This is a genomic window from Actinokineospora spheciospongiae (assembly GCF_003182415.1).
In the GTDB taxonomy this organism is placed as follows: Bacteria; Actinomycetota; Actinomycetes; order Mycobacteriales; family Pseudonocardiaceae; genus Actinokineospora; species Actinokineospora spheciospongiae.
The window spans coordinates 507250-622592 of record NZ_QHCP01000003.1 but is presented as its reverse complement, the minus strand read 5'-3'; the positions used below and the strand labels follow the sequence as shown (position 1 = coordinate 622592).

The window sequence follows — 115343 nt, the reverse complement described above, 5'->3', positions numbered from 1 at the left end:
TGGCCGTCGGCTCGGCGGACCTGGTCTTCACCGACCCCCCGTACACCCCGGAGGGGATGCGCCTGTTCCTCGCGCGCGGCGTCGAGGGCCTGCGGGACCCGGACGGCCGGGTGGTCGTGGCCTACGGCTACAGCTCCCGCAACCCGACCCTGGGGCTCAAGACGCAGCAGGAGGTCCTGCGGTTGGGGTTGGTGTTCGAGGCGGTGCTGCCGGGCTTCAACCGCTACCGGGGCGCTCAGGCCGTGGGCAGCGCGAGTGACCTCTACGTGCTGCAACCGACCGCCCGTTCCCCGCGCCTGGCCGAGTCGGGCATCGGCATCTACACGCACGGGCCCCAGTCCCTGGAGTCCGGCGGCACCGACCCGGACGCCGTCGCCGCCCTGCTCCGCCTGACCCGGGCCGACGCGGCCGGTCAGCCCGCGCTGCTCGGCCCCGGGTGGGCCGAACCGGTCCGCTCCGGGGGTCTGCTCGCCTACGACCTCGCCGCCGACCCCGGCCCGTGGCTGGCCCGCACGCTGGTCGCCGCCCCGTCGGTGCGGGTGGGCGCCCTGGTGCCGAACAACCACCCGGACATCGTCGACGCCCGGGGGCAGAACGCGTTGAAGGACCTGTTGGCGGCCAAGTTCCGGCTGACCTTCCACCGCAGCACCCCCGACGGCAAGCACGCCGTGGTCACCGCCGACCCGGTCGACACCCCGGGCGTGGTGAAGGCCCTGCTGGAGCGGGCGCACGGCAAGCTGGGCAACGTCTGGCGCGAGGCGCTGATCCGGGCGACGCCGGGGCTGACCAAGCGGGAGGCCAGGGAGCGGGTCGCCGCCCTCGTCCCGGATGAGGCGGACCTGGACGCCCGGCTGATCGACCTGCCGCTGGAGCGGCTGCGGGGAGTGCTGGCGGCGGCGGGTTAGGCGCCGCTGGGGATGTGGACGGGGCCGAGCTTGAGGAGTTCCCGGAATTCCCTGGCCGGGATGGGTCTCGACATCAGCCAGCCCTGGTAGGCGTCGACGCCGACTCCGCGCAGGACGTGGAACTGGGTGGCGTTCTCCACGCCCTCGGCGACGCAACTGCGGCCCATGGCCCTGGCCATGTCGACCAGGGCGCGGGCGACGGCGAAGTCGGAGGCGTCGGTGGCGACCCCGGAGACGAACCGGCGGTCGATCTTGATGATCTGCGCCGGGAGTTCCTTGAGCCGGGCCAGCGACGAGTAGCCGGTGCCGAAGTCGTCGACGGCGAAGCGGACGCCGCGCTCCACCAGTTCGGCCATGGCCTCGCGGCTGCGGGAGGGCAGGTCGATGAGGCTGGTCTCCACCAGTTCCAGGATGACCCGGTCCCAGCTGATGCCGGTGGCCGCGACGCAGGAGGTGACGATGTCGACGAAGTCCGGGTCGCCGGGGACCAGGCCCGCGAGGTTGACCGCGATGGCCACGCCGCCGGTGAGGACGCCGCCGCAGAGCTGGGGCCACTCGGCGGCCTCGGTGAACGCGGTGCGCAGCACCCAGCGGTCGAGTTCGCCCTGCAGGTCGCCCTGCTCGGCGACCGGGAGGAACTCACCGGGCATGAGCAGGCCGCGCTCCGGGTGCGGCCAGCGGACCAGGGCCTCGGCGGACAGGACCGTGCCGTCCGGGCCGACGACCGGCTGGTAGTGCAGGACCAGTTGGTCGTTGGCGATGGCCTCGCGCAGTTGGCCCTCCAGCAGCATCTGGCTGTTGGCCGAGGCGATCAGCGCGTCCGAGGGCCATCGAGACCCGGCCGGTGCCGCGGGCCTTGGCGGCGAACATGGCCGCGTCGGCGTAGCGCAGGAGGTCGGCGCCGCTGGTCTCCGGGCCGGTGGGCACCGCCGCGCCGATCGACGCCGACACCCGCAGCAGTTGCCCGCGCACCGGCACCGCCGTGCGCAGCAGGCTCGCCACCTGGTTGGCCAGCACCTCCACCCCGCCCGCCTCGTCCACGTCGGAGCAGATGACGACGTACTCGTCGCCGGACATCCTGGCCACCGTGCAGCTCGGCGGCAGCCCGCGCTCCAGGCGGCGGGCCAGGGCGGTGATCAGCTCGTCGCCGACGTCGTGGCCGAGGGAGTCGTTGACCCGCTTGAAGTTGTCGACGTCGCAGAACAGCAGGGCGATGCGCTGGTAGTCGCGGCCGCCGAGCAGGGTGGCGAGCAGTTCCTTGACCGCGGCGCGGCCGGGCAGGCCGGTCAGCTCGTCGTGGGTGGCCTGGTGGCGCAGGCGCTCGGCGGTGCGGCGGCGGTCGGTGACGTCGGCGAAGACCACCAGCCAGAAGCGCCTGCCGTCGTCGGTGACCGACACGGTGGCGTTCAGCTCGCAGTAGACCGGTTTGCCCGCGGCGGTGCTGAGGACCCGCTGCCCGCTGTGGAAGGCCGGGGTGTCGCGGCCGCGCCGGGACTCCCGGTCGTCGGGGTGGGTGAGCTGCTCGGCGGTGGTGCCGCGCAGCCGCTCCAGGTCCATGCCCAGCAGCGAGCACAGCGCGTCGTTGGCGTCGACCAGCCGCTCGGCGTCGTCGAACAGCGCGATGCCGACCGGGGTGATGGCCACCAGGTCGGTGAACCGCTTGCTGGAGCGCTGCATCCTGGTCTCGGTGGAGCGCTGCTCGGTGACGTCCTGGCAGGTGCCGATCATGACGCCGCGGTCGGGGTCGGCGGCCTCGCCGCGCACCCGGAACACCCGCCGCTTGCCGTCGGGGCGCACCACCCGGTGCTCGCACTCCACCGGCCTGCGCGCGCTCGCCAGCTCCTGCCAGCGCTGGTCGACCCAGCCCCGGTCGTCCGGGTGCACGATCCTGAGGTAGTCCGAGTAGGTGATCGCGGTGCCGGGGGCGATGCCCGCCAGGTCGTAGAGCATGGAGGACCACACGCAGTCGCCGGTCGCGGTGTCCCACTCCCAGGTGCCCATCCTGGCCACCCGCTGGGTTTCGCGGAACAGCCGCCCGTCCTGGCTGAGCTGGCGCTCCAGGGCGCGGATCTTGGTGACGTCCTGCACGGTGCCGTGCACGGTCACCAGGGCGCCGGAGGCGTCGAACTCGGCGCGGGCGCGCACCAGGTAGGACCGCTCCCCGGTCACGTCGCGGACGTCGAGGTCGAGCGTCTCCGGGCTGCGCTGCGCCCACAGCCGGTCGCGGAACTCGCCCAGCACCGCCAGGTCCTCCTGGTGCACCAGGGCGACCAGGTCCTCGACCGTGCCGTCGGCGGGGAGCCCGCAGAGGCCGCGCAGCCCGGCGGAGAGGTAGGCGCGGCCCGTGGCGGCCTCGACGGTCCAGCTGCCCATGCGCGCGATCCGCTGGGCCTCCAGCAGCACGGCGCGCTCGGCGGCCGGGTCGTCGTCGAAGTTGGCCACGCCCGGTTCTACCAGGCCGGGGGCCGCGGATCGACCGCGCGCCGGACCCGGTACGGGTCCGGCGCCGGGGGTGTCGGGGGTGGCAGGGGTGCCGGGTGCGCGGGCGTGGGGGTCGGCCCGCACGACATGCTCGGCCACGGCGCAACCTCCACCCCTCGTGTGCGCGGGTGGGGCACCGCTGCCGAGCATCCCGCTGTGGGTCAGGCTACCCCGTCCTCCTTCGCCGCCCGAGCGACCGCCGCGGCCACCTCGGGGGCCACCCGCGGGTCCAGGGCGCTGGGGACGATCCGGTCCGGGCCCAGGTCGTCCTCGGCGACGGCGGCGATCGCGTCGGCCGCGGCCAGCTTCATCCGCTCGGTGATCCGGCGGGCGCCCGCGTCCAGCGCGCCGCGGAAGATGCCGGGGAAGGCCAGCACGTTGTTGATCTGGTTCGGGAAGTCGCTGCGGCCGGTGGCGACGATCGCCGCGTGCCGCCGCGCCACCTCGGGGTGGATCTCCGGGTCCGGGTTCGACAGGGCGAAGACGATGGAGTCCGGCGCCATGGAGGCCACGACCTCCTCGGGCACGGTGCCCGCGGACAGGCCGACGAACACGTCCGCGCCGCGCATGGCCTCGGCGGCGCCGCCGCGCAGGTTGGCGTTGTTGGTGACCTCGGCCATCCGCTCCTTGATCGGGTTGAGCCCGTCGCGGCCGGGGAAGACGATGCCCCGGGAGTCCAGCAGGGTCACGTCGCCGACCCCGGCGGCGATGAGGATCTTCGCGCAGGCCACGCCCGCGGCACCGGCGCCCGCGATGACCACGCGCTGGTCGGCGATGTCCTTCGACAGCACCTTGTTGGCCCCGCGCAGGGCGGCCAGCAGCACGATCGCGGTGCCGTGCTGGTCGTCGTGCATGACCGGGCAGTCCAGCGCCTGGATCAGCCGCTCCTCCAGCTCGAAGCAGCGCGGGGCGGAGATGTCCTCCAGGTTGACCGCGCCGAAGGAGGGCCGCAGCCGCACCAGGGTCTCGATGATCTCGTCGACGTTCGTGGTGTCGAGCACCAGCGGGATCGAGTCCAGGCCGCCGAAGGTCTTGAACAGCGCCGCCTTGCCCTCCATGACCGGCAGCGAGGCCGCCGCGCCGATGTCGCCGAGGCCGAGCACCGCGGTGCCGTCGGAGACGACCGCCACCAGCCGCGAGGTCCAGGTGTAGCGCTTGGCCAGCGCCTTGTCCTGGGCGATCGCCAGGCTGACCTTGGCCACCCCCGGGGTGTAGGCGATGGCGAGGGCGCGCGGGTCGGCCAGCGGCTTGGTCACCTCGATGCCGAGCTTGCCGCCCTCGTGCGCGGTGAAGATCTCCTCGTCGGTGATCGGCCCCGCCGTCACGTCGTCGCTCACACTTGCCTCAATCTCGTTCAAAGCGGTCATGGCGTCCCTCCTGGATCGCACTGCGCTCGACGCGCGCGGAAGCACGGAGCGGTCGTCGGGACGGCGACGGCGTGGCCGCGACGGTTCGTACGGTCCGTCGCGGTGGGCCGCGGCCGTTGCCCGGCGGGGGTTCGGTCACCGCCCCGGGGGTGCGGGGGCGACGGCCGCGGACGCTGCGGTCCGGCCAGTCTGGCAGCTCCCTTCCGGCGGTGTCTGCGGCGGGGGTCACATCGGGGCGACCTTTGTCCGCAGGTCAGACCCGCTTTCGCAAGACGTCCGTCCGGTTTTGTTGATCGAGCACAGGTGTACCTGGTGTTTTCCCCGTGTGACAGCCGAATGGCGCAACGGGTGCGTGAGGCACGTCTCTGCCCGCCGTCAAGCCCCTCTTGCGCGCCGCGGGCCGGACCGGCTCTCTAGGATCACCCCATGCAGGTACGCGAGCTGAACGTTCCCGACGCCTTCGAGTTCACCCCCCGGACGTTCCCGGACACCCGCGGCGTGTTCGTGTCACCGTTCCAGGGCGAGGCGTTCACCAAGGCGGTCGGGCACTCGCTGGTGGTGGCGCAGAGCAACCACAGCCAGTCCCGCAAGGGCGCCATCCGCGGCCTGCACTTCGCCGACGTGCCGCCCGGCCAGGCCAAGTACGTGTACTGCCCGCAGGGCGCGCTGCTCGACTTCGTGGTGGACCTGCGGGTCGGCTCGCCCACCTTCGGCCAGTGGGACGCGGTCCGGCTCGACCCGGTCGACTTCCGCGCGGTCTACGTCCCCGAGGGCGTCGGCCACGGCTTCGTCGCCCTCGAGGACGACACGGTGATCTCCTACCTGTGCTCCACCGGCTACAACCCCGGCGCCGAACACGGCATCAACCCCCTCGACCCGGACCTGGCGCTGCCGTGGGAACCGGACCTGCCCGCGGTCCTGTCCGAAAAGGACGAGGCGGCACCGTCGCTGGCGGAGGCCCTGGCCACCGGCCTGCTCCCCCGGTACGCCGACTGCGTGGCCCACTACGAGAAGCTCAAGACCGCCACCGCCTGATCCGTCGCGCGGTCCGCGGGGTTCCGCGCCCTCGGCCGAGCCCCGGCGTGGCCCGCGGGTCCGGTGTGGCCCGTGCCGTCGAGCCCCGTCCAAGCCGCCGCCCGGACCCCGGCATGGCCTCGGGTCCGGTGTGGCCCGTGCCTGCCGAGCCCCGTCCGAGCCGACCGCCCCGGCTTCGGCGTGACCCGCGGGTCCGGTGTGACCCGCGGGTCCAGTGTGGCCCGGTGCGGCCGAGACCCGCCCAGGCTGCCGCCCGGGTCCCGGCGCGGCGCACAGGCCCGGTGTGGCCCACGCCCGCCGAGCCTCACCCAAGCCGCTTGCCCGGGCCCGGCGCGGTCCGTCGTCAGGGCCGCGACCGCCCGAGCCGCCGGGGCGCGGGCGCCAGCCGCCAGAGGACCACGGCGTGCACCCGGGCGGGCCCCAACCCCCGGGAGTCGGTGGACCCGCGCGGGTTGTCCCCCTCGACGTGCCACCCGCCGCCGTCGGGCCGCACCGCCCGCTTCACCGACAATTGCCCGGGCCGGTCGTCCCAGGTCACCAGCACCACGTCACCCGGCCGGGGGTTCTTGCGCACCGCCACCACGGTGTCCCCGTCCCCCAGCGTCGGGGCCATGGAGGGCCCGCGGACCCGCACCCGGCGCAGCGGGTACCACCCCATCACCGCGTCCACGCCGCACCTCCCCCCGGCCGCTCCCGTCCCCCCGTGGCGATCATCTCCGACCACCTCCACCTGCCACCCCGCGCCCCCCGGAGTAGGGTCGATTTCGTCGGAGCATCCCCGTTTTTCCATGGAGGAACCATGCGACTGGTGTCGCGCTTTCTCACCCCTCGCCTGGAGGCAACCGCGCACTGCGACCTCCCGTGCGGTGTGTACGACCCGGCGCAGGCCCGCATCGAGGCCGAGTCCGTCAAGGCCATCCAGCAGAAGTACCAGGACAACGAGGACCCCGAGTTCCGCACCCGCGCCATCCTGATCGCGGAGCAGCGCAGCGAACTCGTCAAGCACCACCTGTGGGTCCTGTGGACCGACTACTTCAAGCCCCCGCACTTCGAGAAGTACCCGGATCTTCACGACCTGTTCAACCGCGCCACCAAGGCCGCGGGCGCCACCGGCACCAAGGGTTCGATGGACCCGGCCACCGGCCAGGCCCTCCTCGACCTGATCGGCGAGATCGACAAGGTCTTCTGGGAGACCAAGAAGGCGTGAGCCAGAGCGTCTGAAACGGCGCTGACCAGCGGATATCCTTTCGCTGGTCAGCGCCGTTTGTCGTTCCCGCCTCGGCTGCGATGAGCACACCCGCGGCCGTGTCCCACGACTTGTTGACGAGCATGATCACCGCATCGGTGATCCCCGCGCTCACCCACGCGAGGTCCACCGCGGCCGAACCGAACACGCGGACGCGTTCGACTTTCCTGCTGAGCCTTTCGGTCAGGCGCAGGCCGCCGGGGAATGGGCTGGCGCTTGAGGACAGGTGTCGAGGCTTCAAGGCGCGGAAGTCGGGGAGGTGGGGCTGCACGACGCGCATGTGGTCGTCGATCACGATGATGTTGAAGCGGACCGGCTCGTCGTAGGTGCGGATGCGGAGGTTGAGGCGGGCCTCGGGGGTGAGGCGGTCCCAGGGCGTGTGACAGCTTGCAGGTTGATCCGGGTCAGGGCGACCAGGTGGCCGGGCGGGTCTTCTTCCTCCTGCTCGCGGCGGGTGATGTTCTTGCCATCCGGATCAAGGAAGAGGGGTGCGGCGGAGTCACCTGGTCGGGGAGACGCGGATGGTGATGGTGGCTGTGGCGACCTCCTGGTCCGCGCGGTCGCGGATGGAGATCGGGACGGGGAGGTCGAACGGGGTCGGGCCGAACTCCGGGACCTCGGCGGTGGCCACGGCGGTGAGGCTGGTGGTGGCCTTGGCCGTGTAGGCGACCACCATGCCCTTGGGAATCCAGCGGTGGGTGGTGGGGACGGTGGCCTCGGCGAGCATCCCCATGGCCAGCTCGGCCATGTTGCACACGGCGATGGCGTGGAAGGTGCCGATGTGGTTGTGCACGCCCCACCACTTGGGCGCGCGGACCTCGGCGCGGCCGGGGCGCATGTCGACCACCGTGGGGAGGATGGTGCGGAAGTAGGGGACGCGGAGCACGGCCGCGGCGGAGAAGAGGCGGGGACCGAGGGGTTTGCCCGCGAGGGCCTGCCAGGCGCGGTAGGTCGTGGTGGCGGTCACGGGAAACCAAGTTACTCACCGGTAGCACAACCGACAAGGGGCTTAGGATCAGCGCATGAGCAACACCGTCTATCTGCTCCGGCACGGGCAGACCGAGTGGTCCGAGACCGGCAAGCACACCGGGCGCACCGACATCCCGCTGACCGGGGAGGGGGAGGCGCGGGCGCGGCGGGCCGGGACGGTGTTGGCGGGACTGCGCGGTGAGCGGCCTGCTGTGGTCATCACCAGCCCTCGACAGCGGGCGGTTCGGACGGCCGCGCTGGCCGGGTTGGTCGTGGACGAGACCACCGAAGAGCTGGCCGAGTGGGACTACGGCGACTACGAGGGGCTGACCACGCCCGAGATCCGGGAGACGGTGCCGGGGTGGACGGTGTGGACGCACCCCTGCCCGAACGGGGAGACCGCCGAGCAGGTGACCGACCGGGCGGTGCGGCTGGTGGACCGGGTCCGCAGGCTGGACAGCGATGTGGTGTTGGTGGGGCACGGGCACTTCAGCCGGGTTCTGGTGGCCACCTGGATCGGGCAGCCGTCGACCTATGGCGTCCACTTCGGACTTGACGCGGCGGGGATCGTGGTGCTCGGCGATGAGCGCGGGGTTCCGCAGATCAAGCGCATGAACATCCCTTCGGAGTGAGGAAGCGATGACCGACAGCAGGGTTCGCCGGGTGGTCGAGTCCGATGTGGACGCGGTGGTGGGGTTGGTGCACGAGCTGGCCGAGTACGAGCGGGCGTCCCACGAGTGCCACCTGACCGCCGAGCAGCTTCGGGCCACGCTGTTCGGCGAGTCGCCCGCGTTGTTCGGGCACGTCGCCGAGGTGGGTGGGGAGGTGGTCGGGTGCGCGCTGTGGTTCCTGAACTTCTCCACGTGGCGCGGGACGCACGGGATCTACCTCGAAGACCTCTACGTGCGGCCGACCGAGCGCGGTGGCGGGCTGGGCAAGGCGCTGCTGACCGCGTTGGCCGAGGAGTGCGTGGCCCGCGGGTACCAGCGGCTGGAGTGGGCGGTGCTGAACTGGAACGAGCCCGCCATCGGGTTCTACCGGTCGATCGGGGCGGTGCCGATGGACGGGTGGACCGTGAACCGGCTGACCGACGATGCCTTGACCGCCCTGGGCGGGGGCACCCGGGGCTGACCGCCCGGTCGGGTGCACCCGGGGGCGCTGGTCGGAAATTTTCCCGACGCGGTCACGGCGCGGCCATTGTGGACGCGCCCCCACCCGTTCGGAGCACTACTCGTCCTCGAGGCCCTCGGCCCAGGCCGTGGTGGCGGGGTGGAACAGCAGGACCAGGGTGACCAGGCAGCCGAGACCGACCGGGATGCCGATGTCGGGGCGCCCGGACGGGCCCAGGGCGTACCAGGCGGCCCCGGCCAGGAGCACCTGGAGCACGATCGACGGGCTGCGCGACCAGGTCTTCCCCAGCAGCAGGCCCGCCGAGCACGCGGCGACGCCCGCGGTGAGGACGGCGAAGTAGGCCGCTTCGCCGAGCACCGTCCCGGTGTTGAACGAGGTGTCCCCGCCGAAGGCCTGGAACACCAGGAAGACGGTGAAGCCCAGGGCCACGAGGGCTTGCAGGCCGATCAGGGCGCCCGCGCCGAGGACGGTGCGGGGGGCCGTGGAGGTCAGTCGCACAGGGGCCTCGGGGGGGTCGGGGGGCGGGTCGGTCGGGGGCGCACGTGACGGTGCGTGTGCACCGCCGATCGTATGCCACTCGGACGGCCGGTCGTGCCGGGCGAGCGCGCCAGGCAAGATCAGGGGTGTCACACCTCGCGGAGCGATGAGCAGACGGTCGTCTGGGTGCACTCGTCGGACCGGGAGGCGCCGCAGTGGAAGGAGCGTCGGACTCGGTCACGGATGAGTGAAGTGGTGCCTGCTGAGCGTCACGGTCGACCCGGGCGGCTGACACCGGTTCGGGAGTGGATTCACCCTGTGGTGGCGGGTGAGGTCCGGGGCGGTGCGGATGCCGGCTTACCCTGCGGCAATGCGAGCAGTTCTCGTGGTGAACCCGAAGGCCACCGCCACCACCCCGGCGGGCCGGGACGTGCTGGCGAGCGCGCTGGCCAGCGCGGTGAAGCTCGACGTGGTGGAGACCGACTACCGGGGCCACGCGCAGGCCGCCGCCGCGCAGGCCGCCGTCGACGGCGCGCACCTGGTGGTCGCGCACGGCGGTGACGGGACGGTCAACGAGGTCGTCAACGGCCTGCTGGCCGCCGGTCCCCGGTCGGGCACCCCGATGCTGGGCGTGGTCCCCGGCGGTTCCGCCAACGTGTTCGCGCGCGCCCTGGGGCTGCCGCGCAACCCGGTGGAGGCGACGCACGTGCTGCTCCGCGCTCTGGCGCGGGAGCGGACGCGGCGGGTCGGGCTGGGCCGGGTCGAGGCGGACGGCGACGGCGGCGCGCACCGGTGGTTCACCTTCAACGCGGGCATGGGCTGGGACGCCGACGTGGTCGAGCGGGTCGCCCGCAAGCGCGGGAAGAAGGCCACCACCTCGCTCTACGCGCGTTCGGCGCTGGCCAGGTACGTGCGCCCCGGCCGGGATCGGCCCGCCCTCACCCTGGAGATCCCCGGTGAGGCGCCGATCGAGGGGCTGCGGCTGGCGTTCGTGTCGAACACCGACCCGTGGACCTACTTCAACAGCCGCCCGATCCGGCTCAACCCCGGCTGCACCTTCGAGGGCGGGTTGGGGTTGTTCGCGCTGCGGTCGCTGAGCGTGCCGACGGTGCTGGGCGCGTTCCGGCGGGCGTTGAGCACTGCCGACAAGCAGCACGGCAAGCGCCTGGTGCGCCGCGACGACATCCCCGGGGTCGTGGTCACCTCGGCGGAGCCGGTGCGGTTGCAGTGCGACGGGGACCTGCTCGGGGAGCGGAAGCGAGTGGTTTTCACCGCTGTTCCGGACGCGTTGACAGTCGTTGTTTGAGGCTCCGGGGGCCGGGGTAGGTCCTTAGGCGTACGCAGATCCACAACTGCAGATGCTCACCGTTGCCAGACGCCCCGACCGGGGGTCCACGGCCGTGTTACGGCCGTGATCAAATCGTTGCCCTCGGTCGTCACAGGGCGCTGACGTGGATCTTTCGGGTGAGTTCACTCACCGGGGTCAGAACAACCCTTGACATCCGCTGAGTTCGTGAAACCATTCACAAGCACCCCGACGACCGGATGACGACTAGAGGCACGCCATTGCGCGCCTTGAGCGAGGAGCAAGTAGAAATGGACTGGCGCCACCGCGCGGCCTGCCGTGACGAGGACCCCGAACTGTTCTTCCCCGTGGGGACGAGTGGTCCCGCGGTCCTGCAGGTCTCCGAGGCGAAGGCCGTTTGCCACCGCTGCCCCGTCGCCTCCAACTGCCTGTCCTGGGCACTCGAGAGCGGCCAGGACGCTGGCGTTTGGGGCGGAATGAGTGAGGACGAGCGTCGTGCGCTGAAGCGCCGCAACGCTCGTACCCGGGCACGCAGCAACGCCTGAGCTTCCGCACAACACAAACGCGTAGAAGGTCGATCACCGAGAAATCGGTGATCGACCTTCTTGCCTTTTACCGGTTCTTTCCCCGAATCGGGGAAAGCCCCTAACCGCCCCGATCCCCTAATGCGATCCCTAGCGGCGGTGGGAAAGGGGAACGCGCAGCACCGCCTCGGTGCCCGCGCGGTCCCGGCGGCTCAGCGACAGCGTGCCCCGCAGCTCCGATTCCATCAGCGTGCGCACGATCTGCAGGCCGAGCCCGTTCGCCCGCTCCAGGGAGAAGCCGCGCGGCAGGCCCTTGCCGTCGTCGGCGACCACCACGTCCAGCCAGCGGGCCGAGCGGGTGGCGGTCACGACCACCTCGCCGGAGTGCCCGGCCGGGTAGGCGTGCTCCACCGCGTTCTGGATCAGCTCGGTCAGGATCATGACCAGCGGGGTGGCGGTCTCGGCGGCGACCACGCCGAACTGGCCGCTCTTGCGGACCTTCACGTGGCTCTCGGCCGCGGCCACGTCCCCGATGACCGGGATGACCTTGTCGATCAGCTCGTCGAGGTCCACCCGCTCGTCCACCGAGGTGGACAGGGTCTCGTGCACCATGGCGATCGCGGCGACCCGGCGGACCGACTCGGCCAGCGCCTCCTTGGCCTCCGGCGAGTTCGTCCGCCGCGACTGCAGGCGCAGCAGGGCGGCGACGGTTTGGAGGTTGTTCTTCACCCGGTGGTGGATCTCGCGGATCGTGGCGTCCTTGGACATCAGCGCCCGGTCGCGCCTGCGCACCTCGGTGACGTCGCGGCAGAGGACCAGCGCGCCCGCGGGCTTGCCGCCGGGGCGCAGCGGCAGCGCCCGGAACAGCACCGCCGCCCCGCGCCGCGACTCCGCCTCGGTGCGCATGCTGGGCTGCCCGTCGAGGGCCATCAGGATGCGCTGGGCGACCTCGGTGGCGTCGAACGGGTCGGCGATCAGCGACCGGGTCAGCGGGGCCAGCCGCACCCCGACCAGGTCGGCGGCGTGGCCCATCCGGTGGTAGGCCGACAGCGCGTTGGGGCTGGCGAACACGACCGCGCCGCTGGTGTCGAGCCGGATCAGGCCGTCGCCGACGCGGGGGCTGGTGTGCACGTCCGGGGAGGGTTCGGCGGTGGGGAAGGTGCCGTCGCCGACCATGTGGCACAGGTCGCCCGCGATTCCCAGGTAGGCGATCTCCAGGCCGCTGGGCACCCGGGGCACGGCGAGGTTGGTCTCCCGGGACAGGATGCCCACGACCTCGCCGCCGAAGCTGACCGGCACCGCCTCGCGGCGCACCGGCACCCCCAGGTACCAGCGCGGGTCCTCCTCGCGGCAGATGCGGCGCTCGGCGGCGGCGCGGCGCAGCTGCGGGTTCTCCCTGGCGTCGGTGTGGCTGCCCACCACGTCCTCCGGGTGGGCGGTCGGGGCGGTGGTGGGCCGCGCCTGGGCAACGCAGATGTAGCGGTCCCCGGCCTCGGGGTCCGCCGCGGCGGCGCCGTCGGGCTCCTCGGTCACCTTGACCCAGAGCAGGAAGTCGGCGAAGGACAGGTCGGACAGCAGTTGCCACTCGGCGACGACCAGTTGCAGGTGGTCGACGGCGCCACCGGAGAGGCCGGTGTGCTCGGCGAGCAGGTCAGAGAGCGTGGACACGCGACTCCGCGGGGGTTTCGGTGGGACTGGCTCCAGGACGACCACGGTGCCACCCGCCACCGCGCGCTGTCCCCCGGGTGCGACGACCGTCATCACCCCGGCGACGGGCCCCGCCGACCGGTCGGGTGGTCGCGCACGTCGTCGCACGACCGGCCCAGCCGGGGCGGGGATGAGCGGCATGGCAAAATCGTGGCCAGCGGCGTGGGAACCGGCGGCTGCCGGCGTCCCGCGTCAATCCCGAGTCAAGGAGGCACCCATGTCGAAGCGCGCCCGCAAGCGTCGCGACCGCAAGAAGGGTGGCGCGAACCACGGTAAGCGCCCCAACGCCTGAGCGGTCGCCTCAGACGGACGAAGGCCCCCGGCGCAACCGCGTCGGGGGCCTTCGCACGTCCGGGGGTTCAGTCCTCGGTGGTGGTCTCGACCGTGGTCGTCGTCTCGACCGTGGTGGTCCTGGTGACCGTGACCGACCCGCCGTGGTCGATCACCGACTGCCGGATCGAGGCGCGCAGCCGGGCGCGGAACTCGTCCGGCGCCTGGTCGCCGCCGCACTTGCGGGCCAGCAGGACCTTGAGGTGCTCCTCCACGCCGTACTGCTCCAGGCAGGGCCTGCACTCCTCGAGGTGCTTGGCCAGCAGGTCGCGCTTGTCGCTGCCGCACTCGCGGTCGAGGAAGACCCAGACGTCGGCCAGCACCTCGGAGCAGTTCGTCTCGTGCTCTCCGCCGCAGTTCACGACCCGGCCACCTCCCCGGAGCGCACGAACCCGCGTTCCCTGGCCACCCCGGCGAGCAGGTCGCGCAACTGGCGGCGGCCGCGGTGCAGGCGGGACATGACGGTGCCGATGGGCGTGCCCATGATGTCGGCGATCTCCTTGTAGGCGAAGCCCTCGACGTCGGCGAGGTAGACCGCCAGCCGGAACTCCTCGGGCAACTGCTGCAACGCCTGCTTCACGTCGTCGTCCGGCAGCAGGTCCATCGCCTCGACCTCGGCGGAGCGCAGCCCGCTGGAGGTGTGGTTCTCGGCCTTGGCGAGCTGCCAGTCGGTGATCTCGTCGGTCGGCGACTGCAACGGTTGGCGCTGCCGCTTGCGGTAGCCGTTGATGTAGGTGTTGGTGAGGATGCGGTACAGCCACGCCTTGAGGTTGGTGCCCGCGGAGAACGACTCGAAGGCCGCGTAGGCCTTGAGGTAGGTCTCCTGCACCAGGTCCTCGGCGTCGGCCGGGTTGCGCGTCATCCGCAGGGCGGCGGAGTAGAGCTGGTCGAGCAGCGGCATGGCGTCGCGCTCGAACCGCTCCGCCCGCTGGGCGGGTGTCTCGGTGTGGGGCTGGGTCTCGGTGCGGGGCACCGCACTCCCTTCGGCGGCTCGCGCTCCCGTGCTCAGGTGCGCATACGGCTGCACCGAGCTTACTCGGCTGTCGTCGCGCCTGCCCGGCCCGGAGCGTGAACTCGGCCTCCTACTCTGCCTGATCAGCTCGGTCTGCACGCCTTGCACAACGCTGCCGGGGCCGCGCGCATTCCGCGCTAGGGTGCCGCCCGTGGCAGGACGAGGAACCCCGGCGACCGCGCTGCTGGCCAAGCGCGGGATCACCCACCAGGTGCACAGCTACGAGCACGACCCGAGGGCGGAGTCCTACGGGTCCGAGGCGGCCGAGGCGATGGGCGTCGAGCCGTCGCGGGTGTTCAAGACGCTGCTGGCCGACGTCGACGGGGCGCTGGTGGTCGGGATCGTGCCGGTGGACACCCAGCTCGACCTCAAGGCGCTGGCGGCGGCGGTCGGCGGGAAGAAGGCGCGGATGGCCGAGGTGGCCGCCGCCGAGCGCTCGACCGGGTACGTGGCGGGCGGGATCTCGCCGCTGGGGCAGAAGAAGCAACTACGGACGGTGCTCGACACCTCGGCGCTGGCCTTCCCGACCGTGTTCTGCTCGGGCGGGCGGCGCGGGCTGGAGATCGAGCTGGCCTCGGCCGACCTGGTGGCGCTGACCAGGGCGGTGACGGCGGCCATCGCCGCGCACTGAACCGTGCGGGCTTCACTCGATCAGGCGATGTTTTCGCTGTGTTGCCCGGGCCGTGTGCTGTCGGCTCGGGCACCGGTCGTTTGGTGGTGGTGCCCGGGTGGGTGGATCTGCTCGGCCGTGTCTGTGTATCAAAGCCCGGGATTTTGTCGCTGGTGCCCGGGTGGGTGGATCTGCTTGGGCGGGGCCCCTACAGCGATCATGCGCCCAGTGTGACCGAGTGGGGCTGAAGAGATGCCCCACAGCCCAAGCAGGCTTGCACATGATCGCTTCCCCCACCCAAGCACATCCACCCACCCGGGCATTCGGTCACCGGGCCGGCGGTTGCGGGGGTGGCCGGCTTTCGCTGCGCCTCGGTGGGGTTTCGGGTGGCGGGCCGCCAGGGGCGGCGGTTGGTGAGGTGGTCGGCGGCTGCGCCCGGTGGGGTTCGGCATGGCTGGTGGCCGCGCAGGCGGGATTCGGGTGGTGGGTGGGCAGGCCCTAGTCCGCGGCCGGGGCGGTGTCGTCCACGCCCGCCTTGGAGCCGAGCAGGCGGCGCAGCGAGGCGAGGCGGCCGGGGGTGGCGGTGCCGTCGGCGACGACCGTGTCGAGCGCGCAGTCCGGGTCGGCGGGCGGGCCGAGGTGCCCGCAGCCCGAGGGGCATTCCTCGGCGGCCTCGACGAACTCCTCGAACGCGGAGACGATGTCGTTCGGCTCGATGTGGGCCAAGCCGAACGAGCGGATGCCGGGCGTGTCCACGATCCAGCCGCCCCCGGGCAGCGGCAGGGCCACCGCCGAGGTGGAGGTGTGGCGGCCCTTGCCGACGCCGCTGACGACGCCGACGGCCCGGAAGGCGCTCGGCACCAGCCGGTTGACCAGGGTGGACTTGCCGACGCCGGAGTGGCCGACCATGGCCGAGACCTCGTCGCCGATCAGGGCGCGCAGTTCGGCGGGTTCCTCGTCGCGGCGGGTGATGACGACCGGGAGGTCCAGTTCGGCGTACTTGCCCAGCAGCTCCGCCGGGTCGGCGAGGTCGGCCTTGGTCAGGCACAGGGTCGGTTGCAGGCCGCCCGCGAACGCCGCCACCAGGCAGCGGTCGATGAAGCCGGTGCGCGGCGGCGGGTCGGCCAGGGCGCAGACGATCAGCAGCCGGGCGGCGTTGGCGACGACGACGCGCTCGAAGGGGTCGGTGTCGTCGGCGGTGCGGCGCAGGACGCTGGTGCGCTCGGCCACCCGCACGATCCGGGCCAGGGCGTCCGGGCCGCCGGAGGTGTCGCCGACGACGTCGACCCGGTCACCGATGACCACCGGGGTGCGGCCCAGCTCGCGGGCCCGCATGGCGACCAGCAGCCGATCCTTGTCGCCATCGACCGCGCAGGTCCAGCGGCCCCGGTCCTTGCCGACGACCATGGCCGACAGGGCGTCGGCGTGCTCGGGGCGGCGCTTGCTGCGCGGTCGGGTGCCCCGGCCGGGGCGGACCCGGACGTCGGTCTCGTCGAGCCTGCTCCAGTCGCCGCGCCGGGACACCTCAGCCCCTCCCGCCGTCGAGCATGGCCGACCACATCGCGGGGAAGTCGGGCATGGTCTTGGCGGTGGTGGTGATGTCGTCGACGGTGACGCCGTCGACGACCAGGCCGACGATGGCGCCCGCGGTGGCCATCCGGTGGTCGGCGTAGGCGTGCCACCGCCCCTCCCGCAGCGGGCGCGGGCGGATGAGCAGGCCGTCCTCGGTCTCCTCCGCGTCGCCGCCGAGGCCGTTGACCTCGGCGACCAGGGCGGCCAGCCGGTCGGTCTCGTGGCCGCGCAGGTGCGCGATGCCGCGCAGCCGCGACGGGCCGTCGGCCAGCGCGGCGAGCGCGGCCACGGTGGGGGTCAGCTCGCCGACGTCGTGCAGGTCGATGTCGACGCCGCCGAGCCGGTCCGGGCCGCGCACGGTGAGGCGGCCGTCGGTCAGGTCGACCTCGGCGCCCATCAGCTTCAGGATCTGCCGGATCTCGTCGCCGGGCTGTGTGGTGCGCGCGGGCCAGCCGGGGACGGTGACCTCCCCGCCGGTGACCGCGGCGGCGGCCAGGAACGGGGTGGCGTTGGACAGGTCGGGCTCGACGACCCAGTCGACCGGGGCGATCGGGCCGGGCTCGACCCGCCAGGTGTCCGGCTCGGAGTCGTCGACGGACACGCCCGCGGTGCGCAGCATCTCCACGGTCATGTCGATGTGCGGCAGCGACGGCACCGGCTCGCCGTCGTGGTGCACGGTCAGCCCGTCGTCGTAGGCGGCGCCGGAGAGCAGCAGGCCGGAGACGAACTGGGAGGACGCCGAGGCGTCGATGGTGACCGCGCCGCCGGGCAGGTGACCGCGGCCGCGGATGGCGAACGGCAGCCCGGCACCGTCGACGTCGGCGCCCAGGGCGCGCAGCGCGTCGAGCACGGTGCCCATCGGCCGCTCCCTGGCCCGCGGGTCGCCGTCGAAGTCGACCCGGCCCTCGGCCAGCACGGCGACCGGGGGCACGAACCGCATGACCGTGCCCGCGAGCCCGCAGTCGACCAGGGCCGGGCCGGTCAGCGCGGCGTGGGCGCCGGTGCGCACGGTGGTGCCGTCGGAGTCCACCGGGACGCCGAGGGCGACCAGCGCGGCGATCATCAGGTCGGCGTCGCGGCTGCGCAGCGCCCCGGTGACGGTGCTCGGGCGACGGCTCAGCGCGGCCAGCACCAGGGCCCGGTTGGTGATCGACTTGGAGCCGGGGACGGCGACGGTGGCGTGCACGGGGGCCGGGGCGAGCGGCGCTGACCAGGACTGCGACATGCGCTGATCCTCCCGCACCCCGGCCACCACCGGGTGACCGGCTCGACCCGCCCCGGCGGGCGTGCCACGATTCGACGGGCCCCGATCGGATGGAGGACGACTGTGTGCGGCAGGTACGCGGCCTCGAAGGACCCGGCGGCGCTGGCGGCGGAGTTCGACGCCGTCGACGCCACCGGGGAGCCGGACCGGCGGCCGGACTACAACGTGGCGCCGACCAAGGACGTGGTCGCGGTGGTGCAGCGGCACCCGCGCGACGCCGAGGGCGCCGTGGACGACAGCACCACCGAGCGCACCCTGCGGGTCATGAAGTGGGGCCTGGTGCCCTCCTGGGCCAAGGACGCCTCCGGCGGCGCGAAGCTGATCAACGCCCGGTCCGAGACCGCGGCCGAGAAGCCCTCGTTCAAGAAGTCGCTGGCCCAGCGCCGCTGCATCGTCCCCGCCGACGGCTGGTACGAGTGGCGCCGCGACGGCAAGGCCAAGCAGCCGTACTACACGACCGGCCCGGACGACGACAGCCTGGCCATGGCGGGCCTGTGGACGACCTGGCGGGACCGGGCCGACCCGGATTCGAAGGTCCTCATCACCTTCGCGGTGCTGACCACGGCCGCCGTCGGCCCGCTCACCGACCTGCACGACCGGATGCCGCTGCTGCTGCCCCGCGACCACTGGGACGGCTGGCTCGACCCGGACCGGGCGGAGGTGTCCGAACTGCTCGTGCCACCGACCCCCGAGCTGGTCGCGTCCCTGGAGATCCGGCCGGTGGCACCGGCGGTCAACAGCGTCCGCAACAACGGCGCCGACCTGCTGCGCCGCGTCGACCCCGGCGCCGGGGCGGGCGAACCGGCGCTGTTCGGCCCGTGACCACCCTGCAGGTCGACACCCCGCACGGCCCGGCCAGGGCCGAGCTGCACTGCGCCGCCGAGGGCCGCGCGGCGCTGCTGCTCGGGCACGGCGCGGGCGGCGGCATCAGCGCCCCCGACCTGGTCGCCGCCACCCACGGCGCCACCGGCGCCGGGGTGCACGTCGCCCTGGTCGAGCAGCCGTACCGGGTGGCCGGGCGGCGCGCCCCCGCCCCGGCCCGCCAGCTCGACGCGGCCTGGCTGGCGGTCGCGGCGGCCCTGGGCGAGCAGTGGTTCGCCGGGTTGCCGCTGCTGTTCGGCGGTCGGTCGTCCGGGGCCAGGGTCGCCTGCCGGACCTCGGTCGACGGCGAGGCGGTGGGGGTGCTGTGCCTGGCGTTCCCGGTGCACCCGCCGGGCAAGCCGGAGAAGACCCGGCAGCCGGAGCTGGACGCGGTGCCGGTCCCGACCCTGGTGGTGCAGGGCCTGGCGGACCCGTTCGGGCAGCCCGCCCCCGCACCGCACCGGGAGGTCGTGTCGCTGCCCGGCGACCACTCGCTCAAGCGCGAGTCCCCCGAGCTGTCGCGGGCGGTGGCCGGGTGGCTGGACCGCGTCCTGCGCCCGTTGGACTGAGGTCACACGGGTCGGCGGTCACGGACGGGACCGCTCCGGCGATTCCCCCGGAAACGGGCGCGACCGGACAGAACCGATCGGCGGTTCCGTGCGTCTACCCCGTGTACAAAGCGGACGAACACATGCTGAAGGGTTTCTCCATGGGCAAGACCAGGCTGATGGTCGCAGGGGCACTGCTGGCCACGCTGACCCTGACGGCGTGCAACGCGAAGGAGTCCGGCACCGCCACTCCCGCGGGCGCGTCGTCCTCCGACACCAAGCAGGGCAGCACCGGCTTCGACAGCCTCAAGTCCCTCGCCGCCGCGGTGAAGGACAAGAGCACCAACGCCAAGAGCGCCCACGTCACCATGACCGGCAGCGCGGGCGGCCAGACGATCAACGGTGAGGGCGACTTCAGCTTCGCGGGCGCGGACACGGCCATGCAGATGACCATGTCGACCCCCGGGGGCGACATGACCATGGTCTTCGTCGACAAGGCCATCTACATGAAGATGCCCACCGAACTGACCCCCGGAAAGCCCTGGGTCAAGTTCTCCTCGGGTGGCGACGACCCCTTGTCGCAGATGCTGGGCGACTCCCTGGACTCGATGACCGGCGCGGACCCGCGCGAAGCCCTCGCCAAGATGGTCGACGCGGGTGAGGTCACCAAGACCGAGAAGGCCGAGCTCAACGGCGAGCAGACCACCCACTACTCGATCACCGTCGACGTCGCCAAGCTCACCGCGGAGTCCGGCTACGACGAGGAAACCCGCAAGCAGATGCAGGCCGCGGGCATCAAGGAACTCCCGATGGAGGTCTGGGTCAACGGTGACGACCTCCCGGTCCGCATGATCACCAGCGTGCCGGTCGAGGGCGCGGGCGAGGTCAAGATGCAGGCGGACTACACCGACTGGGGCAAGGGCGTCACCATCGAGGCGCCGGACCCGTCGCAGGTCGGCACCCTGGGCGGCTGACCCCGGGTCGATCAGGGCCCCGCGGGACTCCGGTCCCGCGGGGCCCTTCCACGTGGTGGGGCCGCGCCGGGTGGTGCACCCGGCGACCGCCGCCGGGTCAGCCCATGTGCGGGTAGCGGTGGTCGGTCGGGGGCACGAAGGTCTCCTTGATGGAGCGGGGGCTCACCCAGCGCTGGAGGTTGTGGATGGAGCCCGCCTTGTCGTTGGTGCCCGAGGCGCGGCCACCGCCGAAGGGCTGCTGGCCCACGACCGCCCCGGTGGGCTTGTCGTTGACGTAGAAGTTGCCCGCCGAGAAGCGCAGCGCCCGGTGGGCCTGCTCGATGGCGGCGCGGTCGGTGGCGAAGACCGCCCCGGTCAGCGCGTACGGCGACGAGGTGTCGACCAGTTCGAGGACCTTGGCGAAATCGGCGTCCTCGTAGACGTGCACGGCCAGGATGGGGCCGAAGTACTCGGTGGTGAAGACGTCCTGGAGGGGGTCGCTGCCGACCAGGACCGTGGGCTGGACGAAGTAGCCGGTGCTGTCGTCGGCGGTGCCGCCCGCGAGGACCTCCAGGGAGGTGTTGGCGGCAGCGGCTTGCAGGGCCTCCCGGTGCTTGGCGAACGCCCGGGCGTCGATGACCGCCCCGCCGAAGTGGGAGAAGTCGGTGACGTCGCCGTAGGAGAGGGAGGCGGTGACGTCGGCGAGGTGGTCGCGGACCCCGCCGTCCCAGAGGGAGCGGGGCAGGTAGGCGCGGGAGGCCGCCGAGCACTTCTGGCCCTGGTACTCGAAGGCGCCGCGGACCAGGCCGTTGACCAGGGCCGCCGGGTCGGCGGAGGGGTGGGCGACGACGAAGTCCTTGCCGCCCGTCTCACCGACGATGCGCGGGTAGGAGCGGTAGGTGTCGAGGTTGTCGCCGATGCGGCGCCAGAGGTGCTTGAAGGTGCGGGTGGAGCCGGTGAAGTGCAGGCCGGCGAAGTCGGGGTCGGCCAGGGCGACCTCGCCGAGGGCGGCGCCGTCGCCGGTGACCATGTTGATCACGCCGGGGGGCAGGCCCGCGGCCTCCAGCAGGCGCATCGTGAAGTGGGCCGCCAACTGCTGGGTGGGCGAGGGCTTCCAGACCACCGTGTTGCCCATCAGGGCGGGGGCGGTGGGGAGGTTGCCCGCGATGGCGGTGAAGTTGAACGGGGTGATCGCGGTGACGAACCCGTCGAGCGGGCGGTGGTCGGTGCGGTTCCAGGTGCCGGGGGCCGACACCGGCTGCTCCTCGACGATCCGCCGGGCGAAGGCCACGTTGTACCGCCAGAAGTCGATCAGCTCGCAGGCGGCGTCGATCTCGGCCTGCTGCGCGGACTTGGACTGGCCCAGGATCGTCGCGGCGTTCAGCGTGTCGCGCCACGGCCCGGCGAGCAGGTCGGCGGCGCGCAGCAGGACGGCGGCGCGCTCGTCGAAGGGCAGCGCGCGCCAGCCGGGGGCGGCCTGCTTGGCCGCGGTGACCGCGTCGGCCACGTCGGCGTGGGTGGCCTGGGCGGTGACGCCGAGGACGTGCCGGTGGTCGTGCGGTTGGACCACGTCCAGGCGGTCCCCGGCGGCCATCCGCCGCCGCCCGCCGATGGTCATGGTCAGCTCGGCCCGCTCCCCCTCCAGCTCCGCGATCCTGGCCGCCAGCGACTCGCGCGCGGGGCTGCCGGGGGCGTAGGTGCCGATCGGCTCGTTGATCGGGGTGGGCACGGACGTGACGGCGTCCATCGTGTGGCTCGCCTCCTGCTCTGGCTCGGCTGCCGGGTTTGTGACCCGCTTGCCGACATGGTGTCACGCCCCGGCGGGGTGGGCGCGCAACCATCCACAGGGCCTCAGAGCAGTTCGAGCAGGAAGGGCAGCTCCTGGGCGGCGTACCAGGCCAGGTCGTGGTCCTCGGCGTCGCCGAGGGTGAACTCGGCGTCGGGGTCGCCCAGGTCGGCGGCGTCGATGACGGCGGCGGCGGCGCGGACAGCGGACTCGGCGTCCTCGGTGTCGAAGTGGACGGCGGCGACGGCCTTGAGCGGGACCGGGCCCGCCAGCTTCACCACCGAGTGGTCCAGGTCCGGGCGCAGCACGGCGCCGTCGACGTCGGCGGAGACCACGGCGCGGCGCATCAGGGTGTCGGGGTCGGCGTCCAGCTCGGCCTGCAGGAGGCGCAGCGAGGCGCGGGCGGCGTCGAGCATGGCGGCGTACTCCAGCTCCTCGTCGCCGCCGGTGGCGTAGGACTCGCGCAGGGCCGGGGTGAGCGCGAACGCGGTGCCGCCGATGGCGGCCAGTTCGCCCCCGTCGTTGAGCGTGCGCAGCATGGACACCGTCGCGGGCAGGTAGACCCTCAAGATCATCACGCTTTCCGTCAAGCTCGTGCTGTCGTCAGCAGTTCCTCGACGGACTCTTCCAGCATCCGGGCGAGCACGTCCACGTCGGACATGGCGCTGCGGTCGCCGGTGAGCCCGAAGTACACCCCGCCGTCGTAGGAGGTCACCCCGATGGCCAGGGCCTGGTGCTTGCTCAGGGGCATGACCGGGAACATCTCGGTCATCCGCGCGGTGCCCGCGTACAGCGGGATCTGCGGCCCCGGCACGTTGGTCACCACCAGGTTGAAGATCCGCTGCGAGAACGACGCCGCCGCCCGCGCGCCCAGCGAGTGCAGGGTGGGCGGGGCGAAGCCGCCGACCCGCAGCAGCGCCGAGGCGGCCACCGAGCGGACCGAGTCGTTGTGCGCGCGCAGGGCGTGGCTGACGTGGTGCAACCGGACGAACGGGTTGGGCTCCCCGACCGGCAGGTCGACCAACTGGGCGGTCACCTGGTTGCCGAGCATCCCCGGCACGGTGCCGTCGCCCACCTCGTCGCGCACCGCCAGCGGCACCAGCGCCCGCACCACCGTGGAGGAGGTGATCTGCTCGCCGCGGGAGAGCAGCCACGAGCGCAACGCGCCCGTGACGACGGTGAGGATGACGTCGTTGACCGTGCCGCCGTGCAGGGCGCGGACACCGCGCAGGTCGGCCAGCCTGGTCCGGGCCACCGCGAACAGCCGGGCCTTGCCGACGGTGGCGTTGAGCGGGCCGGAGGGCGCGGGGCGGGCGGCGATGCCGATGGCCGACACCAGCGTCTCCACCGCCCCGGCCACCTTCTGCGTGGTGGCCACCGCGTCGGTCACCGCCGAGCGCACGTTCTCCACCAGCTCGCGCGGCCTGCGCACGGTCTCGAACACGGCGTCGAGCAGCAGCCGGGTGCCACCGGGCTCGCGGCGCGGCAGCCACGGCTCCTCGGCGTGCTCCTCCGGCGCCTGCGGCGCCGCGTCCAGGATGACCTGGCCGAAGTCGATCGTGCGGACCCCGTCGACCAGGGCCTGGTGGGTCTTGGTGACCAGCGCGACGTGCCCGCCCGCCAGCCCCTCCACCAGGTACATCTCCCACAGCGGCCGGTTCTGGTCCAGCGGCCGTGCCAGCAGCCGCCCGACCAGGTCGAACAACTGCTCGTCGCTGCCCGGGCGGGGCAGCGCGGAGCGGCGCACGTGGTAGGCGACGTCGAAGTCCGGGTCGTCCACCCACACCGGCCGGGCCAGGTGCCCCGGCACCCCGACGACCTTCTGCCGGTAGCGCGGCACCAGCGCCAGCCGCTGCTCGACCAGCGTCACGAGCTGCGCGTAGCTGAACCCGGACCGCGGGCGCCGGAACACCGCGACGCCGCCCACGTGCATCGGCGTCACCGGGTCCTCCAGGTAGAGGAACGACGCGTCGAGGGCGGACAGTCGGTCGGGCATGCCCTCGATCCTGGCACACCGGACCGCCGATCACGTGACACGTGACCGGTGCGTGGGCAGGGTCATGCCAGACTGCACGGCGTGTCGCAGGAGCCCTCCCCCAAAGACCGCTTCGTCACCGTCTACGGCCGCAAGCCGGTGCTGGAGGCGCTGGCCGACCCCCGGCTGTCGGTGGACAAGGTCGTGCTGGCCGACAACGCCCGCGGCGCCGCCGCCCGGGAGATCCTGGACGCGGCCCGCGACCGCGGGGTCCCGGTGCAGCGGGCGACCGCGCAGCGGGTGAAGGTGTTGGCGGGCAACGGCAAGCAGGACCAGGGCGTGCTGGCCGACGTGGTGGCCCCGCGGATGCGCAGGCTGGCCGACGCGCTGGCGGCGAAGTCGGCGCCCCGGTCGGTGCTGCTGCTCGACGGGGTGACCACCCCGGCGAACGTCGGGATGATCCTGCGCACGGCCACGGCGGCCGGGATCGGCGGCATCGTGGTGCCCCGGCGCGGGGTGGCCTCGATCGACCCGCTGGTGGTCAAGGCCTCGGCCGGGGTGGCGTTCACCGCGCCGGTGCTGCGCTGCCACACCGCGGAGGAGGCAGCCGCCGAGCTGCGCTCCGCCGGGTACCCGCTGTTCGCCATGGACGCCGGGGCGCGCAAGTCGGTGTTCGACGCGGAGATCCCGGAACGGGTGGCGTTCGTGCTGGGCAGCGAGACGGCCGGGGTGGGCGAGGGGGTGCGCCCGCACGTCAACCGGTGGGTGTCGATCCCGATGAGCGGCGGGGTGGAGTCGCTGAACGTGGCGAGCGCGGCGGCCGTGCTGTGCTTCGAACTCGTGCGCCGCTCGACCCGGTAGCCGCTCCGCCCGCCGACCCCGTCGACGGCTCAGCTCGCCGACAGCCCAGCCCGTTGGCAGCTCAGCTCGCCGACAGCCCAGCCCGTCGGCGGCTCAGCTCATTGTCGGCTCAGCCCAGCAACACCGCCAGTTCCTCCACTGTGGACTCCACCGACCGGTGGTGCACGCCGGTCATGCCGACCGCGGCGGCACCCCGGACGTACTCCGCGACGTCGTCGACGAACACGCACCGCCGCGGCGCCACCCCGAGCCGGGCCGCGGCGACCCGGTAGACCTCCGGGTGCGGCTTGCCGGTGCCCACCTCACCGGAGGTGACCACGGCGTCGAACAGGTCCGGCAACCCGGCGGGCGCGCGGTCCGCATTGGACACGAGCGCGGTCCTGAGCCCCCGGGCCCTGGCGTCCGCCACCACCCGCGCCATCCCCGCGTCGGTGAACGTCCCGGCGTAGTCCACGAGCAGCGCCCCGTACTCCACGGCAACCCCTTTCAGGTGACATCGGTCCCTCCGCGCGGGCCCGCCCCCTCTGTCCGGCGACATCACCGGATTCGGGGAAGGAAACACCATGGTGCGCCTGAGCATCCTGCCGGAGTACGGCGAACCGGAGGAGCCGTGGTCCACACCCACGCCTGCGCCCGAGCGGGCGGTGGCCGCCCTGGCCCGCCCACCCCACGGCCCACCCGCCCGCGACGAACCCGGACCCGACCGGGACACCCTGCGCAGGCTGCTGACCGTGCTGCTGGAGGTCTTCGACGGGAAGCGGCACCCCGAGCAGCTACGCGGGGCGGTCGTCGGCCCGGTCTACGAGGCCCTGCTGACCCGGTGGCGGGCGGCCGGGCGGCAGCGGCACCGGCTGGTGTCGCTGCACACCTGCCGGGTCGCGCCGGGGGCGATCGAACTGAGCGCGTCGGTGCGGGTGGTGGTGCCGGGGCGGGCGCAGTGGCGGGTGCGGGCGGTCGCCGGGCGGATGGAGGCGGTGGACGGGCAGTGGCGGTGCGTGGCGCTGCGGGTGCTGCTGCCCGCGCGATGAGCTGATCGGCCGCTGGGGTTCTTGGTCGGGGTGCGCGTGATCTGCTTGGCTGTGTTGCAGCCCGGGGTTTCGGTGGGGTGTGCCCGGGTGGGTGGCTGTGCTCGGCTCGGCCGTGCCGTTGTTCAAAGCCCGGTTGTTTGTTGGTGGTGCCCGGCTGGGTGGATGTGTTTGGCCGGGGCCCCTATGGCGATCATGTGCTCCAGTGGGACCGGGTGGGGCTGAAAAGATGCCCCACCGCCCAGGCAGGCTGTCACATGATCGCCACCCCCGGCCAAACACATCCACCCACCCGGGCAGTTCGCTCGCCAGGCCAGCGGTTCTCGGGGTGGTCAGCCGGGCAAACACATCCACCCACCCGGGCAGTTGGCTCGCCGGGCTGGCGGGTTTCGGGGTGGTCGGCCGGGCAAGCACCTCCACCCACCTAGGCGTTTGCTTGGACGGGCTGGCGGTTGTTGGGGTGGTCGGCTGACAAGCACACCCACCCACTCGGCTTTGCGTTGTCGGACCGCCGGTCCGAGCGCATTCACCACCCGGGGTCTGCGTAGCCGGGCCGGTGAGCCGAGCGCAGCCGCCCACCTGGGCTTCGCGTGGTCGGGCTGGCGGGTGGCTGGGCGGCCTGACTGATCAGTGCCACCGGCTGCCTCGGCCGTTCGGCGCGCGGCCGGGGTGCCGGTTGATCAGCCCTTCGGGTCAGTGTCAGCTCTTCGGGTCAGTGTTCGGGTTGGCCGTGCTGATCGGCGGTGATCTCGTGGAGGGCGGGCCGGTCGAGGTCCACCCGCCAGTCGTGGCAGCGGATCTTGGTGCCCGGGGGGTACTCGAAATCGCACTCGCCGCGTGAGGTGAAACCGGCCGATCGGCAGACGGCGTTGGAGGCGGCGTTGCCCACCACCGGGTAGGCGTGCAGGTACCGGGGGCCACCGGTCCCGCGCAACAGGTCGACGACCGCCCGCGCGGCGGCGGTGGCCACCCCGCGCCCCTGGAACCCGGGCAGCACCATCCACCCGGTCTCCCAGACGATCTCACCCCGCCACTCGGTCAACCAGTGCCCGACACTCCCCACCGCCCGCCCGTCGTCCAGGTCGACCCGGTACATCGCGCCCTTGCCCGACCAGGGCAGTTCCAGGTAGCTCTGGTGCCGCCGCTCAAGCGCCACGGGCTCGACCGGCCCACCCAGGAAGGCCATCATCTCCGCCGAGTTGCACCGGTGCAGCAGCACCAGGTCATCCTCGGCCCACGGCACCAGCCGCACACCGCTCACCCGGCGCATCCTCCCAGCGGACCCACCCCCACCACCAGCCCGTCAGCCCCTCGACCAACCCGGCAAACGCTTGCTCCGGTCATCGCGGACACCAGTCCCCACCCACCCCGGCACCACCGCCACCCCGAACCCCGTCAGCGCAGCCACCAGCCACCTCGAATCCATTGGCGCAGCGGCCAACCGCCCCGAACCGCCAGTTGCTGATCAGTCACGCCGAGCCCCACCGGCGCAGCGGGCCAACCAGCCACCCCGAGAACCGCCGGCCCGGCGAGCGAATGCCTGGGTGGGTGGATGCGCTCGGCCAGCCGACCACCCCCGAAACCGCCGGCCCGGCGAGCCAACTGCCCGGGTGGGTGGATGTGTTTGGCCGGGGGTGGCGATCATGTGACAGCCTGCCTGGGCGGTGGGACATCTTTTCAGCCCCACCTGACACGCTGGAGCACATGATCGCCATAGGGGCCCCGGCCAAACACATCCACCCACCCGGGCACCCACCGGCAAAAACCCGGACTCGCGAAGGCACGGCCGAGCACATCCCCCCACCCGGCGCTCCAACAAAACCGGGCTGTAATACGCGGCCCACCAAGAGCCCCATCGGGCCACCCGGGCGCTCAGACCGCATCGCCGGGAAGACCTGCGCAAAACAGGAGTGGCGCGTCCGGCTGAGCCGGACGCGCCACTCCTCGGTCGGGGGTGCTCAGCGGCGGGGGCCGCGGCGGCCCTTCTTGGCCTGGTCGCGGGCGGCCTGGCGGCGCTCGCGGCGGGAGCCGCTGCCGCCCGCTTCGTCGTCGGTGTTCTCCTTGCGGGATTCGACGCCGCCGGATTCGGTGGGGCCGGAGTAGTTGAGCTGTTGGGTGGCCGGGCCGTCGAGGCCCTTGCCGCGCAGTGCGGGGGGCAGTTTCTCGGTGGCCGTGCCCGCGGCGGCCTGTTCGGCCTGGGCGCGCTGCTGGGCCTCGGCGGCGCGGGCCTGGCGGGCCTGGAGTTCGGCCTGGCGGGCCTTGGCGGCCGGGTCGACGGTGGGCACGGCAGCCGGGGTGGCGGCCAACTGGACCTGCTGGGGTTCGGGTTCGGCCTGCTCGACCTGGAGGTTGAACAGGAAGCCGACCGACTCCTCCTTGAGGGCGTCGAGCATGACGTGGAACATCTCGAAGCCCTCGCGCTGGTACTCGATCAGCGGGTCGCGCTGGGCCATCGCGCGCAGGCCGATGCCCTCCTTGAGGTAGTCCATCTCGTAGAGGTGCTCGCGCCACTTGCGGTCGAGGACCGAGAGCATGACCCGGCGCTCCAGTTCGCGCATGGCGCCCTCGCCGACGCGGCCGTCGATCTCGGCCTCGCGGGCGGCGTAGGCGTCGGTGGCGTCCTTGACCAGGGCGGCCAGGAGGTACTCGTGGTCGAGTTCGGCGCCGTCCTCCTCGGCCCGCTCAACCAGGGTCTCCCACTTGACCGACACCGGGTAGAGGGCCTTGAGCGCCGACCACAGCTTCTGGTGGTCCCAGTCCTCGGCGTAGCCCTCGGCGGTGGCGCCGTTGACGTAGGCGGTGACCACGTCGACGATCATGTGCTCGATCTGCTCGCGCAGGTCCTCGCCGCGCAGCACCCGCTCGCGCTCGGCGTAGATCACCTTGCGCTGCTTGTTCATGACCTCGTCGTACTTGAGGACGTTCTTGCGGATCTCGAAGTTCTGCTGCTCGACCTGGGTCTGCGCGCTCTTGATCGCCCGGGTGACCATCTTGGCCTCGATCGGCTGGTCCTCGGGGACCTTGAGGGTGTCCATGACCCGCTCGACCATGCCCGCGTTGAACCGGCGCATCAGCTCGTCGCCCAGCGACAGGTAGAACCGGGACTCGCCCGGGTCGCCTTGGCGGCCGGAGCGGCCGCGGAGCTGGTTGTCGATGCGGCGCGACTCGTGCCGCTCGGTGCCCAGCACGTAGAGCCCGCCCGCCGCGCGGACCTCGTCCTTCTCCGCGGCGACCTCGTCGTTGGCCTGCTCCAAGGCGTCCGGCAGGGCCGCGCGCCACTCCTCCGGGGTCTCCAGCGGGTCCAGGCCCTTGGCCCGCAGCCGCTCCTCGGCGATGTGCTCGGGATTGCCGCCCAGGGCGATGTCGGTACCGCGACCGGCCATGTTCGTCGACACCGTGACCGCGCCCTTGTGGCCGGCCTGGGCGATGATCATGGATTCCTTCTCGTGGAACTTCGCGTTCAGCACGTTGTGCGGGATGCCCATCTTGACCAGCAGCTTCGACAGGTACTCCGACCGCTCGACGCTGGTGGTGCCGACCAGCACCGGCTGGCCCTTCTCGTGCCGCTCGGCGATGTCCTCGGCGACGGCGAGGAACTTGGCCTGCTCGGTCTTGTAGATCAGGTCGGGCTGGTCGATGCGGACCATGTCCCGGTTGGTCGGGATGGGGGTCACGCCGAGCTTGTAGGTGGTGTGGAACTCCGCCGCCTCGGTCTCGGCGGTGCCGGTCATGCCGCAGAGCCGGTCGTAGAGGCGGAAGTAGTTCTGCAGGGTGATCGTGGCCAGCGTCTGGTTCTCGGCCTTGATCTCGACCTTCTCCTTGGCCTCGATCGCCTGGTGCATGCCCTCGTTGTAGCGGCGCCCGGCCAGGATGCGGCCGGTGAACTCGTCGACGATGAGGACCTCGCCGTCGCGGACGATGTAGTCCTTGTCCTTGGTGTAGAGCTCCTTGGCCTTGAGCGCGTTGTTCAGGTAGCCGACCAGCGGGGTGTTCGCGGCCTCGTAGAGGTTGTCGATGCCGAGCTGGTCCTCGACGAACCGGACGCCCTGGTCGGTGACCGCCACGGTGCGCTTGCGCACGTCGATCTCGTAGTGGTACTTCGACTCGATCTCGGCGGCCTTGGTGGTGCGGTCCTGCGTGCTCATGGTCGTGGTGTCGATGCCCTTCATCATGGGCATCAGCCGGGCGAACTCCTGGTACCAGCGCGAGGACTGGTCGGCCGGGCCGGAGATGATCAGCGGGGTGCGGGCCTCGTCGATCAGGATGGAGTCGACCTCGTCGACGATGGCGAAGAAGTGCCCGCGCTGGACCATGTCGTCCAGGCTCCAGGCCATGTTGTCGCGCAGGTAGTCGAAGCCGAACTCGTTGTTCGTGCCGTAGGTGATGTCGCAGAGGTAGGCCTCGCGGCGCTCGGCCGGGGTCATCTCCGACAGGATCGCGCCGACCTTGAGGCCGAGGAAGCGGTGCACCCGGCCCATCCACTCGGCGTCGCGGCGGGCGAGGTAGTCGTTGGTGGTGACGACGTGCACGCCCTCGCCTGCGAGGGCGTTGAGGTAGGCGGGCAGCACGCAGGTCAGGGTCTTGCCCTCACCGGTCTTCATCTCGGCGACCTGGCCGAGGTGCAGGGCCGCGCCACCCATGAGCTGGACCCGGAACGGGCGCTGGTTGAGCACCCGCTTGGCCGCCTCGCGGACCACCGCGAAGGCCTCCGGCAGCAGGTCGTCGAGGGTCTCGGCGTCGTGCTCGCGCCCGTCGGCGTCGACGTACTCGCCCCGGTAGCGCAGCTTGAACTCGTCGGTCTTGGCGCGCAGCTCATCGTCGGAGAGATCGAGGAGGTCGTCCTCCAGGGTTTCGATGTGCTCTGCGATATTGCGCAGTCGCTTGAGCATCTTGCCCTCGCCCGCGCGCAGAATTCGGGACAGCACCATCGGAGTCGACCTCGCTAGCTGATAGTCGTGCACCCGTGCGGGGCGCTCTTGTTGGCCATCGTAGGCAACCCGCCGCCCCGCGCGCACCGACGCACGTCGGCGGTGCGGGGCAGGGTACCCGGGCCGCCACCATCAGGGGGTCAACGCGTGGGTGTCCCGATCGGTTCCTGGGCGCGCCGGTGCCCCGGGCGGTCGGCCCGGGGCACCGGTCTGGCGCGCTGGTCGGAGGGGGTCGCTCAGACGAGCCTGATCACGCCGTAGTCGAAGGCCCGCCGCCGGTAGACGACGCTGGGCAGGCCGGAGTCGACGTCGGAGAACAGGTAGAAGTCGTGGCCGACCAGTTCCATCTCGTAGAGGGCCTGGTCGACGCTCATCGGCTTGGCCGGGTGCTCCTTCTCCCGCACGACGTTGCCGGGCAGGTTGTCGGGCACGTCGTCCCAGCTCGGCTGCTCGGGCAGGTCGACGGCGCCCGGGTGCTCCGGCGCGTCGAGCAGGGCGGTGCGCCTGCCGTTGACCTGGCCGCTGCCGTTGATCTCCTCGGTGAGGGCCTCGACCGTGCCGGAGGTGGCCTCGGCGACGGAGGCGGGGCTGCGGCGCCCGTGGTGCACGCGCCTGCGGTCGTGCAGGCGGCGGAGTCGGTTCTCCAGCTTGGCGACGGCCAGGTCCAGCGCGGCGTAGAAGTCGCCCGCGCAGGCCTCGGCGCGCACGGCCGGGCCCTTGCCCTTGCCGGTGATCTCGACGCGCTGGCAGTTCTTGGACTGCCTGCGGTTCGGTTCATGGAACAGCTCGACGTCGAAGCGGATGACCTTGCGGTCGTAGCGCTCCAGACGGGACAGCTTGTCCTCCACGTGTACCCGGTAGTGCTCGGGCACCTCGACGTTACGGCCCTTGACCACGATGTCCATACACGACCTCCCTCGCGGCTTGCGAGTGTTGGCTCCGCTGATACTTCTCAGCGCCGGGATGGTCTGGATTCCAAGTCCAGCACAGGGCGTGACCTGCGAAGACGATCTCCACGTGGTCAGCGCGCCACCGACGCCAGGGTCATGGGCCACTCACCTCCTCGCACCGTCCGGAAACGGTGATAGCGCAGCACGTTAGCCCCGCGCGGCGCTTCGCAACAGCCCCCGGGACAGGGGTCCTCTGTCGGGGAGGGGATTTCACTGGGCGCGACGGATAAACCACGAAAAACAGGTTTGAACCCCGCGGGACCCTCGTTCGGGCGGGCAGCGTTTCACCCTGATGGCTCAGCACATGTGACCGTGCGACGGTGTACCAGCGTCCGAACCGGACGCTCGGGCTGCCGTCACCCCGACCGACGTGCTCCGTGCTGAGCCGCATACCTGGCCAACGGCCCGGAACGCCCGGGGGTTCCCACGCTGTTCACCTGATCGGTGTAGGCGCCATCCCGCCATGCGGGAACCCGATCACCCGGCCGCGGTGCAGGCGAGCACCGCGTGCACCCGGGTGCCCGCCCCCCGCAGCGCCCGGGTGCACGCCGCCGCGGTGGCCCCGGTGGTGATCACGTCGTCGAGGAGGACGACCGGGGCGCGCGGGGGCGGCAGCGCTCCCGGGAGGACGGTCAGGTGCCCGCGCAGGTTCTCGGCGCGGTCCGCGGCGCTGAGCCCCACCGAGTCGCGGGCGCCGCGGGTGAGGCGGAGCGGGTGGGCCACCCGGGCCGGGTGCAGCCGGGCCACCCGCTCGGCGATCGCGGTCATGTGTGGACCGCCGCGGCGCCTGCTCGCGGCGGCGCGGGAGGGGGCCGGGACCAACCACAGTGGACCGGGGAACAGCCGGTGCAGCGCCGCGGCCAGCGCGGCGGCCAGGACCGCGAGCAGGTCCCTCCTCCCCCGCTCCTTGGCCGCCAGCACGGCCTTGCGGGCCGCGCCCCGGTAGGCGCCCATGGCGAAGACCGGGAGGCCGGGCGGCAGCCCCGGGCGGTGGACGGGGAACGGCGCGGCGAAGCAGGGCGCGCAGTCGGGGCACCACGGGGTGCCGGGGCGGGAGCAGCCCGCGCAGCGGCGCGGGAGGAGCAGGTCCAGGACGGCGTCGAGGCCCGGGGCGGCGTTGAAGGTCATGGGAAGAGGATGGCGCGGATCACCGATTCGCGGGGGAAACCATCCACAGGCCTTTGACCTGCGAAAATACCGTCAGCCCGGGTAGAAGGGGATCGAGCCGGGGGGCTGGCCGTGCTGGTGGGTCAGCCAGACCTTGTTCGCCTCCTGCGTCGACCACAGGCCCAGGCTGTCCATCACCAGGGTGGAGCGGCTGGGCGCGGCGGTGACGGCGGTGACCGGCAGGGTGAGGTTGGCGCTGTTGAACTGCGTCAGCGAGAAGCCGTCGATCGGGAGGCTGGCCACCGGGAGCGACGGCTGCTCGGTGACGGCGATGAGGGTCTGCCGGTCGAGCCAGTCGAGGCCGACGACCTGCTTGACCACGCCCGCCTGCAGGGTCAGCGGCGAGCGGATGGCCACCGCGTCGTTGGCGCGGACCACCGAGGCCACCCGGACCTGCCCGTTGACCACGGCGGCGACCCGGACACCGTCGCGGGACAGGCGCAGCTGGGTGATGGGGCCGTCGCGGGTCAGCTCGGTGGCGTCGACCGGGAAGCCCACCCACGTGCCCTCGACGGTGCGCACGACCCGGGTGACGACGGTGCCGTCCTGGACCGTCCAGACCTCGTTGGGGGCGATGCCCTCGCCGGGGCTGAGCAGCCAGGTGGGCCTGGTCAGGGTGGCGGTCTGGGACAGGCCGACCTCGGGGAGGTCGCCGTCGACCTTGCCGACGCGCAGCCGCACCCCCGAGCCGGTGCGCTGCACGACCGCCAGCGCGCTGCCGTCGAGGGACTGGGCGGCGGTGACGACGTCGTAGGCGCCCGAGCCCGCGGGACCGTCGATCGGCTTGCCGTCGCGCAGGGAGACCAGCCTGCCGCCGGTCACGGCGAGGCCGAGCAGGTCCGGCTTGGAGGTGGTCAGGTTCTCGTACGGGGTGATGTCGCTGGCGCGCCAGTCCTGCTTGGTGGCGACCAGCGCCCGGTCGTCGCTGAGCAGGCGGATCGGGCTCGTGGTCACCTCGCTGAGCGTGGTGACCACCTGGACCGCCATCTTGCCGCGCTCCTCCGTCGTCTTCTCCACCGAGGCAAAGTTGATCTTTATCGCGCCGTCGGAGTCGGTCACCACGTTCGTGCGCAGGACGACGCCGTCGAGCGGGCTCACCACGGCGCCCTTGAGGCCGTCGGACGGGCCCTTGAGCAGCAGCTCCACCACCCGCCGCTCCAGGTTGTCGCGCGGTTCGGCGGCCATGAAGCGCAGGTCCGGGACGAGCACCTTCTCCCCCGGGTCGAAGAACACCAGGTTCACCCGGCGGTAGGAGGCGACGAACGCGGACTCGGTGATCAGCGCGAAGTCCGGCGCCTCGGAGATGCGCCACTGCCCGTCGGCCTGGCGGGCCACCTTGAACTGGAACTCGACCGGCTGCACCGAGGCGAAGAACGCCTGGCGCGGGTCCAGCCTGCCGATCTGCCTGCCGGTGAGGATGACGACCTGCTCGTTGACCCGGTCGCCCTCCGGCACCGACTGCGGCAGCGTCTTGGGCTTGTCCTCGATGATGACCCGGTCGCTGGTGCCCGACCACACCGCGTCCGCCTCGGGGGTGAGGTAGGCGCGCGCGGCGTCGGACGAACCGGTCTTGGTCACGAACTCACCGACGAGCCCGTACGGGTTCAGCCCCGGCGACGGGTTGTCCACCACCCGCGACGCCACCTGCGGCAGCTCCGTGACGAAGCGGGGCGGTGTGCTCTCCGGGATGTTCGCGCACCCCGCCGCGCAGGCGAGCACGAGCAGCACCACCAGCACCCGGGTCGACGTGTTCACGGGTGGACCTCCTCCGGGACCTGCTCCGGCTGCGCTTCCTCTACCGGGTGGGCGTCCTCCGGCGGGAGCGGCAGCGGGCTCTCCCCATACTCGACGTCCTGCAGTCGGGGCAGCGTGAGCCGGAAGCACGCGCCCTGGCCCGGCTCGCCCCAGGCGTCCAGGCCGCCGCCGTGCAGCCGGGCGTCCTCCAGGCTGATCGCCAGGCCGAGGCCGGTGCCGCCGGTGTGCCGGTTGCGCGACGGGTCGGCCCGCCAGAACCGGTTGAACACCAGCTCCGCCTCCCCCGTGCGCAGGCCCACGCCGTGGTCGCGGACGGTGACCGCCACCGCGTCGGGGCCCAGCGCCATCCGCAGCTCGACCGGCCTGCCCTCGCCGTGGTCGATCGCGTTGGCCAGCAGGTTGCGGACGATCCGCTCCACCCGGCGCGACTCGACCTCCGCGGTGGCCTCCTCCTCGGGCAGGTCGAGCACGATCTCGCTGCCCGCGTTGCGCGCGATGACCCGCACCGACTCCACCGCGCGGCGGGCGATGGCGCGCAGGTCGGCGTACTCGGAGACCAGTTCCTCCACGCCCGCGTCCAGCCGGGAGATCTCCAGCAGGTCGCCGAGCAGCGACTCGAACCGGTCCAGCTCGTCGACCAGCAGCTCGGTGGAGCGCGACAGCCCGGCCGGGAACTGCGCGCGGGAGGCGTGCAGCACGTCGGCGGCCATCCGGACGGTGGTCAGCGGGGTGCGCAGCTCGTGCGAGACGTCGGAGGTGAACCGGCGCTGGAGCTGGCCGAACTCCTCGAGCTGCCGGATCTGGCGCTGGATGCTCTCGGCCATCTCGTTGTAGGACTGGGCCAGCCGGGCCACGTCGTCCTCGCCCGCGACCACCATCCGCTCGTCCAGCTCGCCGTCGGCGAACCGCTCTGCGGCCCGGGCGGCGCGGCGCACCGGCAGCACCACCTGCCGGGTGACCAGGTTGGTGATGCCCGCCAGCAGCAGCAACAACACCAGGCCGCCGACGAGCAGGGTGTTCTGCTCGGCGCTGATCGTCGTCTGCTCGGCGGTCAGCGGGTAGAGCATGTAGAGCTGCATCTGCAACCGGCTGCTGCCCGCGTTGTTGATCGGGGTGCCGACGATCAGGTAGGTGATCGGCCCGCTGGGCCGCTCCACGGTGTGGATCTGGGTGGCGGTGGGCCCGGTCGGCCGGAGCACGAACTCGCGCAGCGACTGCGGCACCGCGTCGTAGTCGCCCGCGTAGCTGACCTGGTCGCGGGACATGTTGGGGGCGTCGTTGACCAGCACCGGTTCGAAGGCGCCCGCGGAGCTGTCCGGCGACGAGCTGGTCAGCCGGTTGCGGGCGCTGGTCAGCCGGTTGCGCAGGACCTCGGAGTCCTCGCTGGTGCCGAGCAGCTCGCGCTCGGCGATCCCGACCGCGGCCCTGGTCTGCTGGATCGCGGCTTCTTCCTTGGTGCCCAGGAGCTGGTCGGTGATCTGGTTCTGCAGCACGATGCCCAGCACGAACACCACGGCGGAACCGAGCGCGAGGGTGCTGACGACGACGCGCAACTGCAGCGAGCGGCGCCAGAGTTCGCTGAACACGACCGACCGCCGCCGCCCCGCGGCGACGAGGCGGCCGAGGGCGGCGGCGAGCCGGGTGAGGAGTGCGGCCACCCGGCCCGCCCCGGTCACGGCGGGCCCGCCTTGTACCCGACGCCGCGGACGGTCAGCACGACCTCCGGGTGCTCCGGGTCGCGCTCGACCTTGGACCGCAGGCGCTGCACGTGCACGTTGACCAGGCGGGTGTCGGCGGCGTGCCGGTAGCCCCAGACCTGTTCGAGCAGCACCTCGCGGGTGAACACCTGGCGCGGCTTGCGGGCCAGGGCGACCAGGAGGTCGAACTCCAGCGGGGTGAGCTGGATGGCCCGGCCGTCGCGGGTCACCTCGTGCCCGGGGACGTCGATGGTGAGGTCGCCGATGCCGAGGGTCTCGGCGGGCTCGTTCTCGGTGCGGCGCAGCCTGGCCCGCACCCTGGCGACCAGCTCCTTGGGCTTGAACGGCTTGACCACGTAGTCGTCGGCGCCGGACTCCAGGCCCAGCACGATGTCGACGGTGTCGCTCTTGGCCGTGAGCATGACGATCGGCACGCCGGACTCGCCGCGGATGGCCTTGCAGACGTCGATCCCGTTCATCCCGGGCAGCATCAGGTCCAGCAGCACCAGGTCGGGTTTCAGCTCCCGCAGCGCGGGTAGAGCGCGCGACCCGTCGGCCACCACGGCGGTGTCGAACCCCTCGCCGCGGAGCACGATGGTCAGCATCTCGGCCAGAGCCGGGTCGTCGTCCACTACCAGCACACGTGCCTTCATGGTCACATCGTCGCACTGTGCACGCTCTGTGCGTGCGCGTCCCCCCGATCAGGTACTGTTGAATTTTGAACCACTTTGAGGGGAGCACCCGATGGGCATCCGCAGGCTCAACCACGCCGTGCTGTACGTCCGCGACGTCGACCGGTCGGTGGCCTTCTACCGCGACCTGCTCGGCTTCCGCGTCGTGACCGAGTTCCCCGGGCAGGCGGCGTTCCTGCGCGCGGCGGACTCCGACAACGACCACGACCTGGGGCTGTTCCGGGTCGGGGCGGACGCGGTCGGACCGGTGGCCGGGCAGGTCGGGCTGTACCACCTGGCCTGGTCGGTGCGGACGCTGCCGGAACTGGCCGAGTTCGCCAGGGTGCTGACCGCCGCCGGGTCGCTGGTCGGGGCTTCGGACCACGGGGTGTCGAAGTCGCTGTACGCGAAGGACCCGGACGGGGTCGAGTTCGAGGTGTCGTGGTTCGTGCCGCGGGAGCGGGTCACCGCGGACATGGCGGCGGCGGGGGCGCCTCGGGCGCTGGACATCGACGCGGAGATCTCGCGGTGGGGGGCGGACGTGGTGGGGGCGCTGTAGGGGTTCGGTTGGGTTGTCCACATCCCCCGTTGGTGATCCACAGGCTGGCGGTGGGTGTTGTTTTGGCTGCTCAGGGGCCGATACGCTGAAAAGGGCGGTCAGCCCCCGGGTGGGCGGGGTCTGCGTGGGCGGGGTCTGCGTGGGCGGGGTCTGCGTGGGCGGGGTCTGCGTGGGCGGTCCGCTTCGCCGGGGCTGCGCCGTGCGCTTCGGCTCAAGGGCCGGGATTTTGTCGCTGGTGCCCGGGTGGGTGGATCTGCTTGGGCGGGGCCCCTACAGCGATCATGTGATCCAGCGTGTCAGGTGGGGCTGAAGAGATGCCCCACTGCCCAGACAGGCTTTCACATGATCGCTTCCCCCACCCAAGCAAATCCACCCACCCGGGCACATCCGTAGCCGGGCCGGCGGCTGCGGGGGTGGTCGCCGGCTGCGCACTGTGAGGTTCGGGTGGCGGGCCGCCAGGCCGGGGGTTGACGGGGTGATTGGCGGCTGCGCCGGTGGGGTTCCGGGTGGCTGGTCGCCGGGTAGGCGGTTTTTGGATCAGGGGGCGAGGAGGGTGGTGGCCAGGGTGTCGAGGTCGGTGGGGGTGGTGCCGTCGATGATGTGCCAGGGGGAGAGCCAGTGGGTTTCGGCGAGTTCGTCGTAGACCTTGCCGACCCTGGTTTGCAGGTTGTCGTCGGTTTCCCAGGTGTCGCGGGGGCGGGTCGACTCGGTGCGTTCGCGGTCTGCTGAGCGCTGGGCGGCGAGTTGCGGGGGGACGCGGAGCAGGAGTTGGGCGTGGGGCACGGGGAGGCCGAAGCGCTTGATCTCGGTGGCGCGCACCCACTCCACGAAGGGGCCGTGGGCACCCTCGTGCTTGCGGGCGGCGCCGTAGGCGGCGTTCGACGCGACGTAGCGGTCGAGGAGCAGGACGTCGTGGGTGGTGAGGGCGGTGATCAGGTCTTCGCGGGCGTGGTGGCGGTCCAGGGCGTAGAGGATGCCCATGCCGTAGACCTCTTCGCCCAGGCCGCCCAGTTCGCCGTAGAGGGCGTCGCGGATGAGCTTGGCCTCGGTGGAGGTTTCGTACCTGGGGAAGGCCATGCCCGTGACCGTCGCGCCCGCGCGGGTGAACGCGGTGGTCAGCCCGTCGGCCAGGGTGCGCTTGCCCGCGCCGTCCAAGCCCTCGATCACGATGAGTCGGCCCACGCGGCGACCATACCCACGGCGTGGGTGGGGGCGGCTCCGCGGTGGGCCGTGCCGCACCTCGGCGGAGCCGGGGGGAACAGTGCCGGGGGGAACAGTGGAACCGGGGGCGGTGCCGCCGTCAAAAGAGTCTCCCCTCTCTTCTGACGGTGGCACCGCCCCCGGCGCCCCCCAGTTCCCCACCCCCGGGGCGGCTCACCGGCACTGACGCGCCCCCTGCGCGCGCCAGAACTATTCAAGATCGTTCCGACGGCCCCGGGTGTTACACCCCGCAGGTGGGGGCACCCCTACAGACGTCTGCCCCGGCACGCGGGTTGCGTGCCGGGGCAGATCGAACCGCTTCGGGTCAGTAGCGGTAGTGCTCCGACTTGAACGGGCCCTCGACGTCGACGTCGATGTACTCGGCCTGCTCCTTGGTCAGCTTGGTGAGGGTGCCGCCGAGCGCTTCCACGTGGATGCGGGCGACCTTCTCGTCCAGCTTCTTCGGGAGGCGGTAGACCTCGTTGTCGTACTCCTCGCGCTTGGTGAACAGCTCGACCTGCGCGATCACCTGGTTGGAGAAGGAGTTCGACATCACGAACGACGGGTGGCCGGTGGCGTTGCCCAGGTTCATCAGGCGGCCCTCGGACAGCACGATGATCGAGTGCCCGTCCTTGAACACCCACTCGTCGACCTGCGGCTTGATGTTGATCCGGGTGACGCCGGGGTGCCGGGCCAGGCCCGCCATGTCCAGCTCGTTGTCGAAGTGGCCGACGTTGCCGAGGATGGCCTGGTGCTTCATCCTGGCCATGTGGTCGGCGGTCACCACGTCCTTGTTGCCGGTCGTGGTGATGACGATGTCGGCCTTCTCGATGACCTCGTCGAGGGCGCGGACCTCGTAGCCGTCCATCAGCGCCTGCAGCGCGCAGATCGGGTCGATCTCGGTGACGACGACGCGACCGCCCTGGGCGCGCAGCGACTCCGCCGAGCCCTTGCCGACGTCGCCGTAGCCGCAGACCACGGCGAGCTTGCCGCCGATGAGCACGTCGGTGCCGCGGTTGATGCCGTCGACCAGCGAGTGGCGGATGCCGTAGCGGTTGTCGAACTTGCTCTTGGTGACGGAGTCGTTGACGTTGATCGCCGGGAAGAGCAGCTCACCGGCGGCCGCGAGCTGGTAGAGCCGCAGCACGCCGGTGGTGGTCTCCTCGGTGACGCCGCGGATGTCGGCGGCGATCTTGGTCCACTTGTCCGGGGTGGCGGCCAGGGACGCGCGCAGCGTCTCCAGGATGATGCCCCACTCCTCCGGGTCGTTGTCCTCGGCGTTCGGGACGACGCCCGCGGCCTCGTACTGCTTGCCCTTGTGGACCAGCAGCGTGGCGTCACCGCCGTCGTCGAGGATCATGTTGGGGCCGCCGCCGGTGGGCCAGGTCATCATCTTCTCGGTGGCCCACCAGTACTCCGGCAGCGTCTCGCCCTTCCAGGCGTACACCGGGACGCCCTTGGGCTCCTCCGGGGTGCCGTGCGGGCCGACGACGACGGCCGCGGCCGCGTGGTCCTGGGTGGAGAAGATGTTGCACGAGCACCAGCGCACCTCGGCGCCGAGCGCGACCAGGGTCTCGATCAGGACCGCGGTCTGGACGGTCATGTGCAGCGAGCCCGAGATGCGCGCCCCCTTGAGCGGGTACACCTCGGAGTACTCGCGGCGCAGCGCCATCAGGCCGGGCATCTCGTGCTCGGCGAGGCGGATCTCCTTGCGGCCGAACTCGGCCAGGGAGAGGTCCGCCACAGCGAAGTCGACGCCGTTGAGGGTCTGCGCGAAGCGCTCCCCGGTCGTGGTCCGCGTGTCTTCTGCGGTCATCGGGTAAATCCTCCAGACTCAGTTTCCTGCCGAACACTACCGTCGCGGTCCGTGGGCAGGGATCGGCCGAAACGGGTGATCCGCGCCCGACCAGCGTGGACCATGGACGCAATGCGGGCGCAAGCGCCCGGCGGATCGGCGACCTGGGGAGAAACGTGCTGCTCACCGGATCGGACACGCGCGTGGTCGAGCTGCGCGTGCACGGCGTCCTGGGCACCGGTGCGGAGTCGCTGGTCGGCGCCGTCGCCGCGGTGGACGTCGCGGGTGACGGCGTCGGTCGGCTGGTCCGCCCGGCGGATCGGCTCCAGCGTCCCGCACCGGGTCCGGTGCTGCGCGCGGAGGGTAGGTCCGTGCCCAGGGTGGTCGAGGGGTATGTGTGGAGCGCCATGACCTCCGGCGGCTGGGCGAAGGCCGCCTGGGCGCTGCTGTTCCCGTTCTCCCTGGCCAACATGGCGCACTGGATGCTGCCCCCGGTCCCCTCCGGGCACCGGGCCGGGCGGGTGCTCGCCGCGGTCAACCGCTCGCTGGTGCGGCTCGCGGCCCTGCTGCTGACCGCGCTGCTGATCACCCAGTCGACCGTGGTGACCCTCGACCTGCTGGCGACGCAGTGCCTGGCGCCGGGCGCGGACTGCCTGGCCTGGGTGCCCGGCGGCGTCCGTTCGGCCTACCCCTTCCGCCAGGTTGTGGGATTGCTCCCAGCGCTGCTGTTCGTCCTGGTCCTGTACCGGATCTCCACGGTGTCCTGGCGGCCGGGCGCGCGGGTGCGGCCCACCGAGAGCGACCTGCCCGGCGGCAGGCTCGTCGCCGACCCGGACACCCCGGCGCTGCGGGCGCTGCACCTGGTGACGGCGCTGGCGTCGGTGGCGCTGCTGGCCGTGGGCGGCCCCTTCCACCAGCCCGACGGGCCGGTGGCGCGGGTGCTGCGGCTGCTGGCGCTGGCCCTGCTGGGCCTGTGCCTGCTGGCGGTGCTGCTGCTCGACGACCCGCGCGGGGCTGGGGACAGCCGGGTGGGCCGGGCGCTGCGCGGGGCGCTGGGGCGGTGGCCGCGGCGGGTGCTGCTGGTCGTCGCGGGCGCGCTGGTGGTGGCGGTCGGGGCGGTGATGTCGCCGATGCCCGCCGCGGTGACCGGGACCGGGCCGACGGTCGAACTGGTGGCGGTGGCGCTGTTCGGGGTGGTGGTGCTGGTGGGCGTGCTGCTGGTGCCCGCGGCGCTGATCGCCCGCCGGACCTGGGCCGGTGAGCCGCGCGAGCTGCGGCCGTGGGCGGGCGGCTGGATGGCCGCGCCGGTGCTGGCGTTCGGCGTGCTGCTCGGTGGTGGCTTCGGCGCGGGGCTGGCGATCGCCGTGGGTCGGCTGATCGGCGTCGGCGCCCGGCTGCCTGCGGGCTACGAGCCGGTGGCGCTGCTGTGGGGCGCGGCGGCGGCGCTGGGCGTGGTGGTGGCGGTCCCGATGCTGGTGGTGGCGGTGGTGCGGCTGCTGCGCGGCTCCGGTTACGCGGAGGCGGGCCTGCTGCACGCGGGCCGCCCGGAGGCCGCGGCGGCGCTGAAGGCGTGGCGGGTGGCGGGCTGGCAGCGGCGCAACCTGCACCGGGTGGTGCTCGCGGCGTCGGCGGTGCTGGTGGCGGGCGCGGTCGCGGTGATCGCGCTGCGCGTGTCGGGTTTCACACCGCCGCCGTGGACCGACCCGCTGTCGGCGTTCGGGGTGCTGGCGCTGGGCGCGCTGGCCGGGGCGCTGCTCAAGGCGGTGTACGACGCCGCGCGGCAGCCGGAGGCGGGGCGCAGGCTGGGGGTGATCGCGGACCTGGCGTCGTTCTGGCCGCGCGAGTCGCACCCGGCCGTGCCGCCCTGCTACGCGTTGAAGGTGGTCCCGGAACTGGCGGCGCGCGCCGCCGAGCACCTCAGGGACCCGTCGACCAGGGTGGTGCTGACCGGGCACAGCCAGGGGAGCCTGCTGGTGGCGGTGGCCGCGGCCCGGCTGCTGGGCACACTGGACCCGGCCGCCGCGGGCAGGCTGGGGATCGTGACGGCGGGGTCGCAGTTGCAGTGGGCGTACCCGAGGGCCTTCCCCGCCGTGGTGTCGCACCGGGGCCTGGCGCACCTGTCGGGCGGGCTGGGCGGACGGTGGCGGGCGCTGTGCCGGGGCACGGACCCGATCGGCGGCGCGGTGACCACGTGGAACCGCCAGGTGTGCGACGGCAGGCTGCTGGGCACCGGCTTCCGCACCGACGGCACCGAGGGTCCGCTCCCGGCGGCGTCGGTGTCCCCGCACGGGGCGCTGGTCCTCGGCGGCGACCACTGGCTGCCGGACCCCATGCGCGGCCCCGTGGCGGGCCGCCGCTGGGCGCCGGGCACCCTCGCGCACACCGACTACCCGGCCGACCCGGAGTGGGACCGCGCGGTGGCGATGGCGGCGGCGCTGGACCCGGAGGCCCCGGCGTCGGGCGGCCTGTCCTGGCCGCCGAAGCGGGAATCCACCCCGCCCACCTGACGCCGCGGCACCTGGCGTCGCGCCCGCCTGGTCGCTTCGTGGCCGCTTGGCCTCGTGGGCGGCGGGTTCAGTGCGGGTGGGTGGTGCGCAGGCGGGTGGTGAGCAGGTGCTCGGCGGCGGCCCGGTGGCCCGCCGCGGCGAGCAGGCCCGCCGGGGCGAGGACGTAGTCGGTGTCCACCGCGACCGCCGCCGTGCGCAGGTGGGGGCGCAGGGCGGGGTCCGAGCGGAGGGCGGTTTCCACCTCCGCCACGGATTCCGCGTGCCGGAAGGGTCCGCCGGAGAGGATGAGCAGCCCGATGCCCCGGGGGCCGAACCGGCCGTCGGTGGCGTCGATGTGCCTGCGCAGGGCGATCCGGGCGGCCAGGGCCGCGAGTCGTAAGTCCACAGTGGACTCTTCGGGCGTGGTCGGGACCCAGTCGACCGCGGCGGCGCGGTGGGCGGCGGCCCCGGCCAGCCCGTCGGCTTCCCCGACGAGGCGGTCGGCGGTGGCGGCGGCCACCACCCCGGGCGCCGACCAGCGCATGCCGATGTCGCCCTCGACCGTGCGGCGGTCGGTGGGCAGCCCGACCGCACCCGCCGTTTCATCCACTGTGGACACCGCGGAGTAGACGTCGGTGGTGGCCCCGCCGACGTCCACGACCAGCACGGCGCCGGTGTCGTCGGTGGCCGACGCCAGCAGGGAGACCCCGGAGAGGACCGCGTCGGGGGTCACCGCGCGGACCAGCCGCCGGAAGCGGGGGCCGCGGGAGAGGGACTTGCCGCCGATGACGTGGCGCAGGAAGACCTCGCGGATGGCCGCGCGCGCCGGGGCGGGGGCGAGTTCGCCGATGTCGGGCAGGACGTTGTCGGTCACCACGACCGTGCGACCGGCGAGGCGGGTCAGGGCCTCGGCGCGGGCGGCGGTGTTGCCCGCCAGGATGATCGGGACGCGGACGCGGTTGGCGGCGAGCCTGGACGCGTTGTGCAGCAGGGTGCGCTGATCACCGCCGTCGGTGCCGCCGACGAGGAGGACGACGTCCGGGGAGGCCGCGCGGAGGGCGCGCAGGCCCGCGCCGTCGAGTTCGCCGTCGGACACGTGCACGACCTTGGCGCCCGCCGACAGCGCCACCCGGTGCCCGGCCTCGGCGCTGACCAGCCGCTCCTGGCCGACGACCGCCAGCCGCAGACCGCCCCCGGCCGACGAGCAGAGCAGGACCGGCACCACCGCCCCACCCGCCTGCGCGGCGGTGCGCGACGAACCCGGCGCCCCCGACCCGAGGTCTGCGGCTCGCGCGGCGGTTCCCGGTTCGAGGGCGGCGGCCACGGCGTCGACACCGCGCAGCACCTCCGGTGCGGTGGTGGCGTGCTGCGCGGTGCCGAGCAGCTCCCCCGCCTCGGACACCAGGGCACCCTTGGTCCAGGTGGACCCGACGTCGAGGCAGAGCAGCGGCACGCGGGCGATGCTACTTCCCGGACTCCCCCGGCGGCCCGGCCGCGCCCGCCGCCCCTGCGCCCTCGGGGTCCTTGCCCAGCAGCGAGTGCCGCCTGCTGTAGACGAAGTAGATGACCACGCCGAGCACCATCCACACCACGAACCGCAGCCAGGTCAGCACGGTCAGGTTCAGCATCAGCCACACGCAGGCGAGGATCGCCAGGACCGGCACGACCGGGACCCAGGGCGCCTTGAACGCCCGGGGCAGGTCCGGGCGGGTGCGGCGCAGCACGACCACCCCCGCCGAAACCAGGATGAACGCGAACAGCGTGCCGACGTTGACCATCTCCTCCAGCTTGTCCGCCTGGAAGAAGGTCGCCGCGACGGCGACGAGGCCGCCGACGACCAGGGTCGCCCGGACCGGGATGCCCTTGCCGCCGGTGCTCGCCAGCCCGCGCGGCAGCAGCCCGTCGCGGGCCATGGCGAAGATGATCCGGATCTGCCCCAGCATCAGCACCATGACCACGGTGGTCAGGCCCGCGAGCGCGCCGATCGAGATGACCTGCGCCGCCCAGTCGACGCCGTTGGCGGAGAACGCGGTGGCCAGCGTCTTCTTGCTCTCGCTGCCGTCCGGGTTCACCGTGGCCAACTGGGTGTAGCTGACCATGCCCACCACGACCAGCGACACCGCGACGTAGAGGACGGTCACGATCGACAGCGAACCGAGGATGCCGCGCGGCACCGACCGCTGCGGGTTCTTCGTCTCCTCGGCGGTGGTGGCGACGATGTCGAAGCCGATGAACGCGAAGAACACCAGCGACGCGCCCGCCAGCAGCCCGAAGGCGCCGAAGGAGCTGCTGCCGCTGCCGAACAGGAACGACAGCAGCGACTGCTCGACCCCCGACTGCCCCGCGGCGGCCGGTTCCGCGGGCGGGACGAACGGGGTGTAGTTGGCGGCCTTGACGTAGAAGAGGCCGAGCACGATCACGAAGAGCACGATGGCGACCTTGATCCCGGTGATCACCATGCTCACCCGCGAGGACAGCTTGGTGCCCACCGCGAGCAGGGTCACGATCACGCCCACCAGCAGCAGCGCCCCCCAGTCGACGGTGATGGGGCCGACGTCGAGGACGGTGGCGCTGGTGCGGTCCGGGTCGAAGCCGAACAGGTACCCCATGACCGTGTTGAGGTAGGTGGACCAGCCCTTCGCCACCGCGGCCGAGCCGACGGCGAGTTCGAGGATGAGGTCCCAGCCGATGATCCAGGCGACGAACTCGCCGAACGTGGCGTAGGAGAAGGTGTAGGCGCTGCCCGCGACGGGGACCGTGGAGGCGAACTCCGCGTAGCAGAGGGCGGCCAGGGCGCAGGCCACCGCGGCGATGACGAAGGCGACGGAGACCGACGGGCCGGAGAAGTCACCGGCCGTCCTGGCGGTGAGGGTGAAGATGCCCGCGCCGATGACCACCGCGACCCCGAAGACCGTCAGGTCCCAGGTGGAGAGGTTGCGGCGGAGCTTGGTGTCCGGGTCGTCGGTATCGGCGATGGACCGTTCGATCGACTTCGTGCGCCACAGACCACTCCCCGGCACGGCCCACCTCCTGGTTCGACGTTGTCCAGTCCAGGGAGGCTAGCGCCGCGGTGGGCGGTCCGCTTGAAGACCGGCACCGCGAACCGGGGGCGGACGAGGCGCGAGCCCCGACCCCGCGGGGGTCGAGGCTCGCGCTTCACGTCTGGCCGGGTCAGGCGGTGGCGGACGTGCGGTAGAGGTCCGGTTCCAGGTAGATCAGCCGGGCGGTGGGGACCGCCGCGCGGATGCGGGCCTCGGCGTCGTCGATGGCCTGGGCGACGTCGTCCATGTGCAGGCCGGGGCGCAGGGCGATCTTGGCGGCGACGAGAAGTTCGTCGGGGCCGATGTACTGGGTGCGGATGTGGATGACGCGCTCGATCTTGCCGGTGGCCAGCTCGTCCTCGATCCTGGCCAGTTCCGCGTCGGTGGAGCCCTCGCCGATGAGCAAGGACTTCATCTCCACGATGAGGATGACGGCGATGATGCCGAGCAGGACCCCGATGCAGATGGTGCCGACACCGTCCCACACCGGGTCGCCGGTGAGGACCGCGAGGCCGACGCCCGCGAGGGCGAGCACCAGGCCGAGCAGGGCGCCCGCGTCCTCCAGCAGCACGACCGGGAGTTCGGGGGTGCGGGACTGGCGGATGAAGCCCCACCAGGTGGCGTCGCCCTTGACCTTCTTCGACTCGGTGATGGCCGTGGCGAAGGAGTAGCTCTCCAGGCCGATGGCGACCACCAGGATGAGCACCGCGACGATCGGGGAGGTCAGCGGTTCCGGGTGGGTGACCTTGTGGATGCCCTCGTACAGCGCGAACGCCGAGCCCAGGGTGAACAGCATCAGGGCCACGATGAACGAGTAGAAGTACCGGTCGCGGCCGAAGCCGAACGGGTGCTCCCTGGTCGCCTTGCGCTGGGAGGTCTTCTGCCCCAGCAGCAGCAGGCCCTGGTTGGACGTGTCGGCCACCGAGTGCACCGACTCGGCCAGCATCGACGACGACCCGGTGACCAGGAACCCGACGAACTTCGCCACCGCGATGCCCGCGTTCGCGGCGAGTGCGGCGAGGATGGCCTTGGTGCTACCCCCTGCTGACACGGTGGCTCCCTTGGTGTTCGTCGATGTCCGATTTCGGGGGAAGCCTAGGCCACCGGGGTCACCGCTCGCCGTGCGAGGGCGCGTCGGTGCCGGTGGTGGCGACGAACAGGTGCGCCTCGCCGTCACCGGACGGCCGGGCGAGGAGGTCGGGGTCGGTGGCCGGGACCCAGGCGGAGTGGCCGGGGCGCAGGGTCAGCTCCCGCTCGCCGTCGCCGACGACCACCGTGCCCGCGCAGCAGAGCAGGATGCGGGGGGTGCCGCCGGGCAGCGCGACCTCGTCGCGGTCAGCTTCGCCCCAGGTGACCCGGGACAGCTCGAACTCGGGGGCCTCGGTGCGGTAGACGCGCAGCCTGCCCCGGTCCTCCCCGGTGGTGACCGGCATGTCGTTGCTGCCGAAGTCGAGCACCCGCAGCAGTTCCGGCACGTCGACGTGCTTGGGGGTCAGGCCGCCGCGCAGGATGTTGTCGGAGTTGGCCAGGATCTCCACCGCCGTGCCGCGCAGGTAGGCGTGCAGGTTGCCCGCGGGCAGGTAGATCGCCTCACCGGGGCCCAGGACCAGCCGGTTGAGCAGCAGGGACGCCAGCACGCCCGCGTCACCGGGGTAGGACTCCCCCAGTTCCAGGACGGTGCGGCACTCCAGGGCGAACTCGCCGTGGTCCTTGACGTGCCGGACGCAGGCGTCGAACAGGTCCGGCAGCAGGTTGCCCAGGGCGGTCTGCGGCAGGGTGATCCACATGGTGAACAGCGCGCGCAGGCCACCGGAGTCGGGCTGCCCGGCGAGCAGGTCCGCGTACGGCGCCAGGCCCGGGGTGCGCACCGCCTCCAGCAGCGCCAGGGTGCGCACCGGGTCGCGGAACCCGGCCAGGGCGTGGAACTCGGTGAGCGCGCACACCAGTTCCGGCTTGGCGGTGGGGTCGGGGTAGTTGCGGTTGGGCGCGTCCCTGGCGATGCCCGCCGCCTCCTCGCGGGCGTGGCCCTCGGCGGCCTGGGCGGCCGACGGGTGCGCCTGCATGCTCAGCGGCTCCTCGGCGGCGAGGATCTTGAGCAGGAACGGCAGCCGGTTGCCCCAGCGGGCGGCGGTGTCGGCGCCCAGCTCGGTCTCCGGGTCGGCGTCGATCCGCTCCAGCAGCGACCGCTCGGCACCGGAGGGGTCCACCACCCGCGACGGGTCGCCGGGGTGCGCGCCCATCCACAGCTCCGCCTCCGGGTGCGGGGCGGGCGAGGGGTTGCCCAGCAGCTCGGCGAGGGTGGTGCGCGATCCCCACGCGTACGGGCGCACGGCGTTGCGCAGCAGCTCCACAGACCTTCAACTCCCTCACTGCACCCGACCGACCTGCCGCGGCTGCGCCGCCGCTAGGCCGTCGCGGGTGCGTACCGTCCGGAACCGCCCGCCGTCCCCGCGGCCAGGCCGAGGTAGAGGGCGGCGAGGTCGAAGCGCAGGGCCAGCACCGCGGCCCGGGTGGGCTCGTCGGCGGCGGTGATCTCCTCGGCCGGGTCGATCAGGTCGGCCCCCGGCAGGGTCTCCGCGGCCAACCTGCGGGCCGGGTCGCCCGGGTCGGCGCGCACGGCCAGCAGCAGCACCCGCGGTGGCGCGGTGGCCGGGCCGTCGAAGTCGTCCGGGTCGGCGAAGATGTCGCCGCCGGAGGTGGCCCGCACCGCGGCCCGGTGCAGGGCGGTGCGGCTCATCGCCTGCTGGTAGTCGGCGACGTCGCAGACCAGGTCGGTGTGGGTGGCCAGGGCCTGCGCGGCGTTGCCCGCCACGGCGGTGGCGACCGGGTCGAGCCCCCACAGCAGCGGGGTGTGCTCGGCCAGCCGCAGCGCCAGCGCCTTGGCCGGGTTGACGAACGACTCGTGGTTCGGGTGCGCCCGCTCGGCCTCGCGGTCCAGCTCGTCGGCCATGGCGTCCAGGTCGACCCGCAGCAGGCCGAGGGCGGACAGCGCGAGCAGGCCCGCGGTGTAGGCGGTGGCGAAACCGAACCCGGGGCGCACCGGCATCCGGGGCGCCACCAGGACCGCGTTGCCCGCGGCAGCCGCGGCCACCGGGCCCTCGGCGGGGGCGGTGAGCACCACGGCGGCGCCACGGCGGCCCGCGCGGTCGACACCGCGGGCCAGCAGGCGGTCGCCGGGGTCGTCGGTATGCGCAACGACAACGTCGAGCGGGCCGATCCAGCCGGGCACCTCGTCGGCCAGCAGCACCGGCACCGGGCAGGCGGGCAGCAGCGCCGCCAGCAGCCCGGCCACCGCAGGCCCCAGGCCGGGGCTGGTCACCAGCACCAGGGCGCGCGGGCGCAACCCGGTCAACCGGTCGAGACCGGCCTCGCGGGCGGCGTCGGCGGTCGCGCGGACCTGGGCGCCCGCTCCGGCGGCGGCGCGCAGCAGCCCCTCGGGGTCGGCGGCGGAGATGCGCGCCGCGTCGTCGAGGAGGGTGTCGTCGGGTAGGGAGGTCAACTCAGTGGTCCGCGTCGGGCCGGGGCTCGGTGACATTGTCGAGCGGGGGCTCGGTGGCCTCGTCGAGCAGCAGCACCGGCACGCCGTCGTCGACCCGGAACACCCGCCCGCACTCGGTGCAGGTGAGCGCGTCGGCGGCCGGGTCGTCCGGGGTGCCCGCGGTCAGCGGGGCGTGGTCGTCGGACGGGCAGGCGAGGATGTCCAAGAGCTGCGGGTCCAGGGTGACTGCCATGGTGGTCCTCCTCCGGTTCGGGGGTCGCGGGCGGGGCGGGCGCGGTCAGGCCCGCACGATCGCCAGCACCTCGTCGCGCACCGCGGCCACGGCGTCGTCGTCGGCGGCCTCGACGTTGAGCCGCAGCAGGGGTTCGGTGTTCGAGGCGCGCAGGTTGAACCAGGCGCCGTCGGGCAGCCGCACGGTCAGCCCGTCCAGCTCGTCGAGGGTCACCCCGTCCCGGGCGCCGTACTCGGCCTTGATCGCGGCCAGCCGCCCGGCCTGGTCGTCCACGGTGGAGTTGATCTCACCGGAGGCGGCGTAGCGGTTGTACTCGCGGGTCAGGTCGGACAGGGTGCCCGGCTGCTCGCCGAGGGCGGCCAGCACGTGCATGGAGGCCAGCATCCCGGTGTCGGCCTTCCAGAAGTCGCGGAAGTAGTAGTGCGCGGAGTGCTCGCCGCCGAAGATGGCGCCGGTCTCGGCCATCTCCTGCTTGATGAACGAGTGCCCGACCCGGGTGCGCACCGGGACGCCGCCGTGCTCGGCGACGATCTCGGGCACCGCGTGCGAGGTGATCAGGTTGTGGATGACCGTGCCGCCGGGGTCCTTCGCCAGCTCGCGCACCGCCACCAGCGCGGTGATCGCGCTGGGCGAGACCGGGTCGCCGTTCTCGTCGACGACGAAGCAGCGGTCGGCGTCGCCGTCGAAGGCCAGGCCGATGTCGGCGCCCACCTCGCGGACCTTCGCCTGCAGGTCGACGATGTTCTTCGGGTCCAGCGGGTTGGCCTCGTGGTTGGGGAAGTTGCCGTCCAGCTCGTAGTACATCGGGGTGACGTCCAGCGGCAGGCCGTCGAAGACGGTGGGCACGGTGTGACCGCCCATGCCGTTGCCCGCGTCCACCACGACCTTGAGCGGGCGGATGCCGGAGAGGTCGACCAGCCCGCGCAGGTACTCGGCGTACCCGGTGAGCAGGTCGCGGGTCTCCACGGAACCGGTCTTGCCCGAACCGGGGGTGTCGGCCTCCACCTCGGCCTGGATGGTCCGCAGCCCGGAGTCCTGCCCGACCGGGGCGGCGCCCGCGCGGCAGAGCTTGATCCCGTTGTACTTGGCCGGGTTGTGGCTGGCGGTGAACATCGCCCCGGGCAGGTCCAGGCTGCCGGAGGCGAAGTACAGCATGTCCGTGCTGGCCAGGCCGATGTTGATCACGTCGACGCCCTCGCCGTTGGCGCCCTCGGCGAACGCGGCGGCCAAGCCGGGGGAGGACTCGCGCATGTCGTGGCCGACGACGACGGTCGGCCCGCCGACCAGCCGGGCGAAGGCGGCGCCCACCGCCCGCACCAGGTCGGCGTCGATCTGCTCGCCGACGACGCCGCGGATGTCGTAGGCCTTGAAGACGCCGGACAGGTCGCGCACGGGTTCTCCCAGGGTTCGGTGGTCCTCGCCCGGCAGCCTACCGGCGCGGGTCAGTCGTTGACCGGGTCGGGGAGGACCCGGAGGTGACCGCGCCTGCTCCCGGTGCCCGGGTCCGGCTGCTCCACCGGGCGGTCGACCCGCCCCGCCTCGCGCACGGCCTCGGCCAGCGCGGTCAGGTCGTCGACGGAGGGCTCCGGCAGCGCGAACGACCCGTCGTGGCGCACCACGTCCCACCCGCGCGGCACGGTCAGCCGCAGGGCGTGCTCCTCGCACAGGTCGTAGCTGTGCGGCTCGGAGTAGGTGGCCAACGGCCCGACGACGGCGGTCGACTCGGCATAGGCGTAGGTCAGCGTGGCGACGGCCGGGTTCAGACACCCGGTTCGTGAACACCGACGCACGCTCCGCACAACTGGTGACGATAGCGCCTCCCCCCGGCCCGGTACCGCATGTGCACCCGCGACACGCCCCCGGAGCGCCCAACCGGGGCAACTGCCGACCCGCGTACGCTGGTTCCCCGTGGTGACAGCCCGCGGTTCCCGGCGCCGCGAACGACGCAGCCGCGACCGCCACGGACGTGGCCTGCGCGGCCCCCTCTTCCCCTCGACCCTGCCCGCCGCCAGCACCCGCGCGGAGAAGTTCGACGCGCTGGTCCTCGACGCCCTGGAGCCCATCGAGGCCCGCTGGCGCACGGAGCTGACCAAGCTCGACGTCGCGGTGGACGACGTGCCGGAGGTCCCCGAGACCGGCACCCCCACCCCCGACGGCGTCCTCGCCGACAGCGGCGTACCGCTCGCCCGCCTGGTGGCGGCCGGGGTGGACCGCCGAGGCCAACCGACCCGGGCCCGGATCGTGCTCTACCGCCGCCCCCTGGAGGCCAGGGCCAAGGACGGCGGCGACCTGGCCGACCTGGTGCACGACGTGCTGGTGGAGCAGGTCGCCGCCTACCTCGGCCTCGACCCCGGCGTCATCGACGGCGAGGGCTGACCCCACCCCGACCGGCCCGCCCTGGGGACAACCCCGGGAGGGCCGCTTCCTCCGTCGGTGGCTGCCGGTTGGCTTGACCTCGGGGGCTCCCCCGGCCCTGTGGACAACTCGGCTCGGCGGAGCCTCTTTTGTCGGTGGCCCCTGGTTGAATTGATTTCGGGGGTCCCCTGGGGCTGTGGACAACTCCGGGCGGAGCGGCGGTTTCGTCGGTGGGTGGTGCTTGGGTTGATTCGGGGGCTGCCCTGGCGCCGATGGGCAGCAGGTGGGCTGGCTCCCAGGGCCTGTCCTCAACGCAGGCCGACACCCCGAAACGCCGGCCCGGCGAGTAAATGCCCGGGTGGCTGAAAAGTGCCTGCCCAGCCAGCCACCCCCGAAACCGCCGGCCCGGCGAGCCAACTGCCCGGGTGGGTGGACGCGCTTGCCCAGCCAGCCACCCCCGAAACCGCCGGCCCGGCCAGCCAACTGCCCGGGTGGGTGGACGCGCTTGCCAGCCGACCACCCCGAAAACCGCCGGCCCGGCTACGCCCCTGCCCGGGTGGGTGGATGTGTTTGGCCGGGGGTGGCGATCATGTGACAGCCTGCCTGGGCGGTGGGGCATCTTTTCAGCCCCACCTGACGCACTGGAGCACATGATCGCCATAGGGGCCCCGGCCAAACACATCCACCCAGCCGGGCACCCCCACCAAACGACCGGGCTTTGCGGGAGACGGCCAAGCTGAGCACATCCACCCACCCGGGCACCACCACGACAAGACCGGCTTCGAGGCACGGCCCACGCCGGGTCAGTCCTCGGGGCGACGGCCGGGGATCGAGGTGAGGAGCGTGAACAGCAGCACCGCGCCCTGCACCAGCAGCAGCACCCCGCGCAGCGCCGTCGGCTGTTCCACCCGCACCTCGGTCGCCCGGGTGGGGACCGTGATGGCGACCTGGCCGTCCCAGGCGCGGCTGATGCCGGTCTGCCTGCCGTCCAGGGTGGCCGTCCAGCCGGGTTCCTCCGCCGCCGCGATGACCAGCAGGCGGCCCTCGGGGCCGTCGGAGACGCGGACGGCCACCGACGGCGGGGCGGCTTCCACGGGAACGACGCCGGGGTTGTCCAGCAGCGCGGGCGGTGGGGCGCCGGTGAGGGCCTGCCTGGCCAGGTCGGGGGACAGCAGGTAGGCCGAGCCCGAGGGCAGCAGCAGGCGGAAGACCGGGCGGCCGTCGGAGGTGGGTGGGGCGTCGGCGAGGAGTTGGCCGCCGCGGTCGCGCAGGCGGTCGGCGGTGGGGGTGTCGGGGGCGACGACGAACAGGGCGCCGGATGCGGCGGCTCGGGCCAGGGCGGCGCGGACGGTGTCGACGTCGTCGCCGCGCAGGTCGCGGTCCAGGGTGGCCAGGCGGGTGGCGGCGGCCGGGGTGGGGGCGAGGTCGTCGTCGCCGAGGCGGGGTGGGCGGGCGGTGGTCTGCCGCAGGGGTTCGCCGTCGGCGGCCATGACGACGACGGAGCGGCGGGTGGCGGCCAGGTCCGCGGTCAGGGTGGGGGCCAGGCGCGGGCCGCCGTCGTCGCGGAGGGGGCCGGGGGTGGCCAGGACCGGGCCCAGGGCCAGCGCGAGGAGCCCGGTGGCGCCGAGTCCGGCGAGGGTGCGCGCGACGGCCGGGGTCGACGGCAGCCGGAGGCCCGCGCGGCCGGTGCGGCACACCCCGGTCAGCGCCCACAGCAGCCCCCAGCCGACGACCAGCAGCGGCGCGCCCGCCCAGCCGTGGGTGGCGGTGTTCCCGCCCAGCGGGGTCGCGGGCACCAGCCGCACCAGGGCCAGGGCGGCCAGGCCGACGAGGGCGAACCCGAGCCCGGGCAGCACCCCGCGCAGCGGTCGCACGGCCACCCCGAGCAGCACCGCCAGCAGCACCACCAGCCCGACGACCGGCCACGCCCCCGGTCCGCCCGCGGTCAGCGACAGCAGGTCGGTCCAGGACGCGGCCGGGGCGTCGAGCCGGGCGCCGACCCCGTGCAGCAGCACGCCGGGGTGCTGGATGACCACGGCGGGCCACGGCAGCAGCAGCGCCAGCGGCATCAGCACGAGCAGGAACAGCGCCGCCCCGCGCCGGGTGCCCGCGCCGGGGACGAGCACGAACCCGAACAGCGCCACCACGACCAGCACCAGGTGCGTCAGCGGGGAGAACGCGCCGATGACGGCCAACCCGAGCGCGGTGCCCGCGGTCGTCGACAGCCACGCCGACGGGCCCGCGCCGGTGCGCCGCCGCACCAGCAGCGCGGTGACGCCGGAGGTCACCAGGGGCAGCAGCAGGTGCACCACGACCACGTCGAGCCTGCCCTGGGCGACCGCGCCCGCGGCCGGGGGCAGCAGCGCGTAGGCCACGGCGATCAGCGCGCGCACCCAGCGGCGCACGGGTGCGCGGCGGGTGGCGAGGTAGGCGCTCAGGCCCGCGAGCGGGAGGTCGGCCAGCAGCAGCAGGGCGACCGCCGCCTGCACCCCGCCGAACGGCGCCAGGACCGCGCCGAGCAGCCCGAGCACCGCCAGCGCGGCGGGGGCCGGGGCGGCGGTGCCGCCCGCGACGCCGTGCCAGGTGCTGACGTACTCCGACCAGGTCTGGCCGAGGTCGCCGATCGGCAGCAGGCGCCCACCGGACAGGTCCAGGCCGATGCGCCCGGCGTTCACCACGAGCGCCAGCACCGCCAGGCCGACGAGCAGCAGCAGCGGTGGCGCGAGCAGGATCTGCCGCAGCACCCGGCCCCGGTCGACGCTGACCAGCACCAGGTCCGGCGCGGGTGGCGGGCCGGACCCGTCGCGGGGCACCGGTGAGGGGCGCGGCACCGGGGACGGCCGCGCGCCCCCGGGGCGCGGGGCGGCCTCGGCGGGCAGGGACACGGCGACGGCGGCGACCGGCCTGCGCAGCCCGGCCCGGCGGGGCCGACCGCCCGCGCCCGCGGGCAGCGCCTCCGGGCCGAGGGGTTTGCGCGGCGCGGGACCGTCCTCCGGGGACAGCCAGACGGCGCCGGGGTCGTAGTCGCCGGGCAGCCTGCCCAGCGCCGCGTCGGCCTCGACGCGCCTGCGGACCATGGCCGACAGCGCGCCGCGCGCCGTGTTGCGGAGCCGGGTCGACCGGCTGGTGAACAGTCCGCGAACACCTCCCCCGCCCGCGTGCGGCGCGCGCTGGGCCCGCGCGGCGCGCAGTTCGGCGTGCCCGCTGATCAGGTAGTTCAGCGCGGACAGCTCCGCGCGGGCGTCGGCGCCGCGGCGCTGCACGGCGAAGCCGAGGGCGCGCAGCAGGCACAGCGCGGCCAACCGGGGGATGCCGAGCGCGAACGACACCGCGGAGCAGTTGACCAGGAACGTGCGCATGCCGTGCCCCCGGTCGACCGCGCGCGGCGACGGGCCGAGGGCGACCGGGTGCGCGTCGAGGCCGCGGTGGCCCGCGGCGATGCCCCGGGCGTGGCGCAGCCGGGCGGCCGGGACGCAGAGCACGACCCGGCCGGAGCGGTTGACCCGCCAGCCGAAGTCGAGGTCCTCGCGCAGCAGCGGCAGCGCCCGGTCGAACCCGCCGAGGGCGTCCCACACGTCGCGGCGCAGCAGCATCCCGGCCGAGGACACGGCCAGGACCTCGGTGCTCTGGCCGAACCGGCGGTCGCCGTCGCCACCGGTCCGCTCCCGGCCGCGGGCGAGCCGGTCCCAGTCCAGTTCGGACGGCCCGATGCCGGTCTGCCGGTGCCCGGAGGCGTCGGTGGACAGTCCCGCCTCGACGACCAGCCGCGGGTCGTGCCAGTCGACGGCGAGCGGGCCCAGCACGGCAGCGGACGGGGACAGCTCGGCGGCCAGCAGCAGGGTGGCCAGGCAGTCGGGGTCGGCGGCGGAGTCGTCGTGCAGCAGCCAGACCCAGCCGCCGGGGTCGCCCCACCGCTCGACGGCGTGGTCGACGGCGGTGTGCACGGCGGTGGGGAAACCGGTGTCGCGGTCGAGGGTGAGGACGCCGTCGAGGACCTTGTCGTCGCCGGTCGCCGCGGCGGCGAGCATCTCGGCGGTGGCGTCGGTGGACCCGGTGTCGACGGCGAGCACGTGCCGGGGTCGGGGGGTGGAGTGCCGCAGCGCGGAGAGCGCGACGCGCAGCCACTCGGCGCCGTCGTGGCAGACCAGCACGGCCAGGACCGGCGCGGTGCGCAGGACCGGTGCGGCGCCGGGCGTCAGTGCTGGGCGCGACCGCGCGGACATGGCGCGCACACCTCCTCGTGGATCACGGTCCGGACCGGGTCACCGTACGTGGTCGGACCGTGGTGTCGCGCGAGGACCGGCAGGTGAACGGGGTCGGCGCGGCACACCCGCAGGACCCGGCGAGCAGGTGCGAGCCCGGCGCGGCGATGACCGCGGGGCGGGTGGGCACGGGGCAGCCGCCGCAGCGGGACGACCGCGCGGGCTGCGCACGGGTCGGGTGATCGGCGGTGCGCGGATCACCCGACCGTGCGGACGTCCTCAGTCCTCGGATCGCCGCGGGACGTGCCCGGTCCGGCTCAGACGACTCGCTTCTTCAGCTTCCGCCGCTCGCGCTCGGACAGGCCGCCCCAGATGCCGAAGCGCTCGTCGTGGGCGAGGGCGTAGTCGAGGCACTCCGCGCGCACCTCGCACCCGAGGCAGATGCGCTTGGCCTCCCGGGTGGACCCGCCCTTCTCGGGGAAGAACGCCTCCGGGTCGGTCTGCGCGCAGAGCGCGCGCTCCTGCCACTCCTGCTCGTCGGTCTCGTCGAGGAAACCGGCGAGTGCCCCCAGCTCCTCGGCCGGGCGCTCCCCCCACTCCATGACGCGACCCCCGTCGTTCATTCCCTGCATCTCAGCCCGCCTCCTCGCCTTCCGATACTCCTCGGTCGGCGGATGGCACGCACCGTCCCCTTGGTGAATGACATCGATGTGATTACACCCGTGTCCCGGCGGCGGGTCAAGCGAGGCCCCCGGCCGGGTGATGCGATATGAGCGGCCCGTACACGATCGGGTACCAAGGGATGTCTCCCCTCTTTACCCGCACCGGTCGCCCGGCAAACCGCGAAGATTGCCACACTGGTGGGGTGCACAGATCAGCGGTTCGTCCCTCGCCCGTGTTCCTCGGCCTGCTCGCGCTCACCGTCGGGGCCGGTTTCTTGACGCTGATGGACAACGAAACCGCGGCCCGAGCAGGGGTTTTCCTGCTGGTGCTCGGCGGCTGGGCGGTGTCGCTGTGCGTGCACGAGTTCGGCCACGCCATCGTCGCCTTCCGCGGCGGCGACTGGTCGGTGCGGGACAAGGGGTACCTGTCGCTGGACCCGCGCAAGTACACCGACCCGGTGCTGAGCCTGCTGCTGCCGATCCTGTTCCTGGCCATCGGCGGAATCCCGCTGCCCGGCGGCGCGGTGTGGATCAACCACGGGGCGCTGCGCTCCCGAGCGGTGGAATCACGCGTGTCCCTGGCCGGGCCGCTGTCGAACCTGGCGATCGGCATCCTGCTGGCGGTCGTGGTGGCCGTGTTCGGGCCGTCGGCCACGGAGATCGCCTTCAGCGGCCTGACCGAGCACGCGCTGTGGGCGGGCCTGTCGTTCCTGGCGCTGCTGCAACTGGCCGCGTTCGTGCTGAACATCCTCCCGGTGCCCGGCCTGGACGGGTGGGGCGCGGTCGAGCCGTTCCTGTCCCACGAGGCGCGGGTGTTCGGCGCCAAGGCCCGGCCGTGGGCGCCGCTGATCCTGTTCGCGGTGCTGATCGGCGTCCCCGGCGTCAGCGAGGTGTTCTGGGAGGCGGTGACCGCGCTGTACGGCGTGTTCGGCGGGGACGAGTTCGCCGCCGCCGTCGGCCAGTCGCTGTTCTTCTTCTGGCGGTGAACCGCCCGATACCGCCCCTCACCCGGACGGGGTCCACCCTGGCGTGCGAGGATCGCCGACCGTGAAGGTTGTCGTTGTGGTCGGGGGCGTCGGCGGCGCCCGGTTCCTGCTCGGGGTCAAGCGGCTGCTGGGGTTGCCCCCGGTCGGTCCGGCGGACTCGCCGCACGAGGTCACCGCGGTGGTGAACACCGCCGACGACATCTGGTTGCACGGGCTGCGCATCTGCCCCGACCTGGACACCTGCATGTACACCCTGGGCGGGGGCATCGACACCGAGCGCGGCTGGGGCCGCACCGGGGAGTCGTGGACGGTCAAGGAGGAGCTGGCCGCCTACGGCACCGACGCCGAGTGGTTCGGCCTCGGCGACAAGGACATCGCCACCCACCTGGTGCGCACCAGGATGATGCGGGCGGGCTACGACCTGTCCGACATCACCGCCGCGCTGTGCGACCGGTGGAAGCCGGGGGTGCGGCTGCTGCCGATGACCGACGACCGGGTCGAGACGCACGTGGTGATCGACGAGCCGGGCACCGGCGAGCGCAAGGCGGTGCACTTCCAGGAGTGGTGGATTCGCCACCGCGCCGAGCCCAGGGCGCAGTCGATCGTGCCGGTCGGCGCGGACGAGGCCACCCCGGGCCCGGGGGTGCTGGAGGCGATCGGCGAGGCCGACCTGGTGCTGCTGGCCCCGTCGAACCCGGTGGTGAGCATCGGGTCGGTGCTGGCCGTGCCCGGGCTGCGCGGGGCGCTGCGCAAGACCGGCGCCCCGGTGGTCGGGGTCTCGCCGATCATCGGTGACAAGCCGGTGCGCGGGATGGCCGACGCCTGCCTGGCCGCGATCGGCCTGGAGACCTCCGCGCAGGCCGTGGGGCGCCACTACGGCTCCCGGGCGTGCTCGGACAAGGGCATCCTCGACGGCTGGCTGGTGCACACCGGCGACAAGGCCGACGTGGAGGGGGTGGCGGTGCGCGCGGTGCCGCTGCTGATGTCCGATGTGGACACGACGGCGGAGATGGTGCGGGCGGCGTTCGACCTGGGCGGGGTGGAGGTCCCGGCGTGAGCGGGCACGCGGCGCCGGGGGGGATCGAGGTCCTGCCGGTGCCGGGCCTGCCCGAGTTCCGCCCCGGCGACGACCTGACCGGCGAGCTGGTCAGGGCCATGCCGTGGTTGCGCTCCGGGGACGCGGTGGTGGTCACCAGCAAGGTCTTCTCCAAAGTGGAGGGTCGACTGGTCCGGGTGCCCGCCGACCCGGAGGGCCGCGAGGCCGCGCGCGCCCGGCTGGTGCTGGACGAGGCGGAGAAGGTGGTCGCCCGCAAGGGCCGCACGCTGATCACGGTCAACCGGCTGGGCATCGTGCAGGCCGCGTCCGGGGTGGACGCCTCGAACGTGGCCGCCGACGAGGTGGCGCTGCTGCCGGTCGACCCGGACGCCTCCGCCGCCGCCCTGCGCGGCGGCCTGCGCGAGCGCCTGGGCGTGGAGGTGGCCGTGGTCGTCACCGACACCATGGGCCGCGCCTGGCGGCTGGGGCAGACCGACGCCGCGATCGGCTCCTCCGGCCTGCCGGTCCTGCACGCCTACGCCGGCGAGGTCGACGCGCACGGCAACGAGCTGGTGGTCACCGCCATCGCGGTGGCCGACGAGGTCGCCGCCGCCGCCGACCTGGTCAAGGGCAAGCTCGGCGGCACCCCGGTCGCCGTGGTGCGCGGCCTCGACCTGCGCGACGACGGCAGCCGCGCCCGCGACCTGGTGCGGGTGGAGGACGACCTGTTCCGCCTGGGCACCGCGGAGGCGATCGCCCAGGGCAGGCGCGAGGCGGTCCTGGTCCGCCGCTCGCTGCGCGAGTTCACCGCCGACCCGGTCGACCCGGCCGCCCTGCGCCGCGCCGTGGCCGCCGCCCTGACCGCCCCCGCCCCGCACCACACCCGCCCGGTGCGGTTCGCGCACGTGCGGGAGAAGCGCGCGGAGCTGCTGGCGGCCATGCGCGAGCGCTGGGAAGCCGACCTCCGCGCCGACGGCTGGTCGGAGGACAGGATCGCCCGCCGGGTGGCCCGGGGCGACCTGCTGCACCACGCCCCCGAGGTCGTGCTGCCGTTCCTGGTGCGCGAGGGCGCCCACGACTACCCCGACGCCCGCCGCGCCGAGGCCGAGCGGACCATGTTCACCGTGGCGGGCGGCGCGGCCGTGCAGGGGCTGCTGGTGGCCCTCGCGGCGGAGGGCCTGGGCTCCTGCTGGGTATCCTCGACGATCTTCTGCGCGGACGTCGTGCGCGGGGTGCTCGACCTGCCGGACGGGTGGGAACCCCTGGGCGCGGTGGCGGTCGGCCACCCGGTCGACCCGCTGACCCCGCGCGAACCGAGGACCGATGAGGGATGGCTCCAACTGTGAACCGGCTCCACGAGGACACCGTCAGCACCCTGAGCACCTGGAAACCCGCCGACCGGGGCCAGGAGTCGCTGCGCCAGGCCTACCTCGGGTTCCTCGCCGCCCGCCCCGACGCGTGCGCCAGGGCCTGCGCGGCGGGCCACATCACCGCGTCGGCGCTGGTGTTCGACCACACCGGCTCCTCGGTGCTGCTGACCCTGCATCCCAGGGTGGGCCGCTGGCTGCAACTGGGCGGGCACTGCGAACCGGAGGACACCACGCTGGCGGGCGCGGCCCTGCGCGAGGCCACCGAGGAGTCCGGCATCGCGGGCCTGCGGATCGAACCGGTGCCGCTGCACGTCGACGTGCACCCGATCACCTGCTCGCTGGGCGTGCCCACCCGCCACTTCGACGTCCGCTTCGCCGTGCACGCCCCGGAGAACTCGATCGCCGTGCGCAGCGACGAGTCGCTGGACCTGCGCTGGTGGCCGGTGGACGCGCTGCCGCCGGACCCGGACCAGGCGGCGGGGATCGGCGCGATGCTCGCCGCCTGCCGGTGAGCGGGCTGCTCGACCTGGACCCGGACTCGGGGGTCCCGCCGTTCGAGCAGGTGCGGGCCGGGCTGGCGCGGATGATCAACGACCGGGAGCTGGCGGTGGGCACCAAGCTGCCCACGGTCCGGGCGCTGGCCGCCGACCTGGGCATCGCCGCCAACACCGTCGCCAGGGCCTACCGGGAACTGGAGGAGGCGGGCCTGCTGGAGACCAGGGGCCGGGCCGGGACGTTCGTGGGCGCGGCCGGGGACCGGTCGCTGTCGCGGGCCAAGCAGGCCGCCGACCGCTACGCCGCCGAGGCCCACCGCCTGGGCCTGGCACCGGAGCAGGCCCTGGAGATCGTCCGCGCGGCCCTCGGCGGCTGAGCCCGGGTTCAGCCCCGGTCGCCGCCGTCGAGCCGTTGCGACATGGAGGGGCGCCCCGAGGAGGGCGGCTGCTTGGTGGTGGGGATCAGCCCGTCGAGCTGCTCGGGCTGCGGCGCGGCGGGCACCCGGGGGGCGGGCTTGGGCGGCGAGGCCAACGACTGGGTGGCCGCCTCCTGGGCGATGGCGGGCAGCTCGTCCACCGGGAACACCATCGTCACGTCCGGGTCGGCCGCGTCGAGGGCGCTCATCACCGCCCGGGGGATCTGCAGCGTCGCCGCGACGTCCATCGGGGAGGTGGCGCTGTCGGGGGTCACGACGTAGGCGCCGCGCGCGCGGGCCCTCGCCAGGATGAGATCGGCCCGGTCACGGGGATCCATGTCTCGGCCTCTCCGTGGGAACCTTCGGGTGTCCTGCCAGGGTATCGCCCCGGCCACGCCACGTCATGGAACCGGGCCTACAGCCTGTCGAGTTCGCCGCGTTCCCGCAGGATCTCGGTGAGCCGCTTGATGTCCTGGGCCCGGTCGCGACCGCAGACGAGGACCGCGTCCTCGGTGTCGACCACGATCACGTCGCTGACGCCCAGGGTGGAGACGAGCCGGTTGCCCGCCGGGACGACCACCACGCCCTCCCCGTCGACCACCACCGCGCGACCGCCGGGGCCGGTGGCGAAGGACTTGCCGCCCCCGCCCACGTCGATGCCGAGCAGTTCCACCACGGTCTCGAAGTCGCCGATGTCGGACCAGCCGAAGTCCCCGGGCACGGTGCCGACCTTGCCGTCCTCGGCGGCGGGTTCCATCACCGCGTACTCGACGGCCACCTTCGGCACCGACGGCCACAGCTCGGCCAGCGTCTCCTCCTGCGCGTCGGTGTCCCAGGCGTCGGCGATGCGGGCGATGGGCTCGGCCACGTCCGGGCGCCGGGCGGCCAGCTCGGCGAGGAAGACGTCGGTCTTCCAGACGAACATGCTCGCGTTCCACAGGTACTTGCCGGACTCGACGTACCGCGTCGCAACGTCCAGCGACGGCTTCTCCTTGAACTCCAGCACCCGCTGGATCACCGAACGCGCGGCGGGCTCGCTGCACTGGAGGTAGCCGTACCCGGTTTCGGGCCGGGTCGGGGTGATGCCGATGGTCATCAGGTAGCCGTCGCGGGCGCCGTCGACCGCGCGGGCCACGGTGTGCGCGAACTCGGCGGTGTCGGTGATCAGGTGGTCGGCGGCGAAGGACGCCATGACCGCCCCCGGTGCCCGCCGGTGGATGACGGCGGCGGCCAGGGCGATCGCCGCGCAGGAGTCCCTGGCGAACGGTTCGACCAGGACATTGCGCTCGGGCAGCCCCGGCAGTTGCCTGGCGACCCCGGCCGCGTGCGCGGTCCCGGTCACGACCAGCAGGTTGGCCGCCGAGCACAGCGGCACGAGCCGGTCGAAGGTCGCCTGGAGCAGCGAGCGGTCGGTCCCGGTCAACGGGTGCAGGAACTTGGGGTTGGCCGCCCGCGAGAGCGGCCAGAGGCGGGTGCCGCTGCCACCGGCCGGCACGACCACGTGCAGGTCTGTCGTCGTCACAGCGCTACTCGTTCCCCATCCGACAGCGAAGGTTCCCACCGGGACTTCCCGGTGGTGGCGCCACTGTAGCCAACCGGCGGGTACGGTCCCCGTGATGACGCCCACCGCCGTGACCCCGCTCGCCCCCGCCACCCGGCGCTGGGCCCCCGAGCGCGCCGTGGACGTGGCGGCCCTGCTGCGCCCGCTGCGCCGGGGCCCGGGCGACCCGTGCCTGCGGCTCGGCCCGGACGGCGCGTGGCTGGCGGCCAACACCGCAACCGGTCCCGGCAGCCTGCACCTGGCGGTGTCCGCCGGGGAGGTCAGCGCATCGGCCTGGGGCCCGGGCGCGGACCCGCTCCTGGCGTCCGTCCCCGCCCTGCTGGGCGCCGAGGACGACGACTCGGGCTTCGTGGCCCACCACCCGCTGGTGGCCGAGGTGCGCAGGCGCAAGCCCACCCTGCGCTTGGGCGCCACCGGCCGGGTGTGGGACGTGCTGCTGGCGGCGGTCCTGGAGCAGAAGGTCACCGGCACCGAGGCCCACCGCTCCTGGCGCGACCTGGCGCAGCGCTTCGGCACCCGACTGCCCGGCCCGGTGTGCGCCCCACCGACCCCCACGGCGGTGCTGGGCATCACCGACTGGCAGTGGCACAAGGCAGGCGTGGACGGCGCCCGCCGCCGCGCCGTCATCGCCGCCGCCCAAGTCGCCTGCCGACTGGAACGCGCGGCAGAACTCAAGGGCGTCGAGGGCAGGCTGCTCCTGCGCCGCGTCCCCGGCATCGGCGTCTGGACCGCCGCCGAGGTCGCCCAACGCGCCTGGGGCGACCCCGACGCGGTCAGCGTGGGCGACTTCCACGTCCCCGGCCTGGTCGGCCACGCCCTCCTGGGCCGCAAGCTCGACGACGCCGGGATGCTGGAGGTGCTGGCGCCCTACGCGGGCCACCGGCACCGGGCCGTCCGCCACATCCTGAGCGCGGGACTGGGCAAGCCCCGGTACGGCCCCCGGTTCTCCCCACGGGACTTCCGCCACCTGTAGCCCTGTCGCAGAGCCGCCCAACACCCCGCCACCCCGGCCATCGGCCGGGTGGCCGGCCAACCCGAGCCCACCGGCACAGCCACCACCCGCCCGAACCCCCAGCGGCGCAGCCGCCGAGGAAGAGGGGGACGGCACCGCCACCCATCAAACCGCCGGCCCGGCGAACCAACCGCCCCAGCGGGTGGAGGTGCTTGCCCAGCCGACCACCCCGAAACCCGCCGGCCCGGCGAACCAACTGCCCGGGTAGGTGGATGTGCTTGCTCAGCCGACCACCCCGGGAACCGGCGGCCCGGCGAACCAACTGCCCCAGCGGGTGGAGGTGCTTGACCGGCCGACCACCCCGAAAACCGCCGGCCCGGCTACGGACATGCCCGGGTGGGTGGATGTCCTGAACGCAGGCCGGCCACCCCGAAACCGCCGGCCCGACCAAGCGACTGCCCGGGTGGGTGGATGTGTTTGGCCGGGGGTGGCGATCATGTGACAGCCTGCCTGGGCGGTGGGGCATCTTTTCAGCCCCACCCGGTCACACTGGAGCACATGATCGCCATAGGGGCCCCGGCCAAACACATCCACCCAGCCGGGCACCACCCACCAAACGACCGGCGCTTCACCAGGGCACACCCGGCATCACAGCAAACCCGGCTTCGAGGAGCACCCCGGCGGGAACCGCACGCGCCCCACCACCGTTCCCCCTCCGTGGGCTTCATCGAGACCGCACTGGCCTGGAGCATCCCCGGCACCACCCTGCTCATGCTCGCCGCAGGCGCCTCCGAGCTGTGGCGCCAGCGCAAGGGGAAAACCACCGGCACCCCGGTCACCGCCACCTACGTCGACGAGTTCACCGCGGTCTTCTACGGCAGCAAGCGGGTGGAACTCGACCACCGCGACTCGATCTCGATGATGCGCGAGGAGGACGCCCAGGGCGCCCCGCCGCTGGGCATCGATCTCGACAGCGGTACCGCGAAGATCAGCCTCAGCGGGACTGGAGCTTCAACCGCACCGACAGGCCCGCCTTCACCGCGGCCCGCACCGGCGCCCACTGCGCACCCTGGTGCCGGTCGGAGATGTACCGGTAGGCCGAGTCGTGGTGCGCGGCCAGCATCGCGGAAGAGGCCTTAGCCGTCGACACGCCCTGGATGTGCATGACCCGCGCCGAGGGCACGTAGACGTTCTGCCACCCGGCCCGGCCCAGCCGCTCGCCCAGGTCGACGTCCTCGAAGTACATGAAGTACCGGGGGTCGAACCCGTCGACGGAGTCGAACGCCGCGCGGCGCAGCAGCAGGCAGGACCCGGACAGCCACCCGGCGACCCGCTCGGAAATGTCGGCGGCGGACTGCTGGTAGGCCCGGGTCCACGGGTTCGCGGGCCACAGCTTGCCCAGGACCCCGTGCCCGATCCCCTTGCCCAGTGAGGGGACCTCCCTGGCCGACGGGTACACCACCCCGCTGCGCTCGGTGATCAGCGGCCCGAAGGCGCCCGCTCGCGGCCACCGCTCGGTGGCCTCCAGCAGGGTGTCGAGTGAGCCGGGCCCCCACTCCAGGTCGGGGTTGGCCACCACGACCCACCCGTACTCCCGCCCCAGCTCGGCGACGCCGCGGTTGGCCCCCGACCCGTACCCGAGGTTGCCCCCGGTGGGCACGAGGGACACGTGTTCGTGGGCCGCCGCGGCGGCCTCCGGCGCGCCGTCGGTGGAGCCGTTGTCGGCCAGGACCACCCGCACCGGGCGGGTCGTCGCTTCGGACAGGGTGGTGATGAACCGTTCCAGGGTCTCCCCCGGCGAGTACGTCACGGTCACCACGGCCAGCTCGTCACCATAGGCGTCGGTCACGGCACGACATTGTGCCCGACCGCCCCCGGCCGGGTTCGGAAAGCCCGTTCGCGCCGGGTGCGAGCGGGTGGGCCGGGTGATCAGGACGATGCGGTGAGCAGGTCCCGCACGCTGCGCGGTGGACGCCCGAGCAACTCCCCCAGCGCCGGGTCGACGACCGCGAACTCCCCGCGGCGCGATGCGCGGAAGACCCCGAGCATGGCCCGGGCGTAGGGCTCGGGCATCCCCTGCCCCACCAGCTCGGCCACGTGGTCCTCGTCGCCGACGGTGACCCGGTCGATCACGCGCCCGGTGGACTCGGAGAGGATCGCGGCGACGTCGGCGAGGTCGAGCGCCTGCCCGGCGGTCAGCGGCGGGGTCGGTCCGTCGGGGCGGGCGGGCCCGGTGAGCGCGATCGCCGCCGCCTCGGCCAGGTCGTCGTGCGCGGTCCAGGAGACCGGGCCGTCCTCGGGGGCGCGGAGCTGCCCGGTTTCCCGGACCCGTCCCACCAGGTGCCGCACAGTCGACGCGTAGAAGCCGTTGCGCAGCGACGTCCACGGCACACCCGCCTCGGCGAGGGCCTCCTCGGTGGCCGCGTGGTCGGGCATCGCCGCGAACAGCGAATCCGCGGCGGCCCCCTGGTGGCTGGTGTAGAGGACACGCCCGACACCGGCCCGCGCCGCGGCCGAGATCGCGGTCCGGTGCAGGCGGACCGCTTCCTCGCCGAACCTGTCGCTGGAGACCAGCAGCACCTGCTCGGCGTCGGCGAACGCCCCGGGCAGCGTGGCGGGCTCGGCGAAGTCCCCCCGGCGGACCCGGACGCCGCGGTCGGCGAGGTGCCGCGCCTTCGCGGGCTCGCGCACGCTGACGCCGACCCGATCAGCGGGAAGCCGTTCGAGCAGCCGCTCGACGACGCGTCCGCCGAGTTCACCCGTCGCTCCGGTGACGATGATCATGGTCTCTCCGGTTCCATTGGAATCAATATTACGCTTTCGACGTTATCACAGCGTTCGCAACAATCCGCTATCGTTGGAACCATGGTGGCCGCAGCGCAGAACCGGACCCAACTGATCGAGGTCGCGACGAACCTCCTGGCCGCAGGCGGGCCGGACGCGGTCACGACGCGGGCCGTCGCCACGGCCGCCGGTTTGCAGCCACCCGCGATCTACCGGCTGTTCGGGGACAAGGACGGCCTGCTGGACGCGGTCGCCGAGCACGCGTACGCCGCGTACGTGCGGGGGAAGGTGGTCGACCACAGCACCGACCCGTTGGCGGACTTCCGCGCCGGCTGGGACCTGCACGTCGGTTTCGGCCTCGCCAACCCCGCCGTCTACGCGCTCGCGGTCGACCCGCGCCGGACGTCGACCTCACGCGCCACCGAGGCGGGGCGCGAGGTCCTGCTGACCCGGATCAGGCGCATCGCGGCGGCCGGTCGGCTGCGCGTCGGCGAACAGCTCGCCGCGGACCTGACCCACGCGATCGGCACGGGCACCGTCCTCGCGCTGATCGCCGAAGCACCCGAGCGGCGGAACCCCGCCCTGGCCGACGTCGCGTACCGGTCGCTGCTCAGTGCGATCCTCACCGAGGCACCGGCACTGCCCGCCGACGGGGCGACCGCGGCGGCAGCGGCCCTGCGCACAGCGGTGCCGGAACTCGACGTGCTCAGCCCCGCCGAGCGGGGGCTGCTCACCGAGTGGTTGGACCGGATCACGACCAGGCCGCCCACCGGGGCCACCGCGAGTCCGGCGCGGCGGTGACAGTCGGGTTCGGGGAGTTCGACGGACGAGCTCAGCGGGCGCGCCGGTGCCGGGTCAGCGCCCGCCCGTAGGCCTCCCGGTGCCCCTCGGCGCACTGGCCCCAGGTGAACTCCTTCGCCCGCCGCTGCGCGGCCGCGGCCAAGTCGGCCCGCCGCGCCGGGTCGTCGAGCAGGTCGCCGACCGCGGCGCCGATGTCGCCCGCGCCCACCCCGCAGTAGGCCACCGCGTCGCCGCCGACCTCCGGCAGCGACAGCCGCCTGGTGGTCAGCACGCAGGCGCCGCAGGCCATGGCCTCCAGCACCGGCAGCCCGAACCCCTCCCCCAGGCTGGGGTAGGCGACCAGCGCCGCGCCGCCGAGGAACCCGGCGAGGTGGTCGAACGGCAGGTACCCGGCCCGGATCACCCGAACCCGGTGCGGGACCGCGTCCAGCGCCCGCTCGATCTGGTGGTCCCAGCCCGGTTGCCCGGCCAGCACCAGCGACGGCGGGTCCGCCCGGCCCCGGCAGGCGGCGGCGAAGCCGCGGATCAGGGCGGGCACGTTCTTGCGCGGCTCCAGCGCCCCCAGGAACGCCACGTACGGCTGCTCGCCGAGGCCGATCCCGGCGCGCGCGGCGGCCACCTGGTCGGGGCTCGGCGGGTGGAAGCGCTCGCTGTCGACCCCGTGCTGGATCACCGCGAGCGCGTCCCGGTCGGCCCCGGCGACGCGGGCCAGCTCGGTGGCGGTGGCGGCGCTGGGCACCACGCACAGGCTCGCCCGGACCAGGGAGGTGCGGGTCCAGGCGCGGAAGAAGCGGGCCTTGATGGAGTGGTGCAGCGCCGGGTCGGTGAAGAAGGTGGCGTCGTGCAGGGTGACCACGGAGGCGGCCTGGCCCGCCAGCGGGAGCGTGTAGTGCGGGGAGTGCAGGACGTCGACGCCGAGCCTGCGCACCAGGCGGGGCAGGGTGGTCTGCTCCCAGGTCAGCCGGGCCGTGCGGGTGGTGACCGACTCCGAGGTCGGCACGACCCGGGCGCGCGGCGCGAGGGTGGCGTAGAGGCCCGCGTCGCGGGGCTGGCAGACCACGCTGAGCGTCGCGCCGTCGGCGTCGAGGGCGGCCACCAGCGAGTCGACGTAGCGGCCGACCCCGCCGCGGTCGGCCGGGACGGCGGTCGCGTCGATGAGCACGCGGGGGTCGGACACGCGCCCCAGCGTACGACGGCCGGTTACGACGGTGCTCACGAACGCGTGAACTTTGCCCCGACCGTCACCGGGCGCGTTTTTCCGCCAGCAGCCGCAGGTGCAGCCGCCACACCGATTCAGCGGCGTGTGCCCAGGTGAACGTGGCCGCGCGGGTCCGCCCCCGGTCCACCATCGCCGCTGCCCGTTCGGGTGAATCCACCACGCTGGTCAGCGCCCGGGCGAGGTCGGCCGGGTCCTCGCGCAGCGCGGCCACCCCGGCCCCGCCCGCCACCTCCACCAGCGCGGGCGCGTCCGAGTGCACCACCGGCACCCCCACCGCCATCGCCTCCAGCACCGGCAGCCCGAACCCCTCGGCCCGGCTCGGCGCGGCCAGCACCGTCGCCCGGTGCAGCACCACGGCCAACTCGGTGTCGGTCAGCGGCCCCAGCACCCGCAGCCGCCCCGGCGGCAGCCCGTGCTGGGCGGCCAGCGCCCGCAGGTCCACCCCACCCCACCCGGTCGGGCCGACCACCACCAGCGGCAGGTCGGGCGCCCCCGGGTCGGCCATGGCGGCGATGAGCACGTCCAACCCCTTGCGCGGTTCCACGGTGCCCACGGCGAGCACGTAGGTCTCCGGCAACCGGTGCGCGGCGACGACCGAGGCCACCGCCTCCGCCGACGGCGGCGTGCGCAGCACGTCCGGCACCCCGTGCCCCACCACGTGCACCCGCGCGGGCCCCGGGGCGTGCTCGGCCAGCTCGGCGGCCACGGTGTCGGTCGGCACGACGATCGCGTCGGCCTTGCGCGCGGCCCGCTTGATCACCGCCCGGTGCCAGGCCGCCCCGCGCGGGGTGAGGGTCTCGGCGTGGGTGAACGGCACGGTGTCGTGGACGGTCACCACCAGCACCCCGCCCCTGCGGGCCGTCGCGGGCGCCAGGGGCGTGGGCGCGTGCACCACGTCCCCGCCCGGCCACAGCGGCACCCCGTACTCCCAGGCCAGGGTCAACCCCCGGCGGGGCAGCGGCAGCATCCGGGACCCGGCGAGCCCGTCGACCTCGGCACCACGGGCGTTGCGGTGCCGCGCCGCGACCCCGCTCACCACCCAACCCTCGGGCGCGGTGGCCGCCAGCGCGGCGGCCAGCTCCCGCGTGTAGCGGCCGGTGCCGCCGGGGACTGGAGCGAGGAGCTGCTCGGTGAGCACGACGAGCTCGGGCACGGGGGCAGCCTCCCACGGGAGCCGATCACCACGGGCACCCGACCCGCCGAGCACTTCCGGCCCGACAAGCGCGGCCGGGCATCAGAACTCCAAACTCGTCACGGACCCAGCAGCGTGTCGTGGATGTGATCATCGAGTTGGGCCAGGAAGTCCTCCGCCCGCCATGGGCGCAGCTCTTGCCGCGCCAGCCTGATCCGTTGCGCGGGAACACGGCCGCCGGTGGTCGCCGTGATCTCCACGGCCTCGTGCAGGAGGTCGACGCAGGCCTCCGGATCGCCGAGGCGTAGTCGGGCGAGGGCCAGGTCGGTGCCCACGATGCCCCGTTGGACCGCGTCTCTCGACTTCCTCAACGCGCCAAGAGACCGGTCGAGGTGGTCGTGGGCACGGCGCGCGTCGCCTGTGTGGAGAGCGCAGAGTCCATCGAAACCGTTCAAGCGGTCGGCTGTGAACCCTCCGCGGGGGTCATCAACGGTCAATTTGTCCACGGTCTTCCACGCCCGTTCGAGCGCGGTGGCCGCATCGACGGTCTGGCTGGCGCGAGCGCAGATTTCAGCGTGGACGGCGTGTGCGCGGGCTCGAATCGCGTAACTGGCGCCTCGATGGGCGTCAACGGTCGCGGCATGGGCGATCTTCTGGGCCGCTTCCAGGTCGTTGGTCGCATGCAGGGTCACCATGGCGTGACTCGTCCGCACGACAGCCCGGCGACTTCGATCGTCGAGTCGTCCAGCCACCTCGGTCGCGTCTGCGTACAGCGCCATGGCCGTCTCGTCGTCGCGGGTTTCGAAGGCCAACCGGCCGCCGAGTGCGTAAGCATCGATGGCGAGCGACACCAGTTCGCCCTGCGGGCTCGCGTGGTCGAGCCGCAACACCTGGCGGCACGTCTCGATGGCAGGCGCGAGCTGGAGTTGGAGACGGGCGAACGGGACCGATCCGACCTGCTTGTCAATCACCGTGACCGATTCACGCAGCAGGCCGAGCACCTCGTGATCGAGCCACGATGGATCACGTCGGAGCACGGCGGTGCTCGAATACGCGGAAGGAGGCAGCAACACCTCACCGCTGTCGCCACTCACCTCCTGAGTGATCAGGTCGACAAGTTGACGCACGCGTTGTGGCGACGTTCCGAAATGGCGGAGAGCGTCCAAGAGGACAACGAAGTCCGATCGAGGCCCCAACACGATGCGGCCGGATGGGGTTCGGGCATAGAGGTGCGCGAGGAGGAACTGGTAGCGATCGCCGGGGCTGGTTCGGTCGGTGAGGCTTTCCCATCTGGCAACGGTGCGCTGAATGCTCGTCACCTGCCTGTTCATCAGAGGCGTGACCGCGAGCCCGCGCGCGGTGTCCCGCAGCGCTCGCGCCAGATCTGCCCAAGACCAGCCGCGCTTCTCGCGCAGTCTGCGCAAGAGGCGGGCACCGGTGTCACGATCGGCGGTGGTCACGATGACCAGTACACCACCCGCCTTCCGTCAGACTGGCACGACCAGTCGCGGTTTCCCCTGTTCGGCGGCGTAATCCACGGTGTACCAGGTGCCGCTTGTCGGCTGGGTACCGTGTGGAAAACCGATCACGAACCCACTGCGGTCGACCATCCACCGGTTGCGGGCGTGGTATGCCGAGGTGCCGAGTTTCCCGGCTCCCAACTCGACGACTTCTGCCAACCGACCTCGTCCTTGCCACCGTCGGATGGCCTCATTCGCGACTGCTGGTTGGTCAGCCACGGTGCACGGCACCACGACGGTCAGCGACGCTGGGGTGTGCGCGGCCAGCCACTCCAGCGCGGCGGTGTCGATCCCGGCGGCGCCGCCGAGGTGGAAATGGGATTCCGCATCCGCGAACGGTCGCAGGTAGCCGTCGAACAAGTCGGGGAGCTGGGCCTCGCACTCGCCGGTGATCGAGCGTGTGCCGGTGACCGTCACGTATCGAACCACGCTCGCGTGCTCCTTCTCCGATGTCATCGAATGTCATCTGCCCAATCGGACCCGGCCACGATCTCATGGAGACACCGGCTGCGACGAGGACCGAATGGGAGTGCGATGACAACGCGGGTGCTGACGCCGTCGCAGCGGATCGGGCGGGTGGCGTGTTCACGGGTTTCGAAGGCGAGCCGGTAAACGGCACGGTCAGTTCGGTGCACCGCCGCCAGGTGCCGCCCGCCGCGTACCCGCGCCGGGCGGCTGAGGTCAGGGCGGGGCGCAGCAAGGAAGTCGCCAAGCGTGCCCAGCTGGGCACTGGAAGGAGTACGACATGACGACCACAACGGGTGCCGTCTTGGACCGAACGACAACGGAATCCGAGACCTTCGACAACGTGTTCGAGGGCACGGCGTCGATCTCGGTGCAGGCGACGGAGTACCACAAGATCCCCGGTTCGTCCGACACCCGCAGCAAGTACGACGAAATCTGAATCGGCCTACTCAGGGGGCGGGCGGTTCGCCCGCTCCCGACGCCTGTTTTGGAGTTTTCATGCTCAAGCTCTGCTTACGAAGGCGCCCCGGCAATGACTGGCGTTGGAATGGTGAACACTGGTCGGATGGGGTGAGCGCAGTTCGCCCCTACGAGCACCCGATGCTCGAACACGCGGCGGTCACCGACGGCGTTTCGACGTTTGTCGCCGTGCGCGAACGTGCTCGCGAGGTGGCGGGGTTCGGTCCGGCACAGGTTTTCACGACCACGGACACCCCGACCTATCGGCGGTTGCTCGACGAGATCAAGGCGTGGCCGCTCGACTTCGTGCTCGTCGAGTGCACGCCGACCGCCGGGTTTCGCATCACGTCGGGCACGTGGGGGACGGCGCCGCTGTACCTGACCGATGCCGGGGGACGGCTGCGCGGATCGTGGTCGCTGCCCGACCTTCGACAGCAGTTCAGCCTCGACGCGCTCGACGAACGCTCGGTCGCCCGCCTGCTGACCGAACGCACCCGCTACGCACGCGAGACCCTGTTTCAGGGGGTCCACATGCTGACCGAGCGGGCGCACGCCACCTACGGCGACAACGGGCTCGTGATGCGCTACCCGGCACCCGCCGAGCACGCCTTGCCCCGCGAGGTGCGCGACGACGTCGACGTCGTCGAGGTCTACCGGCGCGTGCTCTCCGGTGCGGTGTACGCGCGCCCGTTCGATCCACGGGCATCGGCGGTCGAGCTGTCCGGCGGCATGGATTCGGCGTCGGTGGCGGTCACCCTCGCCGAGGAACACCATGGTGAAGTGCTCGCCTACGCGCTCGCGATCGGCGGCGAGGCGGGCGAGCAGCAGCTACGGCGCCGGGCCGAGATGCTGCGCCACCTCGGATTTCTCGACCTGATCGTCGACGCGCTGCCGCTCGCACCGTTCAACCCCGATGGCGCGCGGGCCCGCAGGATGTTCGTCGAGCCCGGCGCCGAGCCATATCACGAAGCGGTCGGCGCCATCCTCGCCGCAGCCCGTGACCGCGGTGTGCGGACGGTGTTCACCGGCGATGGGGGCGACGAGCTGCTCAGCCTGCGCGGGAACGAGTGGGCATCGGTGGGCAAAGTGCGCGGACGGTTCTCCGATCACGAGCGACTGCCCGCGTGGCTCGGCCGCCGCACTCTCGACCAGCTCGACGCTGTCGACGACGACCTCGCCCCGCCGACGGTGATCAATGAGGCGACCCTGCTCGGGTTCGCGCTGCGCTCGCCGCAGTTCCTCGACGCGGGTATCTGGCCGGTGTCGCCGTTGTGCTCGCCGCGGTTGATCCGCTTCGCCGAACAGCTCCCGGTGCCGTGGCGGGTCGACAAGCACATTTGCCGCGAGAGGTTCCGCCGGATCGGGTTTTCCGACGACGCCAGGTATCCACACCTTCGGGAGAACTTCCGGCACGTCATGGGCGCCGGACTCCGCGAGTACGGTATGCCGTTGCTCGCAGAGCTGTCGGCCGAGGCGATCACGGTCGATCACGGGTTCGTCGACGGCGACGCGCTGCGCGCAGCGATGGGCCAGTGGGAGCAGGGCGAACAGGTCGACATGAAGGTCTTCCCCGTGCTCTCCCTCGAACTGGCGCTACGGGCGATGACAGCTCACAGCAGCGAACGGGAGAGCGCACCGTGTACGTGATTCGACCGGCCGAGGCAGGAGACCGAGACCAAGTCGCCGACCTCGTCCGAACCCGAGCGGACTGGATGCGCGAGCAGGGCCTGCGCCGCTGGCGCGGGTGGGTCGGTTCCGCCGAGCACCTCGCCGACCAGGTCACCGAACCCGACTGGCCGGTGTGGGCACTCGTCGACGACGGGGTGCTGCTCGCCGTCACCACGGCCGATGAGACACCCACGCTCGGGTGGACCGAGCAGGAACGAGCCGCGTCGGCGATCTTCCTGCAATCCACCGTGACCCACCCGTCGCGGGCGGGGAGCGGCGTGGGCATGGTCGTCGCGTTCTGGGCACTCGACCGCGCCGCCCGACAAGGACGGCAGTGGGTGCGCCGCGGTGTGCTCACCGACAGCGAGGGGGGAAACCTCGGCCTGGTGCGCTACTACCGGCGGCAGGGTTGGCGGGTGGTCCGGGCAGCGCCACACCCGCGCAAGCCCGGCGAGATCACCGTGTGGTCGCTCGCCCGCCCGGCCGCGCGACAGCCCGACCTCGCCGACATCGTGACCGAGATCGACCACCAGGCTGACGGGCTGCGGACGCACTTCACGCCCGCCTGAACTTCGCACAATGCAATGGCGCTTCCCGCACCTGGTCAGGTACGCGGAGCGCTCTGCGAAACAGCGGTCAGTCGTCGAATCGTGGTCGGTCAGCTCGCGGCGAGGCGGTAGGCGGCCACGGTCAGCTCCGCGCACCGCCGCCAGGTGTAGCCCGCCGCGTACCCGCGCCGGGTGGCCGAGGTGTCCGCCGAGGTGGGGTGTTCCAGGGCCGAGGTCAGCGCCGCGCCCATCGCCTCGACGTCGCCGAAGGGGACCAGGGTGGCGTGGCCGCCGGAGACCTCCCGCAGGGCGGGGACGTCCGTGCAGACCACCGGTACGTCGCAGGCCATGGCCTCCAGCACCGGCAGCCCGAACCCCTCCTCCCGGGACGGCAGCACCAGCGCCGACGCCCCGGCCACCACCGACCGGAGGTCCACTTCGGACAGGTAGCCGGTGGCCAGCACCCCCGGTCCCGGCGTGTGCCCCGTTCCGGCCAGCACCAGTGGCGGCAGCGAGGGAGTGGCCGCGTGCGCGGCGACCAGCCAGTCCAACGACTTGCGCGGCCCCGCGGCGCCGACGAACAGCAGGTACTCCGAGGGCAGGCCCAGCCGGGTGGCGAGCGCGGTCGAGGGGGGTCGGGCGGTGAACCACGCCAGGTCGACCCCCAGCGGCGTCACCGCGACCTTCTCCTCGGGCACGTCCAACCGGGAGACCACCTCGGCGGCGACTGCGGCGGACGGGGTCAGCACCACCCCGGCGCGGCGGACCGAGGAGCGCACCAGGGCGGGCAGTTCCGCGTCCGTGGGCGCCAGTTGCTCCGGGTGGTCCAGGAAGTCCAGGTCGTGCACCGTCACCACGCCGCCCGCGCGGAAGGCCGGGGGCAGGATGAAGTTCGTCCCGTGCACCACGTCGGTCAGACCTGCGAACAGCTCCACCTGGGGGAAGGGCCCGCGCAGCCAGGCCTTGCGGAGCAGTCGGGCGGGGGCCGGGATGCCGCGCGCCTGGGCCCCGTGCGGCAGCACCGACCGCAGGCGCCGCCAGCCGCGCAGGGTGAACGCCACCGCTCGCATGTCCACATCGGACATGGCGGCCAGTTCCTCGGCCAGGGAAGCGGTGTAGCGGCCGATGCCGGTGCGGTTGCCCAGCAGCGGCGTCCCGTCGATCAGCACGCGGAGGCGGTCAGCCACGTCGCAGCCGCTCCTTGGCCAGTCGGCGGACGCGGCCGGCCGCGCGCTTGGCCAGCTCACCCGGGCCGCCGCGGTCGAGGTATTCGCGGATCAGGGCGAGGTCGCGCAGCACGGTTCCCGCCGCGCCCAGCGGGGGGCGCGCGACCAGGGGCTCCGCGCCGGGGAGCCGGTCGGCGGACGGGCGCGGGTCGCGGCAGAACGCGGTGAGCGGGGCCAGGACGTTCTCCCAGGTGAACCGCTGCGCCACGACCGCGATGCGCTCCCGGCAGGCCGCGGCGAACTCGGCGTCGTAGAGGACCAGTTCCAGGGCGGCGGCCAGGGCGGTGGCGTCTTCGGCGGGCACGACCACGCCCAGGCCCTCGGTGCGCACCAGGTCGGCGAAGGCGTCGCCGTCGGTGGTGACGATCGGCAGCCCGGCCCACAGGTAGTCCAGGACCCGGGTGCGGAACGCGAAGGTGGTCTCCACGTGCTCGTAGTGCGTGGTGACCCCGGCGTCGGCGTCGAGCAGCCAGTCCTGGCGGCGGTCGTAGGGGACCCAGGTCTCGTTGAAGAAGACGTTGCGCCCGGTGAGCCCGAGTTGCCCGGACAGGGTGCGCACCTGGGTGCCGATGTCCATCTCCGGGACCTCGGGGTTGGGGTGCTTCATGCCCAGGAACACCAGCCGCACGTCGTCGCGGCGCCCGGCCAGCTCGCCGATCGCGGAGACCAGGGTCAGCGGGTCGAACCAGCTGTAGACCCCGCCCGCCCAGAGCACGACCTTGTCCGACTCGCCGACCAGGCCGCCCTTGATCGGGGACGCGGACTGCTGCGGCGGCTTGCCCGGCAGGCCGAACGGGACCACGCCCAGGAAAGACCGCACCGTGGGGTCGGTGTCGTAGAGGGCGGGGGTGAGCCTGCCCAGCGCCATCAGGTGCCCGAGCCAGAAGTGCCGCTGCCGCTCGGAGGCGCAGACGAAGAAGTCGCCGCGCTCCAACTGGGCGTTGAGGACGGCGGTGACGCCGATGAGGTCGAGTTCGCGCTGCTCGGCGACGGTGTCCTTGCCCTGTTCGAGCAGTTCCAGGTGCATCGGGTCGTAGATGTCGCAGACCACGACCTTGGTGGAGTCGGCGGCCTTGAGCGCGGGGACCATCTCCAGCGCGTGGCCCTGCAGGATGACGACGTCGGCCCAGTCGACGTGGTCGCCGAGGTCGCGCGGGCGGGACTTGAGCACCGGGAACGGTGCGGGCGGCGGCACGCACAGCGGGTTGACCGTCACCAGCCGCACCTCGTGCTCGGCGCCGAGGACGTCGGCCATGTTCCAGGCGCGGATCGCCGGTCCGGCCATCCGCTCGGAGATGGCGTCGCCGGTGATCACCAGGACCCTGCGGCGGGCGCCGAACGCATCCTCCAGGCCGAACGCCTCGACGAGGATGTCGTGCGCGGCCAGGTAGCGCGGCAGCGGGTAGGCGGGTTCCATGGCCCGGCGCATCAGCGGCACGATGTCGGCGTCGGAGCGGACCCGGCTCGCCTGCACGTCCTCGCGGGCGGCGGCGAGGGAGGGCAGCAGCTCGACGAACTGGTCGATCGCCAGGATGCCCGCCAGCGCGGGCGGGGACACGCGCTGCTCGGTCGGGCCGTCGCGGGTGATCTCCAGCGCGGTGGCGTCCAGGTCCCCGCGCGCGGTCGAGCGGCGCACGGCCAGCGCCAGCGCGGCGGGCAGCGCCTTGGCCAGGGTGGCGTCGGAGAGGTTCTTGTACATCGCCAGCAACGCGTTGCGCTCCAGCAGGAACAGCTCGCGCGCGTTGTCCTCGGTGTCCACCTTGGACATGGAGGCGTGGTGGCGGTGGTAGGCCAGCGAGCCCGGCTCGAAGCGCACCCGCCAGCCGCGCAGGTTCAGCCGCCAGCCCAGGTCGACGTCCTCGTAGAACATGAAGAACCGCTCGTCGAAGCCGCCCAGCTCGCGGTAGGCCCCGGCGCGGACGAACATGGCGGACCCGGTGGCGAACAGCACGTCGCGCGGGGCGTCGTGCGAGCCGTCGTCCGGCTGCCCGGCGTGGCGCTTGTAGCCCATGCCGAACCAGGTCAGCCCGCCGTCGACGAAGTCGATGCCGGTGCCGTCCCAGTCGACGACCTTGCTGGCGACGGCGGCCACGTCCGGCCGCTCGGCCAGCACCCGCACGGCGGCGCGCGCCCACTGCGGATCGGGTCGGGCGTCGTTGTTCAGGAACGCCAGCACGCTGCCGGTGGCGTGCTCGACCCCCAGGTTGCACCCGCCCGCGAAGCCCAGGTTCTCCGGGGAGACGACCAGGTCGACGCCGTCGAGCCCGCGCAGCCGCTCGGCGTCGTGCCCACCGTTGTCGACCACCACCACCTGCAACCGGTCGGCCGGGTAGTCCAGTTCCGCCCGCAGCGCGCGCACGCAGGTCGTCGTGTCCTCGGCGCCGCGGTAGTTGACCACCACCACCGAGACCACCGGTAGCGCGTCCGCCCCCTCAGCCAAGCCCGCCTCCTCGCCCGTAGGTGCCCACAGCCTGCCGCATCACCCGCCCGGAGCGGTCTCCCGCCCCCGCCCAACCGGCCGAGACGGACAAACCAGACCAACCGGGCGACCGCTACCCCGGAACGCGCTCCCGCCACACCCGCCGCCGCGCCGCGCGGTCCCCGGCGCGTCCCGCCAGCGCCCGGGGTGCTCGTCGCAGCACCTCGCCCAGCACCCGGACCCGCAGCGAGGGCAGGAAGTTGGCCCCCTCCGGCCGCCGGAACACGACCTTCGCGGTGATGGCGGCGAACCGGGCCACCTCCTTGAGGGCGACCCGGGTCGGCGCGCACCGCAGGAGCATGACCAGCCGGTTGCGCTCGTTCCAGCGGTGGAACTCCCGCGACCCCAGCCGCGAGGTGGCACCGTGCGCGTGGACCGCGGTGGCGCCCGGCACGGACACGACGTCCCAGCCGTGCAACCGCAGCCGCCAGGACGTGTCGGTGTCCTCGTAGTAGCAGAAGAAGTCCGCCGGGACCCCGCCCACCGCGCGCAGCGCGCCCACCCGCAGCAGCGCGGCCCCGCCGCAGAAGCCGAACACCGGGCCGCCGGTCAGGTCGAACCCGCGGCCCAGGGCGTCCACGCCCACCCCTACCGACTGCGTGCTCCCGTCCGCCCGCACCAGCCGCGCGCTCGCCGCCCCCGCGCCGGGAGCGGCGTCCAGCGCGTCCTCCAACCGGCCCAACCAACCCGGGTCCGGCACGGCGTCGTCGTTGAGCCAGGCCACGAACTCGGTGTCCACGCGGTCGAGGACGGCCGCGATCCCACCCGCGTACCCGAGGTTGCGCTCCAGCCGGACCACCTCGACCCCGGCCAGCCCGGCGATGTCCCCGCTGCCGTCGGTCGACGCGTTGTCCACCACCAGCGTCCGGTGTGGACGGTCCTGACCGGCCAGCCCGGCGAGGCAGGCACCCAGGTGCCCGGCACCGCGCCAGGTCACCACCACCACAGTCGTGCGCACCCGCGAACCCTACGACGACGCACCGCGCCCGCGACCGCCGGACGGGCGGGCACGGGCGCGGGGTCCAGCGGGGGCTCAGGCGGGCAGGTAGGCGGCCCGGTCGGTCTCGAAGGCGGCGCGCAGCGCCTCGCGCCACGGCCGCAGCGGCGTCAGCGACGCGTTCCACGCCCCGGCCGACAGCACCGAGTACGCGGGCCGGGCCGCGGGCGTCGGGTAGTCGGCGGTCCCGCACGCCTTGACCCGCTCCGGGTCGGCGCCCAGCTCCTCGAACACGGCCCTGGCGAACCCGCACCAGGTGACCTCGCCCGCACCGGTCGCGTGCAGCACCCGCGCCGAGGGGCCACTGCCCTCGGCGACCTTGCCCGCCAGCTCGACCAGTCCCGCCGCCAGGTCCCCGGTCCAGGTGGGGGCGCCGAGCTGGTCGTCGACGACGGACAGCGTGTCGCGCTGCGACTCCAACCGGGCCATCGTCTTGACGAAGTTGGACCCGTGCGCCCCGTACACCCACGCCGTGCGGACCACCCACGACCGGGCGCCCGACCCGAGCACGGCCTGCTCGCCCGCGAGCTTCGTCGCCCCGTACACCGACTTCGGCCCGGTCTCGGCGTCCTCGGCGTAGGGCTCGGACGCGTCCCCGGGGAACACGTAGTCGGTGGACACGTGCAGCAGCGGCACGTTGCGGGTGGAGCACGCGGCGGCCAGCACGCGGGGGCCGTCCGCGTTCACCGCGTATGCGCGGGCGCGGTCCGACTCGGCCTTGTCCACCGCGGTGTAGGCGGCGGCGTTCACCACGACCGGCGTGTCCCCGGCCGCCTTCGCCGCGTCGGCGAACGCGGCCACGGCGGCGACCACCGCGCGGGTGTCGGTGAGGTCGAGCCGGGCGGAGTCGGGGGCGTCGACGGTGAGCGAGGGGCCTGCCAGCCCGGCCAGCTCACGACCGAGCTGACCGGACCCGCCGGGTACCAGGAGTGCGAGGGTCACCGGATCAGCTTGCCAGGGCGGCGCGCTGCTTGAGCGGCTCCCACCAGGCGCGGTTGTCGCGGAACCACTGCACGGTGCTCGCCAGGCCGTCCGCGAACGCCACCCGCGGGGTGTAGCCCAGCTCGGTGGAGATCTTGGTGATGTCGACGGAGTAGCGGCGGTCGTGCGCCTTGCGGTCGATCACCGGCTGGATGAACGAGTCGTCGGTGCCGGTCGCCTCCAGCAGCAGGGCGGTCAGCTCCTTGTTGGTCAGCTCGGTGCCGCCGCCGATGTTGTAGACCTCGCCCGCCCGGCCGCCGTCGGCCACGAGCTGGATGCCGTGGCAGTGGTCGTCGACGTGCAGCCAGTCGCGCACATTGAGGCCGTCGCCGTAGAGCGGGATCTTCTTGCCGTCCAGCAGGTTCGTGGTGAACAGCGGGATGACCTTCTCCGGGAACTGGTACGGCCCGTAGTTGTTCGAGCAGCGGGTGATGCACACCGGCAGCCCGTGGGTCTTGAAGAACGAGCGGGCGATCAGGTCCGAGGAGGCCTTCGACGCCGAGTAGGGCGAGTTGGGCTCCAGCGGGTGGGTCTCCGGCCACGAGCCCTCGTCGATCGAGCCGTAGACCTCGTCGGTGGAGACGTGCACGAACTTCGACACCTCGGCGTCGACGGCGGCCTGCAGCAGGGTCTGGGTGCCCAGCACGTTGGTCAGCACGAAGTCGGCCGCGCCCAGGATGGAGCGGTCGACGTGCGACTCGGCGGCGAAGTGCACCACCAGGTCCACCCCGGCCATCGTCCGCCGGACCAGTTCGGCGTCGCAGATGTCGCCCTCGACGAAGCGCAGGCGCTCACTGTCCGCGACCGGGTCGAGGTTGGCCCGGTTGCCCGCGTACGTCAGCTTGTCGAGCACCACGACCTCGGCGTCCGCCAGGGTCGGGTACGCCCCGCCCAGGGCTTGCCGCACGTAGTGCGACCCGATGAACCCGGCACCGCCCGTGACCAATACCCGCATCTGCTTTCCACCGTCCCTCAGTTCGCGTGATGGGTTCGAGTGTTCCATGCCGCACCGCGTCACCTCTGCTCACTACTGAGTGTTGGCAGGAGTGACGCTTGATTGGCTCTCAGCATTCGCTGGGTAACCTGCTCGGGGGACGACGGGATGGGGAGGAGCGTGCGTGGACGAGCGTGCGCAACCGGTGGGTGAGTCCGTTGGGCCATCGAGGTGGCTGCGCGCGGGCGGCGCGCTGGTCAAGTCGCTGATCGCCCTGCTCTCCGCCGCGGTCGTGGCGGGCACCGGGTACGGCTGGTGGGGTGTCGGCGACCTCGACGCGAACACCGTCACCACCGACGTGATCGACACCCTGCCCGAGGGCGACGGGCGGGTGCCGCTCGACGGCGCGGTGGACATCCTGCTGGTCGGCATCGACAGCCGCACCGACGCCTACGGCAACCCGCTGCCCAAGGAGGTGCTGGCCATGCTCAACGGCGGCCGGGCCGAGGGCGAGCGCAACACCGACACGATGATCCTGGTGCACATCCCGGTGGACGGGCGCCGGGCGATCGCCTTCTCCTTCCCGCGCGACTCCTGGGTGGACGTCGGCGAGGGCTTCGGCAAGCACAAGCTCAACTCCGCGTTCGTCTACGCCTACAACGACGCCCGCAAGACCCTGTCCGAGCAGGGCGTCGCCGACCCGGAGCTGGACAAGCAGGCCACCGTCGCAGGCCGCAAGAACCTGATCTCCACGATCGAGCGGCTCGTCGGCGGCGCGGTCACCATCGACCGCTACGCCGAGGTGAACCTGGCCAGCTTCTACGAGGTCACCAAGGCCATCGGCGGCGTGGACGTCTGCCTCAACAACGCCGTCGACGAGCCCAAGTCCGGCGCGCGGTTCCCGGCGGGCAAGCAGACCGTCTCCGGCGCGGCGGCGCTGTCGTTCGTCCGGCAGCGCTACGAGCTGCCCAACGGCGACCTCGACCGGATCGTGCGGCAGCAGGTGTTCCTCGGGGCGCTGGCGAACAAGGTGCTCTCGGCGGACATGCTGACCGACCCGGGCAAGGTGCGGGAGCTGGTGGCGGCCGTGCAGAAGTCGGTCGTGCTCTCCTCGAACTGGAACCTGTCCACCTTCGCCGCGCAGATGCAGGGGCTCAGCAGCGGCAACATCGAGTTCCGCACCATCCCCAACCAGGGCGACGCCAAGATCGGCGGCGCGGACGTGATCAAGGTCGACCCGGCCGAGGTGGCCAGGTTCGTGGCGAGCCTGACCAGCACCGCCGACGAGGAGGCGACCACCCCGTCGTCCCCGTCGGACGAGTTGCCGACACCGCCCACCACCGCGTCGTCGACCGCGCCGGGGACGCCCGGGGTCGGGCCGGACGTGACGGTCGACGTGCGCAACGGGTCGACCACCCGGGGCCTGGCGAGCACCGTGCTGGACACCCTGGTCCAGGCCGGGTTCACCCCCGGGGAGGTGGGCGACGCGCCGGTGCGCACCGGCACCGTCGTCCAGTACGCCCCGGGCGAGCTGGCCAACGCCCGGTCCGTGGCCGGATCGCTCGGCGGCACCGTCAGCTACGAGGAGAGCCCCGGCCTGGCCGCCGCCCGGGTGCGGGTGCTGCTCGGCACCGGCTTCACCCCCGGCACCACCGCGGCGACCGACCAGGGCCTGTTCGGCGCCCGGTTGTCACCCGATCAGACGACACCCGGTACGACTCCCCCCACGGAGACGGCTCCTCCGGCGAAGATCGACGCAGGTAGCGTCAACTGCGTGAACTGACCCCCGCGTCCATCACGATCGGTGCTCTCGTCCGGCGAACCGCCCGGGTCCGGCCGCGGGTGCTGCCACCCTGGACGAGGACACGCCCGCGTGGAGGAGGAAGTCGTGACGGACCGGCCGACGCCAGGACCGGCGGAGGAGACCCCGGGGACCCGGCCCGCCGAGACCCCACCGGCCGAAGCCCAGCCCGCTGGAACCCAGCCGGTGGAAACCCAGTCGACCGAAACCCAGCCTGCCGAGGACCAGCCCGCTGAGAACCAGCCGACCGAGAATCAGCCGGTCGAGGACCAGCCCGCCGAAACCCAGCCGACCGGGGACCAGCCGGTCGAGGACCAGCCGGTCGAGGACCAGCCCGCCGAGATCCAGCCTGGCGCGGCGGGAGCGGAGCGGCGGCGGGTGTCGGGGTGGCTGGTGGCGGGGCGGGCGCTGGTGGCGCTGGTGTCGGCGGCGGTGCTGGCGGGGACCGGGCTGGTGACCGTGCGGGTGGACACCTTCCAGGACAGCGTCACCACCACCGACGCGCTCGCCGAGGCGCAGAACTCCGCCGCCGCGCCGCCCGAGGACGACGGCGCCAACGACATCCTGGTCGTCGGCAGCGACACCCGCACCGACCTGCAGGGCAGGCCGCTGTCGGACCGCATCCTGCGCCAGTTGCGCACCGAGGCCACCGACACGATCAACACCGACACGCTGATCCTGCTGCGGCTGCCCCGCGGCGGCGGCGCGGGCCACGCGATCTCCATCCCGCGCGACACCTACGTCGAGGTGCCCGGCGCGGGCCAGGAGAAGATCAACGGCGCGTTCGGGGTGACCAAGGCGCGCACCGCGCAGCGGCTGGTCGACGGCGGCGAGGCCGACCGGGCCAAGGTCGAGCGGGAGTCCGACAGCGCGGGCCGCACGGCGCTGATCCAGTCCGTGCAGAACCTCACCGGCGTCCGCGTCGACCACTACACCGAGGTGACCCTCTACGGGTTCTACCTGCTCACCGAGGCCGTCGACGGCGTCGACGTGTGCCTGAACCGCTCCACCAGCGACCCCGACTCCGGTGCCGACTTCCGCGCGGGTCAGCAGACCGTGCGCGGCGGTGACGCGGTGTCGTTCGTCCGGCAGCGCAAGGGCCTGCCGCGCGGGGACCTGGACCGGATCGTGCGGCAGCAGACGTTCCTGGCCTCGGCGATGAACAAGGTGCTCTCCGGCGGCACGCTGACCGACTCGGCGAAGCTGTCGGCGCTGGAGCAGGCGGTGTCGAAGACCGTGGTGATGGACCCGGGGCTGCACTTCCTCGACCTGGTGAACCAGGCGCAGGCGCTGGCCAGCGGGCAGGTGCGGTTCACCACCATCCCGGTCACCGGCGTCGGCGCCCGCAACGACCGCGGCCAGAGCATCGTCACCGTCGACGTCCCGGCCGTGCACGCCTACGTCGCCGGGCTCCTGTCGAGCACCCCGCCGCCACCGCCCCCGCCGCCCTCGCTGCCCGCCGACAACCTGGCGGGCGGCAGGCTGCTCGACCTCGGCGCCCCCGCCCGGCTCGCCGCGACCGCCCCCTGCGTCGACTGACCCGGGACCGGCTGGGAGGGTCGGCCGCGGGCCGATCCACTAGCTTGGGCGTCGTGAGCCTCACCGAGATCCTCCTGCGCCCCCTCCGCTCCTCCTCGGCGAAACCGCTGGTCACGCACTACGACGACGCCGCGGGGACCCGGGTGGAGCTGTCGGTGGCGACGGTGGCCAACTGGGCGGCGAAGACGGCGAACTGGCTGGTCGAGGAGCACGACGTGGAGCCGGGCACCCCGGTGGCCGTCCAGTTGCCGCCGCACTGGCAGACGGCGGGTGTCCTGCTCGGTGCCTGGTGGGCGGGCGCGCACGTCACCGCCGACCCGGCCGGTGCCGCGGTCACCTTCGTCGCCCCCGGCGCCTCGGCCCCCGGCGTAGTCGCCGCCGTCTCCCTCGACCCGATGGGCCGCGACCTCGGCGGCTCCCGGGACGGCGTGGTCGACTTCGTCGGCGAGGCCCGCCTCTTCGGCGACGACTACTTCGGTTCCCCGGTCGACGGTTCCACCCCCGCCCTCGCGGGCCTGACCGTCGACGAGGTCCTGGCCCGGGCGCAGGGCCTCGACCAGGGCGTCCGCGTCCTCTCCACCGCGGACTGGACCGTCCCCGACGGCGTCCTGCGCGCCTTCCTGGCCCCGCTGGCCGCGGGCGGCTCGGTGGTCCAGGTGACCGGTGCCGACCCGGCGCGGCTGGACGACCGCCGCAGGGCTGAGCACACCACCCTCGACGTCCTGGGCTGAACCCCCCGGTCGTGGCCTTGCCGCCTGACCTTACCTCCAGTAAGTTACGCGGGAGTAGTCAACTCGGGAGGTTGCGGTGAAGTCGTTCGCTGGCAAGGTGGCCGTGGTGACCGGCGCGGGTTCCGGGATCGGCCGGTACCTGGTGCTCGGCCTGCTCGCCGAAGGCGCCTCCGTGGCCGCGTCGGACATCGACGAGGTGGGCCTGAAGGAGACCGCGACCAAGGCGGGGGCGGGCGACCGGCTGCGCACCTACAAGCTCGACGTGGCCGACCGCGACGCCATCTACGCCCACGCCGAGCGGGTCGTGGCCGACTTCGGCGGCGTGGACCTGGTGTTCAACAACGCCGGTGTCGCGCTCAAGGGCAGCGTGCGGGAGATGTCCGACGCCGACCTCAAGTGGGTCATGGACATCGACTTCTGGGGCGTCGTGCACGGCACCCGGGCGTTCCTGCCGCACCTGGTCAACCGCGGCGGCGGGCACATCACCAACGTCTCCAGCGTGTTCGGGTTCATCGGCGTGCCCACCCAGAGCGCCTACAACGCGGCCAAGTTCGCCGTCCGCGGCTTCACCGAGGCCCTGCGCCAGGAGATGCAGGTCGAGGGGACCGGCATCGGCGTCTCCTGCGTGCACCCCGGCGGCATCAAGACCAACATCGCCCGCAACGCCCGCACCTCGGACCCGGCGGAGATGAAGAACTTCTCCAAGTCCCTCGACGCGGTCGCGATGACCACGCCGAAGAAGGCCGCGCGCACCATCCTCAACGGCGTGAAGCGCGACAGGGCCCGCATCCTGATCGGCCCGGACGCCTACGTCCTCGACGCGCTGCCCCGCCTGCTCGGCTCGCTGTACCAGCCGCTGGTGCGCAAGGGCACCAGCCGCACCCTCACGAGGCCGAAGAAGAAGTGACCCCCCGGGGTGCCGGTCCGACCGCCTCGACGCGGACCGGCACCCCGTTGAGCACGGCGTTCCCGGAGACCCCGTCGAGCACGGCGGGGTCGGTCAGGTCGTTGGCGCTGGCCGCGCGGTAGCCGTGCGGCAGGCTCACCACCCCGGGCATGACCTCGTCGGAGGAGGTCACCGGCACCCGCACCTCACCCACGGCCGAGCGCACGCGCACCTCGGCGCCGTCGGTGATCCCGTGCTCGGCGAGGTCGCGCGGGTGCATGAGCAGGTGGTGGCGGGCCTTGCCCCTGGTGAGGCGGTCGACGTCGTTCATCCAGGAGTTGTTGGCCCGCAGGTGCCTGCGGCCGATGAGCAGCAGGCCGTCCCCGGCGCGCAGCTCGCACACAGCCCCCAGACCGTCCAGCACGAGCTTCGGCGCCAGGTCGATCCGCTTGTCCTCGGTGCGCAACCGTTGCGGGAACGAGGGCTTGAGCGGGCCGAGGTCGACGCCGTTCGGGTTCTTGCGCAGCTTGCGGACCGAGAGCCGGTGAGGGCCGGTGCGCAGGAGGACGTCGAGCAGGACCCTGGGGCTCAGGCGGAGGCGGAGCGTGTCGAACCGCTTGCCCTTGAAGCGCTTGCGGTAGCGGAGACCGAGTTCGCGGAAGATCTCCCAGTCGTGGCGGGCTTCCTCCGGCTTGGGGAGCACCGCGGGGGCGAAGCGGGCGGTGTCGCGGACGGCGAACGCGTTGAAGATGATGTCGTAGTGGTCGCGCTCCAGCAGCGGCGTGGGCGGCAGGATCACGTCGGCGTGCCGGGTGGTCTCATTGACCTTCACGTCGACGGCCACCATGAAGTCCAACCCGGCCAACGCCTTCGCCAACCGCGGACCGTCCGGAGTGGACAGCACCGGGTTGCCCGCGTTGACGACGAACGCCTTGATCTGCTTGTCCCCCGGCGTCTCGATCTCCTCGGCCAGCACGGCCACGGGCAGCTCACCGGCGAACTCCGGCAGGCCGCGCACCCGGCTGCGCCAGGCGCCGAAGTGCCCCGGTGAGACCATCTTGAGCACGTCGACCGCGGGCTTGGTGACCAGCGCGCCGCCGGGCCGGTCGATGTTGCCGGTGAGCACGTTGAGCACCTGGATCGCCCACTGGCACACCGCGCCGTGCTGCTGCATGGACACCCCGGTCCGGCCGTAGCAGACCGCCGACCGCGCCCCGGCGAACTCCCGCGCCAGCCGCTCGGTGGTCGACGCGTCGATCCCGGTGATCGGCGCCGCCCACTCCGGGGTGAACCCCTCGACCGCTTCCCGCACGACGTCGATGCCATCCACGTAGGACGGCGGGTTGGCCGAGTCCTCAGCCAGGATCGTGCGCACCATCGCCAGCAGCAGCGCGGCATCGGTGCCCGGCCGGACGAAGTGGTGCTCGTCGGCGACCTTCGCGGTCTCGGTGCGCCTCGGGTCGACCACGACCATCCGGCCGCCGCGCTCGGCCAGCGCCCGCCGCCGCCTGGCGAAGTCGGGCACGGTCATCAGGCTGCCGTTGGAGGCCATGGGGTTCCCGCCGATAACCAGGAAGTGGTCGGTGCGGTCGAGGTCCGGGATCGGCAGCATCAACTGGTGCCCGTAGAGCAGGTACGCCACCAGGTGGTGCGGCAACTGGTCGACGGAGGTGGCCGAGAAGCGGTTGCGGGTGCGCAGCATCCCCATGAACCCGGTGCCGTGGGTGAGCGCGCCGAGGCTGTGCACGGTCGGGTTCCCCAGGTACACCCCGACCGCGTCCCGCCCGTGCCGGTCGCGGACGTCGGCGAGGCGGGTGGCGACGAGGTCGAAGGCGGCCTCCCAGGAGATCGCCTCCCACCCGTCAGCGGTGCGCCGGACGGGCGTCCGCAGCCGCTCGCCGTCCGCGTGCACGTCCGGCAGGGCGACGGCCTTCGGGCACAGGTGCCCCCGCGAGAGCGGGTCGCGGCCGTCCCCCCTGACCGACTCGACCCGCCCGCCCGCGACGGTCAGCTCCAGCCCGCAACAGGCTTCGCAGAGGTTGCAGGTCGCGAACCGGGTCGTCGTCATGCCGACCAGTCTCACCCACCGCGCCCGCCCCCCGTCAACCTCAGCCCGATCGTCAGTCCAGTCCTCAGCCCAGTCCTCAGCCCATCGTCTTCTGCCCGTCGAGGCCCTCGCGGACGATGTCGGCGTGCCCCGCGTGCTGCGCGGTCTCGGCGATGATGTGCAGCAGCACCCGCCGCACCGACCGGCTCTTGCCCACCTCGAACCACGGCGCCACCGGCAGCGGGTGCGCCACGTCCAGGTCGGCCGTCGCCACCAGCGCGTCGGTGGCCGCGGCGATCTCGGCGTACTCGGCCAGCAGCCCCTCCACCGTCTCGCCCTCGGTCATCCGGAACTCGGCCGCCCAGTCGGTCTCGACGCTCTCCATCGCCGCCGCGCCGCCCTGGATGAACCGCGCCCACGCCGCCTCGGTGTGCGCCACGTGCTTGATCAGCCCGCCCAGCGTCAGCTCGCTGGCACCGGTCCGGGTCCGCGCCTGCTCGTCGGTGATCCCCTGGGCGGTGAACCGCAGGAAGCCGCGGTGGGTGCGCAGCGTCTCCAGCAGGTCGGCGCGCTCACCGGTGAGGTTCTCGACGGGCTCGGCCTGGGTGCGGTCCTGGATCAGGTTCATGGTGTTCGCCTTCGCTCTCGGTCTGTTGAGGAGAACTCTAGGACCCGTTGCGGACAGGTTCGGTCCGCAATCAGCGGGAGATCCGAAAATGCCGAGGGCCCGGTCCAGGGACCGGGCCTTCGGTGGAGCCGGGACTCAGCCCTTGAGGAGCTGGCGGGCCATCACCATGCGCTGGATCTGGTTCGTGCCCTCGTAGATCTGGGTGATCTTGGCGTCGCGCATCATGCGCTCCACCGGGAAGTCGCGGGTGTAGCCCGCGCCGCCGAAGAGCTGCACGGCGTCGGTGGTGACCTCCATGGCGGTGTCGGAGGCGAAGGTCTTCGCGGCCGAGGAGGCGAAGGAGGCGTCCGGCTCGCCGCGCTCGACCTTGGCTGCGGCGGCGTAGACGAGGTGGCGGGCGGCCTCGATCTTCATGGCCATGTCCGCGAGCATGAACTGCACGCCCTGGAAGGTGCCGATGGACTTGCCGAACTGCTTGCGGTCCTTGACGTAGGTGATCGTCTGGTCCAGCGCGCCCTGCGCGATGCCCAGCGCCTGCGCGCCGATGGAGTGCCGGGTGTGGTCGAGGGTGCGGAACGCCAGCCGCAGGCCCTGACCGGGCTCGCCGATGACCCGGTTCTCCGGGATCGTGCAGTTCTCGAAGTAGATTTCGCGGGTCGGCGAGCCCTTGATGCCGAGCTTGCGCTCCTTCGGGCCGACCGAGAAGCCGGGGTCGTCCTTGTGCACGATGAACGCGGAGATGCCGTCGGCGGGCTTGGCCGCGTCCGGGTTCGTCACCGCCATGACCGTGTACCAGCTCGAGATGCCCGCGTTGGTGATCCAGCACTTGGTGCCGTTGAGGACCCAGTGGTCGCCGTCGAGGCGGGCGCGGGTGCGCATGGAGGCGGTGTCGGACCCGGCCTCGCGCTCCGACAGCGCGTAGGAGGCCATCTCACCGCCCGCGGCGATGGTGGGCAGGACCTCCTTCTTGAGCTCCTCCGACCCGCCGAGGATCAGGTTCATGGTGCCGAGCTTGTTGACCGCCGGGATCAGCGAGGACGACGCGCACACCCGCGCGATCTCCTCGATGACGATGTTGCCCGCGATCGAGTCGGCGCCCTGCCCGTCGTAGGCCTCGGCGATGTGCGGGGCGTTGAAGCCCGCCTTGTTCAGCGCCTCCAGCGCCTCGGTGGGGTAGCGCTCCTGCTCGTCGACCTCCGTGGCGTACGGGGCGATCTCCTTCTCCGCGAGGTCGCGAACGGCCTCGCGCAGGGCGTTGTGCTCGTCGCCGAGCCGGTACAGACCGAAGCCCGCGTCCACTGTCTACCTCCACGTCTCGAGACCCGCGAACCATGTTAGTACGCGTTCACTTCGCGGCCCTGTGTTCTCACGCACCCGGGGGAAGCCCCTTGGCGCAGGGGTTACCATTTAGTAACTTACCCGCTGGTACCTGTCGTCGTCGCCTGGGGAGTCCGCCATGACCGGCCTGCTGTTCAACCCCGACGACTACGACCCGGCCCACTTCGACCCCGAGACCCGCAGGCTCCTGCGCGCCACCATCGACTGGTTCGAGGCGCGCGGCAAGCGGACCCTGGTGGAAAAGTTCCACGCCAAGGAGTTCCACGCCGACTTCCTGCGCTTCGCCGCCGAGGAGCAACTGTTCGCGACGCTGCTGACCCCGCGCGCGGAGGCGGGCCGGGCCGCTGACAAGCGGTGGGACACCGCCCGGATCGCCGCCCTGTCGGAGGTCCTGGGCTTCTACGGGCTCAGCTACTGGTACCCGTGGCAGGTCACGATCCTGGGGCTGGGACCGGTGTGGCAGAGCACCAACCAGGCCGCCCGCACCCGCGCCGCCGCACTGCTCGACGAGGGCGGCGTGTGCGCGTTCGGCCTGTCCGAGAAGGACCACGGCGCCGACATCTACGCCACCGACATGGTGCTCACCCCCGACGGCGCGGGCGGGTACCGCGCCACCGGCGGCAAGTACTACATCGGCAACGGCAACGTCGCCGGGGTGGTCTCGGTCTTCGGCCGGATCGAGGGCATGGAGGGTCCGGACGGCTACGTCTTCTTCGTCGCCGACAGCGCGCACCCGGCCTACCACCTGGTCAAGAACGTGGTGCCGTCGCAGATCTACGTCTCCGAGTTCCGCCTGGAGGACTACCCGGTCCGCGCCGAGGACGTCCTGCACACCGGCCAGGCCGCGTTCGACGCCGCGCTGAACACGGTCAACATCGGCAAGTTCAACCTGTGCTTCGGCGGCATCGGCATCGCCGAACACGCCTTCCACGAGGCGATCACCCACGCCCACAACCGGGTCCTCTACGGCAACCGCGTCACCGCGTTCCCGCACGTCCGCGCCCAGTTCGTCGAGGCGTACGCCCGCCTGGTCGCGGCCAAGCTGTTCTGCGACCGCGCCATCGACTACTTCCGCTCGGCCAACCCGGACGACCGCCGCTACCTGCTGTTCAACCCGGTCACCAAGATGAAGGCCACCACCGAGGCGGAGCGCATCGTCGGCCTGCTGACCGAGGTCGTCGCCGCCAAGAGCTTCGAGGCCGACACCTACCTGACGGTCGCCGCCACCGACATCCGCGGCCTGCCCAAGCTCGAGGGCACGGTCGCGGTCAACCTCGCCCTGATCCTCAAGTTCATGCCCCAGTACCTCTTCGCCCCCCAGCCCCACCCCCACATCCCCACCCGCCACGACCCCGAGGACGACGAGTTCCTGTTCCGCCAGGGCCCCGCCCGCGGCCTGGGCACCATCCGCTTCCACGACTGGCGCGAGGCCTACCGCACCTTCCAGCACGTGCCGAACGTGGCCGTGTTCAGCGAGCAGGCGGACGGCCTGGCGCAGATGTTGTCGACCGCCCCGCCCTCGGCCGCGCAGCAGAAGGACCTGGACTTCGCCCTGGCCCTGGGCGAGCTGTTCACGCTGGTCGTCTACGGCCAACTCATCCTGGAACAGGCGGAACTGATCGGCCTGGAGACGCAGGTCATCGACCAGGTCTTCGACACCCTGGTCCGCGACTTCTCCGGCTACGCCGTCGCCCTGCACGGCAAGCCGTCCTCCACGTCGGCCCAGCAGCGCTGGGCCCTGACCGCCATCCGCAAACCGGACGTCGACCAGGGCCGCTTCGACCACGTGTGGGACCAGGTCGCCGCCCTGTCGGGCGCTTACCAGATGAAGCCTTAGGTCGTCACACCCGCACGCCGACCCAGCCCGCGAAGTTGGCCAGGCTGTCGGTCGCGCGGCGCTCGGCGACGGCGATCCCACGCAGGGTCTCCCGGACCCCGGGGTGCAGACGGGTCTGCTGGGGGGCTGCCTGGCGAGCGCGACCGAGGGATTCAAGCGCTTTCGCCGGGTTGCCGACCAGCAGGAACGCCCGGGCCGTGTCCTGCCAGTGGTGGCCCGCCCGTGGCGGGGCGATGGTGGGGGGCAGGGTGAGGGCCATCCCCCGGAGCGCGGCCTTGCCGGGGTCACCCGCCTCGAGTTCGACGGCGCACGCGTGGATCTCGACGTTGGCGGCGCCGAACAAGGTTCCGTAGGCGTCGCTCTCACCTGCGACACGGGTGGCGAGCTCGCGGGCCTCGGTGATGTGGTCACGGGCGACGTCGGGTCGTCGCCCCCGGGCGGCAGCGATGGCGCCGCACAGGTGCCCGTAGCCACGGACCGCCAAGGCGGGCTCGTCGTCACCCGCGACGAGGTCCACACCTTGCTCGGCGAGCGCGAGGCCGATGTCAATCGAATCGAGGTACATCAAGATCCGGCAGCGCTGGAATTTGGCCTTGGCGGCGTAGAGCGGGTCGTCGGCCTGCTCCGCCGCCCATTCCAGGCGGTCGAGCGCGGGGGCGGCCAAGTGCATGAACCCGAACCGGCGACACAGGCATTCGGCGGTGACGAAGCAGGCAGCGAGGTGCGAGAAGATCCGCCCGCGCCCGGTATCGGTGGAAGCATCGCGCAGGGCGCCGTAGAACTTGCGGATGAGCTGGGGAAGCGCTGCCAGGGCTTGACGGCCCCTGTCATTGCGGTAGAGGGTTTTGACATGGTCGAGTTCAGCGACCATCTGCGGTAGCGGATCGGGTTCTTCCGCTCGGACGTAGTTGCCCTCGGCGAGGATTGCGCGAAGGTCGACCATCCCGACGAGCGGACCGTCCTGGTTGATGGTGTCCAGGAACGGTATGCCCTGTAGTTGCTCAGGGGAGACTTCGAGGACCTTGGCCGCCTTGGCGATGAATCCAGGCGACGGCGGCATGACCCCCTGCTCGACTTTCCTGACCGTGGAGACGGAGAAGTCGATCAGCGAGGCGAAGCGGGGCTGCGTCCACCTGCGTGCGGCACGCCCCATCTTGATGTTGTGAGCGACGTTGTGGTCCGACATGGCGACCTTCCCGATCGGGGACGTCCAAGGTCTAGCGTACCGAGCCAGCCCACCTGAACAGATTGACACTTTTACTGACACTCACGCGTAGTGACATCCCCTACCGTTTCAGTAGTCGGCAAATCCGCCGGTTGAGGCCGGTCGGCACCAAAGTTGGCGGCCGGTGACCGCCCAGCCGATGCGAGACCACAGGGGAGACTTTCATGGGTACAAGACCGTCGATCGCGGGCGCCCAAACACTGACAACCATGCCCGTCGGGCGAACCCGGCTCAAGACTGACGAAGGCATGAGGCCGCCGTCCACCCCTGCCGTTCCCTACGTGGCGACGTGGTCCCGGGAGACGGCCGAACCTCCCAGGGTCATCGAGCGCCCCGGACGTGGAATCGCTTACTGGGACGAGATCTTGGCTGATCGGGACAAGCAGGGCGTCCTGTGGGATCGGGTGACGGTTTGCCCCGGACGGGGCACCCCGCAGTTCGCCGACATCCACACCCACCGGCAGAGGCGTGCCATGCGGCGACTGCTGTGCCAGGTGTGCGCAGGCCCTGCCGATGAGACCGAGGACGGCGTTTTGTGGCTGCTCAGCGACACGATCACAGACTCACCCGACTGGCCTGACAACCTCGTGGCGGCCGACCCCCCCCATATGCCTGCCGTGTGCCCGGTGGTCGGTGTCCGCCTGCCCACGGTTGAGGCGCGGCCACGTCGCCCTGCGGGTCCGGCACTGGCCTGAGTACGGGGTGCAAGGGCTGGTCTATCGAGCAGGGAGACCATTGCCCTGGCCTGCGACCGATCAGGCTGTGGCCTTCGACAGCCCGGCGATCCGGTGGACTGTCGCATCCAAGCTGCTTCGAGAACTGGGCGATTGCACGATCGTCGACCGCTGAGCCTCATTAAGGAAAATGCCGTGCCAGAAAAACCGATCAGCGCCGGACTTCTCGTGGAGATCATCGAAGGGCCGGTCGAGTTCTCGGTCAACGAAACTTACCTGGACGTGACCTTGGGCAACCTGCACGCGGGTTTGGGGGTGCGGCTGTCGATCGAGTTGGAGGCTGTGCGGACGCTGGTCCGAGTCTTCGAGTTCGCGCTTGACGAGTTGACGGAGAACCAGGGCCTCATGGCGAGTGGCAACGTCAAGGACTTGCCGCAGTTGCCACAGGAGCACCGCGTCATCATCGGGAGTTCCGCCGCACCCAGGGTGGTGGCGTGGGACGAGCCGACCACGAGGGAAGACACCGGGGCAGCAGGCGAACAGAAGGTGGACTACACCGACTACGGCGACAGCGACAGCGAACGCGGCGAGATCGCGGGGCTTGTCCTGAGGTCGGTGCTCTGACACACCCGTGCGCTCCCGGAATCGGAAGGATCTGCTTGGCGGGAAGCAATTCCGACCAAGCAGATCCGCCGGGCACCACGAAATCCCGGCTCCTCCAAGAGCCCTACAGCGAAGCCCGCAGCTTGGCGTCCTTCTCCAGGACCATCGCCTCCAGGTCCCGGGAGAATTGCGCCAGCCGCTCCCGCAACCCCTCGTCCGCAGCCGCCAGGATGCGCACCGCCAGCAGACCGGCGTTGCGCGCCCCGCCCACCGACACCGTCGCCACCGGGATACCGGCGGGCATCTGCACGATCGACAGCAGCGAGTCCATCCCGTCCAGGTACTTCAGCGGCACCGGCACACCGATGACCGGCAGCACCGTGGCCGAAGCGACCATGCCCGGCAGGTGCGCGGCCCCGCCCGCCCCCGCGATGATCACCCGCAGGCCGCGGTCGGCGGCGGAGGTGGCGTAGTCGAGCATCCGCTGCGGGGTGCGGTGCGCGGAGACCACGTTGACCTCGTGCGGCACGTCGAACTCGGTGAGGGCTTCGGCGGCCAGTCGCATGACCGGCCAGTCCGAGTCGCTGCCCATGATCAGGCCGACTCGCGGCGCCAGGTCAGTCATCCGGTGCTCCTAGTGGATCTCGTGGCCGTCGAGCCATTCGGCGTGCGACAGCCAGTGGGCGGCGAGCTTGGCGCGGGTGCGCAGTTCCGGCAGGGATTCGCCGAGGAGGGTGACGTGGCCGACCTTGCGGCCGGGGCGTTCCTGCTTGCCGTAGAAGTGGGCGTTCGCGTCGCGGTAGCGGGCGTAGAGGTGGTGCAGGCGCTCGTCGACGGCCATGGTGGGGGCGGTCGGGGCGCCGAGGACGTTGGCCATGACCACCGCCGGGGCCACCGGGTCGGTGGCGCCCAGGGGGTAGTCGAGCACGGCGCGCAGGTGCTGTTCGAACTGGGAGGTGCGGGCGCCCTCGATGGTCCAGTGCCCGGAGTTGTGCGGGCGCATGGCGAGTTCGTTGACGACCAGGCCGCCGGGGGTGTCGAACAGCTCGACCGCCATCACCCCGACGACACCGAGTTCGTCCGCGATGCGCAGCGCCAGGTCCTGGGCGGCCTCGGACTGCTCGGCGGACACGTCCGGGGCGGGCGCCAGGACCTCGACGCAGATGCCGTCGACCTGGACGGTCTCCACCAGGGGCCAGCAGCCGCCCTGGCCGAACGGGGAGCGGGCGACCAGCGCGGCCAGTTCCCGGCGCATGTCGACCTTCTCCTCCGCCAGCAGCGGGGTGCCCGCGGCGAGGAGTTCGGGGACCAGGGTGGCGGCCTCGGTGGCGTCGGCGACCATCCACACGCCGCGGCCGTCGTAGCCGCCGCGGGCGGCCTTGAGCACGCACGGCCAGCCGTGGGCGTCGCCGAAGGAGACCAGGTCGTCGGCGGCGGTGACCTCGGCGAACGCGGGGACCGGCAGGTCGAGGTCGGCGAGCTTGCGGCGCATCACCAACTTGTCCTGGGCGTGCACCAGCGCGTCCGGCCCGGGGCGGACCTCGACGCCGTCGGCGACCAGGGCGCGCAGGTGCTCGGTGGGGACGTGCTCGTGGTCGAAGGTCAGCACGTCGACCGTGGCCGCGAAGCCGCGCAGGGCGTCGAGGTCGGTGTGGTGGCCGAGGGTGGTGTTCGGCGTAACCAGCGGGGCGGGCTCGTCGGCGGAGACGGCGAGCACGTGCAGGGACTGGCCGAGGGTCACGGCGGCCTGGTGCGTCATCCGCGCCAACTGACCGCCGCCGACCATCCCGACCACGGGGAAACCGGTGCGTGGGTCCACGAGCAGGGGACTCTACCCAGCTACCCGCGAGCCGCCCGGACCCGCCTGACCAGCGCGATCGCCCCGACCACCAGCGGCACCAGCAGGTAGGCGCTGCCGATCACGTACTCCGGCGGTGTCCACTCGAACTCCACGGCCAGGCCGTTGCGCATGGCGAGCAGGACGCAGCTCGCGAACACCAGGACCACCGCCGCGACCGGCCACCAGGCGCGCCGGTCGCGCGGGTCGTCGATCCGGGAGAGCAGGAACACCAGCAGCGGCACCACCCACACCCAGTGGTGCGACCAGGACACCGGGCTGACCAGGAGCCCGAGGAACGCCGTCACCAGCAGCGCGGGCAGCGGCCGGAGCCCGCGCACCCACAGCGCGCACGGCACCGCGAGCACCACGGCGATCGGGACGACCACCCGCATGGACCAGTCGGCGTTGTCGGTCAGCCGCAGGACCAGGCCGTTGAGGGACTGGTTGCCCGCCCAGTAGATCGGGCCGATGCGCTGCGGGTCCTGCACCGCGGTGCCCCAGAACTCCACCACGTCGTGCCGGACCCAGAGGAACATCACCGCTTGCAGCAGCAGGAACGTGACCACCGCGCGCAGGGCGTCCCAGCGGCGGCCGATCACCAGCAGGTGCGCCACGAAGATCAGCGGCGTCAGCTTCACCGCCGCCGCGACGCCGACCAGCACCCCGCCGAACCGGTTGCCGCGCGCGCCCAGGACCAGCACGTCCACCACGACCAGGAGCATCAGGATCATGTTGATCTGGCCGAGGAACAGCGTGCGCCACACCGGTTCCAGGCCGAGCAGCGCGATCCCGAGCACCACCGTGGTCCGGTCGGGGTCCATCCACCGCGGCCGGTCCGGCAGCGCGGCGATCGACAGCCGGACCACCGCGGTCAGGGACGCGACGGTGATGGCCCCCAGGATGCCCCAGGCCACCTGCGTGGGCACCAGCGCCAGCGGGATGAACAGCAGCGCGGCCGTCGGCGGGTAGGTGAACGGCAGCCGCGCCCAGGACGGCTCCGCGCTCAGCGACATGGCGTCGTAGAGGGGTTCGCCGTGCAGCAGCGCCACCGCGCCCGACCGGTACACCGCGTTGTCGACCCCGAGGTGCCACCCCAGCGCCCAGCCCACGATCCCGGCGACCACGCACAGCGCGGGGAACACCGACAACGCGGCCCGGCGCGGGCGTGGCGGCGCCCCGACGCCCTCGGCCTGCTCCGTCACGCGCACAGCAAACCACGGCCCCGATCCCCGACCGACGCGCCCGAGGATTCACGTGAAACCCGTGTGAGGTCCCCGGTCAGGCGCGGGCCACCTCGCGCAGCACGCGCAGCGCCTCGACCTCCGTCCCCGGCAGGCGCTCCACCCGGGCCCCGAGGCGGGCGGCGACGAGCGACGGGTCCGCGGCCAGCCGGTCGGCGATCAGCCGCCAGGCCGCGATGGCGCGGTCGCCCAGGTCGGGCTCGCGCGGGGCGAGCACGACCGCGGTCGACGGGCCGAGGGTGGCGACGGTCTCGCCGCCGTCGAACACCTCCCGCAGCGCGTCGGCGACGAGCACCTGCGCCACCAGCCGCGACCAGCCCACCACCGCGCTGAGGTCGATGGTCACCACCAGCAGCGCCATCCAGTCCGGCGCCAGGCCGTGCCTGCCCGCGTGCCGGTGGACCTCGCCGAGGCGGACCCGCAGGTAGTCGAGGGTGGCCAGGCCGGTCAGCGGGTCGGCGGTGCGGCCGGGCAGGGTGGCGGCCTCGGCCCACGCCTCCGCGGCGGGCCGCAGGAACGCGACCGGCAGCGCGTCCGGGTTCGGGGCGACCAGGCCGTCCGGCACGGTGAGCACCGCGTGCAGGGCGGCCAGGTCGATGAGGGTCTCCGCGAGGCAGGCGCCGCCGTGCGCCCGCGCCCGGCCGAGCGCGGCCAGCGGGGCGGCCAGGTCGGTGCCCGCGGCGGCGGCCCGGCAGACCGCGTCGACCTCGGCGGTCGCCCAGTCGCTCGGGTAGCGCCAGCCCGCCGCCAGGCTGGCCGCGCGCCAGCGGGACCGCAGGTCCGCGGCCCCGATCCCGGTCTCCCGCACCACCATGGAGTGGTCCTCTCGCCGTCGACGACGGGGAAACGCGCCGGTGGGCCGGTCGTGACGCGATCACACCATCGGGTGGGCGTATGCCGCCGGGCGCGCGCGTCCGTCACACTGACCCGCGGTGGCGAAGGGGGAGGCCGTGTCGACCGTGCCTGCCGGGCTGGAGGGCCCGAGCGATGCCGAGCTGATCGAGGCCGTCCGCGACGGGCGGACCGCGGCCTACGGGCCGCTCTACGAGCGGCACGTCGGCGCCGCCCGCAACCTGGCCAGGCAGCTCGCCCGCTCGTCGGTCGAGGCCGACGACCTGGTCTCCGAAGCGTTCGCCAAGGTCCTCGCCACCCTGCGCCAGGGCCGCGGCCCCGACTCGGCGTTCCGCGCCTACCTGCTCACCGCGCTGCGCCACACCGCCTACGACAAGACCCGCCGCGACCGCCGCGTCGACCTGGTCGACGACGTCACCCAGGCCAGCGGGGTCAACCCGGAGGCGGTCAGCGTGCCGTTCGCCGACACGGCCGTCGAGGGGCTGGAGCGCACGCTCGCCGCCCGGGCGTTCCGCACGCTGCCGGAGCGGTGGCAGGCCGTGCTCTGGCACACCGAGATCGAGGGCCAGTCCCCGGCCCAGGTGGCGCCGGTCCTCGGCCTGACGCCCAACGGGGTCTCCGCGCTGGCCTACCGCGCCCGCGAGGGCCTGCGGCAGGCGTACCTGCAGGTCCACCTGGCCTCCACCAGCGACGAGCACTGCCACGCCACCGCCGAGCGGCTGGGCACCTGGGTCCGCGGCGGCCTGGCGAAGCGGGAGACCGCGCAGGTCGAGGCGCACCTGGACGAGTGCGACCGCTGCCGGGCGCTGGCGGCGGAGCTGGCCGACGTCAACGGCGGCCTGCGCGCCGGGGTGGCCCCGCTGGTCCTGGGCCCGCTGGCCGTCGCCGCCTACCTCTCCGGCTCGGCCACGACCGGCCTCACCGCCGCGGGCGGCGCCGCCGCGGCGGCGGCCGGGGCGGCCAACGCGGCGTCGGGCAGCGCGGCGGCGGCTGCCGGGGCGGCCGCGGGCGGCGCGGCGACAGGCGCGGGCGGAGCCGGTGGCGCGGCGGCGGGGTCGGCGGTGCGCCAGGGGGTGGTGGCGAGCGTGTCCGCCGCCGCCGTGGCGGCGGCCGTGGTCGCCGGGCTGCTGGCAGGCCCCTCCGGTCAGCAGGTCCCCCTGGCCGACGAGCCGGTGGCCGAGGCACCCGCCCCGACCCCCGCCCCGCCGGTCCCCCCGGCCCCGCCCGCACCACCGGCACCCGCCGACCCACCAGCACCCCGGCCACCGGCCGCCGACCCGCCCGCACCACCCGCCGCCGAGACCCCGGCGCCCCCGCCGCCACCCGCACCGGCACCCGCGCCCGTGCCGAACCCGCCGCAGGCGCCGCCCCCGGCGCCCACACCGGTCCTCGACGCCGCGGGCCCGGTCGCCCCACCGGTCCTGGTGCCGGGGCGACCCGCCGACATCGTCATGACCGTGCGCAACACCGGCGGCAGGACGTCCGGTCCGGTGACGGCGGTCCTGCGGCTGCCCCAGGGCGTCCGCGCCGTCGCCGAGCGCGCGCTGGCGGTGCGCTGCCCCGGGGGCGCCGGGACGATCACCTGCACCGGCGCGGGCATCCCCCCGGGGGAGACCGCGTCGTTCAGCTTCACCGTGGTGGCCGACCCCGGTGCCCGCGACGGCGTGATCACCGGCTCGGTGACCGCCGAGGGGGTGGCCCCGACGAGCTTCAGCATCCCGGTGCGGGTCGCCCCGCCCGCGCTCAAGGACGCCGTGCGGGTGCTTGCCGCGCCCCGCCCCGGCTTCCCGCACGGCGAACCGGCGCTCGACGTGCGGGTGCTCAACACCGGGGAGAGCAGCGAACCGGTCACCATCAGCTTCGACCGCCTGGTCCACCGGGTCACGTCGGCGACCCCGGTCGACTGCACCCGCGCCCACGAGCGCTCCACCTGCACCACCCGCGGCCCGCTCGCCCCCGGCTCGACCCTGGCGCTGGTCGCGTACACGCACCCGCCCGGCTGGGAGGACCGCTCGATCACCGTGACGGCGGTCCTGGGCACGGCGAAGGACAGCGCGGTCGCGTGGATTCCGTGGTGGTCGTGGTCGGTCCCGACGAACCGGTCGGACCGGACACCGGAGCCGGGCAGCGGGACACCGGGCGTCCATCCTGGATAGACTCCGCCGCCATGGCCTTTGTCGAGAATGCGCTCGCCCGAATCCCGGAACCGGTGCGGGCCATCCTGGTCAGGCACCGGGAACTGCTCAAGTTCGCGGTCGTCGGCGGTATTTGCTTCATCGTGACAATCACGGTGAACTACGTGCTCAAATTCACCGTGCTGAACCGCAATCCGGTGACCGCGCAGGCCATCGCGGTCATCGTCGCCACCATCGCGTCCTACGTGCTCAACCGCGAGTGGTCCTTCCGGGAACGCGGCGGCCGGGAGCGCAGGCACGAGGCGGCGCTGTTCTTCCTCATCAGCGGCATCGGCGTCGGCATCAACTCGCTGCCGCTGTTCCTGTCCCGCTACGCGCTGCACCTCCAGGTCCCCAACGTGACCCTGATCACCCAGGAGGTCGCCGACTTCGGCTTCGGCATCGTGCTGGGCACGGCCCTGGCGATGGTCTTCCGGTGGTGGGCGTTCAAGAAGTGGGTGTTCCCCGACGCCGAGGCCCGGGTGCGCCCGCTGCGGGCGGTCCGCCCCGCCGGCGACACCGAACGGGCGGCGTAACCGCAGGTCCTTCGCCTAGACTGCGCCGGTGACCGTAGTCGAGTCGGTGTTGGGCGTGCTGCCTGCGCCACTGCGAAACCTGCTGCTCAAGCACCGCGAACTGCTCAAGTTCGCGGTGGTGGGCGGCACGACGTTCATCATCGACAACGTCATCTGGTACGTCCTCAAGCTGACCGTGCTCGCCGACAAGCCGATCACCGCGAAGGCGATCGCCATCATCGTGGCCACCATCGCGTCCTACGTGCTCAACCGCGAGTGGTCGTTCCGGATGCGCGGCGGCCGGGAGCGCAGGCACGAGGCGGCGCTGTTCTTCCTCATCAGCGGCATCGGCGTGGGCATCAACCTGATCCCGCCATTCGTCTCCCGCTACGTGCTCGACCTCGAGGTGCCCAACGTCACCCGGGCGGTGCAGGAGATCGCCGACTTCGCCAGCGGTTCAATCATCGGAATGCTGCTGGCGATGTTCTTCCGCTTCTGGGCATTCCGCAAATGGGTCTTCCCGGATGAATTGGAACACCGCCGTTGAGCGGGGCCGACAAGAACCAGCGGGGGCGAGCGCGCTGAACTAGCGGGGCGAGCGTTCCGCCGGCCATTTCACCCCGCGCACGTTGCCCGCCTTGGGCACCGGCAGGAACACGGTGAACGTCGGCGGCCGGGCCGTCGACAGCTCCAGCCTGCCGCCGTCGGAGTCGACCAGCGCCCGGGCCAGCGCCAGGCCGAGGCCGGTGGAACCCGCGCCGGACACGCCGCGGTCGAAGATGTGCGGGGCCAGCTCGTCGGGCACCCCCGCCCCGCCGTCGCTGACCTCGATGACCACCGTGTCGGCGCGCGCCGGGTCGCCGGTGCGGGCGGCCAGGGTGACCGTGCCCGCGCCGTGGCGCAGCGCGTTGTCCAGCAGCACCCCGATCGCCTCGCGCAGCCGGGCCGGGGTGACCCTGGCCAGCAGACCGGGGGCCAACCGGGCCCGCAGCGCCCGCCCCTCCGACCGGAACACCCCGCGCCACTCCTCGACCAGCCCGGACAGCTCCTGGGCCAGGTCCACCGGTTCGGCGCCGACCGCGCGGGCCTCGCGGGCGGCGGCGAGCAGCTCGTCGAGCACGTCGGCCAGCCGCTCGGCCTGCTCCAGCGCCTCCCTGGCCTCCGCGGCGGCGTCGGCGTCCGGGATGGACGTCAGCGCCTCCAGCCGCAGTTGCAACGCGGTCAGCCTGCTGCGCAGCTGGTGCGACACGTCGCCGACCAGGTCCCGCTCGCGCTGCACCAGTTGGGCCAGCGCGGTCGCCGAAGCGTCCAGAGCCTCGGCGACCATGTCCAGCTCGAACAGGTCGTAGCGGGCCCGGTCCAGCCGGAAGTCGCCCGCCCCGAGCCGGGTGGCGCGCTCGGCCACGTGCCGCAGCGGCCGGGCCAGCCTGCGCGCGGTGACCATCGCCACCACCGTGCCCGCCGCGATCGTCAGCACCACCACCAGCGACACCAGCACCGTCACCTGGGTCTGCCTGGTCCGCAGCGGCCCGGCGTCGAGCAGCAGCCGGACCCGGCCCTGCCCGACGATCGACAGCTCGTCGGTGGTCACCATGTCCTCGACCAGCGGGGCGCCGTAGCTGCGCTCGCCCTCGCCGGGGATCGACACCACCAGCCGCCCGCCCGGCGGCACCGCGAGCTGCACCTTGGACAGGTCGACGCGGCGGCCGTTGGCGATCTCGTCGTCCAGGGTCGCCGCGATCTGCTGGCCGCGGGTCTGCAGGTCCTCCTTGGTCAGGCTCTCCACGACCTGCAGGGCCGTGTAGCCCAGCGGGATGCCCAGGGCGCAGGCGGTGACGGTGACCGCGAGCAGGATCGCGAGCAGGATGCGGCGGCGCACGTCACTCCGCGTTGAAGCGGAAACCGACCCCGCGCACGGTCGCGATGCGCCGCTCGGAGAAGCGGGGACCGCCCTCGCCGAGCTTGCGGCGCAGCCACGACATGTGCATGTCCAGCGTCTTCGACGTCTTCAGCTCCGGGTCGCTCCACACCTCGGTCAGGATCTCCTCGCGGGTCACCACCTGGCCCGCGCGCTGGATCAGCACCCGCAGCAGCTCGAACTCCTTGTTCGCCAGGGTGACCTCCGCGCCGTCCACGGTCACCACCCGGGCGGCGAGGTCCATCCGCACCCCGTTGACGTCGATGGCGCCCGGGGCCTGGCGGCGCAGCAGTGCCCGAATCCGGGCCAGCAGCTCGGCCAGGCGGAACGGCTTGGCCACGTAGTCGTCGGCGCCCGCGTCCAGCCCGACGACGAAGTCGACCTCGTCGGCGCGCGCGGTCAGCATCAGGACCGGGATTCCGCGACCGGCGGCGCGCAGCCGCCTGCACACGTCCAAGCCGTCCAGGCCCGGTAATCCCAGGTCGAGCACCAGCAGGTCGGGCACGCCGGTCGAGGCCGTCTCCAGCGCGCTCTGGCCGTCGGAGACGACGTGCACCTCGTAGCCCTCCCGGTGCAACGCCCGGGACAGGGGATCGGCAATGGCCGCGTCGTCCTCGGCCAGCAGCACCACACTCACAGGACACAGCGTAGGCGTGGCACCATCGCTGCCGTGTCAGCCGACCTCACTTTCGCCCTCCGGCTCGCCGACGCGGCCGACGGGATCACCCGTTCGCGGTTCCGCGCGGCCGACCTCACCGTCGAGCGCAAACCGGACCGCACTCCCGTCACCGACGCCGACACCGCCGTCGAGGACGCCGTCCGCGCCCTGCTCGCCGAGGCCAGGCCGGGCGACGCGGTGCTCGGCGAGGAGCGCGGCGGGGAGGTCGGCGCGGGCCGGGTCTGGGTGCTCGACCCGATCGACGGGACCAAGAACTTCCTGCGCGGCGTCCCCGCCTGGGCCACGTTGATCGCCCTGGTGGAGGACGGCGCGCCGACGGTCGGCGTGGTCAGCGCACCCGCCCTGGGCAGGCGCTGGTGGGCCGCCCGCGGCGAGGGCGCCTGGCTGGGGCAGGACGGCGCGCAACCGCGCAGGCTGACCGTGTCCGGCGTGCGCGACCTGGGCGACGCCTACCTGTCGACCACGCACCTGGGCACGTGGACGGAGTACCACTCGCGCGAGCACTACCTGGCCCTGGTGGACGCGTGCTGGGAGAACCGGGCGTTCGGCGACTTCTGGCAGCACTGCCTGGTCGCCGAGGGCGCGATCGACCTGGCCGCCGAACCCATCGTGAACCCGTGGGACGTGGCGCCGCTGCAGGTCCTGGTGGAAGAGGCGGGCGGCCGGTTCACCGACCTTGGCGGGATCGCTCGGTTCGACGGCGGCACGGCCCTGTCCTCCAACGGCCACCTGCACGACGCCGCACTGGACGTCCTGCGCCGCGACTAGGCCTGCGGCAGTCCTTTCGGCGCGGCTAGTCCTTCGGCGCGGCCTCGTCGACCACCGGCGGAACCCGCCCGGTCTCGGGCTCCGCGGCCCCGCCACCGCCGGTCTCCCCGGCGACCGGGAGGACGCCGACGACCCCGCGCACGACCTGCGACCAGGTCAGCCTGCCGAACAGGTAGTGGCAGGCGACCTGCTCGCTGGTGAACCGCGCCCAGTCGTAGCGGTTGCCCTGCTCGCGCCAGAACACCTCCCACCCGGGGGTCTCCGGGTCCGGATCGGCCACCAGGCACCAGGTGTTGTCGGCCTCGACGCCGACCGAGACGACCCCGGCCGGAACGCCCACGGCGGCCAGCAGCTCCACGACGGACTCGGCGTTCACGCCCGGACCTCCTCGGTGATGTCGACCAGGTAGCCCAGCGCCACCAGGTCGGCGGCGGACCGGGTGGCGCGCAGGCGGTCACCGCCGCCGGGCTGGGCGAACCAGGCCGCCGACACCGCGCGCCACACCGGCAGCGGCCGCAGCACCCGGTAGCGGTGGTACCCGGCGGTGAGCAGCGCGGGCGGCAGCGAGCGCCGGGCGAACGGGGTGCCACCGGCGGCGAACACCCGCCCCTCGGCGGTGCCGAACCGGTCGACGACGGTGCCCACGGCGAGCACGTCGGGCTCACCGGCCGCCACCCCGCCCTCGGGGAAGACCTCCCCGGGCGGCCAGGCGTACTCGGTCGCGGACGCCGGGTCGTTCGGGTCGTACGGGCGGACCAGGAACCGGCGGTCCCAGTCCCGCTCGTGCTCACCGCCGAGCGGGTCGTACCCGTCGGCGAGATGACCGGCGGGGACGGTGGGAGCGGTGGGTGCAGGGGACGAGATCCGGGTGGTCAGGTCGATCAGGTCGGACCGGGGGTGGTCGTCCGGCGCGAACCGGCCACCCGCCGCGTAGTCGAGTTCCACGGGCGGCGCGGCGAGCTGCCGGGCGGGCGCGGCGCCTGCGACCGGCAGGTGCCCCAGCGGGAACAGGCCGACCAGGAACAACGCGAGCGCGGGGTCCTGGTCGGCGCGGCCCGCCCGCGGCGCCGGTGCGGCGGCGAGCCCACCGGCCGCACCGGCGGCGGGCTGCTGCGCCCCCGCGGCGCGGCCGTCCTGCCCACCACCCGGACCGCCCGCCGAGCCACCGCTCGGGCTGTTGGTCGAACCGCCTGCCGGGTCGCCGGTTGGGCTGCTGGTCGGGTTGCCGGTTGGGCCGCCGGTCGGGGCGGAGCCCGCGGGCCTGCCGCCGAGCAGGTCGACCAGCTTGGTCTGCCGGGCGTCGGTCGGGGTCTCCGGCGGGGTCTGCCCCGCCAGCGCGCCCTGGATGCCGACGGGCACGACGCCGCCGACCTCGTCGGGTTGGTGCGAGACCGGGGTCGCTGTGGCCTTGTCCGGCTTGGCGGTGCCCGGTTTGCCGTGGTCGGTCGCGGTCACCGCCGGGTCCGCGCCCGCCAGCCGACCGCCGCCCGAACCGCTCGCGCCACCGGCCGCGGCAACCGCACCGGCGGCGGCCCTCGCCCCGGGTTCGGTGCGCGCTCCCCCCGGCTCGGCACGCCCCGTCGCAGCACCACCCGCCGCACCGGAGCCACCGCCGGGACCACCTGAACCACCGGAAGCACCCGGTCCACCCAGGGCGGCTCCAGCAGCCGGAACAGCCCCGGCAACCGGGACGGCCGGGCGCCCGACAACCGCTGCCGACGCGCCGGGACCCCCGCTCACCGGAGCCGGGGAAACCGGTCCACCGCCACCGACAGCACCACCAACCACAGCACCGCCACCAGCAAGAGCACCACCACCAACACCACCGCCGCCTGCCCCGGCACCACCACCCGCGAAGGCACCGCCGAGGTTCTGCTGCGCGGGCGGCACGGAACCGGCAACCGGGGCCGCGGCGTGCGCCGGGGCGTCGAGCACCGCCGCGGACGCGGCCCGCACGGCGTCGTGGTTCACCGGCAGCTCGGCCGCGACGTGACCGGGCAGGTCCACCGCCCCGGAGACCACCGGCGCCAGCGGACCGGCGCCCGACGGCACCGGACCGGACGACCCCCGACCGGGCGGTGGCTGGTGCCCCGCCTGCGAACCGGCTTGGTCGGTGCCCCGGTCGACCGCACCCGCGGTGTTGTCCACGACCTGCGCGACCGGACCCGGCGGCCCGCTCCCCGGCTGCGCGCCGACGACGTTGTCGACGGTGCCGGAGGCCGTGTCGACCACCCCCGCGGCCGTGTCGACGACCCGGCCCGCGCCGTCGAGGGCGCCGCCGACCGGTCCGCCCGCCGGGGTGCCGGTGAGCGCGTGGTCGACCCCGCTGACCAGGTTGTCGACCAGCGGCAGACCGGTGCCCCCGGTGGCCCCCGCACCGGCCGGGGCGCCCGGCCCGCTGTCGCCGAGGACGGGCAGCGCCTGGTTCGCGACGGCGTGCTGCACGCCCCTGACCATGGTGTCGACGACGGGCAGCCCGGTGGGGCCGCCGTTCCCGGTCAGCCCGGACACCACGCCGGGGACGACCCCGGCCAGGCCCTGCCCGGCCTGGCCCGCGCTGCCGCCGCCGACGAGGTTCTGCACCGGGGCGGGCAGGCTGGCACCGATCGGTCCGCCGGGCGCGCCCGGGTTGGGGTCGACCACGTTGGTGAAGCCCGCGGCGCCGGTGCCGGGCAGCACCGAGCCGACCAGGGTGTCCTTGATGTGGGCGACGTTGGCGGCGGTGCCGCGCAGCGCCGTCTCCAGGCCGAGCAGCGCGTTGGGCAGTCCCGCCGCGGCGGCGCTGTGCGCGGCGTCGGTGTTCTTGGCCAGTTCCACCAGGTTGCGCACGATGGCGACCTTGGCCTCGCCGACCTGCTGGGCGGCGTGCTCCAGCTTGTCGGCGTTGGCGGTGCAGGAGGTGATCGTCGCGGTCAGGTGCCCGGTGTCCGGGGTGACGAACCGCTCCCAGTGCCGGTTCGCGGCGTCGCCCGCCTCGCCCGCGAAGCTCGACAGCGCGGTGCGGGCGGTGCCGTCGGCGTCGCCCGCGAGCGAGCCCATCCGCACGCCCGCCTCGCGCCACGCCCCCGCGGCCTGGCGCATCCTGTCCTCGTCGGCCTCCGGCCAGACGACCCCCGCGGCGGCGGCGACCGACACCAGCTCGGCGGGCAGCTCGATTCCCATCCCGGTCCCCTACGCGTCCGCTGAGCCGATGGTCCTGGCGTTGTCGGCGTCGCCACCGCGGTAGCCCTCGGCCGTGCCGAGGAACCGCCCGCCGACGTCACCGAGCCTGTCCGGCAACGCACCCAGGTCGCCGAGGGTGTCCCGCGCGGCCCCCAGGTACCCGGAGGCGAAGCTGCGCCCCACCTCGTCGCCGCCCCAGCACTCCCCGACGGCGCTGAGCACGTCGTCGAGGTCGCGGTGGATGGCCCCGGCCCGCTGCGCGAGCGCGTCGAACTGACCCGCCCGCGCGGCCAGCGCGTCGGCGTCGGCGCGGAAGCCCTCCCCGGCCATCAGGCCCTCCTCGGCGAGTCGGACTCGAGCCAGCTCACGTGCTCGAAGCTGTCGTCGGGATCGGCGGCCGGGCGCGGCGGCGCGACCTCGGCCGGGGTCAGGTCGGCGGTGCCGCGCAGCAGCGCCTCCGGGTCGGTCCCCGAGGGCAGCACCGGCGCCACCACGTGCCCGGCCGCCCGCGCCGCCAGCGCGTCGGCGGCCGCGGTGGTGCGCACCACGACGGTGGCCAGCTCGGCGGGCCGGTAGCGGCGGTAGGCGCCGTCGTCGATGGTCAGCGCGGTCAGCGCGCCCTGGGCGGAGACGGTGGCGGTGACCAGCCCGCACGGGCTGGTGGCGGACTCGCTGATCGCGGCGAGCGCGGTGTGCACCCCCGCGAGCTGGTCGCGGCTGCGCCGGTAGTCGGCGAGGAGTTCCTCGACCTGCGCTGCGTGGTCAGCCACCACGGCCACCTCCGCTGGGTAGTCGGCGCCTGCACGGTCCCCGGTCACGCGTTGGACGGGTGGAGGGGGCGGCCGGTTCCACCCCGCGCCGGTGATTCTCCAGCGCCACCCGCACGGCTTCGAGCCCGCGCCGCAGCACCCCCGTCACCGCCGCCCGAACAGCGGCGACGACCCCGGCGGGCGCAACCCGGCAACGACGGCGGCCCGCACCGCCCGCGCCAGCGGGGCCCCGACCGCCGACCGCGGCCCGCCGTACCGCTCGACCGGACCGCGGGTGGGGCACAGCAGCACGGTCGCGTCGGTGCAGGTGCCGGTCCCCGGCACCCCGGACTCGACCAGGGCCTGCGCCTTGGCCTCGGCGACCGTCGCCACGGCGTTCACGAGCGCGGCGTCGACCAGCCGGACCGGGAGCAGGCACACCGCGTTGATCGTCCCGACGGCCTGCGCCGTTTCGCCGCTGGGTTCAGCGGCGGCCCAGGTGGGCGCGTCCCCGATCCCGGTGGTCACCCAGGCGGAGACCCCCGCGTCGCGGTGGTGCCGGACCAGGCGGACGTCGACCCCGGTGAGCAGCCCGCACCCGGCCCCGCGCAACCCGATCCGGTCGGCGATCTCCCGCAGGTGGACCTCCGGGTCGTCGCGGTCGTAGCTCAACGGCACGGTCGCGTTCACGACCCAGCGCCGCTCGCCGATGCCGCCGCCGAGCGGCCCGGAGGAGATGGCGAGCACCGGCTCGGGCAGGCGCCAGAGCAGCACGTGCCCCTCGTCCGCGACCAACTCCGGCTCCACACCCACCACCTCCGGTCCCGGTTCAGCGGCGAGCCTGGACCTGCCGCAACAGCGCCTCGCGCGTCTCCCCCGCGCTCAGTGCCATTCCGCCGAGTTGCCGCAGGTGAGCCGCGCGCCCCTGGTTCTCCAGCACGATATCGGTGTCGTGGTGGGTGAGGTGGACTATCGGCGGAAAGTGCGCGACGTCCAGAACGCGGCACCCAGGCCAGGTCACCACGGTGTCGGGGAACAGCCGAATCCTGGGCAGGTGGTCGTGGAAGAGGTGGAGGAGTTGTGCGCGGTGGTCGCGCTCGGGCAGACCGGGATTGCCCAAAGCCCGTGGGTGGATCAAGAACCGGCTGTTGCGCAACGCCGCCGCACGGATCGCCGGGTCGGAGTGGGGATTCGCGCCCGTGGCGTGTTCGACGGCCCGATCGTACTCCGCTGTCCGAAGTGGACCGGGGATCAGACCGGGCTCGAACCAGGTGATCTCATCCGCGAGCCCCTCGATGTCCCGAAGGGGGTTCTTCCCACCGCCCGGGCGAATGATCCACTCGGTGAGTTCCGCGGTCCTGGCCCACTCGTAGAGCGTGGGACGGCGCCCGGCGGGAACGTCGAGCAGTGCGCAGAGACCGCCGACCTCCAGCGCGGTCGGTACCCGGCGGCCCGTCATCACCCGGTTCACCATCGCCGGACTCATCGAAATGGCGGCTGCCAGGGCCCGGGTGGTGAACCCACGCGCCCGCCGGGCGCCGTCGAGTTCGCGGGCGAGCAGCAGGCCGCGCAGGGTCTTGGCCCGGACGACGTCGTGGTCTTGCGTCGTGGTGGTTGCGGGCATGGCGTTGTTCCTCGGAATCGATTCGTGTTCGGAGAGCGGCGGAATCACCACGGGCATGAGTTCGATCAGGTGGACCCGGTCAAGGGCAGTCGACCGCTCAACTCGGCAACCGGGTATGCGGCCGCCACCAAGGCGATCGCACAATCCGGGCACAGGAGCTTGCCCTCCGGTCGTGACGGTGCCGCCGTGTCCACGGGTATCCGGCACAGCCCCCGCATGTCGAACGACCCGCCCATCGCACGACGGTCCAACACCACGTGCGCGCGATCCAACCAATAGGGGCTGGTCCCCCAGCGCACCAGCGGAAGACTTCGCACCATTGCCACCTCGCGTCTGTGTTCCGACCCCAGCGGACACCACGGTCGCGACAAGCGTTGGGCGTTGCCTCCGGGTGCCTACCCGGCAGTCTTGCGGCAGTGAGGCTTCCGATGAAGTGACGAGCCGTCACAGCCACCACGAAAGAAAAAGTGGGCTAGGACATGGCGTCCCAGCCCACCCGGAAACGCGCCGTCACAGGTCGATGTCGAGGCGGTCGGCCAGCCTTTGAATGGGTGCTTGTCGTCGCTTGGCTCGTTCGGCCAATTCGCGCACGGTCTGTCGACCGAGGGTGTGGTAGCGCAGCCACTCCGGCGCGGTGCGTTCCGCGACGAGAAGCTGTTCGACAGCGGCCTCGTCGTGGTCCAACTCGCTGTGGGCGATGGCCACGTCCAGCAGGTGGCGCGATTTCCAGGTCGGCGACACCCAGCCGTTCCCCGGCACGCCGGCCGCCAAGGTCAGCGCTTTGTCGAACTGCTCGCTCTCGACCGCCGCATTGACGGCTGCGATGCCCGCGTTGGTCGGTCCGAACGGGGTGGCGTAGATGTTGTAGTCGCGTTCGATGCGGGCGGCTGCCGTGCGGGCCAGGTTCATGTGCTCGTTGCTGCGGTCGATCTGCTTGTCGCGGACAGCGGCACTGGCCGCCCGCAACATCAGGATGCCCCACACCGCTATCCGCTGCGGCGAGTCTCGAAGGAGGTCCGGCTCCATGAACGCGGCCTGCCGCAGAGCGGCCGTCTCCGCGTCGTTGAGACGTCCTTGCTTGAAGAGCACCCAGGACAGGGCCGACACGTTCATCGCGTGCAACAACTCGTTGTTCGACTTCGCTGCCGCCTCTTGGGCGCGGATGAGCCCGATGTACCCGATGTCCGGCCTGCCGAGACCCGTCATCATGGTGGAGGCGATTTGCAGTACCTCGGACAACAGCCCGTAGGCGACAACCTGCTCGGCGCCGGAAAGAGCCTGTGTGGCGGCTCGGGCTTCCGCGATGAGACCGGGGAGCATGGACCCGAGTTCGGCGAAGCTGCCCTGCTGCCTGACTCGTTCCGCCTCCTTGAGCGCGCCGCTCAGGTGTTCAACAGTCGGCGGCTGATCGTTGAAAACGTTGTCGTCGCCCAGCCCGGGGAAGTAGTCGAGCGCGCTCAGTTCGTCCCGGATCGCCAGAATTCCGACGGCTTGTTCGTCCACCGTGGCGTGGATCGCCCCGGATTGGCCTAGCAATTGCGCGATCTCGATGTCCAGGGCCCGGGCCATCCGCGTCAGCGAACTCATGCTGGCGGTGTGGCGAACTTCCTGTTCGAGTTTGCGCACCAGGTCAACGCTGACGTCAGCCTTCTCAGCGAACTGCTCCTGGGTGAATCCGCGACGCTTGCGCATCCTCTTGATACGCACGCCCAAGCTCGCATCGTCGCTGGCCATGAGGTGGACACCTCCGGAAGACGAGGGGGTGGAGTCCAGGGTACGGGCCTCAGCCGCGCAGGGCCTGGACCACGCGGGACGGGCTGGGGCGGCCGAGGCGCCCGGCCATCCAGGCGCTGGTGTCGGCCAGGGCGTCCAGGTCGACGCCGGTCTGCACGCCCAGGCCGTCGAGCATCCAGACCAGGTCCTCGGTGGCGAGGTTGCCCGTGGCGGATTCGGCGTAGGGGCAGCCGCCGAGGCCGCCCGCGGAGGAGTCGACCGTGGTGATGCCGAGGCGCAGGGCGGCGAGGGTGTTGGACAGGGCTTGGCCGTAGGTGTCGTGGAAGTGGACGGCCACCGACCCCAGGGGCACGCCCGCGGCGGCGACCTCCCCGACCACGGCGGCGACCTGGCCGGGGGTCGCCACGCCGATCGTGTCGCCGAGGGACAGTTCGGAGCAGCCCATCGACACCAGTCGGGCGCCGACCGCGGCGACCTGGGCCGCGGGTACCGGGCCCTCCCACGGGTCGCCGAAGCACATCGACACGTAGGCGCGGACGTCGAGGCCTTCCGCGCGGGCCCGGGTGACCACGGGCTCGAACATGGCGTACTGCTCGTCCAGGGTGCGGTTGAGGTTGCGCTTGGCGAAGGTCTCGGTGGCGCTGCCGAACACGGCGATGTGCCGTACCCCGGCGGCCAGGGCCCGGTCGAGCCCGCGCTCGTTGGGCACCAGGACCGGGTAGCGCACGCCCTCGACCGGCTCCAGGCCCGCGAGCAGTTCCTCCGCGTCCGCGAGCTGGGGCACCCACCTGGGGTGCACGAAGCTGGTGGCCTCCAGCGTGGTCAGGCCCGCCGCCGCCAGCCTGGCCAGGAACTCCAGCTTCACCTCGACCGGGACGACCGCCTGCTCGTTCTGCAGACCGTCGCGGGCGCCGACCTCCCAGATGGTGACCCGGGGTGGCAGGCCCTGCGCCGGTACGCGGTCGGGGAGGCCGACGTCCCTGGCCCCCATGTCAGCGCCGTCCGCGCGGCTCGTAGCCCTGGTCCGGGTAGCCGTGCGGGGGCAGGTCGGCCGCGGGGCGGGCGAAGTCGTCGTGCGGGTTGTCGTTGACCTCGCGGTAGAGCAAGGTGTGGACCTTCTCCACCGAGGGGATGTCGTAGAACTCCAGGGGCTCCTGGGAGCTGGACTCGATGATCAGGGTGCCGCAGCCGACGACCCGGTCGATGAGGCCGTGCTCGAAGCGGACGCTGCTGATGCGCGAGAGCGGGATGTCGATGCCGGTGCGGTTGACGACACCCATCCGGGCCATCACCCGGTCGGTGGTGATGATGAAGTGGGTCGTGCGCCAGCGGATGAACGGGGCGACGAAGAGCCAGGCGATGAGCACCACGGCCAGCGCGGCGATGACGATCCAGGCGATGTTGGCCCACTCCAGGTCCTGGGCCAGGACGGCGAGCCAGGTACCCACGCCGAGGACGACCACCAGGCAGAAGTACGGCAGCAGCAGCATCTTCCAGTGGGAGTGCTTGTGCAGCACCACCTGCTCGCCCTGGCTGAGCAGGTCGTCGGGGTACGCCACGTCGTCCTCCTGGTCGTCGCTGCTGACGCGATCACCGTACCCGCGCGGCGGCCCCCGGGTCCCGGGGTGGCGGGAAGTCGTTCAGGCGAGGTCGCGCACGTGGACGACGTCGCCCGCGGACAACGGGCGGCGGGTCCCGGCGACGTCCACGACCACCTGCCCGTCGGCGTCGATGTCGACGGCGAGGCCGCGCAGTTCGGAGCCGTCGGGCAGCTCCACCCGTACCCGCCTGCCCAGCGTGGAGCAGTGCGCCCGGTAGAACGCCAGCAGGCCCGCCCCGCCCAGGTCGCCCCCGGCGGCGCGCCACGCCCGCTCCGCCTCGTCGAAGGCGCCCAGCAGGGCGATCGCCGCCGCGGCCCGGTCGGGGTCGCCGCCCTCCTGGGCCAGCGAGGTCGCGGGCAGTCCACCCGGCCCGGCCGGGACGGCGGTGCCGAGCGGGCCGACGTTGAGGCCGATGCCGAGCACCACGGCGGGTCCCCCGGCGGTGGTCACGACCTCGGCGAGCACCCCGGCGCACTTGGCCGGGTTCGTCCCGGCGAGCAGGTCGTTGGGCCACTTCAGGGTGGCGGTGACCCCCGCCGACCGCGCCGCGCGGACCAGCGCCACCCCGGCCACCAGGGCCAGGGTGCCGAACTTGGCGACCGGCACCCCGTCGGGGCGCAGCAGCACGCTCAGGTACAGCCCGCTGCCGGGTGGCGACACCCACGTCCGGGACCGCCTGCCGCGCCCGGCGGTCTGCTCCTCGGCGATCAGCACGCTGCGGTCCGGCGCCCCCCGCTCGGCGGCGGCGACCAGGTCGGCGTTGGTCGACCCGGTGGCGGCCACCACGTCGACCTCGGCGTAGCGGTCGAGCAGGTGCGCGCGGAGGTCCTCGGCGTCGAGTTCGGACATACCGAGCAGCGTAGGGCGTGTCCCGGGAGCCCCGCGCCGAAGCGGTCCCGATCGGGTGACGCCCCGCGCCGGGGGTGGGGCCCGGCGCCGCCCCCGGGGACCACCCGGTCGGAGCGGGAACGGGCGGGCCCCGGGGAGCGGCGCCCACAGCCTCTTACCTCCACCGCGCTGGAGGTCAAGAGGTTGTCCGCAACACCGTGACGTCCCCTACGTGCACTGCTGCGACGGCCTCCGGGTCGCTAGGGTGCAGCCTCATGAGCAGTGCGACCGAGCCGATCGGCCAGGCCCCCGCGGACGAGCCGGACCTCCACACGACCGCGGGCAAGCTGGCCGACCTGTACCGGCGCGACGACGAGGCGATCCACGCCGGGTCCGCGCGCGCGGTGGAGAAGCAGCACGCCAAGGGCAAGTTGACCGCGCGCGAGCGGATCGACCTGCTGCTGGACCCGGGCTCCTTCGTGGAGCTCGACGCGTTGGCGCGGCACCGGTCGACCAACTTCGGCCTGGAGAAGAACCGGCCCTACGGCGACGGCGTGGTGACCGGGTACGGCACCGTCGACGGCCGCCCGGTGTGCGTGTTCTCCCAGGACGTGACCGTCTTCGGCGGTTCGCTCGGCCAGGTCTACGGCGAGAAGATCGTCAAGGTGATGGACCTGGCGATCAAGACCGGCCGCCCGATCGTCGGCATCAACGAGGGCGGTGGCGCGCGCATCCAGGAGGGCGTGGTCTCCCTGGGCCTCTACGGCGAGATCTTCACCCGCAACGTGCGGGCCTCGGGCGTGGTCCCGCAGATCTCGCTGATCATGGGCGCGAACGCGGGCGGGCACGTGTACTCCCCGGCGCTCACCGACTTCATCGTGATGGTCGACCAGACCTCGCAGATGTTCATCACCGGCCCGGACGTGGTCAAGACCGTCACCGGCGAGGAGGTGACGCTGGAGGAGCTGGGCGGCGCCCGCACGCACAACACCAAGTCCGGTGTGGCGCACTACATGGGCGCCGACGAGGAGGACGCGATCGGCTACGTGAAGGAGCTGCTGTCCTTCCTGCCGTCGAACAACCTCACCGAGGCGCCGGTGTTCCCCGGGTTCGTCGAGGAGGGTTCGGTCCTCGACGGCCTCGGCGAGTCCGACAACGAGCTGGACACGCTGATCCC

Annotated in this window: 105 protein-coding genes and 2 pseudogenes (2 of these 107 only partly in view); 39 read left to right on the top strand and 68 right to left on the bottom strand. The window is 72.9% G+C overall.

The window, feature by feature from the left end; translation table 11 throughout:
- On the top strand, positions 1–905 hold the 3' portion of the coding sequence (locus DFQ13_RS10445) for a bis-aminopropyl spermidine synthase family protein (protein ID WP_110079601.1). Its footprint begins 583 nt before the window's first position; only the last 905 of its 1488 coding nucleotides appear in the window; its start codon lies beyond the left edge, outside the window; its stop codon occupies positions 903–905.
- Here DFQ13_RS10445 and DFQ13_RS35785 read toward each other — a convergent pair.
- The 3 genes from DFQ13_RS35785 to DFQ13_RS10435 form a co-directional block, all read right to left on the bottom strand.
- Positions 902–1645: an EAL domain-containing protein gene (locus tag DFQ13_RS35785; protein WP_325050923.1), complete on the bottom strand. Its 744-nt coding sequence runs from the start codon at positions 1643–1645 to the stop codon at positions 902–904. The genes DFQ13_RS10445 and DFQ13_RS35785 overlap by 4 nt on opposite strands.
- A complete protein-coding gene (locus tag DFQ13_RS10440; protein ID WP_325050920.1) occupies positions 1545–3347 on the bottom strand; it encodes a diguanylate cyclase domain-containing protein in 1803 nt (600 codons plus the stop codon). Before DFQ13_RS10440 ends, DFQ13_RS35785 begins: the two co-directional genes overlap by 101 nt.
- Positions 3348–3547: 200 nt before the next feature.
- Positions 3548–4753, bottom strand: a complete 1206-nt coding sequence (locus tag DFQ13_RS10435; protein ID WP_084175531.1) for an NAD(P)-dependent malic enzyme — start codon at positions 4751–4753, stop codon at positions 3548–3550.
- Positions 4754–5179: 426 nt separating this feature from the next.
- Between DFQ13_RS10435 and DFQ13_RS10430 the strand changes: the two genes are divergently transcribed.
- Complete coding sequence (locus DFQ13_RS10430; RefSeq protein ID WP_110079600.1) at positions 5180–5788, top strand: dTDP-4-dehydrorhamnose 3,5-epimerase family protein; 609 nt, start codon at positions 5180–5182, stop codon at positions 5786–5788.
- Between the two features lie 343 nt (positions 5789–6131).
- On the opposite strand, the gene DFQ13_RS10425 is transcribed toward DFQ13_RS10430, so the two are convergent.
- A complete protein-coding gene (locus DFQ13_RS10425) occupies positions 6132–6458 on the bottom strand; it encodes a S24/S26 family peptidase (protein ID WP_324608967.1) in 327 nt (108 codons plus the stop codon).
- Between the two features lie 129 nt (positions 6459–6587).
- Here DFQ13_RS10425 and sodN point away from each other — a divergent pair, with 129 nt between their 5' ends.
- Entirely contained in the window at positions 6588–6995 is a 408-nt protein-coding gene (sodN, locus tag DFQ13_RS10420) for a superoxide dismutase, Ni (RefSeq protein ID WP_035282154.1), read from the top strand.
- 73 nt (positions 6996–7068) lie between these two features.
- Here the strand turns inward: sodN and DFQ13_RS35780 are convergent.
- Positions 7069–7314: pseudogene (locus DFQ13_RS35780) on the bottom strand (inositol monophosphatase family protein); the annotation flags it as partial.
- Positions 7315–7533: 219 nt separating this feature from the next.
- Positions 7534–8001 carry a hotdog fold domain-containing protein gene (locus DFQ13_RS10410; RefSeq protein WP_035282150.1) on the bottom strand — a complete coding sequence of 156 codons (468 nt, stop codon included), beginning with the start codon at positions 7999–8001 and terminating at the stop codon, positions 7534–7536.
- A 55-nt stretch (positions 8002–8056) separates the two neighbouring features.
- Here DFQ13_RS10410 and DFQ13_RS10405 point away from each other — a divergent pair, with 55 nt between their 5' ends.
- Complete coding sequence (locus DFQ13_RS10405; RefSeq protein ID WP_035282148.1) at positions 8057–8635, top strand: acid phosphatase; 579 nt, start codon at positions 8057–8059, stop codon at positions 8633–8635.
- Positions 8636–8642: 7 nt separating this feature from the next.
- Positions 8643–9134, top strand: coding sequence for a GNAT family N-acetyltransferase (locus tag DFQ13_RS10400; protein WP_110079599.1), 492 nt, complete (start codon positions 8643–8645; stop codon positions 9132–9134).
- 96 nt (positions 9135–9230) lie between these two features.
- Here the strand turns inward: DFQ13_RS10400 and DFQ13_RS10395 are convergent, their stop codons facing one another.
- Positions 9231–9632 (bottom strand): hypothetical protein, encoded by a 402-nt coding sequence (locus tag DFQ13_RS10395; protein WP_110079598.1) that lies wholly within the window; start codon positions 9630–9632, stop codon positions 9231–9233.
- A 349-nt stretch (positions 9633–9981) separates the two neighbouring features.
- Here DFQ13_RS10395 and DFQ13_RS10390 point away from each other — a divergent pair, with 349 nt between their 5' ends.
- Together DFQ13_RS10390 and DFQ13_RS10385 are read left to right on the top strand one after the other, a co-directional pair.
- The gene (locus DFQ13_RS10390; RefSeq protein WP_035282142.1) at positions 9982–10917 is read left to right on the top strand and encodes a diacylglycerol/lipid kinase family protein; all 936 of its coding nucleotides are present in this window, start codon (positions 9982–9984) and stop codon (positions 10915–10917) included.
- A 290-nt stretch (positions 10918–11207) separates the two neighbouring features.
- Positions 11208–11462 carry a WhiB family transcriptional regulator gene (locus DFQ13_RS10385; RefSeq protein ID WP_035282140.1) on the top strand — a complete coding sequence of 85 codons (255 nt, stop codon included), beginning with the start codon at positions 11208–11210 and terminating at the stop codon, positions 11460–11462.
- Between the two features lie 129 nt (positions 11463–11591).
- Here DFQ13_RS10385 and DFQ13_RS10380 read toward each other — a convergent pair whose 3' ends face one another.
- Positions 11592–13109, bottom strand: coding sequence for a sensor histidine kinase (locus DFQ13_RS10380; RefSeq protein ID WP_035282138.1), 1518 nt, complete (start codon positions 13107–13109; stop codon positions 11592–11594).
- A 256-nt stretch (positions 13110–13365) separates the two neighbouring features.
- Between DFQ13_RS10380 and DFQ13_RS35930 the strand changes: the two genes are divergently transcribed.
- Entirely contained in the window at positions 13366–13440 is a 75-nt protein-coding gene (locus tag DFQ13_RS35930; RefSeq protein WP_096498094.1) for a 50S ribosomal protein bL37, read from the top strand.
- 67 nt (positions 13441–13507) lie between these two features.
- Here DFQ13_RS35930 and rsrA read toward each other — a convergent pair whose 3' ends face one another.
- Positions 13508–13840 (bottom strand): mycothiol system anti-sigma-R factor, encoded by a 333-nt coding sequence (rsrA, locus tag DFQ13_RS10375; RefSeq protein ID WP_035282136.1) that lies wholly within the window; start codon positions 13838–13840, stop codon positions 13508–13510.
- Positions 13837–14451, bottom strand: a complete 615-nt coding sequence (locus tag DFQ13_RS10370; RefSeq protein ID WP_035282134.1) for a sigma-70 family RNA polymerase sigma factor — start codon at positions 14449–14451, stop codon at positions 13837–13839. The genes rsrA and DFQ13_RS10370 overlap by 4 nt, the downstream gene beginning before the upstream one ends.
- Before the next feature lie 190 nt (positions 14452–14641).
- On the opposite strand from DFQ13_RS10370, the gene ybaK reads away from it, so the two are divergent.
- The gene (gene ybaK, locus DFQ13_RS10365; protein ID WP_035282132.1) at positions 14642–15121 is read left to right on the top strand and encodes a Cys-tRNA(Pro) deacylase; all 480 of its coding nucleotides are present in this window, start codon (positions 14642–14644) and stop codon (positions 15119–15121) included.
- A 477-nt stretch (positions 15122–15598) separates the two neighbouring features.
- Here the strand turns inward: ybaK and rsgA are convergent, their stop codons facing one another.
- Both rsgA and aroA read right to left on the bottom strand, forming a co-directional pair.
- Positions 15599–16624, bottom strand: coding sequence for a ribosome small subunit-dependent GTPase A (rsgA, locus tag DFQ13_RS10360; protein WP_035290561.1), 1026 nt, complete (start codon positions 16622–16624; stop codon positions 15599–15601).
- A 1-nt stretch (position 16625) separates the two neighbouring features.
- A complete protein-coding gene (gene aroA, locus DFQ13_RS10355; protein ID WP_110079597.1) occupies positions 16626–17897 on the bottom strand; it encodes a 3-phosphoshikimate 1-carboxyvinyltransferase in 1272 nt (423 codons plus the stop codon).
- Positions 17898–17999: 102 nt separating this feature from the next.
- On the opposite strand from aroA, the gene DFQ13_RS10350 reads away from it, so the two are divergent.
- The 3 genes from DFQ13_RS10350 (at position 18000) to DFQ13_RS10340 (ending at position 20319) form a co-directional block, all read left to right on the top strand.
- Complete coding sequence (locus tag DFQ13_RS10350; RefSeq protein WP_110079596.1) at positions 18000–18758, top strand: SOS response-associated peptidase; 759 nt, start codon at positions 18000–18002, stop codon at positions 18756–18758.
- The gene (locus DFQ13_RS10345) at positions 18755–19366 is read left to right on the top strand and encodes an alpha/beta hydrolase family protein (protein ID WP_035290553.1); all 612 of its coding nucleotides are present in this window, start codon (positions 18755–18757) and stop codon (positions 19364–19366) included. The genes DFQ13_RS10350 and DFQ13_RS10345 overlap by 4 nt, the downstream gene beginning before the upstream one ends.
- 122 nt (positions 19367–19488) lie before the next feature.
- Positions 19489–20319, top strand: coding sequence for a hypothetical protein (locus tag DFQ13_RS10340; protein WP_110079595.1), 831 nt, complete (start codon positions 19489–19491; stop codon positions 20317–20319).
- Between the two features lie 97 nt (positions 20320–20416).
- Here DFQ13_RS10340 and pruA read toward each other — a convergent pair whose 3' ends face one another.
- The 3 genes from pruA to DFQ13_RS10325 all read right to left on the bottom strand — a co-directional run bounded on the left by pruA (position 20417) and on the right by DFQ13_RS10325 (position 24080).
- Positions 20417–22045, bottom strand: coding sequence for an L-glutamate gamma-semialdehyde dehydrogenase (gene pruA, locus DFQ13_RS10335; protein WP_035290549.1), 1629 nt, complete (start codon positions 22043–22045; stop codon positions 20417–20419).
- Positions 22046–22149: 104 nt separating this feature from the next.
- On the bottom strand, positions 22150–22653 hold the full coding sequence (locus DFQ13_RS10330) for a DUF6912 family protein (protein WP_110079740.1): 504 nt from the start codon (positions 22651–22653) through the stop codon (positions 22150–22152).
- Between the two features lie 17 nt (positions 22654–22670).
- The gene (locus tag DFQ13_RS10325) at positions 22671–24080 is read right to left on the bottom strand and encodes a WS/DGAT/MGAT family O-acyltransferase (protein WP_110079594.1); all 1410 of its coding nucleotides are present in this window, start codon (positions 24078–24080) and stop codon (positions 22671–22673) included.
- Positions 24081–24161: 81 nt separating this feature from the next.
- Here DFQ13_RS10325 and DFQ13_RS10320 point away from each other — a divergent pair, with 81 nt between their 5' ends.
- Complete coding sequence (locus DFQ13_RS10320; RefSeq protein ID WP_035290543.1) at positions 24162–24920, top strand: TrmH family RNA methyltransferase; 759 nt, start codon at positions 24162–24164, stop codon at positions 24918–24920.
- Between the two features lie 109 nt (positions 24921–25029).
- On the opposite strand, the gene DFQ13_RS10315 is transcribed toward DFQ13_RS10320, so the two are convergent.
- Entirely contained in the window at positions 25030–25395 is a 366-nt protein-coding gene (locus DFQ13_RS10315) for an HAD-IA family hydrolase (protein WP_233438340.1), read from the bottom strand.
- A gap of 88 nt (positions 25396–25483) precedes the next feature.
- Here DFQ13_RS10315 and DFQ13_RS10310 point away from each other — a divergent pair, with 88 nt between their 5' ends.
- The gene (locus tag DFQ13_RS10310; protein ID WP_035290538.1) at positions 25484–25948 is read left to right on the top strand and encodes an Rv3235 family protein; all 465 of its coding nucleotides are present in this window, start codon (positions 25484–25486) and stop codon (positions 25946–25948) included.
- A gap of 709 nt (positions 25949–26657) precedes the next feature.
- Here DFQ13_RS10310 and DFQ13_RS10305 read toward each other — a convergent pair.
- From DFQ13_RS10305 to mtrA, 7 genes are all read right to left on the bottom strand, one after another.
- Positions 26658–27206: a GNAT family N-acetyltransferase gene (locus tag DFQ13_RS10305; protein ID WP_219994349.1), complete on the bottom strand. Its 549-nt coding sequence runs from the start codon at positions 27204–27206 to the stop codon at positions 26658–26660.
- Positions 27207–27903: 697 nt separating this feature from the next.
- Positions 27904–30873, bottom strand: a complete 2970-nt coding sequence (gene secA, locus DFQ13_RS10300) for a preprotein translocase subunit SecA (RefSeq protein ID WP_110079591.1) — start codon at positions 30871–30873, stop codon at positions 27904–27906.
- Between the two features lie 236 nt (positions 30874–31109).
- Positions 31110–31778 (bottom strand): ribosome hibernation-promoting factor, HPF/YfiA family, encoded by a 669-nt coding sequence (gene hpf / locus DFQ13_RS10295; protein WP_035282343.1) that lies wholly within the window; start codon positions 31776–31778, stop codon positions 31110–31112.
- Positions 31779–32300: 522 nt separating this feature from the next.
- Positions 32301–32951: a ComF family protein gene (locus DFQ13_RS10290; RefSeq protein ID WP_110079590.1), complete on the bottom strand. Its 651-nt coding sequence runs from the start codon at positions 32949–32951 to the stop codon at positions 32301–32303.
- Positions 32952–33023: 72 nt separating this feature from the next.
- The gene (locus DFQ13_RS10285) at positions 33024–34745 is read right to left on the bottom strand and encodes an LpqB family beta-propeller domain-containing protein (protein WP_035282337.1); all 1722 of its coding nucleotides are present in this window, start codon (positions 34743–34745) and stop codon (positions 33024–33026) included.
- Positions 34742–36421, bottom strand: coding sequence for an MtrAB system histidine kinase MtrB (gene mtrB / locus DFQ13_RS10280; RefSeq protein WP_110079589.1), 1680 nt, complete (start codon positions 36419–36421; stop codon positions 34742–34744). Before mtrB ends, DFQ13_RS10285 begins: the two co-directional genes overlap by 4 nt.
- Positions 36418–37095 (bottom strand): MtrAB system response regulator MtrA, encoded by a 678-nt coding sequence (gene mtrA, locus DFQ13_RS10275; RefSeq protein WP_035282349.1) that lies wholly within the window; start codon positions 37093–37095, stop codon positions 36418–36420. Before mtrA ends, mtrB begins: the two co-directional genes overlap by 4 nt.
- 91 nt (positions 37096–37186) lie before the next feature.
- On the opposite strand from mtrA, the gene DFQ13_RS10270 reads away from it, so the two are divergent.
- The gene (locus DFQ13_RS10270; RefSeq protein WP_035282334.1) at positions 37187–37672 is read left to right on the top strand and encodes a VOC family protein; all 486 of its coding nucleotides are present in this window, start codon (positions 37187–37189) and stop codon (positions 37670–37672) included.
- A gap of 537 nt (positions 37673–38209) precedes the next feature.
- Here DFQ13_RS10270 and DFQ13_RS10265 read toward each other — a convergent pair.
- Both DFQ13_RS10265 and ahcY read right to left on the bottom strand, forming a co-directional pair.
- Positions 38210–38854, bottom strand: a complete 645-nt coding sequence (locus DFQ13_RS10265) for a dTMP kinase (protein WP_110079588.1) — start codon at positions 38852–38854, stop codon at positions 38210–38212.
- Positions 38855–39197: 343 nt separating this feature from the next.
- Positions 39198–40688, bottom strand: coding sequence for an adenosylhomocysteinase (gene ahcY, locus DFQ13_RS10260; RefSeq protein WP_035277573.1), 1491 nt, complete (start codon positions 40686–40688; stop codon positions 39198–39200).
- A gap of 155 nt (positions 40689–40843) precedes the next feature.
- Here ahcY and DFQ13_RS33700 point away from each other — a divergent pair, with 155 nt between their 5' ends.
- Positions 40844–43174, top strand: coding sequence for a hypothetical protein (locus tag DFQ13_RS33700; RefSeq protein ID WP_110079587.1), 2331 nt, complete (start codon positions 40844–40846; stop codon positions 43172–43174).
- Positions 43175–43241: 67 nt separating this feature from the next.
- Here DFQ13_RS33700 and DFQ13_RS10250 read toward each other — a convergent pair whose 3' ends face one another.
- The 8 genes from DFQ13_RS10250 to DFQ13_RS10215 form a co-directional block, all read right to left on the bottom strand.
- Positions 43242–44606 (bottom strand): glutamate mutase L, encoded by a 1365-nt coding sequence (locus tag DFQ13_RS10250; protein ID WP_110079586.1) that lies wholly within the window; start codon positions 44604–44606, stop codon positions 43242–43244.
- Between the two features lie 10 nt (positions 44607–44616).
- Positions 44617–46173, bottom strand: a complete 1557-nt coding sequence (locus DFQ13_RS10245) for an amino acid permease (RefSeq protein ID WP_052020291.1) — start codon at positions 46171–46173, stop codon at positions 44617–44619.
- 151 nt (positions 46174–46324) lie between these two features.
- On the bottom strand, positions 46325–47245 hold the full coding sequence (locus DFQ13_RS10240; protein ID WP_035277569.1) for a cation diffusion facilitator family transporter: 921 nt from the start codon (positions 47243–47245) through the stop codon (positions 46325–46327).
- Positions 47246–47303: 58 nt separating this feature from the next.
- Complete coding sequence (gene manA, locus DFQ13_RS10235) at positions 47304–48545, bottom strand: mannose-6-phosphate isomerase, class I (RefSeq protein WP_110079585.1); 1242 nt, start codon at positions 48543–48545, stop codon at positions 47304–47306.
- A gap of 53 nt (positions 48546–48598) precedes the next feature.
- Entirely contained in the window at positions 48599–49729 is a 1131-nt protein-coding gene (locus DFQ13_RS10230) for a phosphoheptose isomerase family protein (protein WP_110079584.1), read from the bottom strand.
- On the bottom strand, positions 49695–49925 hold the full coding sequence (locus DFQ13_RS10225) for a Trm112 family protein (RefSeq protein WP_110079583.1): 231 nt from the start codon (positions 49923–49925) through the stop codon (positions 49695–49697). The genes DFQ13_RS10230 and DFQ13_RS10225 overlap by 35 nt, the downstream gene beginning before the upstream one ends.
- 45 nt (positions 49926–49970) lie before the next feature.
- Positions 49971–51317, bottom strand: a complete 1347-nt coding sequence (locus DFQ13_RS10220; RefSeq protein ID WP_110079582.1) for a phosphomannomutase/phosphoglucomutase — start codon at positions 51315–51317, stop codon at positions 49971–49973.
- Between the two features lie 50 nt (positions 51318–51367).
- Positions 51368–51724, bottom strand: a complete 357-nt coding sequence (locus tag DFQ13_RS10215; protein WP_181399910.1) for a DUF3499 domain-containing protein — start codon at positions 51722–51724, stop codon at positions 51368–51370.
- Between the two features lie 109 nt (positions 51725–51833).
- Here DFQ13_RS10215 and DFQ13_RS10210 point away from each other — a divergent pair, with 109 nt between their 5' ends.
- Positions 51834–52301 (top strand): metallopeptidase family protein, encoded by a 468-nt coding sequence (locus DFQ13_RS10210; protein ID WP_035277561.1) that lies wholly within the window; start codon positions 51834–51836, stop codon positions 52299–52301.
- A 782-nt stretch (positions 52302–53083) separates the two neighbouring features.
- On the opposite strand, the gene DFQ13_RS10205 is transcribed toward DFQ13_RS10210, so the two are convergent.
- Both DFQ13_RS10205 and DFQ13_RS10200 read right to left on the bottom strand, forming a co-directional pair.
- Positions 53084–56503, bottom strand: a complete 3420-nt coding sequence (locus DFQ13_RS10205) for a glycosyltransferase family 2 protein (RefSeq protein WP_110079581.1) — start codon at positions 56501–56503, stop codon at positions 53084–53086.
- 296 nt (positions 56504–56799) lie between these two features.
- A complete protein-coding gene (locus DFQ13_RS10200) occupies positions 56800–57114 on the bottom strand; it encodes a WhiB family transcriptional regulator (RefSeq protein WP_035281467.1) in 315 nt (104 codons plus the stop codon).
- Positions 57115–57347: 233 nt separating this feature from the next.
- Between DFQ13_RS10200 and DFQ13_RS10195 the strand changes: the two genes are divergently transcribed.
- From DFQ13_RS10195 to DFQ13_RS10175, 5 genes are all read left to right on the top strand, one after another.
- Complete coding sequence (locus tag DFQ13_RS10195; protein WP_035281465.1) at positions 57348–58130, top strand: site-2 protease family protein; 783 nt, start codon at positions 57348–57350, stop codon at positions 58128–58130.
- A gap of 61 nt (positions 58131–58191) precedes the next feature.
- The gene (cofD, locus tag DFQ13_RS10190) at positions 58192–59187 is read left to right on the top strand and encodes a 2-phospho-L-lactate transferase (RefSeq protein ID WP_035281463.1); all 996 of its coding nucleotides are present in this window, start codon (positions 58192–58194) and stop codon (positions 59185–59187) included.
- Entirely contained in the window at positions 59184–60512 is a 1329-nt protein-coding gene (locus DFQ13_RS10185; RefSeq protein ID WP_110079580.1) for a coenzyme F420-0:L-glutamate ligase, read from the top strand. Before cofD ends, DFQ13_RS10185 begins: the two co-directional genes overlap by 4 nt.
- Complete coding sequence (locus DFQ13_RS10180) at positions 60497–61048, top strand: NUDIX hydrolase (RefSeq protein WP_035281458.1); 552 nt, start codon at positions 60497–60499, stop codon at positions 61046–61048. Before DFQ13_RS10185 ends, DFQ13_RS10180 begins: the two co-directional genes overlap by 16 nt.
- A 5-nt stretch (positions 61049–61053) precedes the next feature.
- Positions 61054–61407: a GntR family transcriptional regulator gene (locus DFQ13_RS10175; RefSeq protein WP_110079738.1), complete on the top strand. Its 354-nt coding sequence runs from the start codon at positions 61054–61056 to the stop codon at positions 61405–61407.
- Positions 61408–61415: 8 nt separating this feature from the next.
- Here DFQ13_RS10175 and DFQ13_RS10170 read toward each other — a convergent pair whose 3' ends face one another.
- Entirely contained in the window at positions 61416–61784 is a 369-nt protein-coding gene (locus DFQ13_RS10170; protein WP_035281456.1) for a hypothetical protein, read from the bottom strand.
- A 77-nt stretch (positions 61785–61861) separates the two neighbouring features.
- Positions 61862–62968, bottom strand: a complete 1107-nt coding sequence (locus tag DFQ13_RS10165) for a mannose-1-phosphate guanylyltransferase (RefSeq protein ID WP_084175466.1) — start codon at positions 62966–62968, stop codon at positions 61862–61864.
- Between the two features lie 94 nt (positions 62969–63062).
- Between DFQ13_RS10165 and DFQ13_RS10160 the strand changes: the two genes are divergently transcribed.
- A complete protein-coding gene (locus DFQ13_RS10160; protein WP_233438339.1) occupies positions 63063–63980 on the top strand; it encodes a DNA-3-methyladenine glycosylase family protein in 918 nt (305 codons plus the stop codon).
- Between the two features lie 450 nt (positions 63981–64430).
- A pseudogene (locus DFQ13_RS35775) lies at positions 64431–64931 on the top strand (DUF6191 domain-containing protein); the annotation flags it as partial.
- Between the two features lie 22 nt (positions 64932–64953).
- Here DFQ13_RS35775 and DFQ13_RS10150 read toward each other — a convergent pair.
- Together DFQ13_RS10150 and DFQ13_RS10145 are read right to left on the bottom strand one after the other, a co-directional pair.
- Positions 64954–65808 carry a glycosyltransferase family 2 protein gene (locus DFQ13_RS10150; RefSeq protein WP_035284510.1) on the bottom strand — a complete coding sequence of 285 codons (855 nt, stop codon included), beginning with the start codon at positions 65806–65808 and terminating at the stop codon, positions 64954–64956.
- Positions 65809–65888: 80 nt separating this feature from the next.
- A complete protein-coding gene (locus DFQ13_RS10145; protein WP_110079579.1) occupies positions 65889–66743 on the bottom strand; it encodes an SDR family oxidoreductase in 855 nt (284 codons plus the stop codon).
- A gap of 81 nt (positions 66744–66824) precedes the next feature.
- Between DFQ13_RS10145 and DFQ13_RS10140 the strand changes: the two genes are divergently transcribed.
- On the top strand, positions 66825–67544 hold the full coding sequence (locus tag DFQ13_RS10140) for a TetR/AcrR family transcriptional regulator (protein ID WP_181399909.1): 720 nt from the start codon (positions 66825–66827) through the stop codon (positions 67542–67544).
- 31 nt (positions 67545–67575) lie between these two features.
- On the opposite strand, the gene DFQ13_RS10135 is transcribed toward DFQ13_RS10140, so the two are convergent.
- From DFQ13_RS10135 to DFQ13_RS10120, 4 genes are all read right to left on the bottom strand, one after another.
- On the bottom strand, positions 67576–68706 hold the full coding sequence (locus DFQ13_RS10135; RefSeq protein WP_035284535.1) for a glycosyltransferase family 4 protein: 1131 nt from the start codon (positions 68704–68706) through the stop codon (positions 67576–67578).
- 79 nt (positions 68707–68785) lie between these two features.
- A complete protein-coding gene (locus tag DFQ13_RS10130; RefSeq protein WP_110079578.1) occupies positions 68786–69916 on the bottom strand; it encodes a glycosyltransferase family 4 protein in 1131 nt (376 codons plus the stop codon).
- Positions 69917–70014: 98 nt separating this feature from the next.
- Complete coding sequence (locus tag DFQ13_RS10125) at positions 70015–71355, bottom strand: hypothetical protein (RefSeq protein WP_052021357.1); 1341 nt, start codon at positions 71353–71355, stop codon at positions 70015–70017.
- 27 nt (positions 71356–71382) lie between these two features.
- Entirely contained in the window at positions 71383–71871 is a 489-nt protein-coding gene (locus tag DFQ13_RS10120) for a hypothetical protein (RefSeq protein WP_035284499.1), read from the bottom strand.
- A 289-nt stretch (positions 71872–72160) separates the two neighbouring features.
- On the opposite strand from DFQ13_RS10120, the gene DFQ13_RS33695 reads away from it, so the two are divergent.
- The 3 genes from DFQ13_RS33695 to DFQ13_RS10110 all read left to right on the top strand — a co-directional run bounded on the left by DFQ13_RS33695 (position 72161) and on the right by DFQ13_RS10110 (position 74576).
- Positions 72161–72319, top strand: coding sequence for a hypothetical protein (locus tag DFQ13_RS33695; RefSeq protein WP_161784484.1), 159 nt, complete (start codon positions 72161–72163; stop codon positions 72317–72319).
- 161 nt (positions 72320–72480) lie between these two features.
- Positions 72481–73986, top strand: a complete 1506-nt coding sequence (locus DFQ13_RS10115) for an asparagine synthase-related protein (protein ID WP_052021356.1) — start codon at positions 72481–72483, stop codon at positions 73984–73986.
- Between the two features lie 65 nt (positions 73987–74051).
- Positions 74052–74576: an N-acetyltransferase gene (locus DFQ13_RS10110; RefSeq protein ID WP_052021355.1), complete on the top strand. Its 525-nt coding sequence runs from the start codon at positions 74052–74054 to the stop codon at positions 74574–74576.
- An 89-nt stretch (positions 74577–74665) separates the two neighbouring features.
- On the opposite strand, the gene DFQ13_RS10105 is transcribed toward DFQ13_RS10110, so the two are convergent.
- From DFQ13_RS10105 to rfbB, 5 genes are all read right to left on the bottom strand, one after another.
- Positions 74666–75742, bottom strand: coding sequence for a glycosyltransferase family 4 protein (locus DFQ13_RS10105; RefSeq protein ID WP_110079576.1), 1077 nt, complete (start codon positions 75740–75742; stop codon positions 74666–74668).
- On the bottom strand, positions 75735–78221 hold the full coding sequence (locus tag DFQ13_RS10100; RefSeq protein WP_110079575.1) for a glycosyltransferase: 2487 nt from the start codon (positions 78219–78221) through the stop codon (positions 75735–75737). The genes DFQ13_RS10105 and DFQ13_RS10100 overlap by 8 nt, the downstream gene beginning before the upstream one ends.
- 112 nt (positions 78222–78333) lie before the next feature.
- The gene (locus DFQ13_RS10095) at positions 78334–79218 is read right to left on the bottom strand and encodes a glycosyltransferase family 2 protein (RefSeq protein WP_233427737.1); all 885 of its coding nucleotides are present in this window, start codon (positions 79216–79218) and stop codon (positions 78334–78336) included.
- A gap of 75 nt (positions 79219–79293) precedes the next feature.
- A complete protein-coding gene (rfbD, locus tag DFQ13_RS10090) occupies positions 79294–80199 on the bottom strand; it encodes a dTDP-4-dehydrorhamnose reductase (protein ID WP_035284494.1) in 906 nt (301 codons plus the stop codon).
- Between the two features lie 4 nt (positions 80200–80203).
- The gene (rfbB, locus tag DFQ13_RS10085) at positions 80204–81193 is read right to left on the bottom strand and encodes a dTDP-glucose 4,6-dehydratase (protein ID WP_035284492.1); all 990 of its coding nucleotides are present in this window, start codon (positions 81191–81193) and stop codon (positions 80204–80206) included.
- 163 nt (positions 81194–81356) lie between these two features.
- Between rfbB and DFQ13_RS10080 the strand changes: the two genes are divergently transcribed.
- From DFQ13_RS10080 to DFQ13_RS10065, 4 genes are all read left to right on the top strand, one after another.
- Complete coding sequence (locus tag DFQ13_RS10080) at positions 81357–82955, top strand: LCP family protein (RefSeq protein WP_233438338.1); 1599 nt, start codon at positions 81357–81359, stop codon at positions 82953–82955.
- Positions 82956–83060: 105 nt separating this feature from the next.
- A complete protein-coding gene (locus DFQ13_RS10075) occupies positions 83061–84512 on the top strand; it encodes an LCP family protein (protein WP_267897644.1) in 1452 nt (483 codons plus the stop codon).
- 53 nt (positions 84513–84565) lie between these two features.
- Complete coding sequence (locus tag DFQ13_RS10070) at positions 84566–85243, top strand: TIGR03089 family protein (protein WP_110079574.1); 678 nt, start codon at positions 84566–84568, stop codon at positions 85241–85243.
- Positions 85244–85319: 76 nt separating this feature from the next.
- A complete protein-coding gene (locus tag DFQ13_RS10065) occupies positions 85320–86150 on the top strand; it encodes an SDR family NAD(P)-dependent oxidoreductase (RefSeq protein WP_110079573.1) in 831 nt (276 codons plus the stop codon).
- Here DFQ13_RS10065 and DFQ13_RS10060 read toward each other — a convergent pair.
- From DFQ13_RS10060 to DFQ13_RS10050, 3 genes are all read right to left on the bottom strand, one after another.
- On the bottom strand, positions 86128–88197 hold the full coding sequence (locus tag DFQ13_RS10060) for a molybdopterin-dependent oxidoreductase (RefSeq protein WP_110079572.1): 2070 nt from the start codon (positions 88195–88197) through the stop codon (positions 86128–86130). The two genes, DFQ13_RS10065 and DFQ13_RS10060, sit on opposite strands and share 23 nt — an antisense overlap.
- Positions 88198–88273: 76 nt before the next feature.
- Positions 88274–88804, bottom strand: a complete 531-nt coding sequence (locus tag DFQ13_RS10055; protein WP_110079571.1) for a DinB family protein — start codon at positions 88802–88804, stop codon at positions 88274–88276.
- Between the two features lie 135 nt (positions 88805–88939).
- Entirely contained in the window at positions 88940–90103 is a 1164-nt protein-coding gene (locus tag DFQ13_RS10050) for an acyl-CoA dehydrogenase family protein (RefSeq protein ID WP_035284486.1), read from the bottom strand.
- A 157-nt stretch (positions 90104–90260) separates the two neighbouring features.
- On the opposite strand from DFQ13_RS10050, the gene DFQ13_RS10045 reads away from it, so the two are divergent.
- Positions 90261–91979: an acyl-CoA dehydrogenase family protein gene (locus tag DFQ13_RS10045; protein WP_110079570.1), complete on the top strand. Its 1719-nt coding sequence runs from the start codon at positions 90261–90263 to the stop codon at positions 91977–91979.
- 4 nt (positions 91980–91983) lie between these two features.
- On the opposite strand, the gene DFQ13_RS10040 is transcribed toward DFQ13_RS10045, so the two are convergent.
- Positions 91984–93165: a helix-turn-helix domain-containing protein gene (locus tag DFQ13_RS10040; protein ID WP_110079569.1), complete on the bottom strand. Its 1182-nt coding sequence runs from the start codon at positions 93163–93165 to the stop codon at positions 91984–91986.
- Between the two features lie 908 nt (positions 93166–94073).
- Between DFQ13_RS10040 and DFQ13_RS10030 the strand changes: the two genes are divergently transcribed.
- On the top strand, positions 94074–94502 hold the full coding sequence (locus DFQ13_RS10030; protein ID WP_146241185.1) for a hypothetical protein: 429 nt from the start codon (positions 94074–94076) through the stop codon (positions 94500–94502).
- Between the two features lie 103 nt (positions 94503–94605).
- On the opposite strand, the gene purE is transcribed toward DFQ13_RS10030, so the two are convergent.
- From purE to DFQ13_RS10010, 4 genes are all read right to left on the bottom strand, one after another.
- Positions 94606–95097, bottom strand: a complete 492-nt coding sequence (gene purE / locus DFQ13_RS10025; RefSeq protein ID WP_110079734.1) for a 5-(carboxyamino)imidazole ribonucleotide mutase — start codon at positions 95095–95097, stop codon at positions 94606–94608.
- An 18-nt stretch (positions 95098–95115) separates the two neighbouring features.
- A complete protein-coding gene (locus DFQ13_RS10020; RefSeq protein ID WP_110079568.1) occupies positions 95116–96300 on the bottom strand; it encodes a 5-(carboxyamino)imidazole ribonucleotide synthase in 1185 nt (394 codons plus the stop codon).
- 20 nt (positions 96301–96320) lie between these two features.
- Positions 96321–97523 (bottom strand): glycosyltransferase 87 family protein, encoded by a 1203-nt coding sequence (locus tag DFQ13_RS10015; RefSeq protein ID WP_052021358.1) that lies wholly within the window; start codon positions 97521–97523, stop codon positions 96321–96323.
- Between the two features lie 76 nt (positions 97524–97599).
- A complete protein-coding gene (locus DFQ13_RS10010; protein WP_035284479.1) occupies positions 97600–98376 on the bottom strand; it encodes a hypothetical protein in 777 nt (258 codons plus the stop codon).
- A 118-nt stretch (positions 98377–98494) separates the two neighbouring features.
- Here DFQ13_RS10010 and DFQ13_RS10005 point away from each other — a divergent pair, with 118 nt between their 5' ends.
- The 3 genes from DFQ13_RS10005 to DFQ13_RS09995 are packed head-to-tail and all read left to right on the top strand — an operon-like array spanning position 98495 to position 101650.
- Complete coding sequence (locus tag DFQ13_RS10005; RefSeq protein WP_325050916.1) at positions 98495–100570, top strand: sigma-70 family RNA polymerase sigma factor; 2076 nt, start codon at positions 98495–98497, stop codon at positions 100568–100570.
- 11 nt (positions 100571–100581) lie between these two features.
- Entirely contained in the window at positions 100582–101124 is a 543-nt protein-coding gene (locus tag DFQ13_RS10000; RefSeq protein ID WP_110079732.1) for a GtrA family protein, read from the top strand.
- 28 nt (positions 101125–101152) lie between these two features.
- Complete coding sequence (locus DFQ13_RS09995; protein WP_035287483.1) at positions 101153–101650, top strand: GtrA family protein; 498 nt, start codon at positions 101153–101155, stop codon at positions 101648–101650.
- A 39-nt stretch (positions 101651–101689) separates the two neighbouring features.
- Here the strand turns inward: DFQ13_RS09995 and DFQ13_RS09990 are convergent, their stop codons facing one another.
- Entirely contained in the window at positions 101690–102982 is a 1293-nt protein-coding gene (locus DFQ13_RS09990; RefSeq protein ID WP_110079566.1) for an ATP-binding protein, read from the bottom strand.
- Position 102983: 1 nt separating this feature from the next.
- Entirely contained in the window at positions 102984–103652 is a 669-nt protein-coding gene (locus DFQ13_RS09985) for a response regulator transcription factor (protein ID WP_110079731.1), read from the bottom strand.
- 39 nt (positions 103653–103691) lie between these two features.
- Here DFQ13_RS09985 and hisN point away from each other — a divergent pair, with 39 nt between their 5' ends.
- On the top strand, positions 103692–104468 hold the full coding sequence (gene hisN, locus DFQ13_RS09980) for a histidinol-phosphatase (protein WP_407643150.1): 777 nt from the start codon (positions 103692–103694) through the stop codon (positions 104466–104468).
- Between the two features lie 25 nt (positions 104469–104493).
- On the opposite strand, the gene DFQ13_RS09975 is transcribed toward hisN, so the two are convergent.
- The 10 genes from DFQ13_RS09975 to DFQ13_RS09930 form a co-directional block, all read right to left on the bottom strand.
- Entirely contained in the window at positions 104494–104844 is a 351-nt protein-coding gene (locus DFQ13_RS09975) for a hypothetical protein (protein ID WP_052021785.1), read from the bottom strand.
- On the bottom strand, positions 104841–107630 hold the full coding sequence (locus tag DFQ13_RS09970) for a TNT domain-containing protein (protein ID WP_233438337.1): 2790 nt from the start codon (positions 107628–107630) through the stop codon (positions 104841–104843). Before DFQ13_RS09970 ends, DFQ13_RS09975 begins: the two co-directional genes overlap by 4 nt.
- Before the next feature lie 9 nt (positions 107631–107639).
- The gene (locus DFQ13_RS09965; protein ID WP_110079565.1) at positions 107640–107960 is read right to left on the bottom strand and encodes a WXG100 family type VII secretion target; all 321 of its coding nucleotides are present in this window, start codon (positions 107958–107960) and stop codon (positions 107640–107642) included.
- Positions 107960–108403, bottom strand: coding sequence for a YbaB/EbfC family nucleoid-associated protein (locus DFQ13_RS09960; protein WP_181399908.1), 444 nt, complete (start codon positions 108401–108403; stop codon positions 107960–107962). Before DFQ13_RS09960 ends, DFQ13_RS09965 begins: the two co-directional genes overlap by 1 nt.
- Positions 108404–108544: 141 nt before the next feature.
- Positions 108545–109186, bottom strand: a complete 642-nt coding sequence (locus DFQ13_RS09955; RefSeq protein ID WP_233438336.1) for an adenosylcobinamide amidohydrolase — start codon at positions 109184–109186, stop codon at positions 108545–108547.
- A 22-nt stretch (positions 109187–109208) separates the two neighbouring features.
- Positions 109209–110003 carry a helix-turn-helix domain-containing protein gene (locus DFQ13_RS09950; RefSeq protein WP_181399907.1) on the bottom strand — a complete coding sequence of 265 codons (795 nt, stop codon included), beginning with the start codon at positions 110001–110003 and terminating at the stop codon, positions 109209–109211.
- A gap of 510 nt (positions 110004–110513) precedes the next feature.
- A complete protein-coding gene (locus DFQ13_RS09945; RefSeq protein ID WP_110079562.1) occupies positions 110514–111737 on the bottom strand; it encodes a helix-turn-helix domain-containing protein in 1224 nt (407 codons plus the stop codon).
- 49 nt (positions 111738–111786) lie between these two features.
- Entirely contained in the window at positions 111787–112728 is a 942-nt protein-coding gene (locus tag DFQ13_RS09940; protein WP_110079561.1) for a hydroxymethylglutaryl-CoA lyase, read from the bottom strand.
- 1 nt (position 112729) lies between these two features.
- Positions 112730–113296, bottom strand: coding sequence for a PH domain-containing protein (locus DFQ13_RS09935; protein ID WP_110079560.1), 567 nt, complete (start codon positions 113294–113296; stop codon positions 112730–112732).
- A gap of 81 nt (positions 113297–113377) precedes the next feature.
- A complete protein-coding gene (locus DFQ13_RS09930; RefSeq protein WP_110079559.1) occupies positions 113378–114187 on the bottom strand; it encodes a biotin--[acetyl-CoA-carboxylase] ligase in 810 nt (269 codons plus the stop codon).
- Positions 114188–114441: 254 nt separating this feature from the next.
- On the opposite strand from DFQ13_RS09930, the gene DFQ13_RS09925 reads away from it, so the two are divergent.
- Positions 114442–115343, top strand: the 5' portion of a protein-coding gene (locus tag DFQ13_RS09925; protein WP_035287464.1) for an acyl-CoA carboxylase subunit beta. Its footprint extends 736 nt past the window's final position; only the first 902 of its 1638 coding nucleotides appear in the window; its start codon is at positions 114442–114444; the stop codon falls past the right edge of the window.

Excerpts from the sequence above, each read along its gene's own strand:
- DFQ13_RS10435 (WP_084175531.1), bottom strand. The coding sequence starts at position 4,753 with ATGACCGCTTTGAACGAGATTGAGGCAAGTGTGAGCGACGACGTGACG.
- DFQ13_RS10430 (WP_110079600.1), top strand. The coding sequence starts at position 5,180 with ATGCAGGTACGCGAGCTGAACGTTCCCGACGCCTTCGAGTTCACCCCC.
- sodN (WP_035282154.1), top strand. The coding sequence starts at position 6,588 with ATGCGACTGGTGTCGCGCTTTCTCACCCCTCGCCTGGAGGCAACCGCG.
- DFQ13_RS10405 (WP_035282148.1), top strand. The coding sequence starts at position 8,057 with ATGAGCAACACCGTCTATCTGCTCCGGCACGGGCAGACCGAGTGGTCC.
- DFQ13_RS10400 (WP_110079599.1), top strand. The coding sequence starts at position 8,643 with ATGACCGACAGCAGGGTTCGCCGGGTGGTCGAGTCCGATGTGGACGCG.
- DFQ13_RS10390 (WP_035282142.1), top strand. The coding sequence starts at position 9,982 with ATGCGAGCAGTTCTCGTGGTGAACCCGAAGGCCACCGCCACCACCCCG.
- DFQ13_RS10385 (WP_035282140.1), top strand. The coding sequence starts at position 11,208 with ATGGACTGGCGCCACCGCGCGGCCTGCCGTGACGAGGACCCCGAACTG.
- aroA (WP_110079597.1), bottom strand. The coding sequence starts at position 17,897 with ATGTCGCAGTCCTGGTCAGCGCCGCTCGCCCCGGCCCCCGTGCACGCC.
- DFQ13_RS10340 (WP_110079595.1), top strand. The coding sequence starts at position 19,489 with ATGCTGAAGGGTTTCTCCATGGGCAAGACCAGGCTGATGGTCGCAGGG.
- pruA (WP_035290549.1), bottom strand. The coding sequence starts at position 22,045 with ATGGACGCCGTCACGTCCGTGCCCACCCCGATCAACGAGCCGATCGGC.
- DFQ13_RS10325 (WP_110079594.1), bottom strand. The coding sequence starts at position 24,080 with ATGCCCGACCGACTGTCCGCCCTCGACGCGTCGTTCCTCTACCTGGAG.
- DFQ13_RS10310 (WP_035290538.1), top strand. The coding sequence starts at position 25,484 with ATGGTGCGCCTGAGCATCCTGCCGGAGTACGGCGAACCGGAGGAGCCG.
- secA (WP_110079591.1), bottom strand. The coding sequence starts at position 30,873 with ATGGTGCTGTCCCGAATTCTGCGCGCGGGCGAGGGCAAGATGCTCAAG.
- hpf (WP_035282343.1), bottom strand. The coding sequence starts at position 31,778 with ATGGACATCGTGGTCAAGGGCCGTAACGTCGAGGTGCCCGAGCACTAC.
- DFQ13_RS10290 (WP_110079590.1), bottom strand. The coding sequence starts at position 32,951 with ATGACCTTCAACGCCGCCCCGGGCCTCGACGCCGTCCTGGACCTGCTC.
- mtrA (WP_035282349.1), bottom strand. The coding sequence starts at position 37,095 with ATGAAGGCACGTGTGCTGGTAGTGGACGACGACCCGGCTCTGGCCGAG.
- DFQ13_RS10270 (WP_035282334.1), top strand. The coding sequence starts at position 37,187 with ATGGGCATCCGCAGGCTCAACCACGCCGTGCTGTACGTCCGCGACGTC.
- ahcY (WP_035277573.1), bottom strand. The coding sequence starts at position 40,688 with ATGACCGCAGAAGACACGCGGACCACGACCGGGGAGCGCTTCGCGCAG.
- DFQ13_RS10230 (WP_110079584.1), bottom strand. The coding sequence starts at position 49,729 with ATGTCACCGAGCCCCGGCCCGACGCGGACCACTGAGTTGACCTCCCTA.
- DFQ13_RS10225 (WP_110079583.1), bottom strand. The coding sequence starts at position 49,925 with ATGGCAGTCACCCTGGACCCGCAGCTCTTGGACATCCTCGCCTGCCCG.
- DFQ13_RS10205 (WP_110079581.1), bottom strand. The coding sequence starts at position 56,503 with ATGTCCGCGCGGTCGCGCCCAGCACTGACGCCCGGCGCCGCACCGGTC.
- DFQ13_RS10200 (WP_035281467.1), bottom strand. The coding sequence starts at position 57,114 with ATGCAGGGAATGAACGACGGGGGTCGCGTCATGGAGTGGGGGGAGCGC.
- DFQ13_RS10180 (WP_035281458.1), top strand. The coding sequence starts at position 60,497 with ATGGCTCCAACTGTGAACCGGCTCCACGAGGACACCGTCAGCACCCTG.
- DFQ13_RS10170 (WP_035281456.1), bottom strand. The coding sequence starts at position 61,784 with ATGGATCCCCGTGACCGGGCCGATCTCATCCTGGCGAGGGCCCGCGCG.
- DFQ13_RS10160 (WP_233438339.1), top strand. The coding sequence starts at position 63,063 with ATGACGCCCACCGCCGTGACCCCGCTCGCCCCCGCCACCCGGCGCTGG.
- DFQ13_RS10145 (WP_110079579.1), bottom strand. The coding sequence starts at position 66,743 with ATGATCATCGTCACCGGAGCGACGGGTGAACTCGGCGGACGCGTCGTC.
- DFQ13_RS10140 (WP_181399909.1), top strand. The coding sequence starts at position 66,825 with ATGGTGGCCGCAGCGCAGAACCGGACCCAACTGATCGAGGTCGCGACG.
- DFQ13_RS10120 (WP_035284499.1), bottom strand. The coding sequence starts at position 71,871 with ATGACATCGGAGAAGGAGCACGCGAGCGTGGTTCGATACGTGACGGTC.
- DFQ13_RS33695 (WP_161784484.1), top strand. The coding sequence starts at position 72,161 with ATGACGACCACAACGGGTGCCGTCTTGGACCGAACGACAACGGAATCC.
- DFQ13_RS10115 (WP_052021356.1), top strand. The coding sequence starts at position 72,481 with ATGCTCGAACACGCGGCGGTCACCGACGGCGTTTCGACGTTTGTCGCC.
- DFQ13_RS10110 (WP_052021355.1), top strand. The coding sequence starts at position 74,052 with ATGCGCGAGCAGGGCCTGCGCCGCTGGCGCGGGTGGGTCGGTTCCGCC.
- rfbB (WP_035284492.1), bottom strand. The coding sequence starts at position 81,193 with ATGCGGGTATTGGTCACGGGCGGTGCCGGGTTCATCGGGTCGCACTAC.
- DFQ13_RS10060 (WP_110079572.1), bottom strand. The coding sequence starts at position 88,197 with ATGACGACGACCCGGTTCGCGACCTGCAACCTCTGCGAAGCCTGTTGC.
- DFQ13_RS10055 (WP_110079571.1), bottom strand. The coding sequence starts at position 88,804 with ATGAACCTGATCCAGGACCGCACCCAGGCCGAGCCCGTCGAGAACCTC.
- DFQ13_RS10045 (WP_110079570.1), top strand. The coding sequence starts at position 90,261 with ATGACCGGCCTGCTGTTCAACCCCGACGACTACGACCCGGCCCACTTC.
- DFQ13_RS10040 (WP_110079569.1), bottom strand. The coding sequence starts at position 93,165 with ATGTCGGACCACAACGTCGCTCACAACATCAAGATGGGGCGTGCCGCA.
- DFQ13_RS10010 (WP_035284479.1), bottom strand. The coding sequence starts at position 98,376 with ATGGTGGTGCGGGAGACCGGGATCGGGGCCGCGGACCTGCGGTCCCGC.
- DFQ13_RS10000 (WP_110079732.1), top strand. The coding sequence starts at position 100,582 with ATGGCCTTTGTCGAGAATGCGCTCGCCCGAATCCCGGAACCGGTGCGG.
- DFQ13_RS09970 (WP_233438337.1), bottom strand. The coding sequence starts at position 107,630 with ATGGGAATCGAGCTGCCCGCCGAGCTGGTGTCGGTCGCCGCCGCCGCG.
- DFQ13_RS09965 (WP_110079565.1), bottom strand. The coding sequence starts at position 107,960 with ATGGCCGGGGAGGGCTTCCGCGCCGACGCCGACGCGCTGGCCGCGCGG.
- DFQ13_RS09950 (WP_181399907.1), bottom strand. The coding sequence starts at position 110,003 with ATGCCCGCAACCACCACGACGCAAGACCACGACGTCGTCCGGGCCAAG.
- DFQ13_RS09945 (WP_110079562.1), bottom strand. The coding sequence starts at position 111,737 with ATGGCCAGCGACGATGCGAGCTTGGGCGTGCGTATCAAGAGGATGCGC.
- DFQ13_RS09940 (WP_110079561.1), bottom strand. The coding sequence starts at position 112,728 with ATGGGGGCCAGGGACGTCGGCCTCCCCGACCGCGTACCGGCGCAGGGC.
- DFQ13_RS09930 (WP_110079559.1), bottom strand. The coding sequence starts at position 114,187 with ATGTCCGAACTCGACGCCGAGGACCTCCGCGCGCACCTGCTCGACCGC.